108 protein-coding genes, 1 tRNA gene and 3 pseudogenes (1 of these 112 running past the window's edge) are annotated in these 115,343 nt (G+C 36.6%); 46 read left to right on the top strand and 66 right to left on the bottom strand.

Annotated elements, in window-relative coordinates; translation table 11 throughout:
• On the top strand, positions 1 to 837 hold the 3' portion of the coding sequence (locus ABN212_RS14900; protein ID WP_349443367.1) for a phage integrase Arm DNA-binding domain-containing protein. Its footprint begins 291 nt before the window's first position; only the last 837 of its 1,128 coding nucleotides appear in the window; its start codon lies beyond the left edge, outside the window; the stop codon is at positions 835 to 837.
• Positions 838 to 983: 146 nt separating this feature from the next.
• Here ABN212_RS14900 and icd read toward each other — a convergent pair whose 3' ends face one another.
• On the bottom strand, positions 984 to 2,237 hold the full coding sequence (gene icd, locus ABN212_RS14895; RefSeq protein WP_023582546.1) for an NADP-dependent isocitrate dehydrogenase: 1,254 nt from the start codon (positions 2,235 to 2,237) through the stop codon (positions 984 to 986).
• Positions 2,238 to 2,375: 138 nt separating this feature from the next.
• On the opposite strand from icd, the gene rluE reads away from it, so the two are divergent.
• From rluE to ABN212_RS14855, 8 genes are all read left to right on the top strand, one after another.
• The gene (gene rluE / locus ABN212_RS14890; RefSeq protein WP_196533145.1) at positions 2,376 to 3,005 is read left to right on the top strand and encodes a 23S rRNA pseudouridine(2457) synthase RluE; all 630 of its coding nucleotides are present in this window, start codon (positions 2,376 to 2,378) and stop codon (positions 3,003 to 3,005) included.
• Positions 2,998 to 3,447 (top strand): NUDIX hydrolase, encoded by a 450-nt coding sequence (locus ABN212_RS14885; protein ID WP_349443366.1) that lies wholly within the window; start codon positions 2,998 to 3,000, stop codon positions 3,445 to 3,447. The genes rluE and ABN212_RS14885 overlap by 8 nt, the downstream gene beginning before the upstream one ends.
• Before the next feature lie 108 nt (positions 3,448 to 3,555).
• Entirely contained in the window at positions 3,556 to 4,659 is a 1,104-nt protein-coding gene (mnmA, locus tag ABN212_RS14880) for a tRNA 2-thiouridine(34) synthase MnmA (RefSeq protein ID WP_349443365.1), read from the top strand.
• Positions 4,660 to 4,661: 2 nt separating this feature from the next.
• Complete coding sequence (gene hflD, locus ABN212_RS14875; protein WP_198620636.1) at positions 4,662 to 5,291, top strand: high frequency lysogenization protein HflD; 630 nt, start codon at positions 4,662 to 4,664, stop codon at positions 5,289 to 5,291.
• A gap of 31 nt (positions 5,292 to 5,322) precedes the next feature.
• Positions 5,323 to 6,693, top strand: coding sequence for an adenylosuccinate lyase (gene purB / locus ABN212_RS14870; RefSeq protein ID WP_109372904.1), 1,371 nt, complete (start codon positions 5,323 to 5,325; stop codon positions 6,691 to 6,693).
• A gap of 212 nt (positions 6,694 to 6,905) precedes the next feature.
• Positions 6,906 to 7,580: a two-component system response regulator PhoP gene (gene phoP, locus ABN212_RS14865; protein ID WP_198620637.1), complete on the top strand. Its 675-nt coding sequence runs from the start codon at positions 6,906 to 6,908 to the stop codon at positions 7,578 to 7,580.
• A 1-nt stretch (position 7,581) separates the two neighbouring features.
• Complete coding sequence (phoQ, locus tag ABN212_RS14860) at positions 7,582 to 9,045, top strand: two-component system sensor histidine kinase PhoQ (RefSeq protein ID WP_198620638.1); 1,464 nt, start codon at positions 7,582 to 7,584, stop codon at positions 9,043 to 9,045.
• Between the two features lie 183 nt (positions 9,046 to 9,228).
• The gene (locus tag ABN212_RS14855; RefSeq protein WP_349443364.1) at positions 9,229 to 10,350 is read left to right on the top strand and encodes a cupin domain-containing protein; all 1,122 of its coding nucleotides are present in this window, start codon (positions 9,229 to 9,231) and stop codon (positions 10,348 to 10,350) included.
• An 87-nt stretch (positions 10,351 to 10,437) separates the two neighbouring features.
• Here ABN212_RS14855 and ABN212_RS14850 read toward each other — a convergent pair whose 3' ends face one another.
• Positions 10,438 to 10,716, bottom strand: a complete 279-nt coding sequence (locus tag ABN212_RS14850; RefSeq protein WP_198620640.1) for a hypothetical protein — start codon at positions 10,714 to 10,716, stop codon at positions 10,438 to 10,440.
• A 261-nt stretch (positions 10,717 to 10,977) separates the two neighbouring features.
• On the opposite strand from ABN212_RS14850, the gene ABN212_RS14845 reads away from it, so the two are divergent.
• On the top strand, positions 10,978 to 11,700 hold the full coding sequence (locus tag ABN212_RS14845; protein WP_349443363.1) for a vWA domain-containing protein: 723 nt from the start codon (positions 10,978 to 10,980) through the stop codon (positions 11,698 to 11,700).
• A gap of 79 nt (positions 11,701 to 11,779) precedes the next feature.
• Here the strand turns inward: ABN212_RS14845 and pepT are convergent, their stop codons facing one another.
• From pepT to lolC, 5 genes are all read right to left on the bottom strand, one after another.
• Positions 11,780 to 13,024 carry a peptidase T gene (gene pepT, locus ABN212_RS14840; RefSeq protein ID WP_109372899.1) on the bottom strand — a complete coding sequence of 415 codons (1,245 nt, stop codon included), beginning with the start codon at positions 13,022 to 13,024 and terminating at the stop codon, positions 11,780 to 11,782.
• 52 nt (positions 13,025 to 13,076) lie between these two features.
• Positions 13,077 to 13,934 carry a Sir2 family NAD+-dependent deacetylase gene (cobB, locus tag ABN212_RS14835; RefSeq protein ID WP_196736451.1) on the bottom strand — a complete coding sequence of 286 codons (858 nt, stop codon included), beginning with the start codon at positions 13,932 to 13,934 and terminating at the stop codon, positions 13,077 to 13,079.
• 85 nt (positions 13,935 to 14,019) lie between these two features.
• Positions 14,020 to 15,267: a lipoprotein-releasing ABC transporter permease subunit LolE gene (gene lolE, locus ABN212_RS14830; protein WP_198626535.1), complete on the bottom strand. Its 1,248-nt coding sequence runs from the start codon at positions 15,265 to 15,267 to the stop codon at positions 14,020 to 14,022.
• The gene (lolD, locus tag ABN212_RS14825; RefSeq protein ID WP_232799426.1) at positions 15,267 to 15,977 is read right to left on the bottom strand and encodes a lipoprotein-releasing ABC transporter ATP-binding protein LolD; all 711 of its coding nucleotides are present in this window, start codon (positions 15,975 to 15,977) and stop codon (positions 15,267 to 15,269) included. Before lolD ends, lolE begins: the two co-directional genes overlap by 1 nt.
• Before the next feature lie 40 nt (positions 15,978 to 16,017).
• Complete coding sequence (gene lolC, locus ABN212_RS14820; protein ID WP_198626534.1) at positions 16,018 to 17,220, bottom strand: lipoprotein-releasing ABC transporter permease subunit LolC; 1,203 nt, start codon at positions 17,218 to 17,220, stop codon at positions 16,018 to 16,020.
• Positions 17,221 to 17,414: 194 nt separating this feature from the next.
• Between lolC and mfd the strand changes: the two genes are divergently transcribed.
• The gene (mfd, locus tag ABN212_RS14815; protein ID WP_198620643.1) at positions 17,415 to 20,858 is read left to right on the top strand and encodes a transcription-repair coupling factor; all 3,444 of its coding nucleotides are present in this window, start codon (positions 17,415 to 17,417) and stop codon (positions 20,856 to 20,858) included.
• Positions 20,859 to 20,944: 86 nt separating this feature from the next.
• Here mfd and umoD read toward each other — a convergent pair whose 3' ends face one another.
• From umoD to yceD, 21 genes are all read right to left on the bottom strand, one after another.
• A complete protein-coding gene (gene umoD / locus ABN212_RS14810; RefSeq protein WP_109372894.1) occupies positions 20,945 to 21,445 on the bottom strand; it encodes a flagellar biogenesis regulator UmoD in 501 nt (166 codons plus the stop codon).
• Between the two features lie 849 nt (positions 21,446 to 22,294).
• Positions 22,295 to 23,602 carry an NAD(P)/FAD-dependent oxidoreductase gene (locus ABN212_RS14805; protein WP_109372893.1) on the bottom strand — a complete coding sequence of 436 codons (1,308 nt, stop codon included), beginning with the start codon at positions 23,600 to 23,602 and terminating at the stop codon, positions 22,295 to 22,297.
• Between the two features lie 451 nt (positions 23,603 to 24,053).
• Positions 24,054 to 24,593 (bottom strand): alpha/beta hydrolase YcfP, encoded by a 540-nt coding sequence (ycfP, locus tag ABN212_RS14800; protein ID WP_109372892.1) that lies wholly within the window; start codon positions 24,591 to 24,593, stop codon positions 24,054 to 24,056.
• A complete protein-coding gene (gene nagZ / locus ABN212_RS14795; protein WP_349443362.1) occupies positions 24,590 to 25,609 on the bottom strand; it encodes a beta-N-acetylhexosaminidase in 1,020 nt (339 codons plus the stop codon). The genes ycfP and nagZ overlap by 4 nt, the downstream gene beginning before the upstream one ends.
• A 38-nt stretch (positions 25,610 to 25,647) precedes the next feature.
• The gene (locus ABN212_RS14790; RefSeq protein ID WP_349443361.1) at positions 25,648 to 26,532 is read right to left on the bottom strand and encodes a phosphotransferase; all 885 of its coding nucleotides are present in this window, start codon (positions 26,530 to 26,532) and stop codon (positions 25,648 to 25,650) included.
• Complete coding sequence (locus tag ABN212_RS14785; protein WP_109372889.1) at positions 26,525 to 27,106, bottom strand: penicillin-binding protein activator LpoB; 582 nt, start codon at positions 27,104 to 27,106, stop codon at positions 26,525 to 26,527. The genes ABN212_RS14790 and ABN212_RS14785 overlap by 8 nt, the downstream gene beginning before the upstream one ends.
• A 17-nt stretch (positions 27,107 to 27,123) precedes the next feature.
• A complete protein-coding gene (locus ABN212_RS14780) occupies positions 27,124 to 27,525 on the bottom strand; it encodes a YcfL family protein (protein WP_109372888.1) in 402 nt (133 codons plus the stop codon).
• Between the two features lie 39 nt (positions 27,526 to 27,564).
• Positions 27,565 to 27,915 carry a purine nucleoside phosphoramidase gene (gene hinT / locus ABN212_RS14775; protein WP_036913377.1) on the bottom strand — a complete coding sequence of 117 codons (351 nt, stop codon included), beginning with the start codon at positions 27,913 to 27,915 and terminating at the stop codon, positions 27,565 to 27,567.
• A gap of 42 nt (positions 27,916 to 27,957) precedes the next feature.
• Entirely contained in the window at positions 27,958 to 28,743 is a 786-nt protein-coding gene (locus ABN212_RS14770) for a metal-dependent hydrolase (RefSeq protein WP_196533132.1), read from the bottom strand.
• Positions 28,744 to 28,943: 200 nt separating this feature from the next.
• Positions 28,944 to 29,927: a DNA polymerase III subunit delta' gene (gene holB, locus ABN212_RS14765; RefSeq protein ID WP_198629773.1), complete on the bottom strand. Its 984-nt coding sequence runs from the start codon at positions 29,925 to 29,927 to the stop codon at positions 28,944 to 28,946.
• Positions 29,924 to 30,571, bottom strand: a complete 648-nt coding sequence (gene tmk, locus ABN212_RS14760) for a dTMP kinase (protein WP_349443360.1) — start codon at positions 30,569 to 30,571, stop codon at positions 29,924 to 29,926. Before tmk ends, holB begins: the two co-directional genes overlap by 4 nt.
• 2 nt (positions 30,572 to 30,573) lie before the next feature.
• Positions 30,574 to 31,596, bottom strand: coding sequence for an endolytic transglycosylase MltG (mltG, locus tag ABN212_RS14755; RefSeq protein ID WP_349443359.1), 1,023 nt, complete (start codon positions 31,594 to 31,596; stop codon positions 30,574 to 30,576).
• A gap of 17 nt (positions 31,597 to 31,613) precedes the next feature.
• Entirely contained in the window at positions 31,614 to 32,441 is an 828-nt protein-coding gene (gene pabC, locus ABN212_RS14750) for an aminodeoxychorismate lyase (RefSeq protein ID WP_349443358.1), read from the bottom strand.
• Positions 32,442 to 32,573: 132 nt separating this feature from the next.
• Complete coding sequence (fabF, locus tag ABN212_RS14745) at positions 32,574 to 33,815, bottom strand: beta-ketoacyl-ACP synthase II (protein ID WP_099076186.1); 1,242 nt, start codon at positions 33,813 to 33,815, stop codon at positions 32,574 to 32,576.
• A gap of 74 nt (positions 33,816 to 33,889) precedes the next feature.
• The gene (gene acpP, locus ABN212_RS14740; protein ID WP_004247087.1) at positions 33,890 to 34,126 is read right to left on the bottom strand and encodes an acyl carrier protein; all 237 of its coding nucleotides are present in this window, start codon (positions 34,124 to 34,126) and stop codon (positions 33,890 to 33,892) included.
• A gap of 157 nt (positions 34,127 to 34,283) precedes the next feature.
• The gene (gene fabG / locus ABN212_RS14735; RefSeq protein WP_196533127.1) at positions 34,284 to 35,018 is read right to left on the bottom strand and encodes a 3-oxoacyl-ACP reductase FabG; all 735 of its coding nucleotides are present in this window, start codon (positions 35,016 to 35,018) and stop codon (positions 34,284 to 34,286) included.
• 8 nt (positions 35,019 to 35,026) lie between these two features.
• Positions 35,027 to 35,959, bottom strand: a complete 933-nt coding sequence (fabD, locus tag ABN212_RS14730; RefSeq protein ID WP_349443357.1) for an ACP S-malonyltransferase — start codon at positions 35,957 to 35,959, stop codon at positions 35,027 to 35,029.
• Positions 35,960 to 35,978: 19 nt separating this feature from the next.
• On the bottom strand, positions 35,979 to 36,932 hold the full coding sequence (locus ABN212_RS14725; protein ID WP_198620648.1) for a beta-ketoacyl-ACP synthase III: 954 nt from the start codon (positions 36,930 to 36,932) through the stop codon (positions 35,979 to 35,981).
• A 4-nt stretch (positions 36,933 to 36,936) separates the two neighbouring features.
• Positions 36,937 to 37,974 carry a phosphate acyltransferase PlsX gene (plsX, locus tag ABN212_RS14720; RefSeq protein WP_349443356.1) on the bottom strand — a complete coding sequence of 346 codons (1,038 nt, stop codon included), beginning with the start codon at positions 37,972 to 37,974 and terminating at the stop codon, positions 36,937 to 36,939.
• Positions 37,975 to 37,998: 24 nt separating this feature from the next.
• The gene (rpmF, locus tag ABN212_RS14715; RefSeq protein ID WP_006537252.1) at positions 37,999 to 38,169 is read right to left on the bottom strand and encodes a 50S ribosomal protein L32; all 171 of its coding nucleotides are present in this window, start codon (positions 38,167 to 38,169) and stop codon (positions 37,999 to 38,001) included.
• A gap of 5 nt (positions 38,170 to 38,174) precedes the next feature.
• The gene (gene yceD / locus ABN212_RS14710) at positions 38,175 to 38,708 is read right to left on the bottom strand and encodes a 23S rRNA accumulation protein YceD (protein ID WP_023582576.1); all 534 of its coding nucleotides are present in this window, start codon (positions 38,706 to 38,708) and stop codon (positions 38,175 to 38,177) included.
• Between the two features lie 141 nt (positions 38,709 to 38,849).
• On the opposite strand from yceD, the gene ABN212_RS14705 reads away from it, so the two are divergent.
• Positions 38,850 to 39,449 (top strand): Maf family protein, encoded by a 600-nt coding sequence (locus ABN212_RS14705; RefSeq protein ID WP_196533125.1) that lies wholly within the window; start codon positions 38,850 to 38,852, stop codon positions 39,447 to 39,449.
• 46 nt (positions 39,450 to 39,495) lie between these two features.
• Positions 39,496 to 39,897 carry a hypothetical protein gene (locus ABN212_RS14700; protein WP_198620649.1) on the top strand — a complete coding sequence of 134 codons (402 nt, stop codon included), beginning with the start codon at positions 39,496 to 39,498 and terminating at the stop codon, positions 39,895 to 39,897.
• A 104-nt stretch (positions 39,898 to 40,001) separates the two neighbouring features.
• Here ABN212_RS14700 and rluC read toward each other — a convergent pair whose 3' ends face one another.
• Entirely contained in the window at positions 40,002 to 40,955 is a 954-nt protein-coding gene (rluC, locus tag ABN212_RS14695) for a 23S rRNA pseudouridine(955/2504/2580) synthase RluC (protein ID WP_099076193.1), read from the bottom strand.
• Between the two features lie 531 nt (positions 40,956 to 41,486).
• Here rluC and rne point away from each other — a divergent pair.
• On the top strand, positions 41,487 to 44,945 hold the full coding sequence (gene rne / locus ABN212_RS14690; RefSeq protein ID WP_349443355.1) for a ribonuclease E: 3,459 nt from the start codon (positions 41,487 to 41,489) through the stop codon (positions 44,943 to 44,945).
• Positions 44,946 to 45,123: 178 nt separating this feature from the next.
• On the opposite strand, the gene tmaR is transcribed toward rne, so the two are convergent.
• Both tmaR and ABN212_RS14680 read right to left on the bottom strand, forming a co-directional pair.
• On the bottom strand, positions 45,124 to 45,462 hold the full coding sequence (gene tmaR, locus ABN212_RS14685) for a PTS system regulator TmaR (RefSeq protein ID WP_036937771.1): 339 nt from the start codon (positions 45,460 to 45,462) through the stop codon (positions 45,124 to 45,126).
• Between the two features lie 256 nt (positions 45,463 to 45,718).
• Positions 45,719 to 46,981 carry an MFS transporter gene (locus ABN212_RS14680; protein WP_349443354.1) on the bottom strand — a complete coding sequence of 421 codons (1,263 nt, stop codon included), beginning with the start codon at positions 46,979 to 46,981 and terminating at the stop codon, positions 45,719 to 45,721.
• 269 nt (positions 46,982 to 47,250) lie between these two features.
• Here ABN212_RS14680 and ABN212_RS14675 point away from each other — a divergent pair, with 269 nt between their 5' ends.
• Positions 47,251 to 47,862, top strand: coding sequence for a LysE family translocator (locus ABN212_RS14675; protein WP_198620651.1), 612 nt, complete (start codon positions 47,251 to 47,253; stop codon positions 47,860 to 47,862).
• 113 nt (positions 47,863 to 47,975) lie between these two features.
• Positions 47,976 to 49,406, top strand: a complete 1,431-nt coding sequence (gene sbcB, locus ABN212_RS14670) for an exodeoxyribonuclease I (RefSeq protein ID WP_349443353.1) — start codon at positions 47,976 to 47,978, stop codon at positions 49,404 to 49,406.
• Positions 49,407 to 49,474: 68 nt separating this feature from the next.
• Here the strand turns inward: sbcB and dld are convergent, their stop codons facing one another.
• Both dld and ABN212_RS14660 read right to left on the bottom strand, forming a co-directional pair.
• Positions 49,475 to 51,235 carry a D-lactate dehydrogenase gene (dld, locus tag ABN212_RS14665; RefSeq protein WP_349443352.1) on the bottom strand — a complete coding sequence of 587 codons (1,761 nt, stop codon included), beginning with the start codon at positions 51,233 to 51,235 and terminating at the stop codon, positions 49,475 to 49,477.
• Positions 51,236 to 51,468: 233 nt separating this feature from the next.
• Positions 51,469 to 52,356, bottom strand: coding sequence for a LysR family transcriptional regulator (locus ABN212_RS14660; protein ID WP_349443351.1), 888 nt, complete (start codon positions 52,354 to 52,356; stop codon positions 51,469 to 51,471).
• A 148-nt stretch (positions 52,357 to 52,504) separates the two neighbouring features.
• On the opposite strand from ABN212_RS14660, the gene ABN212_RS14655 reads away from it, so the two are divergent.
• The gene (locus ABN212_RS14655; protein ID WP_349443350.1) at positions 52,505 to 54,154 is read left to right on the top strand and encodes an alpha-keto acid decarboxylase family protein; all 1,650 of its coding nucleotides are present in this window, start codon (positions 52,505 to 52,507) and stop codon (positions 54,152 to 54,154) included.
• Positions 54,155 to 54,544: 390 nt separating this feature from the next.
• On the opposite strand, the gene ABN212_RS14650 is transcribed toward ABN212_RS14655, so the two are convergent.
• The 7 genes from ABN212_RS14650 to yieE form a co-directional block, all read right to left on the bottom strand.
• Positions 54,545 to 55,924 carry an APC family permease gene (locus tag ABN212_RS14650; protein ID WP_198620656.1) on the bottom strand — a complete coding sequence of 460 codons (1,380 nt, stop codon included), beginning with the start codon at positions 55,922 to 55,924 and terminating at the stop codon, positions 54,545 to 54,547.
• Positions 55,914 to 56,123, bottom strand: a complete 210-nt coding sequence (locus ABN212_RS18905; RefSeq protein ID WP_100157911.1) for a hypothetical protein — start codon at positions 56,121 to 56,123, stop codon at positions 55,914 to 55,916. Before ABN212_RS18905 ends, ABN212_RS14650 begins: the two co-directional genes overlap by 11 nt.
• Before the next feature lie 758 nt (positions 56,124 to 56,881).
• The gene (locus ABN212_RS14645; protein ID WP_349443349.1) at positions 56,882 to 58,861 is read right to left on the bottom strand and encodes a ligand-gated channel protein; all 1,980 of its coding nucleotides are present in this window, start codon (positions 58,859 to 58,861) and stop codon (positions 56,882 to 56,884) included.
• 177 nt (positions 58,862 to 59,038) lie between these two features.
• Positions 59,039 to 59,821 carry an ABC transporter ATP-binding protein gene (locus ABN212_RS14640; protein ID WP_198620658.1) on the bottom strand — a complete coding sequence of 261 codons (783 nt, stop codon included), beginning with the start codon at positions 59,819 to 59,821 and terminating at the stop codon, positions 59,039 to 59,041.
• Positions 59,821 to 60,828 carry a FecCD family ABC transporter permease gene (locus ABN212_RS14635; protein WP_416303579.1) on the bottom strand — a complete coding sequence of 336 codons (1,008 nt, stop codon included), beginning with the start codon at positions 60,826 to 60,828 and terminating at the stop codon, positions 59,821 to 59,823. Before ABN212_RS14635 ends, ABN212_RS14640 begins: the two co-directional genes overlap by 1 nt.
• Positions 60,829 to 61,396: 568 nt before the next feature.
• Positions 61,397 to 62,884 carry an amino acid permease gene (locus ABN212_RS14630; RefSeq protein WP_160230198.1) on the bottom strand — a complete coding sequence of 496 codons (1,488 nt, stop codon included), beginning with the start codon at positions 62,882 to 62,884 and terminating at the stop codon, positions 61,397 to 61,399.
• A 118-nt stretch (positions 62,885 to 63,002) separates the two neighbouring features.
• Entirely contained in the window at positions 63,003 to 63,896 is an 894-nt protein-coding gene (gene yieE / locus ABN212_RS14625) for a DNA-binding transcriptional regulator YeiE (protein WP_349443347.1), read from the bottom strand.
• A 184-nt stretch (positions 63,897 to 64,080) separates the two neighbouring features.
• On the opposite strand from yieE, the gene ABN212_RS14620 reads away from it, so the two are divergent.
• Positions 64,081 to 65,175, top strand: coding sequence for a YeiH family protein (locus ABN212_RS14620; RefSeq protein ID WP_198620659.1), 1,095 nt, complete (start codon positions 64,081 to 64,083; stop codon positions 65,173 to 65,175).
• A 166-nt stretch (positions 65,176 to 65,341) separates the two neighbouring features.
• Entirely contained in the window at positions 65,342 to 66,184 is an 843-nt protein-coding gene (gene nfo, locus ABN212_RS14615) for a deoxyribonuclease IV (RefSeq protein ID WP_349443346.1), read from the top strand.
• Between the two features lie 72 nt (positions 66,185 to 66,256).
• On the opposite strand, the gene fruK is transcribed toward nfo, so the two are convergent.
• The gene (gene fruK, locus ABN212_RS14610; RefSeq protein ID WP_349443345.1) at positions 66,257 to 67,195 is read right to left on the bottom strand and encodes a 1-phosphofructokinase; all 939 of its coding nucleotides are present in this window, start codon (positions 67,193 to 67,195) and stop codon (positions 66,257 to 66,259) included.
• Positions 67,196 to 67,383: 188 nt separating this feature from the next.
• Here fruK and ABN212_RS14605 point away from each other — a divergent pair, with 188 nt between their 5' ends.
• The 3 genes from ABN212_RS14605 to yeiP all read left to right on the top strand — a co-directional run bounded on the left by ABN212_RS14605 (position 67,384) and on the right by yeiP (position 70,065).
• Positions 67,384 to 67,800, top strand: coding sequence for a nucleotide triphosphate diphosphatase NUDT15 (locus tag ABN212_RS14605; protein ID WP_198629765.1), 417 nt, complete (start codon positions 67,384 to 67,386; stop codon positions 67,798 to 67,800).
• A gap of 290 nt (positions 67,801 to 68,090) precedes the next feature.
• Complete coding sequence (gene mtr, locus ABN212_RS14600; protein WP_196533110.1) at positions 68,091 to 69,332, top strand: tryptophan permease; 1,242 nt, start codon at positions 68,091 to 68,093, stop codon at positions 69,330 to 69,332.
• Positions 69,333 to 69,492: 160 nt separating this feature from the next.
• Positions 69,493 to 70,065: an elongation factor P-like protein YeiP gene (gene yeiP, locus ABN212_RS14595; RefSeq protein ID WP_088493223.1), complete on the top strand. Its 573-nt coding sequence runs from the start codon at positions 69,493 to 69,495 to the stop codon at positions 70,063 to 70,065.
• A gap of 141 nt (positions 70,066 to 70,206) precedes the next feature.
• Here yeiP and ABN212_RS14590 read toward each other — a convergent pair whose 3' ends face one another.
• Together ABN212_RS14590 and ABN212_RS14585 are read right to left on the bottom strand one after the other, a co-directional pair.
• Positions 70,207 to 70,536, bottom strand: a complete 330-nt coding sequence (locus ABN212_RS14590) for a hypothetical protein (protein WP_198620664.1) — start codon at positions 70,534 to 70,536, stop codon at positions 70,207 to 70,209.
• A 266-nt stretch (positions 70,537 to 70,802) separates the two neighbouring features.
• On the bottom strand, positions 70,803 to 71,114 hold the full coding sequence (locus ABN212_RS14585) for a hypothetical protein (protein ID WP_109372856.1): 312 nt from the start codon (positions 71,112 to 71,114) through the stop codon (positions 70,803 to 70,805).
• Positions 71,115 to 71,461: 347 nt separating this feature from the next.
• On the opposite strand from ABN212_RS14585, the gene ABN212_RS14580 reads away from it, so the two are divergent.
• Entirely contained in the window at positions 71,462 to 72,169 is a 708-nt protein-coding gene (locus ABN212_RS14580; protein ID WP_196533108.1) for a phosphatase PAP2 family protein, read from the top strand.
• 362 nt (positions 72,170 to 72,531) lie between these two features.
• Entirely contained in the window at positions 72,532 to 73,146 is a 615-nt protein-coding gene (gene mepS / locus ABN212_RS14575; protein WP_100157924.1) for a bifunctional murein DD-endopeptidase/murein LD-carboxypeptidase, read from the top strand.
• 126 nt (positions 73,147 to 73,272) lie between these two features.
• On the opposite strand, the gene ABN212_RS14570 is transcribed toward mepS, so the two are convergent.
• The 3 genes from ABN212_RS14570 to rsuA form a co-directional block, all read right to left on the bottom strand.
• Positions 73,273 to 73,620 (bottom strand): YejG family protein, encoded by a 348-nt coding sequence (locus ABN212_RS14570; protein WP_072062745.1) that lies wholly within the window; start codon positions 73,618 to 73,620, stop codon positions 73,273 to 73,275.
• 520 nt (positions 73,621 to 74,140) lie between these two features.
• Positions 74,141 to 75,325: a Bcr/CflA family multidrug efflux MFS transporter gene (locus tag ABN212_RS14565; RefSeq protein WP_332872280.1), complete on the bottom strand. Its 1,185-nt coding sequence runs from the start codon at positions 75,323 to 75,325 to the stop codon at positions 74,141 to 74,143.
• A 37-nt stretch (positions 75,326 to 75,362) separates the two neighbouring features.
• Positions 75,363 to 76,067, bottom strand: a complete 705-nt coding sequence (rsuA, locus tag ABN212_RS14560) for a 16S rRNA pseudouridine(516) synthase RsuA (protein ID WP_100157926.1) — start codon at positions 76,065 to 76,067, stop codon at positions 75,363 to 75,365.
• Between the two features lie 182 nt (positions 76,068 to 76,249).
• On the opposite strand from rsuA, the gene ABN212_RS14555 reads away from it, so the two are divergent.
• Positions 76,250 to 78,013, top strand: coding sequence for a DEAD/DEAH box helicase (locus ABN212_RS14555; RefSeq protein WP_349443344.1), 1,764 nt, complete (start codon positions 76,250 to 76,252; stop codon positions 78,011 to 78,013).
• A gap of 144 nt (positions 78,014 to 78,157) precedes the next feature.
• Positions 78,158 to 78,442, top strand: a complete 285-nt coding sequence (gene rplY / locus ABN212_RS14550; protein WP_023581385.1) for a 50S ribosomal protein L25 — start codon at positions 78,158 to 78,160, stop codon at positions 78,440 to 78,442.
• A gap of 83 nt (positions 78,443 to 78,525) precedes the next feature.
• Here rplY and yejK read toward each other — a convergent pair whose 3' ends face one another.
• Positions 78,526 to 79,530, bottom strand: a complete 1,005-nt coding sequence (gene yejK / locus ABN212_RS14545) for a nucleoid-associated protein YejK (protein WP_099074944.1) — start codon at positions 79,528 to 79,530, stop codon at positions 78,526 to 78,528.
• 155 nt (positions 79,531 to 79,685) lie between these two features.
• Between yejK and ABN212_RS14540 the strand changes: the two genes are divergently transcribed.
• The 5 genes from ABN212_RS14540 (at position 79,686) to ABN212_RS14520 (ending at position 82,928) form a co-directional block, all read left to right on the top strand.
• Positions 79,686 to 79,913 (top strand): YejL family protein, encoded by a 228-nt coding sequence (locus ABN212_RS14540; protein ID WP_004247042.1) that lies wholly within the window; start codon positions 79,686 to 79,688, stop codon positions 79,911 to 79,913.
• Positions 79,914 to 79,939: 26 nt separating this feature from the next.
• On the top strand, positions 79,940 to 81,676 hold the full coding sequence (gene yejM / locus ABN212_RS14535; protein WP_349443343.1) for an LPS biosynthesis-modulating metalloenzyme YejM: 1,737 nt from the start codon (positions 79,940 to 79,942) through the stop codon (positions 81,674 to 81,676).
• Between the two features lie 86 nt (positions 81,677 to 81,762).
• A tRNA-Pro gene (locus ABN212_RS14530) sits at positions 81,763 to 81,839 on the top strand.
• Between the two features lie 203 nt (positions 81,840 to 82,042).
• The gene (locus tag ABN212_RS14525; protein ID WP_198629762.1) at positions 82,043 to 82,297 is read left to right on the top strand and encodes a hypothetical protein; all 255 of its coding nucleotides are present in this window, start codon (positions 82,043 to 82,045) and stop codon (positions 82,295 to 82,297) included.
• Between the two features lie 61 nt (positions 82,298 to 82,358).
• Positions 82,359 to 82,928, top strand: coding sequence for a serine acetyltransferase (locus tag ABN212_RS14520; RefSeq protein ID WP_198629761.1), 570 nt, complete (start codon positions 82,359 to 82,361; stop codon positions 82,926 to 82,928).
• Between the two features lie 324 nt (positions 82,929 to 83,252).
• Here the strand turns inward: ABN212_RS14520 and ABN212_RS14515 are convergent.
• Both ABN212_RS14515 and ABN212_RS14510 read right to left on the bottom strand, forming a co-directional pair.
• A pseudogene (locus tag ABN212_RS14515) lies at positions 83,253 to 83,726 on the bottom strand (hypothetical protein); the annotation flags it as partial.
• Between the two features lie 2 nt (positions 83,727 to 83,728).
• Positions 83,729 to 84,195 (bottom strand): annotated as a pseudogene (locus tag ABN212_RS14510) (phage terminase large subunit); the annotation flags it as partial.
• 259 nt (positions 84,196 to 84,454) lie between these two features.
• Here ABN212_RS14510 and ABN212_RS14505 point away from each other — a divergent pair.
• Together ABN212_RS14505 and ABN212_RS14500 are read left to right on the top strand one after the other, a co-directional pair.
• A complete protein-coding gene (locus ABN212_RS14505; protein WP_198620672.1) occupies positions 84,455 to 84,973 on the top strand; it encodes a ClbS/DfsB family four-helix bundle protein in 519 nt (172 codons plus the stop codon).
• A gap of 201 nt (positions 84,974 to 85,174) precedes the next feature.
• Complete coding sequence (locus ABN212_RS14500; protein WP_198620673.1) at positions 85,175 to 85,690, top strand: DUF1543 domain-containing protein; 516 nt, start codon at positions 85,175 to 85,177, stop codon at positions 85,688 to 85,690.
• Between the two features lie 143 nt (positions 85,691 to 85,833).
• Here ABN212_RS14500 and ABN212_RS14495 read toward each other — a convergent pair whose 3' ends face one another.
• Both ABN212_RS14495 and ABN212_RS14490 read right to left on the bottom strand, forming a co-directional pair.
• Positions 85,834 to 86,013, bottom strand: a complete 180-nt coding sequence (locus ABN212_RS14495; RefSeq protein ID WP_088493237.1) for a hypothetical protein — start codon at positions 86,011 to 86,013, stop codon at positions 85,834 to 85,836.
• A gap of 222 nt (positions 86,014 to 86,235) precedes the next feature.
• Positions 86,236 to 87,171 carry a 5'-nucleotidase gene (locus ABN212_RS14490; RefSeq protein ID WP_198626523.1) on the bottom strand — a complete coding sequence of 312 codons (936 nt, stop codon included), beginning with the start codon at positions 87,169 to 87,171 and terminating at the stop codon, positions 86,236 to 86,238.
• Positions 87,172 to 87,392: 221 nt separating this feature from the next.
• Between ABN212_RS14490 and ABN212_RS14485 the strand changes: the two genes are divergently transcribed.
• The 3 genes from ABN212_RS14485 to ABN212_RS14475 all read left to right on the top strand — a co-directional run bounded on the left by ABN212_RS14485 (position 87,393) and on the right by ABN212_RS14475 (position 90,726).
• Complete coding sequence (locus tag ABN212_RS14485; protein ID WP_349443342.1) at positions 87,393 to 87,554, top strand: hypothetical protein; 162 nt, start codon at positions 87,393 to 87,395, stop codon at positions 87,552 to 87,554.
• Positions 87,555 to 87,942: 388 nt separating this feature from the next.
• Positions 87,943 to 89,364 (top strand): SMI1/KNR4 family protein, encoded by a 1,422-nt coding sequence (locus tag ABN212_RS14480; protein WP_198620677.1) that lies wholly within the window; start codon positions 87,943 to 87,945, stop codon positions 89,362 to 89,364.
• Positions 89,365 to 90,414: 1,050 nt separating this feature from the next.
• A complete protein-coding gene (locus ABN212_RS14475; protein WP_196533092.1) occupies positions 90,415 to 90,726 on the top strand; it encodes a hypothetical protein in 312 nt (103 codons plus the stop codon).
• Positions 90,727 to 91,152: 426 nt separating this feature from the next.
• On the opposite strand, the gene lpxL is transcribed toward ABN212_RS14475, so the two are convergent.
• The 4 genes from lpxL to ABN212_RS14455 all read right to left on the bottom strand — a co-directional run bounded on the left by lpxL (position 91,153) and on the right by ABN212_RS14455 (position 94,808).
• Positions 91,153 to 92,082: an LpxL/LpxP family Kdo(2)-lipid IV(A) lauroyl/palmitoleoyl acyltransferase gene (lpxL, locus tag ABN212_RS14470; RefSeq protein ID WP_196533091.1), complete on the bottom strand. Its 930-nt coding sequence runs from the start codon at positions 92,080 to 92,082 to the stop codon at positions 91,153 to 91,155.
• A 449-nt stretch (positions 92,083 to 92,531) separates the two neighbouring features.
• A complete protein-coding gene (gene cspE / locus ABN212_RS14465) occupies positions 92,532 to 92,744 on the bottom strand; it encodes a transcription antiterminator/RNA stability regulator CspE (protein WP_006537332.1) in 213 nt (70 codons plus the stop codon).
• A gap of 396 nt (positions 92,745 to 93,140) precedes the next feature.
• The gene (locus tag ABN212_RS14460; RefSeq protein ID WP_198620693.1) at positions 93,141 to 93,998 is read right to left on the bottom strand and encodes an alpha/beta fold hydrolase; all 858 of its coding nucleotides are present in this window, start codon (positions 93,996 to 93,998) and stop codon (positions 93,141 to 93,143) included.
• Positions 93,999 to 94,475: 477 nt separating this feature from the next.
• Positions 94,476 to 94,808, bottom strand: a complete 333-nt coding sequence (locus ABN212_RS14455; protein ID WP_349443341.1) for an MliC family protein — start codon at positions 94,806 to 94,808, stop codon at positions 94,476 to 94,478.
• Between the two features lie 380 nt (positions 94,809 to 95,188).
• Between ABN212_RS14455 and ABN212_RS14450 the strand changes: the two genes are divergently transcribed.
• Positions 95,189 to 96,085: an AraC family transcriptional regulator gene (locus ABN212_RS14450; RefSeq protein ID WP_349443340.1), complete on the top strand. Its 897-nt coding sequence runs from the start codon at positions 95,189 to 95,191 to the stop codon at positions 96,083 to 96,085.
• Between the two features lie 79 nt (positions 96,086 to 96,164).
• On the opposite strand, the gene ABN212_RS14445 is transcribed toward ABN212_RS14450, so the two are convergent.
• The gene (locus tag ABN212_RS14445) at positions 96,165 to 97,661 is read right to left on the bottom strand and encodes a C69 family dipeptidase (protein WP_198620679.1); all 1,497 of its coding nucleotides are present in this window, start codon (positions 97,659 to 97,661) and stop codon (positions 96,165 to 96,167) included.
• 527 nt (positions 97,662 to 98,188) lie between these two features.
• Here ABN212_RS14445 and ABN212_RS14440 point away from each other — a divergent pair.
• A complete protein-coding gene (locus ABN212_RS14440; protein WP_198620680.1) occupies positions 98,189 to 99,121 on the top strand; it encodes a LysR family transcriptional regulator in 933 nt (310 codons plus the stop codon).
• A gap of 57 nt (positions 99,122 to 99,178) precedes the next feature.
• Here ABN212_RS14440 and ABN212_RS14435 read toward each other — a convergent pair whose 3' ends face one another.
• From ABN212_RS14435 to cbpA, 3 genes are all read right to left on the bottom strand, one after another.
• A complete protein-coding gene (locus ABN212_RS14435) occupies positions 99,179 to 100,447 on the bottom strand; it encodes an amidohydrolase (RefSeq protein WP_349443339.1) in 1,269 nt (422 codons plus the stop codon).
• Between the two features lie 287 nt (positions 100,448 to 100,734).
• Complete coding sequence (gene cbpM / locus ABN212_RS14430) at positions 100,735 to 101,040, bottom strand: chaperone modulator CbpM (protein ID WP_023581369.1); 306 nt, start codon at positions 101,038 to 101,040, stop codon at positions 100,735 to 100,737.
• The gene (gene cbpA, locus ABN212_RS14425; RefSeq protein ID WP_109372797.1) at positions 101,040 to 101,981 is read right to left on the bottom strand and encodes a curved DNA-binding protein; all 942 of its coding nucleotides are present in this window, start codon (positions 101,979 to 101,981) and stop codon (positions 101,040 to 101,042) included. Before cbpA ends, cbpM begins: the two co-directional genes overlap by 1 nt.
• Positions 101,982 to 102,351: 370 nt before the next feature.
• On the opposite strand from cbpA, the gene ABN212_RS14420 reads away from it, so the two are divergent.
• Both ABN212_RS14420 and ABN212_RS14415 read left to right on the top strand, forming a co-directional pair.
• Entirely contained in the window at positions 102,352 to 102,684 is a 333-nt protein-coding gene (locus ABN212_RS14420; RefSeq protein WP_196533083.1) for a DUF1971 domain-containing protein, read from the top strand.
• A 10-nt stretch (positions 102,685 to 102,694) separates the two neighbouring features.
• Positions 102,695 to 103,033 carry a DUF1869 domain-containing protein gene (locus tag ABN212_RS14415; protein ID WP_198626516.1) on the top strand — a complete coding sequence of 113 codons (339 nt, stop codon included), beginning with the start codon at positions 102,695 to 102,697 and terminating at the stop codon, positions 103,031 to 103,033.
• A gap of 75 nt (positions 103,034 to 103,108) precedes the next feature.
• Here ABN212_RS14415 and ABN212_RS14410 read toward each other — a convergent pair whose 3' ends face one another.
• A complete protein-coding gene (locus ABN212_RS14410; protein WP_198626515.1) occupies positions 103,109 to 103,981 on the bottom strand; it encodes a LysR family transcriptional regulator in 873 nt (290 codons plus the stop codon).
• A gap of 101 nt (positions 103,982 to 104,082) precedes the next feature.
• Here ABN212_RS14410 and ABN212_RS14405 point away from each other — a divergent pair, with 101 nt between their 5' ends.
• Complete coding sequence (locus ABN212_RS14405) at positions 104,083 to 104,535, top strand: multidrug/biocide efflux PACE transporter (RefSeq protein WP_198620684.1); 453 nt, start codon at positions 104,083 to 104,085, stop codon at positions 104,533 to 104,535.
• Positions 104,536 to 104,662: 127 nt separating this feature from the next.
• Here ABN212_RS14405 and ABN212_RS14400 read toward each other — a convergent pair whose 3' ends face one another.
• Complete coding sequence (locus tag ABN212_RS14400; protein ID WP_198620685.1) at positions 104,663 to 105,790, bottom strand: ABC transporter substrate-binding protein; 1,128 nt, start codon at positions 105,788 to 105,790, stop codon at positions 104,663 to 104,665.
• A 767-nt stretch (positions 105,791 to 106,557) separates the two neighbouring features.
• Between ABN212_RS14400 and ABN212_RS14395 the strand changes: the two genes are divergently transcribed.
• The 4 genes from ABN212_RS14395 to ABN212_RS14385 all read left to right on the top strand — a co-directional run bounded on the left by ABN212_RS14395 (position 106,558) and on the right by ABN212_RS14385 (position 107,819).
• On the top strand, positions 106,558 to 106,749 hold the full coding sequence (locus ABN212_RS14395; protein WP_004247006.1) for a hypothetical protein: 192 nt from the start codon (positions 106,558 to 106,560) through the stop codon (positions 106,747 to 106,749).
• A 162-nt stretch (positions 106,750 to 106,911) separates the two neighbouring features.
• The gene (locus tag ABN212_RS18900; protein ID WP_215534280.1) at positions 106,912 to 107,073 is read left to right on the top strand and encodes a YnfU family zinc-binding protein; all 162 of its coding nucleotides are present in this window, start codon (positions 106,912 to 106,914) and stop codon (positions 107,071 to 107,073) included.
• Between the two features lie 12 nt (positions 107,074 to 107,085).
• Positions 107,086 to 107,184, top strand: a complete 99-nt coding sequence (locus tag ABN212_RS14390) for a DNA polymerase III subunit theta (protein ID WP_226892316.1) — start codon at positions 107,086 to 107,088, stop codon at positions 107,182 to 107,184.
• A gap of 293 nt (positions 107,185 to 107,477) precedes the next feature.
• Entirely contained in the window at positions 107,478 to 107,819 is a 342-nt protein-coding gene (locus ABN212_RS14385) for a colicin E1 family microcin immunity protein (protein ID WP_311747414.1), read from the top strand.
• A gap of 18 nt (positions 107,820 to 107,837) precedes the next feature.
• Here ABN212_RS14385 and ABN212_RS14380 read toward each other — a convergent pair whose 3' ends face one another.
• A complete protein-coding gene (locus tag ABN212_RS14380; RefSeq protein WP_231039519.1) occupies positions 107,838 to 109,229 on the bottom strand; it encodes a colicin-like pore-forming protein in 1,392 nt (463 codons plus the stop codon).
• Positions 109,230 to 109,596: 367 nt separating this feature from the next.
• On the opposite strand from ABN212_RS14380, the gene ABN212_RS14375 reads away from it, so the two are divergent.
• Positions 109,597 to 109,932 (top strand): colicin E1 family microcin immunity protein, encoded by a 336-nt coding sequence (locus tag ABN212_RS14375; RefSeq protein ID WP_196556770.1) that lies wholly within the window; start codon positions 109,597 to 109,599, stop codon positions 109,930 to 109,932.
• A 41-nt stretch (positions 109,933 to 109,973) separates the two neighbouring features.
• On the opposite strand, the gene ABN212_RS14370 is transcribed toward ABN212_RS14375, so the two are convergent.
• The 4 genes and pseudogenes from ABN212_RS14370 to ABN212_RS14355 form a co-directional block, all read right to left on the bottom strand.
• Positions 109,974 to 110,615, bottom strand: a complete 642-nt coding sequence (locus tag ABN212_RS14370) for a hypothetical protein (protein WP_349430390.1) — start codon at positions 110,613 to 110,615, stop codon at positions 109,974 to 109,976.
• On the bottom strand, positions 110,616 to 110,870 hold the full coding sequence (locus tag ABN212_RS14365) for a hypothetical protein (RefSeq protein WP_349430392.1): 255 nt from the start codon (positions 110,868 to 110,870) through the stop codon (positions 110,616 to 110,618).
• 31 nt (positions 110,871 to 110,901) lie between these two features.
• Entirely contained in the window at positions 110,902 to 115,080 is a 4,179-nt protein-coding gene (locus tag ABN212_RS14360) for a phage tail protein (RefSeq protein ID WP_349443338.1), read from the bottom strand.
• Positions 115,080 to 115,343, bottom strand: a pseudogene (locus ABN212_RS14355) (tail assembly protein); the annotation flags it as partial. The gene ABN212_RS14360 and the pseudogene ABN212_RS14355, both read right to left, overlap by 1 nt.

The following is a 115,343-nucleotide window of genomic DNA, read 5'->3' as shown; positions in this document are numbered from 1 at the left end:
CGTTTAAAGGAAGGTGATATAAAGCCGAATACTTATAAACAAAAAAGGAAGCCGGTAGATTTAATGAGGCAAGCCTTATCCATGAAACCATTACCCGCTGTTGATGCCAGAGATATTGCTGAAATTCTTGATGAGTATAAATCTAATGGCCAACACAGAATGGCTCAAGTTATTCGCTCTGTTTTAATTGATGTGTTTAAAGAAGCACAACATGCCGGTGAAGTTCCTCCTGGTTACAACCCTGCCCTTGCCACTAAACAGCCAAAACGAAAAGTAACTCGCCAACGCCTTAATTTTGATGAATGGAAAAAGATATTTGAGATTGCTGATAAACAACATCGTTATGTCGGAAATGCCATGTTGCTTGCACTTATTACAGGCCAACGATTAGGTGATATTTCGGCAATGAAGTTTAGTGATATTTGGGATGACCATTTGCATATTACTCAAGAAAAAACGGGTGCTAAATTAGCTATTCCATTATCACTACGTTCTGAACAATTAAATATGTCATTACGTGATGTCGTTGCTCGTTGTCGTGATCGCGTTATTAGCCCTTATCTTATTCATTATTTTCATACCACTTCACAATCTAAACGTGGCGAACAAGTTACTGCAAATACGCTAACGACTAACTTTAAAAAAGCGAGAAATAAAACGGATATTGATTGGGGAGAAGGAACACCTGCAACATTTCATGAACAGCGTTCTTTATCTGAAAGGTTATATAGAGCACAAGGTATAAACACTAAAGATTTACTCGGTCATAAGAACCAAATTCAAACAGATAAATACCATGATGATCGAGGGAAAGATTGGATAAAAATCGTGATTTAATTGCTCAAATTTCAGGTAGTTTTGATAATTCGTTTTGATAATTCGTTTTGATAATTCGTTTTGATAACTTTTTGATAACCGTTTCAAGATTGACAATAAAAAACGGGAACTAATAAGCTCCCGTTAACTATTTATCAAATCAACAATTACATGTGTTTGATAATCGCGTCACCAAACTCGCTACATTTCAGCAGTTTAGCGCCTTCTAACTGACGTTCAAAATCATAAGTTACGGTCTTAGCGGCAATCGCGCCTTCCATACCTTTAATGATTAAGTCAGCGGCTTCTGTCCAACCCATGTGGCGTAGCATCATTTCTGCGGAAAGAATGATCGAACCTGGGTTAACTTTGTCTTGGCCTGCATATTTTGGTGCTGTGCCGTGTGTTGCTTCAAACAATGCACACTCATCACCAATATTTGCACCTGGTGCGATACCAATACCACCTACTTGAGCTGCTAATGCATCAGAAATATAGTCGCCATTTAGGTTCATACATGCGATAACATCATACTCTGCTGGGCGTAACAGAATTTGTTGTAAAAATGCGTCAGCGATAACGTCTTTAACGATAATCTCTTTACCTGATTTTGGATTCTTGATTTTGACCCAAGGACCGCCATCTAATAATTCACCACCGAACTCCTCGCGAGCTAACTCATAACCCCAGTCTTTAAAGGCACCTTCGGTAAATTTCATAATATTACCTTTGTGTACCAATGTGACTGAATCGCGATCATTATCAATAGCATATTCAATTGCGGCACGAACTAAACGCTTAGTACCTTCTTCTGAACAAGGCTTAATACCAATACCGCAATCTTGTGGGAAGCGGATTTTAGTAACACCCATTTCAGTTTGCAGGAATTTAATCACTTTATCTGCTTCTGCTGAGCCCGCTTTCCACTCAATACCAGCATAAATATCTTCTGAGTTTTCACGGAAGATAACCATATCGGTTAGTTCTGGCTGTTTAACAGGGCTTGGAGTGCCTTTGTAATAACGTACTGGGCGTAGGCAAATATAGAGGTCAAGTTGTTGGCGTAATGCAACATTTAATGAACGGATACCACCGCCAACTGGCGTAGTAAGAGGACCTTTAATAGAAACTCGATATTCACGGATAAGATCTAAGGTTTCTTCTGGTAACCAAACATCTTTACCATATACCTGCGTTGATTTTTCACCGGTGTAAACTTCCATCCACTCAATCTTACGTTCTTTGCCGTAAGCTTTCTCAACTGCTGCATCAACAACTTTTAACATTGCTGGCGTAACATCGATACCGATACCATCCCCTTCGATATAAGGGATAACCGGATTATTTGGAACAACAAGCTTACCTTTAGCATCTAGTGTAATTTTAGCGCCATTAGCCGGAACAACTACTTTGCTTTCCATTTACCTCTCCTTTCATGTAAGCGCACGCTTTGTTAATTTTTTGTAAGAGACCTGTCAATACTACTTGATTATTCAGCTAACGCCAATCGCTTCTCTTTTAAGGTATAATCAATCTCCCATTTTTTACAAAAATTAACTATGGCAAATCAACTTAAAAATAGCGCTAAATCGAGAAAACATCACACGCCACTCGCACAAAGAAAGCCAGTGCGCCCAAGAGGTGAGCGTAAAGTCGTTATCTTCAACAAGCCCTTCGATGTTCTTGTGCAATTTACAGACGAAAATGGCAGAAAAACACTAAAAGATTTTATTCCTATTCGTGATATTTATGCGGCAGGACGTTTAGATAGAGATAGTGAAGGACTTTTAGTCTTAACAAATGATGGGAAGCTACAAGCACAATTAACACAACCGGGTAAAAAAACAGGAAAAATCTACTATGCTCAGGTTGAAGGCATTCCAAGTGCTGCCTCATTACAACAATTTAGAAATGGATTAGAGCTTAAAGATGGCAAAACATTACCTGCACAAGTCGAAATAGTTGAACAACCCGAATGGCTATGGGAGAGAAATCCGCCTATTAGAGAACGTCAAACTATCCCGACAACTTGGTTAAAAATAACGTTATTTGAAGGTAAAAACCGTCAAGTGAGACGAATGACGGCGCATATCGGTTATCCAACATTGCGTTTGATCCGCTTTAGTATGGGAAATATTACATTGGATAATTTATTACCCGGTGAATGGAAGGAGATTGATTTTGTTTAAACCTAATGTGACTGTCGCATGTATCGTTCATGCAAAAAATAAGTTTCTCGTTGTTGAAGAAATGGTCAATGGAAAAGCGACGTGGAATCAACCCGCTGGACACCTTGAAGCCAATGAAACACTTATTCAGGCGGTTCAACGTGAATTATGGGAAGAAACAGGGTTAACACTTCCTGTTCAACATTTTCTAAAATTACACCAATGGATTGCGCCTGATAAAACACCTTTTCTACGTTTTCTTTTTCTTATTGAAGCGCAAGAGCAATATGAAACTCATCCTCATGATAGTGATATTGATTGTTGTCACTGGGTCAGTGCCGATGAAATTATTCATAGCCAACAATTACGTTCACCTTTAGTCAGAGAAAGCCTGCTATGTTATCAACAAGGTGAACGTTATCCCCTATCTCTATTAAGCAGTTTTGGTGTTCCTTTTAATTAAATAATATTAAAGAAAAAACAAAGCATCAAAAACAGAGTAAGACATGATGCACCTGTGTCAGTGATATGGTAAAGTATGGCGCTTATTTTTCCGCAGTGAGATCCAGTCATGTCAGATAACAGCCAAAAAAAAGTCATCGTAGGAATGTCCGGTGGCGTAGATTCATCCGTCTCAGCCTATCTTCTTAAGGAACAGGGATATCAGGTCGTTGGTCTGTTTATGAAGAACTGGGAAGAAGACGACGATACAGAATATTGCTCAGCATCTACCGATCTTGCCGATGCGCAAGCTGTGTGCGATAAACTTGGCATTGAGCTTTATACCATCAATTTTGCTGCTGAATATTGGGATAATGTTTTCGAACATTTTTTATCTGAATATAAAGCAGGTCGTACCCCTAACCCCGATATTCTTTGCAATAAAGAAATAAAATTTAAAGCATTTTTAGAATATGCAGCGGAAGATTTGGGTGCTGACTATATCGCAACAGGTCACTATGTTCGTCGTCGTGATGTTGATGGCAAAAGCCAATTGCTTCGCGGTGTTGATAACAACAAAGACCAAAGCTACTTTTTATATACGTTAAGTCACGAGCAAATTGCACAAAGCCTTTTCCCTGTGGGTGAAATGGAAAAACCTGAAGTGAGAAAAATTGCTGAAAAACTTGATTTAGCGACAGCAAAGAAAAAAGACTCAACTGGTATTTGTTTTATTGGTGAACGTAAATTTACCGATTTCTTATCGCGTTATTTACCTGCTAAACCTGGTCCTATCATCACGGTTGATGGAGAAACCATTGGTGAACACCAAGGGTTGATGTATCACACATTAGGTCAACGTAAAGGGTTAGGTATTGGTGGAACGAAAGACGGTGGCGATGCCCCTTGGTATGTTGTTGATAAAGATGTTGAAAACAATATTCTTATCGTTGCTCAAGGTCATGAACACCCAAGATTGATGTCTGTAGGTTTGATTGCTCAACAATTACATTGGGTATCAAGGGAACCTATTACTGAGGCTTTCCGCTGTACTGTTAAAACACGATATCGCCAACCTGATATTGCGTGTACAGTAACACCATTAGGTGAAGACAAAATTGAAGTCCGCTTTGATTATCCTGTTGCAGCAGTTACCCCGGGACAATCAGCCGTCTTTTATCAAGACGAAGTCTGTTTAGGTGGCGGTATTATTGAAACCCGTATTCAGGAGTAGACGTGGCTAAAGATTTTCGTGATATAACACTTGCATTGGCAGGCATCTGCCAAGCAAGTCGTCTTGTTCAACAAGTTGCTTACCAAGGCAATGCGAACGAGAATGATGTTGAAGTGATGGTTAACAGTGTTTTTAACCTCAATCCGACTTCAACACTTGATGTTTATGGTAATCAAATCAGTCACCTAAAATTAGGCTTTCAAACATTGAAAGCCATTCATCAAGCGGTAAGAAGAGAAAAGTTAACGCTTGAGTTAATGACTTACCAACAAGGTTTAATCAACCTAGAGCGTATTATCAGCAGAAATGATAATTACAGCTCACATTTATCGCAAAAAATTTCTCAATTAGAGCGTCAAAAAAGTTATTTTGAACCCATGTCCGAAGGTGTATTTAATGCCCTTGCTGGCGTTTATGTTGATGCAGTTAGCCCTGTTGGCCCTCGCATTCAGGTTCATGGCTCGATTGATCTATTAAATACCCCTATTATTCAAGCTAAAGTTAGAGCGTTATTACTGACTGGCATTCGAAGTGCTGTGCTCTGGCGTCAAGTCGGTGGTCGTCGTTTTGATTTTTTACTGCATCAAAAGGCTATCCTACGACAAGCTGATGATTTTCTCGCTCAATGTTAATACTTTAAATTCAACCTGGGAGTTGCCAACAATGGAATTATCTTCGCTGACAGCGATTTCACCGATTGACGGTCGTTACGGAAGTAAAACCTCGTCGTTACGTTCTATTTTTAGTGAATTCGGTCTTCTGAAATTCCGTGTACAGGTAGAAGTTCGCTGGCTACAAAAGCTGGCATCTTGCGCCGACATTAAAGAAGTTCCAGCCTTTGAAAAAAACGCAAACGATTACCTTGATGCGATTGTTGCTAACTTCAATGAAGAAGATGCAGCACGTATTAAAACTATCGAACGTACCACTAACCATGATGTAAAAGCCGTAGAATATTTCTTAAAAGAAAAAGTGGCGACTATCCCTGCTTTACATCAGGTTTCTGAATTTATTCACTTCGCTTGTACTTCTGAAGACATTAATAACCTGTCTCATGCCATTATGCTGGAAACAGCACGCCAAGAGATCTTACTGCCTGCATGGCGTGAAATTATTGATACCATTAGCAAAATGGCTCAAGAATACCGTGATTTGCCATTACTTTCTCGCACACATGGTCAACCAGCAACACCATCTACAATTGGCAAAGAGTTTGCTAACGTTGCCTACCGTATGGAGCGCCAATATCGTCAACTAACACAAGTTGAGATCTTAGGTAAAATCAATGGTGCAGTAGGTAACTACAATGCACACTTAGCTGCATATCCTGAAGTAAACTGGCATCAATTTAGTGAAGAATTTGTAACTTCATTGGGTATTACATGGAACCCATACACAACTCAAATTGAACCACACGATTATATTGCGGAGCTTTTTGATTGCATTAGTCGCTTCAACACTATCTTGATCGATTTCGACCGCGATATTTGGGGTTACGTAGCACTGAACCACTTCAAGCAAAAAACAATTGCAGGTGAAATTGGTTCATCAACCATGCCTCATAAAGTGAATCCAATTGACTTTGAAAACTCTGAAGGCAACTTAGGGTTAGCAAATGCAGTAATGGGACACCTTTCTAGCAAGCTACCCGTTTCACGTTGGCAACGTGACTTAACAGACTCAACGGTACTGCGTAATTTAGGTGTTGGGATGGGTTATGCGCTGATTGCTTATCAATCAACCATGAAAGGTCTTAATAAACTTGAAGTGAATGAAAACCATCTTCGTGAAGAATTAGACTGTAACTGGGAAGTATTAGCCGAGCCAATTCAGACTGTAATGCGTCGTTATGGCATTGAAAAACCTTACGAAAAGCTAAAAGAGCTTACTCGCGGCAAACGAATCACTGAACAAGATATGGCAGTTTTCATTGATGGTTTAGAACTACCAGAAGATGAAAAAACGCGCTTAAAAGCAATGAAACCTGAAAGCTATATTGGTTTTGCCACTCAACTTGTTGATAAATTAAACTAATTTATCTTTCTAAAAAGGCAGATAATCTCTGCCTTTTTTTATATCAAAAAATTAGAAAACTCTCTGTAACTTAAACACTTTACCCGCTACGGTATTTTTTAAGTGATAGATTGACTATGATAACAATATATTTTTTATCTTATAGGATGACATTCATTTCCTATATTTATTTTACAACAGTGAATTTTTGCTGATTGTACTCAAGGTGGAATATGCGGATCTTAATTATTGAAGATAATATTTTACTTCGCCATCACTTATCTGTGCAATTTCGTGACGCAGGACATCAGGTTGATGCCGCAGAAGATGCCAAAGAAGCAGATAATTTTATTGCAGAAGGTACACCTGATGTTGCCATTGTGGACTTAGGATTGCCAGATGAAGATGGCATTAGCCTTATTCGCAGATGGCGGGAGAATAATATTACCCTGCCAATAATGGTATTAACTGCGCGCGAAAGTTGGCAAGAAAAAGTTTCAGCGTTAAATGCGGGCGCTGATGATTATGTGACAAAACCCTTTCATTTTGAGGAAATTGTCGCACGTATTCAGGCATTAATGCGAAGAAACATGGGAATTGCGTCACAAACACTCGTCATTGAACCTTTTGAGTTGGATTTGTCACGTAAAGAGTTCATGATTTCAGGAGAACAAATTAAGTTAACTGCATTTGAATATACGATTTTAGAAACATTAATGCGCAATCAAAACAAAGTCGTTAGCAAAGATGCATTAATGCGCCAGCTATATCCTGATGCTGAACTCAAAGAAAGCCATACTATTGATGTACTTATGGGACGACTACGTAAAAAAATCTTAGAAAAATATCCTGATGATGTGGTGGTTACCGTACGTGGACAAGGCTATCGTTTCGATATGAAACCTTAATATGCAAAAAAAACAGCGCTCCCCATTCTCATTACGAACACGCTTTTTACTTGCTACCAGTGCCATTATTTTGGCACTCACACTCTCATATGGGTTAGTGGCAATTGTTGGTTCGATTGTGAGTATAGATAAAACCACATTTATGCTAATGCGTAGCCAAAGCAATCTTTATTACAGCTTAGCGCAGTGGAATAAGGGAAAGCTGAACATTGAATTTCCAACTAATCTCAATAACAACAATACCTCGCTGGTGATCATTTTTGATGATAAAGGCGGTGTATTGTGGATGCCTCCCGATCTCCCCAAAGCCATTCCCGATAGCATTAAACATAAATGGCGTCATGAAGAAGGCTTATTTGAGATCTCAGTTGATATCAAAACAACACGGTTAATGTTAAAGCAGTTACCGCAATATCGTGTTTATCTCAAACGTCTTGAGGAATACTCTAGTAATGAGTTTTTGACTCACTCAGTTGTGATTAATCATTATCCTGCGGCTGACAATATGCCTTATATGGCGATCGCGGTTATCGATCCTATTCCTCAGCGTATGCAAAAAGTCAGTCAAGTTTGGGATTGGTTCTTATATATCATTCTTGCAAATCTATTTTTGGTTATACCCTTAATTTGGTTAGCTGCACATTGGAGTTTAAGACCGATAAAACAAGTTATTGAACAAATTAGTGCATTAGAAAAAGGGACTCGCAATGATTTGGATGAAAACCCGCCAACCGAGCTAAAAGGCTTAGTCCGAAATTTAAATGTGTTATTGCGTAATGAACGCAGTCGTTATAGTAAATATCGCACAAGTTTATCTGATCTTACCCACAGCCTAAAAACACCACTTGCCGTGTTGCAATCAACATTACGCTCTTTACGTTCGGGCAAACAGATGACGATAGAGCAAGCTGAACCTATCATGCTCGATCAAATAGAACGAATTTCGCAACAAGTCGGTTATTATCTGCATCGAGCATCCATCCACGGTGATCACGATATTACCACGCGAAAACTTCATTCACTGTCAGGATTGCTAGATAATCTTTGCAGTGCATTGAGTAAAGTTTATCAGTCAAAAGGGGTTGATTTAACACTCAATGTTTCACCTGAAATCATGTGGTTAGGTGAGAAAAATGATTTTATGGAAGTGATGGGTAATATTCTTGATAACGCCTGTAAATACTGCTTAGAATTTGTTGAAATCAATGTTAGCAATAATGAAAGTAGTGTAATGATTATTGTTGATGATGACGGCCCAGGCGTCAGCCCTGAAAAAAGAGAGGCCATTTTCCAACGAGGAACAAGAGCAGATACTCTGCGTCCTGGGCAAGGCTTAGGATTATCTATCGCGGTAGATATTATTGAACAATACAGTGGTGAAATTACTATTACTGATAGCCCGTTAGGAGGCGCTCGTATCACTGTGACATTTGCTGAGCAACAACTCACTACAGAACGCGAATAACCCTTATTTATAAAAAAACCTCTCTTTTTAAAGTTATCGCCAAATATACGGCGTTATGTATGATATCCGTTCAGTTGTTATCGAGTTACTCGCTATTACTCACATTGCTCAAAGGAATGTTTAGCAGGAAATTAGAATTCATTATACTATGGCTTCAGGCTTCCCGAATTCAGGATATACACAATGGACTATAAACTTAATTTAGATTGGCAATCATTCCTCGAAAGCCATTGGCAAAAACGCCCTTTATTAATTAAAAACGGCTTCTCTCGTTTTGTTGATCCTTTATCTCCTGACGAACTTGCTGGTCTTGCAATGGAAGATGAAGTAGATAGCCGTCTTGTTAGCTGTCAAGACGGACAATGGGGAGTCAAACACGGGCCTTTCGAGCACTTTGAAGGACTTGGTGATAAAGATTGGTCTTTACTTGTACAAGCCGTCGATCACTGGCATTTTCCTAGTGCGGCATTAATGAAGCCATTTCGTGTGTTACCCGATTGGCGCATTGATGATTTAATGATCTCTTATTCTGTTCCCGGTGGTGGTGTAGGCCCACATCTTGATCAATATGATGTCTTTATTATTCAGGGACAAGGTCGTCGTCGTTGGCGTGTGGGTGAAAAAATCCCAATGAAACAACACTGCCCTCACCCTGATCTGCTTCAAATTGATCCTTTTGAAGCAATTATTGATGAAGAATTAGAACCGGGTGATATTCTTTATATCCCACCTGGATTCCCACATGAAGGATATGCGATTGAAGAATCGCTAAACTACTCTGTTGGTTTCAGATCACCTAATGCTCGTGAACTTTTCAGTGGTTTCGCTGACTATGTGTTAGCAAATGATTTAGGCAGCTATCGTTATAGCGATCCTGATCTAACTCCGCGTGAAAACCCAGCATTAGTGCAACATCAAGAGTTAAATAAACTTCATGACATGATGGAAGATCTACTTGCTCAACCAGAAGTATTCCGTCATTGGTTTGGTGAGTTTATTTCTCAATCTCGTCATGAGCTTGATCTTGCAGTGCCAGAACCTTTATACGAAAACGCAGAAATTCATGATTTGCTGCAACAAGGTGAACAACTTCACCGCTTAAATGGTCTTCGTGCGCTACGTGTTGGTGATAGCTGTTTTGTTAATGGCGAGTTGATAGATACTGATTATATCGAAGCTGCTGATGCGCTTTGTCAATATGATTATATTGATAAACAACACTTAGGTGATGCATTAACCGATCCCAAATTTGTACGTTTATTAACACACTTGGTAAACCAAGGTTATTGGTATTTTGAAGATTAATTATCAATGATAATTTATAAAGCCCTGACATATTATTGCAGGGCTTTTTTATTACTAGAAATATTAAAATAAGTCTTATTTTAAAATCTAACGAATTAAATAAATTATCGACTCTTTTAAAAGTACTCTTGTATTACGAAAGAAAAAAGGAATCACAACAAAAAATGTACTTTGTAAGAAAAAAAGTAATAATGTATGTTTGCTATTTGTCACATAAAGAGAAAATGAGATTAAATAAGTGATTAGAAAATAACTAAAAATAATAATAAATGATTGTTGCTCAGATTTTTTAATCACTTTCTTTTTATGAGAGCTTAGTTGCTCTTCTATTACAGGTTTTAATAATTTTCCTGTTATGGTTTCCATTCAATATCCTTATATTATATTTATTTCTCTTTAATTATAAGGGAAATTCAGGAAACTCAATTTATCAAAGAGTTATTAATATTAAGCCTATATTAAAAGCTTAATAATAAACAATATGTTAGCCCATTATTATAAAATCACTCTATTTTTAATTAAGTAAATTTTTTCATTAATATCTCGTTTATTTTTCAGCCGTTTCTCCTATTTTATTTGATCAATTGCCCCTAAGATAAAATTAGATTTTTACTTCTTTTTTCGACAATGGAGTCGTCTATGAAAAAATTTATTGTTTTAATCGCTGCTTTTATTTTACCGACCGTGGTATTTGCAAAAACAGTAGAAACAGCAAATATGAAGGCACCACCAGCACAAACGGATATCATTTTTGTGTTAGATAAAAGTGGCTCAATGCAAGGGTATGAAAAAGATACTATTGGTGGATTTAATACTATTTTAGCAGAAAATAAAAATCGCCCTGAAAAAGTCTATATCACCACTATTTTATTTGATAGTCAGGCTAAAAAGTTACATAACCGTATTGATATTAATAAGATAGAGAATTTAACGACTAACGATTATTTTGCATCGGGTAATACCGCACTGTTAGATGCTGTGGGAAATGCGATCACTGAAGGAAATAAACCAAATTCACCCTATAAGAATGTCATGATGGTGATCATCACCGATGGCGAAGAAAATAATAGCCGTGAATATTCGCTAGAAAAAGTAAAATCATTAATTAATTCAGCAGAAAAAGAGAAAGGTTGGGAATTTATCTTTTTAGGTGCCAACATTGATGCAATAAGTGCGGCTGAAAGTATTGGCATTAAATCATCCAACTCAACTCAATATATCCAAGATGCTAAAGGCTATGAAAATGCCTATGAGTCTGTTAATAAAGCCGTTCAATCTAAAATTGAAGGAAAAGAGTTAAATCAAGATTGGAAATCTTCTGTTGAACAAGATTACGAAAAACGTAAATAAACTTAATATATTCTTTTTACTAAAAAAATAATAGCCGAGATTTCGGCTATTATTTTTCATTTCGAAGCTCAATAAGCGATTAGCTAACTACTTTAGCCTTTTCTCTTTCAGCCGTTATTTCAGCAATGCGCATAATGACACTCACCGCCGCTTCCATGCCTTCTAAAGAGATAAATTCATGCTTACCATGGAAATTATAACCGCCTGTGAAAATATTAGGGCAAGGTAATCCACGGTAAGAAAGTTGAGCACCGTCTGTACCACCACGAATAGGCTTGATATTTGGCTCAATATCACAATCAATCATGGCTTGTTTGGCTATTTCAATGATGTGAGGGAATTGAACAACTTTATCATGCATATTGTAATAGCTATCATCAATCGTTAGCTCAATATAACAATCAGGATGCAGGCCTTTACCCACTCTCTCTGCAATCGCAATCATATTCTGTTTGCGTTTTTCAAATAAGTTACGATTAAAATCACGGATAATATAATGCATTTCCGCTCTTTCTACCGAGCCTTTGATACTTTGCAGATGGTAAAAACCTTCATAACCATCGGTATTTTCTGGTGTTTCGTCAACAGGTAATTCTTGATGAATACGTGTTGCTAATCCTAATGCATTAACCATCACCCCTTTTGCACTGCCTGGGTGAACATTGTTACCTACAATTTTGATATTCACGGATGCGGCATTGAAGTTTTCATATTCCAGTTCGCCAACACCACCACCATCAACGGTATAAGCCCAGCTTGCACCGAATGCTTTTAAGTCTACATAATGCGCGCCACGCCCGATTTCTTCATCAGGAGTGAAAGCAATGCGAATATCCCCATGAGGTCGATTCGTTTCTTTTAAGCGCACCATCGCAGTAATAATTTCAGCAATACCTGCTTTGTCGTCCGCACCCAGTAATGTTTTGCCATCAGTAGTAATTAATGTCTTACCAATCATTGAATGTAAGATTGGGAACATAACTGGCGATAACACTTCATCACCAATACCTAAAGCAATATCACCACCACGATAATCTTCAAGCACTTGTGGTTTTACATGTTTTCCTGAAAAGTCAGGAGATGTATCAAGATGCGAAATAAAGCCAATAACTGGCACTGGCCAAGATACATTGGATGGTAAACTTGCCATTACACATCCCTTGTCACTGAGCATTACATCGGAAAAGCCCAGCTTTTTTAATTCTTGAGCCAATGCCTTGGCAAGTTTTAATTGTCCATCACTGCTTGGTGACATTTTTGAAGATGGTTTTGATTGTGTATCAAAATTAATATATTCAAAAAAACGTTCTAATAATTTATCCATTTTGCCCCCTAAGATCTCTCTAAGAACAATAATAGGGAACTCTATAAAATAATTATTGCGTCAAATCAGCTTTAGGATCATTAATTAATTCAAACAATTTATGAACATATTCATCAACTACCTGACTTGCAGGGCCATAATGTTTCTCTTCAAACTGGCTTTCAACCAAACTGGGTTCAAGATTTAACTCAACAGTATGAGCGCCTGTTAATCGAGCTTCATGGACAAAACCAGCTGCTGGGTAAACATTTCCAGATGTACCGATAGAGATAAAAATATCAGCCTCAGCCAAAGCGTGATAAATCTCTTCCATACCAATTGGCATTTCACCAAACCAGACAATATGTGGGCGTAGTGGCGATGGGAATTGGCAGCAATGACAACGATCGGTTGTTTCTAAGTCCCCTTTCCACTCAAATACTTGACGAGATTGAGGGCAACGCACTTTTAGCAATTCACCATGCATATGCAAAATATGTTTACTACCTGCTTTTTCATGCAGATTATCAATATTTTGCGTAACGAGTAAAAAATTGTCTTTACCTAAACGTTGCTCTAGTTTAGCTAATGCATAATGCGCTTCATTAGGTTGAATAGAAGGTTGTTGCAATTGGCGGCGACGTTCATTGTAAAACTGCTGAACCAATTGGGGATTGCGTTGATAACCTTCAGGTGTTGCAACATCTTCAACGCGATGTTCTTCCCACAATCCATCTTCTGATCGGAATGTTTTAATTCCTGATTCAGCAGAAATGCCAGCCCCTGTTAATACGACAACTTTGGGTAAATTCATTTCATGTTCCGTTTTATGGGTGAGATGAAAATAACGACAACGTGAATGCTGCCTACGTAAATTTTTGATCTTACGAAACTTCCTAAGCCGACGATGACGAAGTTTAAGTTTCATCATTACAATCCTTGGTTTTCAAATTTAAATATCGCGTTTCTTATCTTCACTAGTTTAAGCGTTTTTTCTTCTTTGTATGTCAATAAACTTATTGTCCACTTAAAATTCTTGCAGGATCTAGTTTAGTGGCTCGACGTGCAGGATACCAACTTGCAATCAGGCTTAAGATCACAGTGGTAATAAATACAGAGAAAACGTCAATTAAATGAACTTCTGAAGGTAGAAAGTCGACGAAATAAACATCGCCTGACAACACACTGTGTCCCGTTAATGATTCAATAACAGACACTAATGGCGTTAAATTATAAGCAACCAATACACCAAATATCACACCAGCGACACAACCAATCATGCCTGATAATAAACCGTACCATAAAAAGATATTACGAATATGGCTATCTCGTGCACCTAACGTTCGTAAAATAGCAATATCACTACTTTTATCTCTTACCGCCATAATCAGCGTTGAGACAATATTAAAACAAGCAACACCAATCACTAAGATCATCGATAAATACATAATGCTACGGATCATCTGAATATCGCTATACATATAGCCATAGTCACTTATCCAGCTTTTCGCATAAACATATTCTTTACTGTTTAAACCCGCATTATGAATAATTTCATTCGCGAAAAAAGGATCTACTGTTTTCACTTCAATCCCTGTAATGCCTTGCCCATAATCCATATATTGTTGAGCATCTGATAAAGGAATTAACGCTAATTGGTGATCAAGCATTCCACTGAGTTTAAAGATACCACTCACTTGTAAGCGAATACGTTTAGGCTGTAAAAGCTTAGTAGGATCATCATTATTAGGAATTAATACCGTCAGCCAATCACCTTGTTTTATTTTCAACGCATTGGCAACACCTTGTCCTATAATAATTTGTTGTTTACCTGCCTTAAAATTTTGCCATGCATTGTTTTGTACATATCGAGGCAACAGGCTGATATCACCTTGTTTTTCAGGTGAGACCCCCATCACTTGCACTGCCTTTAACTCTGTTCCTTTTTCTAACAATCCAGTGAGTAAAATATAAGGAGCAGCAGCGACAACACCTTGGGTATTTTCAATACGAGGTAATGCTGATTGCCATTGTACAAATGGCTGTTCTACTGAATAAATTTGTCCGTGAGGCACAACTGATAAAATACGGTTTTTTAATTCACGCTCAAAGCCATTCATGGCACTTAAGCCAATAATTAAGACAGCAACACCCAGCATAATGCCCAGTGTTGAAATAACTGAAATTAAAGAAACCATTCCCGCACGTTTTCGCCCTCTTGAAAAACGTAATGCGGTCACTAATGCAAGTGGCAATTGCGCCATTATTTCACTCCTGAAATTGCGTTTTGTGACTGTAGTTGACCATCTTTCATTTCAAGTTGGCGCTGAAAACGAGCCGCCAGTGACAAATCATGCGTTACGACCAGAAAAGCGGTTTGTTTTTCTTTGTTTAACTTAATCAACAATTCAAAAATCCCTTCTGCATTTTTCTGGTCAAGATTACCCGTTGGTTCATCAGCAAGGACTAATGCAGGATCGTTCACTAATGCTCTCGCAATCGCAACGCGTTGTCTCTCACCACCAGAAAGCTCTGAAGGACGGTGATGAGCGCGATCTTTTAACCCAACAGCTTCAAGTAAAGACATCGCTTTTTCTTTTGCAACTGAAGCGCTCGTGCCGCCAATCATCAGTGGCATAGCAACATTTTCAAGTGCGGTGAAATCAGGTAATAGATGATGAAATTGATAAATAAAACCCAATTGGCTATTACGTAGATCAGCCTTTTCAGAAGAGGATAATTTATTAAGTGATTGCCCTTTAAAAAAGACTTCACCTGATGTTGGAGAATCTAATCCACCCAGTAAATGTAATAAGGTACTTTTTCCTGAGCCAGAACTCCCCACGATGGCAAGAAAATCGCCCTTATCCATTTTAAAAGAGACTGATTTCAGCACTTGTGTGGAAATAGAACCATCTTGGTATTGTTTACATAGGGCGTGGCAATCCAATAAACCATCTTTATTAATGTGCATTTGTTTTTCTGATGCCATTGGTTGTTTATTCAAAGAAGAATTACTCATAACGTAGCGCCTCTGCTGGCTGAATAGCCGCGGCCCGCCAAGACGGGTATAAAGTGGATAAAAGGGAAATGATAATAGCGGAGAAACCAATCATAAAGACGCGTCCCCAATCAAGTGTTGCGGGCAATTCCACACCTTGAGGGATAAGTCCTACCGCTGGCATAATAACGTTTAATTGGCTTGAGAGTAATGCGCCTAACAGACCACCAGCTACCGCCCCTAAAATACCTGCACCTGCACCTTGTAGCATAAAAATGGACATAATCTGAGAGCGTTTTAAACCCATAGTTTGCAAAATAGCAACTTCACCTTGTTTTTCCATGACCAACAAAGAAAGTGAGGTAATAATATTAAAAGCTGCCACTGCTATAATTAAGCTTAATAATAATCCCATCATATTTTTTTCCATTTTTACAGCTTGGAAAAATTCACCTTTACGTTCGCGCCAATCTCTCCAACTTAGATTTTTATCTAAAGATTGTGCACTGTATTTTTCAATATTGAGAGGATCAGTAAAGAAAAGACGCCATCCTGTAATATTACCCGGCTGATAACGCATTAAACGTGCCGCATCTTGCTGATTAACTAAGATTTGTGAGGCATCTGCATCGCCACCACTTTGGAAAATACCTTTAACGGTAAATAACCGTTGGCTAGGTAATCTTCCCATTGGCGTTAATTGGCTTACGCTTGGCACAATAAGGCGGATGTTATCGCCTTCTTTTGCTTTTAACTGTTTAGCAAGGCCACTTCCTAAAATCACACCATAATCACCCGCTTTCAGCATAGAAAAATCGCCATAACGAATATGTTTCGTTAAAGGTTCATCTTGCTCTTTTTCTATACCCAACATAACACCAACGCTGATATTGTCTTTACTTTGCAAAACAACATCGCCTTCTACTAAAGGGGTAACGTTTATGATACCTTCACGCGTCAGTAATCTTTCAGCTATATTTGAATCTCGGGGTAATTGCCCGTTAGGTGATGTCACGATGGCTTGTGGAATATAAGCAAGAATGCTTTCTTGCAATGAACGTTCAAAGCCATTCATGACAGAAGTCACTGTAATCAGTGCCGCGACACCTAACATAATCCCTAAAGCGGATAGCCATGAGACGAAGCGACCGAATTTATCGACCGCACGACCCCGCATATAACGGAGCCCTATATAAAATGAGACAGAATTGTACATGAAATCTGTGCTGTTCCTGTTGCTAATGCGAAGTGTTCAGGGATAATAAAGGGTAGTCTTACTGAATGGAACCACTCTATTCCCAAACTGTGGTTTTTTCTTTTATCTTAACCTGCCCGCCAGTTTAAGCTTTAGCCATTAAGCTAAAGATGTGTTGGGAGTTAACTACAACAAAGAGTTCACATTACACGCTTATGTCCTCAGAATATCGTTATCAACTTCCTATAAAACAAGGGGATACTCGTCAGCTAGGTCAACTGACTGGTGCCGCTTGTGCTCTAGAATGTGCCGAGATCATCAAACGTCACTCTGGATTAGTCGTTCTTGTTACTCGTGATATGCAAAATGCATTGCGTTTACAAGATGAAATCCGTCAGTTTTGTGATTATCCAGTAGAGACATTATCGGATTGGGAAACGCTGCCATACGACAGTTTTTCACCTCACCAAGAAATCATCTCAAACCGCCTTTCTACGCTATACCGTATTCCATCACTTCTCAAGGGAATTTTAATCTTACCTGTCAATACGTTAATGCAGAAAGTCTGCCCAACGGATTATCTCGCAAGTCATGCGTTGGTAATGCAAAAAGGAGAGATACTTTCTCGTGATAATTTACGTAAAACATTAGATGAAGCGGGATATCGCCATGTCGAACAAGTATTAGAACATGGGGAATACGCAACGCGTGGTGCATTATTAGATTTATTTCCTATGGGAAGTGAATTTCCTTATCGTATTGATTTTTTCGATGACGAAATAGATAGCCTGCGTACTTTTGATGTCGATACACAACGGACATTAGCTGAAGTTGATCAAATTAATTTACTGCCTGCACATGAATTCCCAACAGATGCAAATGCGATAGAAACTTTCCGTAGCCAATGGCGTGAACGGTTTGATGTAAGACGTGATCCTGAACATATTTATCAGCAAGTAAGTAAACACATATTGCCAACGGGAATTGAATATTGGCAATCCCTGTTTTTTGAACAGCCTTTATCTAACTTATTTGCTTATTTCCCTAAAAACACATTGATAGTGACGCAAGATCTACAAGATTTTGCAGAAAAATTTTGGCAAGACATTAATCAACGTTTTGAAAGCCGTCGCGTTGATCCTATGCGACCACTGTTACCACCAGATGATATTTGGCTGAATGTTGATAAATTTAATAAAGAGTTAAAACAGTGGCCTCGTATTCAACTTAAAACAGAAACGTTGCCAGAAAAAGCGGGACAGACCAATTTAGGCTATCAGCCTCTTCCTGATTTATCGATTAACGCTCAAAGCAAATCACCTTTAGATAACTTACGCCGATTCCAAGAACAATTTTCAGGTAGTGTTATTTTCTCTGTTGAAAGTGAAGGACGACGCGAAACCGTACAAGAGCTTTTATCGCGGATAAAAATAGCACCTAAGCAAATCATTGAATTATCTGATGCTCAAGAGAAAGGTTTTTACTTTATCATTGGTGCTGCTGAACATGGATTTATTGATAACCATCGTCAATTAGCCATGATCTGTGAAAGTGATATGTTAGGTGAACGCGTTAATCGTCGTCGCCAAGACAATCGTCGTGCTATTAATACAGATACCTTAATTCGCAACCTTGCTGAATTAAGCATAGGACAGCCCGTTGTTCATCTTCAACATGGTGTTGGTCGCTATCAAGGAATGACAACACTAGAAGCTGGTGGCGTTAAAGCTGAATATTTGATGTTAAGCTACGCGGGTAATGACAAGCTTTATGTTCCTGTTTCATCACTGCATTTAATCAGTCGTTATTCTGGTGGCGCAGATGAAAATGCCCCACTACATAAATTGGGTGGCGATGCATGGGTAAGAGCTCGCCAAAAAGCTGCTGAAAAAGTGCGAGATGTCGCAGCAGAGTTATTAGATGTTTATGCTCAACGCGAAGTAAAAACAGGCTTCGCCTTTAAAATGGATAAAGAGCAATACCAATCATTCCGCCAAAGCTTTCCTTTTGAAACAACACCTGATCAAGAAATGGCTATCAATGCTGTGCTTAGCGATATGTGCCAAGCCATTTCAATGGATAGACTCGTCTGTGGCGATGTCGGATTTGGTAAAACAGAAGTGGCGATGCGCGCTGCATTTCTTGCCGTTAACAACAATAAACAAGTCGCTATTTTAGTACCAACCACCCTATTGGCTCAGCAACATTTTGATAATTTCCGTGATCGTTTTGCTAATTGGCCCGTTAACATTGAGATGATCTCACGTTTTCGTAGCGCAAAAGAGCAACAGCAAATCACAGAAAAACTGGCCGAAGGTACAGTTGATATTGTCATTGGCACACATAAATTGCTTCAACCAAATATTCAGTGGAAAGATTTGGGACTATTAATTGTCGATGAAGAGCACCGCTTTGGTGTTCGCCATAAAGAGCGAATAAAAGCCATGCGTGCTAATGTCGATATATTAACGCTAACAGCAACGCCTATTCCTCGTACGTTGAATATGGCAATGAGCGGTATGCGTGATCTTTCTATTATTGCAACACCACCAGCACGTCGCTTATCGGTGAAAACCTTTGTGCGAGAATATGATGACTTAGTGGTGCGCGAAGCTATCTTGCGTGAAACATTGCGTGGCGGACAAGTTTATTACTTGTATAACGATGTTGAGAATATCGAAAAAGCCCGTGAGAGACTGGCTGCACTCGTTCCTGAAGCACGTATTGGTATTGGTCACGGACAAATGCGTGAGCGTGAACTTGAACGTGTGATGAATGATTTCCATCACCAACGTTTTAATGTGTTACTTTGCACCACAATTATTGAAACAGGTATCGATATACCAACCGCGAACACCATTATTATTGAACGTGCAGATCACTTTGGTTTAGCGCAATTGCATCAGTTACGTGGTCGCGTAGGTCGTTCTCATCATCAAGCTTATGCTTATTTGTTGACACCTCATCCTAAAGCAATGACAAAGGATGCTCATAAACGTTTAGAAGCGATTGCTTCACTGGAAGATCTGGGTGCTGGTTTTGCATTAGCCACTCATGATTTAGAAATTCGGGGCGCGGGAGAGCTATTAGGTGAAGAACAGAGCGGTCAAATGAATACCGTTGGCTTCTCTCTTTATATGGAATTGCTAGAAAGTGCAGTAGAAGCGCTTAAAGAGGGTAGAGAGCCATCACTTGAAGATCTCACCAATCAACAAACTGAAATTGAATTAAGAATGCCTGTCTTGTTGCCTGATGATTACATTCCTGATGTAAATGTCAGACTTTCATTCTATAAACGAATTGCCAGTGCGATCGACTTAACAGAGCTTAATGATCTAAGAGCAGAGTTAATTGATAGATTTGGTAAGCTGCCTGATGCAGGGCGTTATCTACTGCGTAATGCTGCTATTCGCTTAAGTGCAATGAGCTTGGGTATCACTCGAATTGAAGCTCATGATAAAGGCGGATTTATTGAGTTTGGTGAAAAGAATAAGGTTGAACCAGGATATTTAATCAGCCTACTTCAAGAACAACCTGCTATTTTCCGTTTAGATGGTCCATCAAAACTGAAATTTATTACAGATCTCACTGAGCGTGAGAAACGACTCACCTTTATTGATGATATGTTAAGTGCGTTCGATGATCATAAGATCAAATAACCACATATTTATGATTTTTTGAATCAGTAAAAGGGCGTAATTGAAGTGGTTTCACTCCTTCATTACGCCTTTTTTATTCTTTAGATTTAATCTTTACGGCAAGGTACTTTTTCATTCATAGAACAATAAGGTTCTTGTTCTAAAATCAGCCTACCATCAGAATCTAATGCGATAATTTCACCAGGTTTAAACGTGGTACGTACTTTGCCCGGTGTTCCATCGATAGTATAAAGCACATCATAACCAACAATTCTACGCTCTTGACGATAAATCGGGATGCACTCTTTAAATTGAGGATAAGGGAAATTAGCAATATTGCTGTTATTGAGTGCTTCAATCATATAAAACACTCGACATTCTTGCTCTGCGGGATGAAATCGTGACAATTTTTCTGGTGTAAAAGGTGTAGGTAAGCCAATTCGATGACAATACTCTTCTGTTACAAAAACAGTCGATTTAATAGGTGTAGCCGAAACGACATGAGCGTATTGAGGCTGGGGAAATACCCACCTCCATGCAATAAATGAAAGAATAGCTAATACAATGATTAGTCCTATTAGTGTGTACTTTCTGACATTAACACCCACTTTTACCCCTTTTTATTTGTTTTATCCTTAATTGCCACAGATACGTAATAAAAGCCACGGTTTCACTCTAACTGGCTAATATATTTACTATTCAATAAATGAATTCTCTAATCTGATAGCTTAATTCAACATCCATGCTGATTAACATAATAAGTAAACCACGTATTTATGACATGTTAAATACACCACTTATTTCTGTTTTAATTACTTAATTAAATACTAACTACATTCTTAGGACTTACACATTATATTAAGATAGATCTTAATTTATTAAGCTGAAAAAATAAAAATCGTCATGCTACTTATGATACATCATTATGATAACACTAAGTTAACAAATGTCGCCTAAAAATAGGCGATATTCCATATTTAACGCATATTATAAAATTTACTTTTAAGATTTGTAAAATTATTTTACCCATTTAAATACGAGTAAAAATAACAAGTTAAGCTTATTTCTAATAATTTTCACTTATTATCTTTCTAATACAAATCTACGAAACACCATAACATTTTATTTGATGAATTAATGAATTAAACATCATTTTTTATTTAAGAAAAGTCTTAAATAATTTAGCGTAATAAATAAAATAAATGTTATCTTTAATATTACAAGTTTAACCTTAATAATAAAATTATATTTATCATTACTCTATTGAGCTTTAGCGTTACCGGTTATTTCTGATATAGGCAGACAAATCATCTAGTGCTTTATGCTATGTTTATTTATTTTATTTGGATATTCTCATTTAATTATTTAATTTAAAATAAAAAATAGATAAAAAACCCTCATAAAATATGAGGGTTTAAAAAAGTAACTTTTGTCTTATCTGTAAAGCAAAAGATAAATTAATGAAGTTTTAGTTTAGGTCTAATTACTCGGTTGATTGATCCGACTAACATCATAAGTCCAGTTTTGATATAACCATGCAACGCTATTTGATGCATTCGATATAAAGAGATATAAACAATCCGCGCTATGCGCCCTTCGATCATCATGTCCCCCTTCATCAAATTCCCCATCAAACTCCCCACGGTACTAAATTTAGAGAGTGAAACTAATGAGCCGTGATCGGTAAACACATAATCTTTTAGCGGTTTATCTTTTAACATTGCTAAAATATTGCTGTAACAACGACTTGCCATTTGATGTGCGGATTGTGCTCTTGGTGGAACAAAACCGCCTTCTTTTCTTGGACAAGAAGAACAGTCACCAATTGCAAAGATAGACTCATCTAAGGTTGTTTGTAAGGTAGGTTTAACGACCAACTGATTAATACGGTTAGTTTCTAGGCCAGCAATCTCTTTCATAAAATCAGGCGCTTTAATACCTGCTGCCCACACCATTAAGTCAGCATCAATATGCTCACCATCTTTGGTGTTTAATCCACCTTCATCTGCGCTTGTGACCATGGTTTTGGTCATCACTCGCACACCTAATTTGGTTAATTCCTGATGTGCAGCACTAGAAATACGCACTGGTAATGCAGGTAAGATACGCTCTCCAGCTTCAACCAAAGTAATATTTAATGCTGAAGGTGCTAATTTTTTTAATCCATAACTATTAAGCTGACGTACTGCATTATGCAATTCAGCTGAAAGTTCAACACCCGTTGCACCACCACCTACAATCGCAATATTTACCTTACGATTTTCTTCTTGTGCATTGGTATCTGCTGAGTATTTTAAAAATAAATTTAACATTTCGTTATGGAAACGATGTGCTTGTTGAGGACTGTCCAAGAAAATACAGTTCTCTTTAATACCTGGTGTGCCAAAATCGTTTGATTTACTGCCTAACGCCATCACTAAAATATCGTAGTCTAATGTACGTTCAGGTACGAGCAATTCTTGCTCTTCATTATAAATAGCAGCCAATGTGATATTTTTTTGCTCACGATCAAGCCCTGTTAATGAGCCTAATTGGAAATTAAAATGATGGTTATAGCCGTGTGCTAGATAACTTAAAGCATCAACACCATCATCTAAAGAGCCCGTTGCTACTTCATGTAAAAGGGGTTTCCATAGATGACTGTTATTGCGATCCACTAAGGTGATCTCTGCTTTTTTGCTGCGTCCTAATTTATTGCCTAATTTGGTCGCCAGTTCTAAACCACCAGCGCCGCCACCGACAATAACAATTTTTTTTAATGACATTTAACGTCACTCCATAAAGATATTTACTGTTGTTATTTAAATAGCCTTAGTGAAATCTACTTAAATAATGACAGTTAAATCGTTTCTGCTGTTATTTTTGTTCTTAAGCAAGTTAATTGGAAAGATGGTCATACCAAAGTTGATTTATATCAAAAATATTTGAATATTCATATCTATTTTTTGAAGAAAATAGTTGTTTTTGCCTTTTAGTGACAAATAAATCACCATTTAAAACATAGGGATATTGGTTTTATCAATTAATACAATGAACTAGAAAAATAAGCATAAAAGGATTGTTAAAATCAGTCGTGATCATTGAGGTGATAAAAATAAGGGGTCGGAAAAATGTTGAAAAGAGATAGATAGAGAGGACGGTATGAACGTTTTAACTACGTTAGATAAAAAAATGGATGGAACAAACACCATCCATTTTAAACATATGACTTTAGTCTTACTCTTTACGATTAAACGCTTTAATTTTAAATAGATGCTCAGAGAGGCTCTTAAATTTATGCGTTTGCACTTCATCCCAAATTACGGAGTAATAAGGTGATAATTCATCAGCAGAACGCTGATTATCTAAAACCTCATCATTACGAGATAAAATCACTAAAGCGTTATCTTTGTTTTTAGAACGAAAATCTTTAATGCATTTCGTTGAGATATCTAAATATTCTTCAGGTCTGTCGATTTTGTCTGTCATGTTTTCGTAAGGAAAAAGATTAGGATTAATCATTACCTGACGAATATTACATAAGAAACCAATACGCTCTGCCCAATATCCACCTAATCCTACGCCGCAAATTAATACTGGCTCTTTCGTGGATTTAATCACTTTATCCGTTTCTTTCAGTAAGTGTTGCATGTCATGACGAGGATGCAACGTACTGTAGCTTAAAAAGCGGACATCAGGATCAATAAACTGTAGCTGTAAAACTTTCTCATGATTTCCAGGACTTGTGGAATCAAAACCATGTAAATATATAATCATGCTCGCTCCTGCCATTGCTCCTGTAATTGGGTCAGCAACTGATTCGCTTTTTTCCAACGATCAGAGGTTTGTAGCTCACTCAATGTGTAACGACCTCGGTGATGGTACAATGTGGAAATGCGTTCTGCTTTGACAGAGGACAGGTTATCTAACACACTCACCGCCCCTTTTCGGTTATTACACACTAAAAGCATATCACAACCAGCATCTAGCGAACGTTGTGCTCTTTCTGCGTAACTTCCCATAATAGCAGCACCTTCCATCGATAAATCATCAGAGAAAATAACGCCTTGGAAGCCTAATTGTTCACGTAAAATGGATTTCAGCCAGTACGATGAGCCACTTGCAGGACGCTCATCAACCTGAGAATAAATGACATGAGCTGGCATAATGGCATCTAATAACTGGCGTTGAATAAAATCTTTAAAAATGGACATATCATGTTGGCGAATATCATCTAAAGAGCGATCATCACGAGGCGTTTCTTTATGAGAATCAGCCCTTACAGCACCATGACCAGGGAAGTGTTTGCCTGTTGATTTCATGCCCGCAGAGCGCATACCTTTGATAAAGCTCTCAGCCATTGTCATGGCAATTTCAGGGGAATCATGGAAAGAACGCTCGCCAATGGCAATACAGTTATGACCTAGGTCGAGCACAGGTGCAAAACTGATATCAATATCCAAAGCAATCATTTCTGATGCCATTAACCATCCCGCTTCTTGTGCTAAATGACTCGCTTGATAACCTTCATTTAGTGCCGCATAAGATTGAGCCGCAGGCAATCGTGTAAAACCATCACGGAAGCGCTGTACACGTCCCCCTTCTTGGTCTACTGCAATCACAAGGCGCTCATGAGATGCATCACGAATTTGGCGAACTAATTCATTTAATTGTTCAGCATCGTGGAAGTTGCGGGTAAAAAGGATTAATCCACCGACAAGAGGATGCTTTAAAATTTCACGCTCTTCACTATCGAGTTCATATCCTTCAACATCAAGCATTACCGGACCCATAACATTCCTCTCTTTGTAATTGTGACAAGATAATGTCTTTAATTCGTCAGACTGAAATAGCGACGTAAAGGTTCAGACATTATTAAAAATGATCCATCTTTTGTTTGTTGCCAACGGACTTCATACCACATTAGCATCATATAAAAAATGAATGGCTCTCTTGAAAAAATACGCTTTCTCAATTCCTTCACAGAATAAACATCCGTCTCTTTGGATTGAGCATAATGACCATGATACGAATAATAATAATCCAAAAACGTATTTTGTTGCGCTTCATTGAGTTGGTTTGTTGCAAAGAACGTCATCAATGAATCCGCTGTATCAATATCGGCTGCATATTCCCAATCAATAAATTTTATACTGGAATCACTAAGAAGAATATTCTCAACATGCAAATCCATGTGAGCAGGCGCGTATTTTATGAGATTGCATCGCGGTTGGCGTAAAAAATGTTGTTGTAAGCGTAACCATTTAGCAGATAAACGTTTTCTATCAATACTCTGCCAATAAATTAATAATTCATGATTTAGGTTAAGAGGAAAACCTAACGGTGTGTGTTGATGAAGTATGGCTATTTTTTCAGCCAACGGCTTTAAATAAGTACTAAAAAGTGATTGGTGAGTAAGATGTTCGCCCTGTAACCAATAAAGAAAAAACCACTCTTTATAACGTGTGGCAACTTTAGGTGATAAATTAGATCCTGATAGCTGTTTTAAAATGGCGTATTCTTTTCTTCCATGTACATAAAGTGCTTTTTTTTCATCGCCATAATAGCGAGCAACCCAGTCAATATCTGCACATTGCACGCGAAAAGCACCACCGCCAGCGCCTTCTAATGCTGTGATTTTCCATTTGCTTAATGCCGTTGCAGGGAAAAGCGCTTGCAAGGCATTAAGCAAACTTGAGTAATGCAGATCACTCAACCTTATGGCGCCCGTTCCAAAGAATTTCACCAGAAGAAACCGACATTAACTGCATACTGATCACACGGTTATCTTTTTTACCATCAACGGTTGAGAATAAAATATAATCAGCTTTCAAATAGCGGGCCAAGCCAATCGCTGCACTACGAAGACCTAGGCTATCTTCACCAGATAAACCAAGGGCTTTTCGTGCTGACATCATTTGCGTGTAAGGCACGGTTTGTAACGCACTAATACTATTAACTGATTCGATAATCGTATTGGTTGCATTTACCGCTTGGATGTTTCCACCCGAATTATTTTTAACATTATCAACAACGATAAGCTTACCTGCCTCTAAATCACCAGTAACCGCCATTTCTCTAATTAAAGGAGTGACAGCAGCATTCCAATTAATACTCGTGATTTTAGGTGGCGTTGGCACAACTTCAATTGGTGGCTCTATCGGTTTAGGTGGCTCTACTGGCTCTGTAGGTGTCACAGGCTCCACAGGTACAGGCGGTTGTTGTGGCAACATAGATGGACAACCCGCTAATAAAAATACAGACATCGCCACAAATAGAACTCTTTTCATGCTCGTGTTACCTTATCCTAAGTAAAGAGATAAACTCTGACATAACTAATGGTTTTATCTGGTATATCACCACTAATTTCGGCATCACCATCACCAAGAATAGTCACATCATTTACATTCCCAGCAGGAGAAACTTCAAGTCCTTGTTCGTTATACCAATAAAAACGATAGCGAATAGAAACAGGGTAAGATTGTGTATTTGATAACATGACTGTCGCTTTTGTGCCATTAGCATGGTGTTCAATGGTTGGCTGACCAGCAACAACGCCTACAACTAATACCGAAGGCTCCATAATAATAGCCTGCTGACGATTGAAATAGAGTTTATTATCTGAATGAGATGATAAACATCCTGAAAGCAATGTCGTCATAAATACAGCGATAAGTAATGAACAAATGGCCTTACCTTGTCTTATCATGTATTACTTCCTGTTATCCTGCTGTTAGCATCACATCCATTACTGGCTTAATAATGGCCCTAATGGTTTTCCGCCAAGCAAATGCATATGAATATGGAAAACTTCTTGTCCACCATGTTTATTACAGTTCATCACTAAGCGGTAACCGTCTTCAGCAATGCCTTCTTGTTGTGCAATTTTTGCCGCAACTACAAAAAGGTGTCCTAATACTTGCTCATCTTCCGCAGTAACATCATTTACAGTAGGAATAAGTTTATTAGGAATAATTAAAATATGAGTGGGTGCTTGAGGTGAAATATCACGAAATGCAGTCACAGTATCATCTTGAAAAACGATATTGGCTGGGATTTCACCACGAATAATTTTACTGAAAATTGTTTCTTCTGCCATTTCCATCACCTTATTATTTATTTTAATTCCTGATTAATTCTATTAAGCAGGTAAGTTTTGAATATGAAAGAGCTTAGCAAAATTGCGTGTTGTTTGTTGCGCTAACTCTTCAACACTGACGCCTTTTAAGACAGCCATATATTCTGCAACATCACGGACATAAGCTGGTTGGTTTTCTTTTCCGCGATGAGGAACTGGCGCTAAATAAGGGGAGTCTGTTTCAACTAAAATTCTATCAAGAGGAACAATGCGAGCAGCTTCTCTAATTTGTTCAGCATTTCTAAATGTTACGATGCCAGAAAAAGAAATATACATTCCAAGATCAAGTAATGCTGTTGCAGTTTCTTTATCTTCAGTAAAGCAATGCAGAACACCGCCACAATCTTGAACTTTCTCTTCTTTTAAAATGGATAAAGTATCTTCTCGAGCACTGCGTGTATGCACAATAACGGGTTTATTAACTTGGCGTCCAATACGAATATGCTCACGGAAAATTTCACGCTGTAAAGCCGCATTTTCTTGTTGGTAATAGTAATCTAGCCCTGTTTCACCTAAAGCCACAACATCAGGGGCAGCGGCTAAACGTGCTAATTCTTCAATATCATGACCTTCATCTAAATTTAAAGGATGGATCCCACAAGAAAAGGCGATATTGTCACGTTTACCGATTAGCTCACGCATACTCTTAAAGCCCGGTAATGTGGTTGCCACTGCTAACATATATTGAACATCACGCTGCTGTGCTTTTTCGACAACATCATCAATATTTTCATGTAATTTTTCATAATCTAAGCAGTCGAGATGGCAGTGTGAATCAACTAAAAACATAACTTACTCTCATTTATCTGGTACGACTTATATACTCGTCATCCTTCAAGTTGCAGGGGTGTTGGCTACGCTCAGCTACCCGAATCACACACATGAGTATGCTCATCGGGATATCTTTGCTTGCCCCCTACCTACAACTCGAATGATTTAGAATATAGGTGTTTTTTATTACAGCTAAATCATAATTAATATATAGCTAATTAATTTTTTGTGGCTAGCTGATTTTCCCAATCTAGCAGTTGCTCTGCCAGTAATAATTCTTTATTTAAGGCTGGAATAGTCATTAACTGATAGCGACACTGTTTCCATCCATCAATAGTGGATAATAAAATATCCGAAGGCCATTGTGATAACGCCATAATCAATGCTTGCTGGTCTTGATTCACACAATACACTTGTGCATTGGTTTGGTATTTTAATGCATCAAGCAGTAGTGATAATAACCAATACAAACGGCGTTCTGCATTATCTTGATTTAATTGTGGTAAAAATGCATATAAATCACGTTGTTGGATGCTTGCATATAAAGCTTGGCAAAAAACCTCTCTTTCTTTCCACTCATCTTTCAATAATGAAAGCGCTAAAACGGGGGCATTCTGAGATAAATTTAATGCTGTCACACTATTTGCATAAGGTATGTTTGGTAATTGTTGCTGTAACCAGTGCGTTGCGTGTTGGAGATCTGGCGTTGCCAAATGGTAATAAAAACAACGGCTACGCAATGTCGCTAATAAAACCTCTGGTTGCTGACAATTCAGTAAAAAATAGGTGTTTTTAGGCGGCTCTTCTAACGTTTTAAGCAATGCATTGGCTGCCGCTTCAGTTAATGCTTCAACGTCTTTTATCCAAACAACCCTAAAACCACTTTGCTGAGCATGATGCTCCAGCTTTTCAGTCACTTTTCTTACTGCTTCAATACCAATCGAGGACTTACCCTTTTCACTCTGCAAAACATGCCAATCAGGATGTGTTTCAGCAAGCATCAATCGACAGCTATGGCATTCATTACAACTTTTTAATCCCTGTTTATTCTGGCACATTAACCAACGACTTAACCCATAAGAGAGTGCTTCTCCTCCCATGCCTTCTATCGCATGTAAAAGCAAAGCATGATGACCTCGCCCTTCTTGATACATGCTAATAAGTTGTCGATATGCCTGATTTAGCCAAGGATACCAATTCATAGTGATTTATTTTCCTGCTGAACTAGCCACGTTGTTAATGTTTGACGGATATCTGCTTGTACTTTTTCAATAGCTTGAGATGCATCTATTGTGATAATAGAGTCATCACCTTTGGCTAAGGCCTGATAACGTTCACGAGTACGATAAAAGAAATCCATTGATTCTTTTTCAATTCTGTCTAATTCGCCTCTAGCTCGCGCTCTGGCAAGACCAATAGCCGGATCTAAATCAAGATATAAGGTTAAATCAGGGCGAAAATCACCAAGAACCGTATTACGAAGTGACAACATAAGATCTTTATCTAAGCCGCGTCCACCACCTTGATAAGCTTGTGAAGAGAGATCGTGTCTATCCCCAATCACCCATTTACCTTCTGCAAGCGCAGGCTTTATCACGTTCTCAACAAGCTGAACACGCGCTGCATATAGCATTAAAAGCTCTGCTTTATCTGTCACTTTTTCGCCATCAATACCTTGCTTGATGAGTTCACGTAGTTTTTCAGCAAGCGGTGTGCCACCCGGTTCACGGGTAAAAGCCAGATTGGTGATACTTTGTTCTTTTAATGTATCAATAACCGTTTGAATTGCGCTGGTTTTTCCAGCGCCTTCTAATCCTTCAATTACAATAAATTTGCTGTTGTTCATAATTATCTTTGTTGTAAGCGTCGGTATTGCGCGACGGCCTTATTGTGTTCATTGAGTGTGGTTGAAAATTTATGACCACCCGTTCCATCCGCAACAAAATAGAGATAACGTGTATCCGCTGGATGTGCAGCAGCTCTAATTGAAGCAACACCAGGCATTGCTATTGGTGTTGGTGGTAAGCCATCAATTTGATACGTGTTATAAGGTGTATAGCCATTTAAATCACTACGGTAAATCGTGCCTCTATATTTATCACCTAAACCATAGATGACTGTTGGATCAGTCTGTAATCGCATATTAGTTTTTAATCGATTGACAAAAACAGACGCAACCTTTGTTCTTTCAGCATCAATACCCGTCTCTTTTTCAATAATTGATGCCATGATAAGCATTTCATAAGCCGATTTATACGGTAAGTCACTATCGCGTTTAATCCACTCTTCTTCTAATGTTTTTTCCATTTGTTGGTAGGCACGCTTTAAAATTGCGACATCGGTCGTACCCGCAGTGTAATGGTATGTATCTGGCGCGAACCAACCTTCTAGATTAGTAATTTCAGGTTTTATTCCTATTTCTTGGCGTAATTTATCAGCGTCCAGAGTATGTGCAACAGTTGTTAGTTGAGGCGCTTGCTCAAAAATAGATTGCCAATCTTTTAAACGGCTTCCTTCAATAAAACGGATTGTAAACTGTGCCTCTTTACCACTTTTGATAAGCAGTAAAACATCACGTAACGTCATACCCTTTGTTAAGCGATAAGTCCCCGCTTTAAATTGGCTTAGCTCTGGCTTTGCTTTTAGCAAAATTTGGAAATAATCTCCTTCATTAAGCAGATTATTTTTTATTAGCAGTTGCTCCATGGCAACACGCCCCGTTCCTGCTGGAACAGTAAGTAACATTTCATCTTGTTTTACAATAATATTTTCTTCTAAGCCTCGAATATGCTGCATCACATACAACGCCATTGCACCAAGGCTAATTAATAAGGCAAAAAAAACTATCCATACTATTTTTTTTATCTTCATTTATAACTCATTAAATTCTATTTAAGTGACAAACTGTGTTGTAAAACAACATGATAATAATCCCTACTAGGATATTGATAGCACTTATCATCTGAAAAAGTGATTTGTGAAACGGGGATCACTGGCATCAACGCATTTGTTAACCATATTTCATCAGCTTGATAAAGTGTTTCAGGTTTTTCTCTCACAATATCAATTTCCCAATGATTTTTTTGAGCTAATTGAAAAATGGATTGACGCATAATGCCATTTACCCCTGAATTAGTCAGATTTGGTGTAAAAAGCCTATTTCCTTTGCGCCAAAAAAGATTTGCTGCATTAGCTTCAACTAAATATCCTTCATGATCACACACTAAAACATCATCAAATTCTGTTTTTTCTAAATGATATTTGATAAGGACTTGTTCTAAGCGATTGAGATGTTTTATCCCTGCCAACAAAGGATTTTGCCCTAAGGTAACAGGACTTATACCAAGCGATACACCTTCACTTTGCTGGTGGAGATAATGGGTAGGATAAGATGATAGTGATATTATTACTGTCGGCGTTATAAATCCATTGGAGGAATATCCTCGTCCACCATAGCCACGACTAATGATAACCTTAATAACACCTTTCGTTTGAGTGTCTGAGGCAATATCTATAATGTGCCTTTCTAAGTCAGACCAATTTGGATGTGGTAGAAAAAGCGCATCACAACCTTGTTTTAAGCGATTGATGTGGGCAGGTAACAAAATAGGATTGCCATACTCAACGGCAAGCGTAGTAAAACAACCATCACCAAACTGTATTGCGCGGTCGCTTGCATCGACATTTTGTTGCTGTTGTCCATTTACCCAATACATCTAACACACCCTACATCTATGTTATTGATATCAATCTGTACATGATAAAACAACTGGCAGTAAAAGGACAAAATAAAAGACCCAGAATAATCCTGGGCCTTTAGGTATTTTTCAGTTTTCTACAAAAACGGGTTATACGCGCTTAAAGAGAATTGAACCGTTGGTACCACCAAAGCCGAATGAGTTACACAGAGCATATTCCATGTTCTCAACTTTACGTGCTTTATGTGGAACGAAATCAAGATGGCAGTTTTCGTCTTGATTATCTAGGTTTATTGTTGGAGGTACAATTTGGTCACGTAACGAAAGGATTGTAAAGATAGACTCAATTGCACCCGCGGCACCTAATAAGTGACCTGTCATAGATTTTGTTGAGCTAACTAATACATCAGTGCCTTTGCCAAATACGTTTTCCACTGCTTGTGCTTCAGCAACATCGCCTGCATTTGTTGATGTACCGTGTGCGTTGATATAACCCACTTCTGATGAGGCAATACCCGCATCTTTCAGTGCATTTGTCATAGCCAGCGCACCGCCTTCGCCATTTTCTGCCGGTGAAGTCATGTGATAAGCATCACTGCTCATACCAAAACCAACCACTTCAGCATAAATTTTAGCGCCACGGTTTTTAGCGTGTTCGTACTCTTCAAGAACAAGAACACCCGCACCATCACCTAATACAAAACCATCACGATCTTTATCCCATGGGCGACTAGCCGCTTGAGGATTATCGTTACGTGTTGATAATGCACGAACAGCACCAAAGCCACCCAAACCTAATGGTGTGGTTGCTTTTTCGGCACCACCTGCCAGCATTGCATCTGCATCACCATAAGCGATAATACGAGCAGCATGTCCAATATTATGAACACCTGAAGTACACGCTGTTGCAATAGAGATTGTAGGGCCACGAAGACCATACATAATGCTTAAATGCCCTGCAACCATGTTAATGATGGTTGAAGGTACAAAGAATGGGCTAATTTTACGAGGACCACCATTCATCATAGATGTATGGTTTTCTTCGATAAGGCCTAAGCCACCAATACCAGAACCAATAGCAGCTCCGATACGACTTGCATTGGCTTCTGTTACTTCAAGACCTGAATCCGCAATGGCCTGCACACCTGCTGCAATACCATATTGAATGAAAAGATCCATCTTACGCGCGTCTTTACGCGAAAGATTATAATCTTCGTGATTGAAATCTTTTACCAATCCAGCGAATTTAGTCGCATGATGACTGGTGTCAAAATCTTCGATAAGGCCGATACCACTCTGTCCGGCACACACTGCTTCCCAAGAAGCTTCTGCGTTATTACCGACAGGAGATAACATGCCTAGTCCGGTCACAACTACACGACGCTTAGACACGCTTATCCTCCAAGGAGGGAAAAAGTTTAGGATTAAAAATATAGGCGGTCGAATGACCGCCTAGATTAGCAAGCTTATTTACCTGCGTTTTCAACGTAATCAATAGCAGCTTGAACTGTAGTAATTTTTTCTGCTTCTTCGTCTGGGATTTCGATATCGAATTCTTCTTCCAGAGCCATTACCAGCTCAACTGTGTCAAGAGAATCAGCGCCTAAGTCATCAACAAATGAAGCTGAATTTACAACTTCTTCCTCTTTAACACCCAGTTGTTCAACAATGATTTTCTTAACGCGTTCGTCGATAGTGCTCATACTATTAAATTTCCTATCAAAACTCGCTTGCGCGATGATTTTCTTAGTTTATAAATACAGGAAAAGATCTAACCAATCCCGACTGTGTGGACTACTTTATTTGCTATATTTTGCATTATATTGTACGCAAAAAGCAAATATAAAGACGTCCCCATAATTAGATCATGTACATGCCACCATTGACATGCAATGTTTCACCCGTGATATAGCTTGCTTCATCAGAAGCTAAGAAAGCTACAGCACTGGCAATCTCTTTGGCATCACCTAAACGGTTAGCAGGGACTTGAGATAAAATACCTGCTCTTTGGTCGTCTGTTAATGCTCTAGTCATATCAGTTTCGATAAAACCTGGAGCAACAACATTCACCGTAATGCCACGGGAAGCAACTTCGCGTGCTAATGATTTACTAAAACCAATCACACCCGCTTTCGCCGCCGCGTAGTTTGCCTGTCCTGCGTTACCCATGGTTCCAACAACAGAACCAATCGTAATTATACGACCATAACGTTTTTTCATCATAGCACGCATAACTGCTTTAGACAGACGGAAGACTGATGAAAGATTAGTGTCAATGATATCTTGCCACTCATCATCTTTCATGCGCATCAACAGGTTATCACGAGTAATACCTGCATTATTGACCAAAATATCAATTTCGCCAAATTCAGCGCGCACATCGGCTAAAAATTTTTCGATAGAGTCGTTTTCTGTGACATTTAACACAAAACCCTTACCCTTACCGTTTAAATATTCGCTGATAGCTTTCGCACCGTTTTCACTCGTTGCTGTACCAATTACTGTCGCACCGCGTGCAACTAAATCTTCTGCAATCGCACGGCCAATACCACGGCTTGCACCAGTAACTAGCGCTATTTTTCCGTCAAATCCCATGAGATCCCTCAGTCATTTCCTAATGCAACATCTAATGATGCAATATCATTAACTGCTGCAGCGTTCATTTCTTTAGAAATACGTTTTGTTAAGCCAGTTAATACTTTTCCTGGCCCGATTTCTAATAATTGTGTGATACCTTTTTCAGCAATAAGTTCAACCGTTTCAGTCCAGCGAACTGGATTATAAAGCTGGCGAACTAATGCATCACGGATTGCATTTGCATCAGTTTGTGCTATCACATCAACGTTATTAACGACCTGAATTTCAGGTTGTTTAAATTCGATTTCTTGTAATGCAACCGCTAGCTTATCAGCAGCCGGTTTCATTAAAGCACAGTGAGAAGGCACGCTTACTGCTAGTGGTAAAGCACGTTTAGCACCCGCTTCTTTACATAACACACCAGCACGTTCTACGGCTTCTTTGTTACCCGCAATAACAACTTGACCCGGTGAGTTAAAGTTTACAGGTGAGACAACTTGTCCTTGCGCTGCTTCTTCACAGGCTTTTGCAATAGCGTCATTATCTAAGCCGATAATCGCATACATTGCCCCCGTACCCGCAGGTACGGCTTCTTGCATCAGTTGACCACGTAATTCTACTAATTTAATTGCCGCAGCGAAATCAATAACTCCCGCACACACTAAAGCAGAATACTCGCCAAGACTGTGACCTGCCATCATTTGTGGCATTTTGCCTTGTTTTTCTTGCCATACACGCCAGATAGCAACAGAAGCTGCTAATAATGCTGGCTGTGTTTTCCATGTTTTGTTTAGCTCTTCTTCTGGGCCATTCTGAACTAAGTCCCAAAGAGAGTAACCCAATACATCAGATGCTTGAGCAAATGTATCAGTCACGATTGGATATTGCTCTGCAAGTTCTGCAAGCATTCCAACAGATTGTGATCCCTGTCCGGGAAAAACCATTGCAAAATCAGTCATGTTTATTTTCCTGATAATATTAAAAACGGATAAGTGCAGAACCCCAAGTAAAACCGCCACCAAACGCTTCCAGTAAGATTAACTGACCACGTTGAATGCGATTATCTCTTACAGCTTCATCTAATGCTGTAGGGACTGATGCTGCTGACGTATTGCCGTGGCGATCTAATGTCACCACTACTTTATCCATTGTCATATCCAGCTTTTTCGCTGTCGCTGAAATAATTCTTAAATTTGCCTGATGAGGCACAAGCCAGTCCAGTTCAGATTTATCAATTTTGTTAGCTTCAAGTGTCTCATCCACAATGTGGGCAAGCTCACGAACTGCGACTTTAAAAACTTCATTTCCTGCCATAGTCACGTAAGCAGGTAAATCGTCATTTTCTCTACTCTGATAAGGTAGTGCTAATAGATCACCAAAACGGCCATCAGAATGTAAATGGGTAGAGATAATGCCTTCTTCTTCTGATGCGCCAACAACCACAGCACCTGCCGCATCACCAAATAGGATAATCGTGCCACGATCTTCTGGATCTAAAGCGTGAGATAATCTGTCAGCACCAATAACCAGTGCTTTTTTAACAGTGCCCGCTTTAATAAATTGATCCGCAATACTTAATGCATAAACAAAACCTGAACATGCAGCCGCAACATCAAAAGCAATACAATCACTAATACCTAATGCATTTTGAATTTGGCAAGCCGCACTTGGAAATGCATGAGAGCCAGATGTAGTTGCAACAATAATCAATCCAATGTCTTGCTTATCAATACCTGACATTTCTAATGCTTTTTCGCCAGCACCCGCACCCATCACGGCAACAGTTTCTTCTTCTGCTGCAATTCGACGTTCATGGATACCCGTTCTGGTAACAATCCACTCGTCAGATGTTTCAACCATTTTTTCTAAATCGGCATTAGTTCGCACTTGTACAGGCAAGTAACTACCAGTACCTAAGATTTTTGTATACATTCTATCAATCGCTCTTGGGTAATACTGTTGTCAGTCGTGAAGCAATTCGCTCTGGAATTTTTCGCTCAACGGCATGAACAGCCTGTTCTATTGCTGCTGTAAACGCGCTTTCATTTGCGCCACCATGGCTTTTAATGACGATACCGCGTAATCCTAACAGAGAAGCACCGTTATACTGGTCGGGGTTCATATGTCCAAAACGCTTAATTAGCCGCTTTTGTAACCACTTCTTCAATATTTTCATCCACCACGACGTTTTTTTATTTTCGGTAGTAGAAGATTTAATCAATGAAAGGAAAACTCTAATAACCCCTTCCATCGTTTTAAGGGAGACATTACCTGCGAAGCCGTCACACACCAATACATCAGTTTTGCCTGTCAGTAATTCATTACCTTCAACATAACCAATATAATTAATATTCGGTGTCGATTTTAATACCGTAGCAGCTTCGCGGATATTATCTAATCCTTTGCTCTCTTCTTCACCAATATTTAAAAGCGCCACTTTCGGTGAATCAATCTCTGCTATCTCTTCGGCCATAACTGCGCCCATTACCGCAAACTGCACCAGCATTTTGCTATCACAGTTAACGTTAGCGCCTAAATCAAGAACAACCGTCTTGCCTTTTTTCTGATTAGGTAATACCGAAACCAGTGCAGGACGTTCAATTCCATCAATCGCATTAAGTCGAAGTTTTGCTAATCCCATTAATACGCCAGTATTCCCTGCACTTACACAAGCCTGTGCTTCCCCTGTTTTCACGAGATCAAGTGCCACTCGCATTGATGTACCTTTACTTGCTCTAATAGCTTGTGAAGGTTTGGCATCATTGGCGACAATATGTTCTGCGGGTATAACTTGTAAACGGGAGGTTAGCTCAGCATTTTGATTTGCAAGCAGAGGAGATATAGAGTCTGGTTGACCTACCAGCAATATTTTTAAATGAGGATTAGATGCCAGCGCCCGCAAACAAGCAGGCACTGTGATGCGAGGACCGAAGTCCCCGCCCATCGCATCTAACGCTATGGTTAGATTTGTCAAGGTATCAACGAGCTATAAAGCTAATTACTTGTTGATAACCTTGCGGCCACGGTAGTAACCGTCAGCAGTTACATGGTGACGCAGGTGAGTTTCACCAGAAGTTTTGTCAACAGAAACTTGAGTTACTGTCAGCGCGTCATGAGAGCGACGCATACCGCGTTTAGAACGAGTTGGTTTGTTTTGTTGTACGGCCATTGACCTTACTCCTTAGTACTTTTCTTTAAACTGGCTAATACGGCAAATGGATTTGGCTTCTCTGATAATTCTTCAGGGAGTTCACCAAACACCATATCCGCGTCGGACACTTCACAGTGTTCAAAATCATGTACCGGAACCACCGGCAAGTTGAGGATTATTTCATCTTCAATCATTGCCAGCAAATCTATTTCACCAAATTCGTTTACATAAACTGGTTCATATTCTTCCGGTAATGTCTCGGCCCGTTCATCACTGACAACAGGGCTAAAACAATATGTTGCGTGAACATGATACGGAAAATGGCCACCACAACGTTGACATTCTAAAGTCACATCCACATCGGAATGTCCTTTAATCACGGCAAGACGTTGATGGTCAATATCAAATGATAAAGCCACGTCAATATTACTGTCCACACTGACCACCGATTCAGCTAAGCGGCTTACTTGCTCTGGAGAATAATGACCGTCATAGTCTAAATTCTTTTGAGCTGCTCGCAGCGCATCAATGGTCAGGGGTAATTTTACCTTTTGCATAAGGCGCGCATATTATCTTTGTAATGGAATATAGTCAAAGAAAAAGGCGGGTTATCTACACCTTTCCACCAAAATTCGCTTTATCAGCGGCGCATAGTTTAGAATGTCAGGCATCATTTTGCTACGGATTTTAAAAAAAATATGTTGCCACTCGTCCTTGCGTCTACTTCACCCTTTCGAGCTCAGTTGCTGAAAAAGCTTGGAATGCCCTTTATACAGGCATCTCCAGAGATTGACGAAACCCCGATGCCCACAGAGTACGCTCAAGATCTTGTCAGTCGCTTATCCTATGAAAAAGCCAGCGCTTTACAAGCAAAATTTCCACATCACCTTATAATTGGCTCTGATCAAGTTTGTGTACTGAATAAAAAGATCACGGGAAAACCCCATAATTTTGATAATGCCTTTGCACAATTAAAACAAGCTTCAGGACAATGTGTCTCGTTTTACACCGGATTAACTGTATATAATAGTCTAACGTTAGAACATCAAACTCATTGTGAATTATTTCAAGTTTACTTTCGTCATTTAACTGATGAAGAAATTATCAGTTATTTAAATAAAGAAATGCCTTTCAATTGTGCTGGAAGTTTTAAATCTGAGGGACTAGGCATCACTCTATTTGATAAACTTGTCGGCGATGATCCAAATTCTTTAATTGGTTTACCACTTATCCGATTGAATAAAATGTTACTCTCGCAAAGAATAAACCCATTATTTTTCTCTGATGATCACAAATGAATCTGGTCATCTTATTTTTTAATCTTATGTAGCGATAAAGCGTATTATGAATAAATTAGCATCAGTCTTAACAGCTTTAGTGATGGCAACAGCATTAGTGGGTTGTTCTGATGAAAAAGACACTGAAATTTCAACAACAAAAGCAACTAACACGACAAATACTATCCAAGACGGTGTGATTTCAGACAAAAAAGATGACAGCAAATCCTTATTTAAAAAGAATTTCGTCAGTAGCTGCATATTAGGTTCGGGCATTACTGATGATGCGCTAATTCCTCAAATTGCCGAAGTGTGTGAATGTACTTACGACGGCATTATTAAAAATTACGGAATTAACGAATTTATCCGTGTAGATATGGAAATGCGCAAAAACGGTTCAATATCACTGCCTAAAGAGTGGGATATTGATAAAATTGTTGAGCAATGCATGACAAAAGTGGAAGGTTAATTCTATTTTCCACTCACTTTCTTAGTGGTTTAAGAAAAGCAATACGCCCAACAAACTGGGCGTATTGAGTATTCGGATTTTCTGTTGAAATAAAAATTTTCGACTTAAGATTTTTGACTACGTAATACTTGCAAACAATGGCGTAACTGATTATCCATTGGCGCTTCAATTCGCATTTGTTCACCCGTTGAAGGATGAGTAAATGTCAAAGAACTAGCATGTAAAAATAGGCGATTAAGTTTAGTTCCTACCAATTGTGAATCAAAATCACGATCACCATAACGATCATCAAATGCAATAGGATGACCTGCATGTAATGTATGCACACGAATTTGGTGTGTTCTTCCTGTCACAGGGCTTGCTTTCACTAATGTGGCAAATTCAAAGCGCTCTTCCACTTTAAAACGCGTTTCAGAAGGTTTTCCTTCATTGCTTACTTTAACCACTCGCTCACCACTTTGAAGAATATTTTTCAACAACGGTGCCTGAACAACTTTAGTGTGAGATTGCCATTGACCACGCACTAAGGCTAAATAATCTTTTTGCATCTGTTTTAAGCGTAATTGCTCATGCAAAGCACGTAATGCTGAACGTTTTTTTGCAATTAGTAAAACACCCGATGTATCTCTATCAAGACGATGTACAAGCTCTAAAAAACGCGCTTCTGGGCGCAATGCACGTAAACCTTCAATCACACCAAAACTTAACCCACTTCCCCCATGTACAGCCGTACCAGAAGGTTTATTGATGAGCATTAAATGGTCGTCTTCATATAAAATACAATTTGACAATGCAGCGACTTTATCAAGCTTTGGTGATACCGCGACTTCTTCTTTTTCCGATACTCGCACAGGAGGTATACGGATGCTGTCACCCGCATTGAGTTTGTATTCAGGTTTAATTCGCCCTTTGTTAACTCGAACTTCCCCTTTACGGATAATTCGGTAAATCATACTTTTTGGTACACCTTTTAAACGTGCCAGTAAAAAATTATCGATACGCTGGCCTGCTTCATCGCCATCAATGGTGACGAACTGAACTTGATTAAATGATTTCATAGTGGCGATTCTTTGGCTCTCTTAAAATAAAAATAACAAACAACTTTGTGGTGTACAAAATAACATCAAATCTGTCGTCTATTTTAACCTGAATAATGGGAAAAAGACGAAACATTAGCTAATCTCTCATATTTATACAGAAAAAGTCACCAAAGCAGAAAAGTCATCTTGCTATAACCCTAACACCAATGGAATAATGCAGACTCTCCTGATTATGTTTATCAGGTATATTTATGAAAATTTTGTTTGTTTGATTTTCAAAATGCAGCAATGGCGTAAGACATAGTCGAAAATCAAACAATTTAGTATGCCATAAATACATCGCTTATTGAGTTGAAACATCGTGTTCAATTAAAGAGTGCTGAATTTTTGAACTAAAAATCAGACTCACCGACATATTGCACCTCTATACAATCGACAACCGTGAGGTTGACGCATTTGTAAAAGACACGAGGTCATCGGTTATCAATAGTGTAATTACGTATGTTAGTGGCACATTATAAAACGTGAAAATAACGAGTAAGTCACAATATGAAAAGAATGTTAATTAACGCAACTCAGCAGGAAGAGTTGCGTGTTGCCCTTGTCGATGGGCAACGCTTGTACGATCTGGATATCGAAAGCCCCGGTCATGAACAGAAAAAAGCGAATATCTATAAAGGTAAAATCACTAGAATTGAACCCAGCTTAGAAGCCGCTTTTGTTGATTATGGTGCGGAACGCCACGGTTTCCTTCCTATCAAAGAAATAGCCCGCGAATACTTTCCTAGTAATTATCACTCCCATGGTCGTCCTAACATCAAAGATGTCTTAAAAGAAGGCCAGGAAGTTATTGTTCAAGTTGATAAAGAAGAGCGTGGTAATAAAGGTGCAGCATTAACCACTTTTATCAGCCTTGCAGGAAGTTATTTGGTATTAATGCCAAATAATCCTCGTGCGGGTGGTATTTCTCGCCGTATTGAAGGTGAAGACCGTACTGAACTCAAAGAAGCTTTATCAAGCCTTGAAATCCCAGATGGTATGGGTCTGATTGTACGTACAGCAGGTGTTGGTAAATCTGCCGAAGCACTACAACAAGACTTAAGCTATCGTCTAAGACACTGGGATGCTATTAAGAAAGCGGCTGAGAATCGCCCTGCGCCATTCTTAATTCATCAGGAAAGTAACGTAATTGTTCGCGCATTCCGCGACTACTTACGTCCTGATATTGGCGAAATTTTAATTGATAACGCAAAAGTCGTTGAAATGGCGCGTAGCCATATTGAAGCGATTGGTCGTGGTGATTTTGCTAGCAAAATTCGCCATTATACAGGTGCAGTACCTCTATTTAGCCATTACCAGATTGAATCACAGATTGAATCTGCTTTTCAGCGTGAAGTTCGCCTTCCTTCTGGTGGCGCTTTAGTTATTGATACAACTGAAGCATTAACAGCGATTGATATCAACTCTTCACGCTCAACCCGTGGCGGTGATATCGAAGAAACTGCGTTCAATACTAACTTAGAAGCGGCTGACGAAATCGCACGCCAATTACGTTTACGCGACTTAGGTGGTTTAATTGTTATCGACTTTATCGATATGACGCCTGTGCGCCATCAACGTGAAGTTGAAAACAGAATGCGCGAAGCTGTTCGCCAAGATCGTGCTCGCATTCAAATTGGACGCATCTCTCGCTTTGGTTTATTAGAGATGTCTCGTCAACGTTTAAGCCCTTCATTAGGTGAATCTAGCCATCACGTTTGTCCGCGTTGCTTAGGTACAGGTACTATTCGTGATAACGAATCACTGTCACTTTCTGTGTTACGTCTTATCGAAGAAGAAGCACTTAAAGAAAACACACATGAAGTACATGCGATTGTACCTGTTCAAATCGCCTCTTATTTGCTTAATGAAAAACGTAAAGCAGTGACTGACATTGAATTACGTCAATCTAATGTCAAAGTGGTTATTGTTCCTAATGACCAAATGCAAACGCCTCATTTCTCTGTTATTCGTGTGCGTAAAGGCGAAGAAATTACCTCTCTGAGCTACAACTTAGCGCAATTCCATGAGAGCCAGCTAAATGAAGCTGAGGACGATGTTGTTACAGAGCGTAAAGCGCCTGAACAACCCGCTATTTCAGCCTTTGGATTGCAAGAAGAAGAGCCGATTGAAGCGACGAAAAGCAAAAAAGCACCTCAGCCTCAAGCTAAACCTGTTAAATCAGAACAAGCTCAAGGTACAGGTTTCTTTGCCTCTATCGCAAAATTCTTCTCTAACTTATTTAGTAGTGAACCAGAGCCTGTGGTAACACCAGAAAAACCACAGGAAAATAAGAAAGAGAATAACGACAATCGTCGTGATCGTCGTAATAACAATAATCGACGTAACAACAATAATCGCCGTGACCGTGATAACGATCGTAATCGTGATAACGCAAATAGCGAAGACAATCGCAAAAATCGCAATCAAAAACCACAAACAACGCCAACAACTGAAGTTAGTAGTGAGCAAGAGATTGCAGAACGCGAAGCTCGTCGCCAACAGCGTCGTGAACAACGTGCGGAACAGCGTCGTCGTCAAGAAGAAAAACGTCAACAGCAACAAGAAGCGGCTAAAGCACAAGCGGCTCTTGCTGAAAATGATACCGTTGCAAAAGATAGTGCTGATGAGAAGAAAGAAGAACCTCGTCGCCCTGCTATGCAACGCCGCAATCGTCGTCAATTAGCACAATCTGTACGCGTAACTGACAATGATAATGCATTGGCTGTTGTACCCGTTGTGACTGAAAAAGCCGTTTCTGAGCCTCCTGTTGCAACAACACAAACTAAAGTTGCGCCAACAGAAAAATCAGCACCTAAAGCAGTCGCTGTTGCGAAAGTTGAAGCGAATGAAGCACAAGCTGTAAAAGCATTACCTGATGCAACTAAATCACAAGATGACAATAAAAACGAAGATAATAACGGGCAAGATAATGTTATGCCACGTCGTTCTCGCCGTTCACCTCGTCATTTACGTGTAAGTGGTCAACGTCGTCGTCGCTATCGTGATGAGCGTACCTTAACAGTATCACCAATGCCTCTGGCAATGGCGGTGGCTTCTCCTGAACTTGCTTCAGGTAAAGTTTTCATTCGCTATCCAATCACACCAATAAGTGATGCACCATTTATTGAGAATAATGCTGAAAACAACAATGACGTTTCTGTTGAAAACCACATTATTACTCATCAAGATCCACAAATGGTCGCTATCGCACCAGAGGTTTCAGAAGCCATAGTTGCTGATATTGCACAGGTAGGATCGACTGAATCAACTTATTCTGTCACGGTTAGTACTGAATCAACCACAGAGGCTGTTGCTGAAATTATTGCAGTAGAGCCACAGGCTGTGCCTGTTGAAACTAACGACATTATTGAAAACAACGTTATCAGTGATGTCATTAATGAAGTGAATACAGAAGAGCATGTTACTCGTAAAGAGAACATTTCAGCGGTATTAAATACCACTGAAGCTTATATGCATGAAACTTCACAACAGGCTGAAACAAACATCGCGCCAGAAGAAGTTGCACAAGATACAGTTGCACCAGTAGAGAGTGAAATATCAACGCCTGAGCCTCAGCCTGTTGAAGCAGTAATAGTAGCTACAGAAGAAACTGTTGAACAACACAAAGAAATTACGGCTGAAACCGTTGTTGAAGCTGTTATTGAAACGGTTATTGAAGACCAGCCAAAAGAAAGCGAAATCTCTGCGGTGGAAATTGAAACGGTAACAGAAAGCAAACCAACTGAAGTCGTTATTCGTCAAGAGCCTGTTGCAGTTGCACGCCAACTACATGCAAGCTCACCAATGACAAAAGCGCCAGCCGCTGATGAAACACCTGTGGCAATTGAAATCAAAGCATGGGAAACACGTCCAGCTTTTGATAAGAAAGGCCGCACAGGTGCGGGTGGACATTGTTCTACTAATCACGCTTCTTCAGAAATGACTAAAGCTGAAAGTCAAAACTGATAATAAGGTGTTATTAAGAATATCTTGATAATACTTCTAAATTAAGAGCCCACTTTTTAGTGGGTTCTTTTTTTTGGGTAACTATTAGCAAATTAACTGAGTATTTATTAAGCCAACATAAAAAAGCCCCTGAATATTCAATTCAGAGGCCTTCGATTTCTTATTCTTAGTAAAACAATCAGTCTTTTAGATCAGGAAGATTTTTAATTTCACCCATCGCTTTTAACTGCTTAGATAATTCACGGCGCTCTTTAGACAGATCGGCATTTTTAATAATGTAATCGTCAACACGATCGTCATAGTCACTACGCATATTAGCAATAATACCCAATACATCTTCAATCGACATACCCGGTTTAATGTATTCACTTAAGTTGTCTAACAAAAGAACACGTTTTTGGTTATCACGGATCTTTTTCTCATTGTCAGTGATCTCACGACGGATTTTGTTTTTACGACGATACATACGCACAAACTCCAGTACGTTTTGGAAAGACGGCTTGTTTGCGTTATCCATTTCCTACACCTTTACAATTGATATTTAAGATAAATAGTTCTGTTTAAGATTATCGCTTAATCGTGTCAATAAACAAGCAAAGTTTACAAATTTAATTGATTTTGCTTAATTAACAATTAATTAGGATGATATACATTAATAAATATAGTCAACATTCTTTAACCCGTAAATGTTCACTTAATTAATGATAAAAAAATGGCTACACATTTTTATTGGTAGCCCAAATCGATACTACAAAGGATAAATTAATCAGCGATTAAATAGGCTGTGCTTTATTTTGATCTTCATGTTGTAAGCCATCAAGTGGCAGTAATACTTTCGCGTCTGAACGTAAAAACACTGCTGAGAAAAGTGTTGTCCCTATCACAATACATCCCATCACCATATAGGTTGGTGCAAAACCATAATGATCATAACCATAACCCGCTAATGGAGATAATAATGTAGCAACAATAGAGCTAACACATTGAAAACCGACTAAATAGAGTGTTGAAGATAAACGTTTGTCAAAGTGTTGACTGTTATATTTAAAAATTGAAATTAATAAAATAGGTAACTCAACAGCATGTAATAATTTCATACAAGAGATCAAGACTGGACCTTCGACTAGTCCTGAGCCAATAATACGTGCCGCCATAACACTGCTTGCCAGTAATAAGCCGTTTTTAGCACCTATTCTATTGACCAGAAAAGGCGCGACAAACATACCACCAGCTTCTAAGAATACCTGCAATGAATTCAGATATCCGTACATCTCATTACCCTGCTGTAAGGTTGCAAATTGCGATGAGAAAAAGACGGGAAACTGTTGGTCATAAACTCCATAAACACAGGTACCAATAACAAATAAAATAAGCGCCCAAAAACGAGGCAATGAAAGTAAATTCAGTGCGTCTTTTATGGTAATAGCCGATGTTTTCCCATGCTCTAATTGATTAAATGCGTCTGATTTATCTGTTTTTAAAAGTGTTAAAAGAATTAAGAACACAACACCAGAAATAGAAGCCATCACAAAATTATAATTAGGATCGATGTTTATATTGTGTCCTGCAATAAATGTTGCAGATGCCCAACCTAGCGATCCCCACATTCTCGCCCTACCGTATTCAAAACCACGAATACGACTAACACGCTCTGTATATGACTCTAATACACCAATCCCCGCATTAAATGTCATACCTACATATAAACCTCCCAAAATGGAGCCAACAAAAATATTCCAGCGAAGTATTGATGCGAAACCTAGAAAAAATGGTCCAGAAAGAATAAGTAATACTGCAATCACTAATAATAAATTCTTTCTTAGTCCTAATTTATCTTGAATAAAGCCATATAGAGGTTGAGCACATAACGCAATCAGAGAAATTGCAGAGAATATCAATCCAGTATCTGTCGCTTTTAATCCTACATACTGATTTAACCAAATAGAAACTAATGAAAAGGATGAAGACCAGGTAAAAAAGAAGAAAAACAACAGCGCACTTAAGATCGCATAGTATTTTTTTGAGTCTTTGTTCATTGGTTGAGCGCCTTATAAAGTCATTTCACCCTTAAATGTTAACGTTAACTTTTAAGTTCACAAACAATTATATCGCTTTAATGTGACATAAGGCACATAAGTTAACGTTAACAACTTGAGTTATGTGCTCTAGATCTACCTTTATCTTTTATTGCCATTACTGACAGTAAAACGCACGAAAAGGCATCATATAATCCCTTTTCTTTAATCTCCTTTGTTAAAATAACAGTGTCCTCCATAATTCGCTTAAAACTATCTAAGACAATACTATGGATATACTTGGTTTTATTATTACGTTACTGCCGATAATTATCTCACCGGGTGCAAGTTTTACAATTGCTTTAGATAACACCTTAACCTATGGCATAAAAGGGTTATTGATCACGATTATAGGCACCGCATTAGGCATTATTACTCACGGGCTTTTGGTCGGATTAGGAATAACAAAATTATTAGTTTCGTCCCCTTCTGCTTTTATGGTATTAACTATTCTTGGTAACTTGTATTTAATTTATCTTGGAATTTCTTTGATACGTTCTGGATTAAAAGCCTCCAAAAACACCACAATTATTCATCAAAAAGTCTCTATCAAAACAGCTTATATTGCTAATGTGCTTAATCCTAAAGCAATTATGTTATATCTTGTGGTTGTTTCTAGTTATGCTGGTGCGACGCCAACACTAGGTAATTATCTTGCTTTATCTTCTATTCATATTTTCATGATGAGTATCTGGCTAATTGCTTGCTGTAGTTTTATTTTATTGTCATCACAAAAAATCAATATTGTTACTATGAAAAAAGTAATCAATATTAGCGGGGGTACGCTCCTACTTATTCTCACAGCAACACCTTATATTAAACACTACATAAGCACGCTTTGATCTGACATTTCACGTTTACCGCATTATGGTTTACCATGGTCTTAATTAAACCCAATACAACTCATTGAGTAATGATTTAAAAAAAATCATCAATAACTTTACGGTAGGAAACCTTGTCTAATTCAGCGAAAACGCCCACATTTTACGTTCATGACTACGAAACCTTTGGCACGCACCCAGCACTTGATCGCCCTGCGCAATTTGCGGGTGTAAGAACCGATATGGATTTCAATATTATTGAAGATCCTCTCGTTATTTATTGCAAGCCTAATGATGATTATCTGCCTCACCCAGAAGCAGTGATGATCACAGGAATAACGCCACAAGTTGCGGCAAAAAATGGGGTGATTGAAGCCGAATTTACTCGTCAAATTCATCAAGCTTTTAGCCAACCTAATAGTTGTATTATGGGCTATAACAACCTTCGATTTGATGATGAAGTCACACGAAATATCCTTTATCGTAATTTTTATGATCCTTATGCTTATAGTTGGCAAAAAGGAAATTCACGTTGGGATTTACTTGATGTTTTACGTGCCTGTTATGCACTGCGCCCTGAAGGTATTGTTTGGCCTGAAAATGAAGACGGTTTTCCAAGCTTCCGTTTGGAGTTATTAACCAAAGCAAATGGTATTTCTCATGAGAATGCGCATGATGCGATGTCTGATGTTTATGCCACCATTGCGATGGCAAAAAAATTAAAACAAGCTCAACCGCGCATGTTTGATTATTTCTTTAATTTACGCGATAAACGCAAAGTACAGGCGCTAATTGATATTCCAGCAATGACACCGATTGTGCATGTTTCAGGTATGTTTGGTGCCGCACGTTCTAATTTAAGCCTTGTTGCACCATTAGCGTGGCATCCTGATAATCGCAATGCAGTTATTGTTTGCGACTTAGCCGCAGATATATCGCCTTTATTAACACTCGATTCAGACCAATTGCGTGAACGTTTATATACACCACGTAGTGAATTATCAGTCGATGAGCCACCAGTTCCAATTAAATTACTGCATATTAATAAATGCCCCATTGTGGCACCGCAAAATACATTAAGACAGCAAGATGCAGATAGAATTGGTTTAGATGTTGATACTTGTTTAAAAAACCAAGCACTATTGTTTTCTCATCCTGAAATACGCAATAAAGTCGTGGAAATATTTGCACAACAAACACCTTTTGTTGTCTCTGATAATGTTGATTCACAAATTTATAATGGTTTTTTCAGTGAAAATGATCGTAGTGCGATGGAGATTATTCGCTCAACGCAACCACAGAATTTACCCGCTTTAGACTTAACATTTGAAGATGCGAGAATGGAACCTCTGTTTTTCCGTTATCGTGCAAGAAATTATCCTTCAACGCTTAATTATGACGAACAACAACGTTGGTTGGCATATAGAAAAGAGATGTTAACGCCAGAAAAACTAACCGAATATATTAATACTATTCAGTTATTAGCTGAAGAACATGCCGATAACGAGGAAAAATTAAAACAGCTACAAGAGCTTTATTTATATGCTCAAGAGATTGCGAGCTAATTGATAAAATAAAAGGCAGGTTTTATCCTGCCTTTATTCTTTAATTTAATAAACACAATCTACAACAATTATTTTTTATTCTCTGTATTAGCATCATTATGAGCATGTCCACAGCCACACTCTTCTCCCCAATATTTTAGTTTTGAGGTTTTACCAATACCCGGGTTCATGCTATTGGTTGGATCGTTATGCTTATAGAATGCTTTTAATTGAGGTTTAGCATAATACATATGACCCACGTTATGCTCTGCGGGATATTCAGCTCCACGCTGATCTAATAGCGCCAGCATTTCTGCTTTTAATGCTTTAGCATCAACACCTTTTTTAATAATATAATCTTGATGCATAACGTGACACATAAAATGCCCACAATAGAGTTTATAAAGTAATTTACTCTCTATTTCAGGTGGTAGCTTTTCAAACCAATCTTTGTCATTACGGCGCAATGCAATATCTAATGGCAACACATCTTCTACATCATTAACATGAACGGCATGATAACGCACAGCAGCACCTGCAGCAGCAAAACGATGCAAAAAGGCTTTATTTCCCTCTTCTTCAGTACATTCAAAATAATCGCCTGATGCTAGCTTAAAGTATTCTTTTAAATAAGTTGCGGCTTCTTCAATTCCATCATCTGCCATTCTTAACATAAGATGATGTTCATATTTGTCACGAAAATCAGTCATACGATCTGGTAAATGAGCTGGCCATAGTTTGCTCATAAACTGCATGGTTCTGTCCACCATGTTTTTAGGTAAGAAAGGCACTTTATTTAATACCGCATCTACTCGCCCTTTTACGGCAAATAATATTGGCATTTTATCTGTACCTAATTTATCAATCACCAAAAATGTGTCTTTTCCATACACTTCAGCCATTTTGTAATAGCTTCTATGCATATATTCCCCAGCAACAGGCAACTTTTTAAAATGGCTTAAAATATGACGACGAATATCTTCAAGTTCGTCCGGATTATTAGTACCAATATAAAAAACCTGAGTGCGATGATCTGCTGGGAAAGTATCTAATCTCACAGCAAATACCGATAATTTTCCTGCACTCCCTGCTGCTTCATATAAACGCCGTTCATCATTGTTAAAACGAGAAGGTGTATTAGCATCGACATCACGTATACGCTCATGATATTCATGATCAGAGGCTAGTTTTTCTGTCGTTTGTATCTGTTTCTCATGATAATGACGATTATCTAAATTAGTTAATATTTCTTCTGGTGTTTCACCTAAATCAATACCTAAATGGTTAACTAATTCAGCTTCACCTTTTTCATTAACGCGAGCATAAAGCGATAATTCGGTATAAGCAGGCCCACGGCGAACTAAAGCACCGCCCGAGTTATTACAAATTCCCCCTATCACCGACGCACCAATACAAGAAGATCCAATAACAGAATGAGGTTCTCGCCCTAATGGCTTTAATACTTTTTCTAAATGCCATAACGTACTACCAGGAAAAGCAATAACTTGATTATGCTCTGAAAGAACCTGTATTTTATCTTGGCGTAATGTACTAATAATCACGATATCTCTATCATAATCATCACCATTAGGCGTTGAGCCCTCTGTTAATCCAGTATTCGCCGCTTGCATAATAATAATTTTATCGGCTTCGACACAGGTTTTAAAAACTCGCCACTGTTCTAATAGATTAGCGGGAAAGACAACAGCCAACGCCTTACCTTGCCCTGAACGAAAACCTTTGCGATAACGTTCTGTTTTATGTGCTTGTGTTAATACTTGTTTTTTACCAACGATACCTTCAAGTTTGCGAATAAAATGTTGATTTACAGAACTATTACTCTCATTCATTTTCCCTATCCTATTCCTGTCTTGTCTGATTAATCTTTTATTTGCCCATTTTTATTATTACTCATAAGACTATGTGCAAAATATAAACTTATCATTTATATAACTGCTTTTATACTGCTATCCGCATTTCTTAAAAAATAACATTTATTGATTTATAATCACTTTTATTATTTATAAGATAATTGCGATATTTATTTCTTAAACAGAATATAAATAAGTATTATTTTAATATTTTATTCTATTGTTAGCTTTTCTCTTGCTAACTGATCCCATGCTTGGCAACTTCGGCTTTTATAGCCATTTTTATTATTTGCTAGTGCTATTTGATATGACAATGTAGGTTCCACTACAGGAAGAACAACCAAATCATCAATAGGATTTTTATTACACATACTGTTGGGTAAAAGTGTTACTCCTACACCAGCTTTCACCATGGCAATAATTAAATCTAAATGGTTACTACGTCCCGCAATAATAGGCACTGTATTGTAAATACCACAAGCACTATAAATTAAATCATTAATACGAAAATCTTCAGAAAAGAAGATAAAAGGTTCATTAATCAACTCTTTGAAATGAATTTTCTTTTTTATAGCTAAAGAATGAGATGGTGACATTAATAGCATTAAGTGATCTTCTGAAAAAGGTGTTAATTCAAAAATATCTTCATCAAAAGGCAATACGACGGCGGCAGTTTCAACTCTGCCTTCTCTCATGGCATCAGCCATTTGCTTAGTACCCAATTCAAATATTTTTAGTTCAACCAGAGGATGGCGAGAGCTAAATTCCATAATAATATCAGCAAAATACGTCGAAGCTATTACAGGAGGTAATCCAACATTTAATGTCCCTGTTAATGGCCCAGACTTGTCCTGTAATGCTTTATTTATATTATTAAATTGTGCAAGTATTTGTTTTACATGTTCAAACAATATTGCACCATCATCTGTTAATCTAACGCCATCAATTTCTCTCACTAATAAAGTAACACCCAATTCATCTTCTAATTTTTTAATACTACGACTAATTGCAGGTTGAGTGATAAATAGCGCATCAGCGGCTCGGCTAAAACCATTTAATTGAACAACCTCAACAAAATAGCGCAATGTGCGAATATCCATTAGCAATGCTTACCTTATTACATTTAGTTATACCCTCAATGATAATAAACCATTTCATATCAGATAATATCCACGATAAAACATTAAGCATAATGTAAAAGCATTCCTCTACTTTCACAGACTATTATTCGGTTTTTTTGGAGATGATATGAGTAAGACTGTCGTTGAGTATATGTTAACCCGCTTATATGACTTAGGAATAAGTGATGTTTTTGGTGTTGCGGGTGATTATGCGTTTCCCATAGAAGATACTATTTGTAATAGCAATCATATGCGCTGGATTGGTAACTGCAATGAATTAAATGCAGCTTACGCTGCTGATGGTTATGCCCGAATTAAAGGTATGGCAGCATTATCGACAACATTTGGTGTTGGTGAGTTAAGTGCAATTAATGCTATTGCTGGGTCTTATGCAGAAAACCTACCTATTTTCCATTTAGTTGGTATGCCAGCAAGTGGTGTACAAAAAAGTAAGCGCCTTGTTCATCACACATTAGGTAATGGTGATTTTGATATTTTTTATCAATTAGGCCAACGCCTTGCTTGTGCTCACGCAATATTAACACCTGAAAATTGCATTACAGAAATGGAACGTTTAATTGCTACTGCATTAAAAGAACGTCGCCCAGTTTATATTGGCCTACCTTCTGATAATGCCACTATGCAAGTGATAGAACATTCACCTGTTACCTCCCCGAAAAAACCAGTGAGTGATAAAGAAATACTAGAAAAAGTGGTATCACTCATTATTGAAAAGCTTATACACAGCAATAATATCTGCGTATTACCAGGTATTTTATCCGCACGTTTAGGGTTATCAGATAATGTCCAAGCTTTTATCGATAAAACGGGCTTACCTTATGCCACTATGTTTATGGATAAAAGTATTTTGAGTGAATCTCATCCCCAATATGTTGGTATGTATGATGGCAAATTAATGACACCCGAAGTCAGAGAATTTGTAGAAAATAGTGAGTACGTATTAGGAATTGGTGCAATGATGACCGACTTCAATACAGGAAGTTTCACTGCCAATATTAAACCAAAACAATTTATCAACATCATGCCCGAATATGTTGAGATTGATTCCATTATCTACACATCGATTTATATGGAGGACGTACTCTCTGCACTGACTCAACGATTACCGAAAAGAAGTTATCATCAGATAAAAGCCAAAGGATTAGGCGAAGCTGTGTTATCTGATAATGGTAAAATTACTGCTCAATATCTATATCCTCATTTAGAAAAATTCTTTAAACCTAATGATATTATTATTGCAGAGACAGGGACATCATCAATGGGATTAGGTTTTGCCCTATTACCAGAAGGTGCACAATTCCATAACCAAACATTATGGGGTTCTATTGGTTGGGCTACACCAGCATCATTTGGTGCTGCACTTGCAGCGCCTAACAAACGAGTTATTTTAATTACAGGTGAAGGCTCACATCAATTAACCGTACAAGAGATTAGTCAATTTGTTCGCTTCGGATTAAAACCGATCATCCTTGTTTTAAATAATGATGGTTATTTAATTGAACGATTATTATGTGATTACCCTGAAGCTTATTATAACGATCTCGCTCAATGGAATTATCATCAATTACCTAGAGCTTTTGGCGCAAGAGATTGGCATTGTGAGAAAGTCACAACGATAGATGAATTAAATAAAGCGCTTAAAGTGGCAGAATCAACAGAAAATGCCTCTTATATAGAAATAGTAACCGAACGATATGAAGCTTCTGAATTAGCACAAAAATTAAAAGAGTCTAAAGATTCGCTTTATTCATTTTAAGTTATAAGTACGATTTAAATAACAAAACCTAGCTTATGCTGACTTAGCTTAGGCTAGGTTTTTATCAATATAACCATTTGATATAAAATGTATTAATTTAATAAATTTCTCAAGAGAAAGAGTGCGATTTTCATAATCACCAAGAAAAAAACAGCTTCATTAAATTCTGTTAGATCAATCATATCTTAATATTTTATTTATAACGATACGATTATTTATTTTTTAATGTAATTCTTATTATCAGAAAATGTGTCCCCCCTATTTATCATTTATTGTTCAATTTCCTATTTGATACAGCTAATTTAATACTGATAATTTATTGTAGGCAAAAAAAATGGCTTCATTACTGAAGCCATTTCTACACTGATTTTTATGACAATTTTTATAGTATTACTTTTCTGGCATTTGTGGCATTGGTCGACGGAATCGACGAGTGATCCACACCATATAAAGAATACCAATTGCGCCCCAAACAAGTCCTAACTCCATAGAACCTGGTTCAAGGTTTATCCACAAGACTCCCATTGTCGCAGCACCAATGATAGGCAATATCAGGTAATTAATGTGATCCATTAATCCTTTATTACGACGCTCACGAATATAGAACTGTGAAATAACAGACAGATTCACGAAAGTAAACGCAACTAACGCACCAAAGTTAATTAATGCAGTTGCAGTCACTAAATCAAAGAACACGGCACCTAATGCTAAGAAACCAACTAATAGCACGTTAAATGCAGGTGTACGCCATTTTGGATGTACATAACCAAATGTCTTCTCAGGGAATACGCCATCACGTCCCATTACATAAAGTAAACGTGCAACACCTGCGTGAGCCGCCATACCTGATGCTAATACCGTCACACAAGAGAACACTAAAATAATAGACTGGAATAAAGCACCCGCAACATACAGCATTATTTCAGGTTGTGACTCTTCTGGATTTTTGAATCGTGAAATATCTGGGAAATACAATTGTAAAAAATAAGAAACCGCAATAAAGATGAGTCCACCAATCAGCGCCGTTAAGAAAATCGCTTTAGGGATAACTTTACCTGCATTTGGTGTCTCTTCTGATAATGTACTGATACCGTCGAAACCTAAGAATGAGAAGCAGAGTATTGTCGCTCCGGTTATCATTGGTATGACTTCAGCATCAACAGACGCAAACGGTCTAAAGGTCCATAACTCCCCTGCACCTTCTCCGTTATAAACACCGTGGATAAGCAGCCCAACAAAGACAACCATGACTGCAACCTGAACAATAACGATCGCTGTATTTAAGTTAGCAACAACGTTAATACCACGTAGGTTAAAGAACGTCATTAAAGCCACTAAAGCAAATACAAAGATCCACGGTTCAACGCCTGGGAATATTGCTTGTAAATAGATTTTCGCCAATAGAATATTGATCATTGGCATAAATAAATAGTCAAGTAAAGATGACCAACCCACCATAAAGCCAACATAAGGGCTCATGGATTTTTGAGCATAAGTATACGCAGAGCCTGCTGAAGGAAAACGCTTAACTAATTTTCCATAACTGACCGCTGTAAATAAAATTGCAATCAACGCAATCGCATACGAGGTTGCTACGTGACCATTCGTAATGCCAGAAACGATACCAAATGTATCGAAAATAGTCATAGGCTGTAAAAAAGCAAGCCCCATCATGACTACCTGCATTAGAGTCAAGGTTTTACGTAATTGTACTCGATTGTTAGCACCAGTTTGGTTAGTGCCGATAGAGGAGATGACGTTATCTGACATTAGCGAACCCTCCCATAACTTCGGTTTGAGTATTAGATAAACTCAACCGACAGTTACTGGGAAGACTTCGCATCTGCCTATAAACAGAATAGAATGAAGTTTTTAAGGATGTGTATGTGTTTAGGAGACGCCGTGCTCCGTAGTCATCATTGCCCGCAGTGCCGTTAGGCCCGACTGCGAAAGAGAATAATTGTACCATATTAGCATTCCTCTATCATGACAACCCTTTCTCTAAGGGGCTGGCTGCTAATCAAATTATGTTATCTATTCAGACTCAAATGAATCTGACCTCTTGGTGTAGTAATAAGTAAAAATGCAAAAAAAAACCGATGCACTTTAAACGCATCAGTCATATTTTTAGTGGGCGCATTTTGCACGTCTCAGACTTAAATAGCAATACATTTTCATCAAAAAGCCCCCTTTTTTTACGATCTTTTCAATTCGCAAACTAAGTCAACATATAACGCCACATTTTATTAACAATAATTGTGTTTTTATCACAACTCTTAAGTTTTAAATATTTCAAATAGTCATTACTGCAACGAAAGGAAATAAAACACAATACATTGATAAATAAGAATTAAACTTTAGATTAAAATTAATATCATTACCAAACCATCAAAATAAAGCATTTAAAATACATTAATAAGATTAATGCTAAGATTTTGTTAACTCATGCTTCTTTTATCCCCAAAAATAGACTTTTAATAAAAAGTGCCTATTTTTTAATAACCTGTTTTATATAAATAAAAAGTAAGAGAATAATTTGAGAAAAAAATGACTGGTAATAAGTAGAAATAACACTCTGATAGTCAGAATAAAACGATAGATAAGATGATTTATTGAGCTAAATATAGACCTCAATATTTAAATTTTCCAGTATTTATTTTAACCAAAAGAATGATAAAAAAAGACTCCACAAGTGGAGTCTTAATGACACAAACTGAGGGTGAAAAATTAGAAGTTATAGTTCAAACCAATGTTGTAACGACGACCTTCTAATGTGGTATTAAAGTTTTCATAATTAATGCGACGATCAAACACGTTATAAACACCACCAATCACATTAAGTTGTTTGGTTAAGCTGTAACTTGTACCAATATCAACAAACGCATAAGAAGGCGTACCCGTTGCCATACTCGTGCGTGATAAATAATCTGATGTTTTACCTCGGAAATTAATACGTGCCCATGTTTCCATTTCTGGCGTGGTTTCCCAGTTTAAGGTCGCATTTGCCATATGACGAGGCTGTTTATTAAGTGGTTTACCACTAAATGCACCACTCTTCTGCTCTGAATCAGTGAAGGTGTAGTTAGCTGCTAAGTTCCACGCAGGTGAAATCGTCCAGTTACCTGTAACTTCAATACCACGCATATTCGCTTTATCTACGTTTTCACGCGTACTGATAAAGTCATATTGGTGACCGTATCCTTGCTCTTTAGTACATGTAGGTAACACGCCTTTATCATCACAAATACGACGTTCAGTAATTTTATCTTTGAAATCAGTATTATAAATAGTAACACTTGCGGTTAAGTTATCACGATTATCCCAAATAATACCAATCTCTTCGGTTACTGACTTTTCAGGTTTCAGATCTGGATTACCATAAATGACGGCATTACCACCTGAACCCCCTGTTGCCTGTCCCCATGTTTTAGTGGCTTGACGTAGATCTGGTGAACGATAGCCAGTAGAAACGCCCCCTTTTAAGGTCCACTCATCAGCCATATGCCAAACACCATAAACACGAGGTGTCCAATGTGTACCGTAGTTTTCGTCTTTATCCATACGTAAACCACCGGTTAAAGCGAAATCATTTGTTAGTGCCCATTCGTCTTCAGCAAATAGCGCCCAACTATAACGATCTAATTTATTACCGTTGTCTAAACGGTTGTTGTTATCTTTTAATTCTTCAAAACGGTACTGAGCACCAACACTTAACGTATGCGCATCTAACATAAATACTGTTTGATTACGAACTGTTGTATCGTTGTATTCCATTTTACGACTTGGGTTATTATTTTCATCACGCTGAACATAAGTATTCATCGTACCAAAGTCATAAACACCATCATGAGTCAGGGCATATTGCGTTAGCTCATATTTACTGAAATCACTGCTCTTAGATTTACGAGAACGTTCAGAGGCTGAATATTCCCAACGTGCATCTCGGTGCTGGCTGTCTTTTTTAAATTCAAAATCAATCGTATTTTTATCATCTGGTGTCCAGCTTAATGTCCCACCACCGCTTGCGGTAATCTGACGATTATAACCATTCGCAAATTTATCTTCGCTACGATGCGAATATTGTCCTTGAACTTTTAAACTTAGCAAATTATCAACTAATGGACCCGCTGCGTAGAAACTACCTTGTTCTGTATTACCTGAATTTTGGCGTTCCGTTAATGTACTGTCTGCTCGTAAGCTAACATTCCACTCTTTTTGCGCTTTACGGGTAATAATATTGATAACCCCACCCATTGCATCTGAACCATATAAAGAAGACATTGGACCACGTACAACTTCGATACGTTCAATAGCAGGTAAAGGCGGTAACCAACCTTGTTCAATACCAGAGTTATCACTATTAGGACGCGTTTCACGCGACGCAACACGCTTACCATCAACTAAGATCATGGTATATTTTGCATCCATACCACGAATACTGATATCAGAACTACTTCCACCGCCTGTTACTAATACGCCGGGAACATCTTTTAATGCGTCAGTCACATCACGGTAAGATTTGGTTTCTAATTGTTCACGAGTGACAACAGAAACCGATGCAGGTGCATCTTCAACGGTTTGCTTAAACCCAGAAGCGGTTGTTACAAGCAATTTTTCTACATTTTCTGCTGAAGCAGTCATTACAAAACTTGATGCAATAGCAGCAACAACGCCAAGCGCGATTTTATTTTTATTTAACACTACCATTCCCGATTCTCCAAGAATATATATTCTTTAAGTTTTATATAGATGGATATGTCGACAGTTGCTCAGAAATTAGGGTAATAAATAAACTTAATTACCCTTAGTTATTTTAATATTATTTTTATATCCCTATTTACTGCGTTCCTATATTTACTTCTTTTCTCTTTCTTTTTTACTTCTCTATATTTTATCCACTAAACCATCAATAATGATTTGAGGTATTCCTTGTGAACAATATTCCAATCGACCTTGAACACCATAAACATCGGCAAGGCTTTGTGCCGTGATAACCTTATCTGGCGTGCCTTGTGCAATTAACTGTCCTTGTTTCAACATTAATACATGTTCGCCATGTCGTAAGGCGATATTAATATCGTGGACAACGACGACAGTAATAATATTTCTACGGTGTGTTTCTTTAGCAACTAAATCCATTACATGATATTGGTAATTAAGATCTAGTGCGCTTAATGGCTCGTCCAATAATAATAAAGAGGGTTGTCTAATTAATGATTGAGCAAGCCCCACTAATTGTTTTTGACCACCCGATAATTCATCTAAATAACGTAATGCTAAATGCTCAATACCTAATTGGCGTAATAAGTGCATTACCTGAGCTTCACTATGTTCATTATGTAACCCACCTGAAGCACGCTGCGCCACAATAATGGACTCTAAAACATGTAAATGAACACCAGCAGGTAATGTTTGTGGCAAATAGACTACATTTTGAGCACGTTGTGCAAAATTCATCGATGCTAGATCGTTGCCATCTAAACTGACAACACCTGATGATTTATTTAATCCAGCTAACGCTCTTAATAATGTTGATTTTCCGCTACCGTTCGGCCCCAATAATACGGTGACCTTTCCTTTTGGCAAAGGCTCAACATCCAGTGCCTTAATGATAAGATGTTTAGCATATCCAGCACTAAAATCTCGGATCTTTAATCCTTCCATCATTAGATATTCCCCCTATGACGTAAAATCATACTGAGGAAAAATGGCACGCCCACCAGCGATGTCACAATACCGACTGGAATAATGACACCTGGTATTAAATTTTTAGAAGCAATAGATGCCAATGATAAAACTAAAGCACCAATTAATGCGCTTGCTGGCAGATAGAATCGATGGTCTTCGCCAAACATCATGCGAGCAATATGAGGGGCAACTAAACCAATAAAAGCAATTGGTCCAACAAAAGCGACTGCGAGCGCGGTTAAAATACTGATGCGCAGTAATGAGCCTAATCTTAAACGCTTTACATCAATACCAAAGCTAATCGCTCTATCTTCACCTAATCGCAATGCAGTTAACTTCCATGAACTCATCCATGAAATCGCCATAATGACAGCAAAAGCACCCGCCATAACACCGAGTTTTACCCATGTTGCACGCGTTAAACTTCCCATAGTCCAGAAAACCAAACCTTGGAGAGTGTCTTCTGTTGCAATAAATTGCATCATTGAGACTAGTGCATTAAAGGTAAACACCATGGCAATACCAAAAAGCACTACTCCAGATGTAGGAACTCGAGTCCAACGAGTTATTCCGTCTAATAATAAAGCTGATAATAATGCAAAGAGAAACGCATTCGCCGAAATAAACCATTGGTCAGGAATACCCGGAATACCAATACCTAAAACAATCGCTAATGCAGCACCAAATGAAGCCGCATTTGATAAACCTAATGTGAATGGACTTGCTAACGGGTTATTTAGAATAGTTTGCATTTCTGCACCCGCTAATCCTAGTGACATCCCTACCACAACCGCCATTAGGGCATAAGGTAAGCGGATATCCCATACAATCACTCGAGAACCTGCATCAACAAGCTCAGGTTGAAAAAGGGTTGTTAATAATTTATCAAGCGATAAACCAGAAGGTCCCATGGTGAAATCTAACACCACTGAACCACAAATAATCAAAACGATAACTCCCAACCATAACATGCGTTTATTCATCATTTTTCGATAATGGACTTTCACATTATCTGATGGATCTCTTTCATGCTCTTGTGTGGCGAGCCTCTCTGATATAATGCTCATATCAATTGTTGTACCTAGTTTTTTTTCTACGTTTTTCTGCTTCTGCCAACACATTCAATAGGCAAAAACATACCGTACAACTCATCAACTGTTTCTTATGTACCAAAAGCCAGTTATTAATTTGAGACAATTCATTCAACAAAGAAGTGAGTCGCAAAATTATTATACGGTGAAACACATTCGCTGTGTAACTTATTATATGACGATAAATTGTTGGTTGGCTGTATTGAACACTAGAATGGCTAATTATTATCAGACTCATTACATTAAGCATATTATTTACAACCAATAGCGCCATCATTTTATTTTTCAGTAAATAAATTATGCGCTAACAATAAAGCAAATAATAATTATTATCAATGCGATTACTAATATAATTAGAATTTTTGTATATTTTTTATAATTGACTGGTTAAAAAAATAAAAAAACGCCCGTTTTATAGTGATTTTGATCACAAAACGGGCGTTTTAATAACTTAATTTAGAGGTTATTTTTTATTCGCAATATGTGTTGGAAATTCCATTTCGTTATAACGAATAAAGCGGGTTTTCTTCACAATCTTATAAGTAAACCAAATTAATAAAAATAATGGGATACCAATATAGGTTGCAATGGCACCATACCAATCAATCGTATCTTCTAAGAAAGCTTGGTAATTTTGGCCTAATGTAATAATTAAACACAATATAAAGGCAAAAATAGGACCAATTGGGAAGAAGCCAGAGCGATAAGGTAAGTCATTTAAATCACGACCTTGTGCAACATACCCTTTACGGAAACGGTAGTGGCTAATCGCAATACCTAACCATGCAATAAAACCCGTCATTCCCGAGGTATTTAATAACCACAAGTAGACAGTTTGGTTTCCGTACATTGAGCTTAAGAAGCATAGACCAGCAACAACCGTTGTCGCATAAAGCGCATTGCGTGGTACACCATTTTTAGACAATTTACCAAAGCATTTTGGTGCTTTGCCTTCTCTTGCTAATGTAAACAGCATACGCGTTGATGCATACATGCCTGAGTTACCAGCAGAAAGTACCGCTGTTAAGATAACCGCATTCATGATGGCAGCCGCAGATAATAATCCCGCATTTTTAAAGACTAATGTGAATGGACTAACGCTAATATCACCTACATCATTACGCAGTAAATTAGGATCAGTGTAAGGGATAATTAAGCTAATAATTAAAATCGCGAAGATATAAAATAATAAGATACGCCAGAAGACTTTACGCACAGCTTTTGGAATATTTTTAGCTGGATCTTTAGATTCACCCGCCGCAATACCAATTAATTCTGTGCCTTGGAATGAGAAACCAACAATCATGGCAACACCAATCATGGCGGCAAATCCACCCGCAAAAGGTGCATCACCAATTTCCCAATTATGCCAACCTGCGTTTTCGGCACCTCTCATAATGCCAGTGATCATCGCAATACCCACAATAATAAAGATAATTACTGTGGAAACTTTGATTAAGGAGAACCAATATTCTGCCTCACCAAATCCTTTTACAGAAATATAGTTGAGTAAGAAAATAACGCCAAGGAATAGAGCGCTCCAGATCCAACCATCAACATCAGGGAACCAATAGAGCATCACCAATTGTGCAGCAACAAGGTCAACAGCAATTGTAACTGCCCAGTTATACCAATAGTTCCAGCCTAATGCGAAACCAAAACCTTCTTCTACATACTTAGAACCGTATGTTGAGAATGAGCCGGAAACAGGCATAAATGCGGCTAATTCCCCAAGGCTGGTCATTAGAAAATAGACCATTAATCCAATTAAAGCATAAGAGAGTAATGCCCCACCTGGCCCTGCTTGAGCAACAGTTGCACCAGATGCGACAAAAAGCCCTGTACCAATTGAACCACCAATAGCGATCATCGCTAAATGTCGCGCTTTTAACTCTCGGCGCAAAGTGCGTACTGCGCCCGAATCAGCAGTACTATTTTGTTGTTCTGACATAACATTCCACTTTTATATTCACTTTTCTAACGAGGATTGTAGCAAATCTGTCGTTCGTGAATAGCAAGGATCTGGGATTATAAGATACCTTCATGATCGGGCGTCAATTATTAGCAATTTATGAAAAATTGCCGATTAAGTGTTCAGCATTACAATACGTCAGAAGTTTTTTCAATGCATCAGAGACATGTTTTTGACGATGATATACAAGATATAGAGTACGTTGTAAGGTCAACCCTTCTACTTTTATCTCTTTTAATGAGCCATTATTGATCTGCTCTTCAATGACTCGGCGAGATAAACAGCTGATCCCCATTTCATACATCACGGCGTGTTTTATTGCTTCTGAGTTACCTAATTCCATTTCAATGCGGTAGCCCGGTAAAGAAGCAAATAGAAGATGGTTAAGTACATCTCGAGTTCCCGAACCATTTTCTCGTAAAATCCAAGGAGCCGACTGTAAATCAGTTAAAGTCACTTTTGGTGCTTTAGCTAACGGATGATCGGGTGAGCAAAAAATAACCATTTCATCTAAAAGCCATTTCTGGCTAATGAGTTCAGAGCTTTGACAAGCACCTTCAATTAACCCTAAATCAACACGGAATTCGCTCACTAATTTAACGACTTCTTCGGTATTTCCAATACTCATTTCTAGCGGAATATCAGGATAGTTACGATGAAAATTCCCCAACATTTGAGGTAAAATATAATTACCTATTGTTGTACTTGCAGCGATGCGCAAAGCACCATTTCCAGCTTGGAATAACTGCTCCACTTCCGTTGCTCGTTCAAGTAAAGATAATGCTCTGGGATAAAGTAATCGCCCATGTTCATTTGTGACAAGCCGTTTTCCCACTCTGTCAAAAAGCTGTACGCCTAGTTGGCTTTCGAGATCAGTTAAAGATGCACTGACAGCAGATTGAGATAAAGCAAGCTGTTGTGATGCTTGCGTTGTAGAACCACTCTTGAGAACTTCAGTAAAGACTTCCAGTTGCCGCAACGTAATTCGCATATCCATTCCACCTTTGAGCTGTCATTGTAATAACATACTATCCACAAACCAGTAACATACCAAGTACATTTAAGAAAATACACCTATATTAGTTTTACTGGTTATTATTATAAAAATAATGAGTTTAATAAATAAGATTGCTTGTTATATGCTTATGCAAAATTCATATAAGCAAGGTTTTTCTATGTCAGAGCAAAGTCAACCTATTACATTGGCGAAAAAATGTTTTACTCCAGTCTATCGCTGGCTTCCTGGTTTATTACTAACAGGTGTATTAACTGCGCTTGCTATTTATATTGGTGATATTCCTTGGTTTTCTAGCATGGGTTTAGGTGCATTAACACTGGCTATCCTATTCGGTATTATTGTGGGTAATACCTTTTATCCTGTTGCCAAACCTTATAGTGACGAAGGTGTCAAATTCGCCAAACACTATTTATTACGTACAGGTATTATTTTGTACGGTTTTAGACTGACTTTTCAGCAAATTGCAGATGTAGGTGCAACAGGTTTAATTATAGATGCCATTATGCTGATATCGACTTTTCTTATTGCTATGTGGATTGGTCGCAAATATTTCGGTTTAGATGAACAAACTGTCATCTTGATTGGTGCAGGTAGTAGTATTTGTGGTGCTGCGGCTGTTATGGCGACAGAGCCTGTTGTTAAAGCACAAGCAAGCCAAGTCGCTGTTGCGGTTTCTACTGTTGTGATTTTCGGGACTATTGGTATTTTTCTTTACCCTTGGTTCTATCACTTAAATGCATTTGCAGGCTGGCTACCATTTACAGAAGAAACCTTTGGTATTTTCTCAGGTTCAACAATTCACGAAGTGGCTCAAGTTGTCGCCGTCGGGCACTCAATTAGTCTTGATGCTGAAAATGCAGCGGTTATTAGTAAAATGATCCGTGTAATGATGCTAGCACCATTCTTAATTATTCTTTCAGCTTATTTAAGTAAAAAGAAAAGCAAGGCAAACAATGGCGCGCAATCTACTGAGAAAAGCCCAATTACTATTCCTTGGTTTGCCGTATTCTTTATTTTAATGGCGGGTTTTAACTCTTTGAATTTAATTCCAGCGTCTATTGTTAGTTATATTGTAACTATCGATACCATTTTATTAGCAATGGCTATGGTGGCATTAGGTTTAACAACACATATCAGTGCTATCCGACAAGCGGGCGTCAAACCGTTATTGTTAGCATTATTCTTATTTTTCTGGTTAACCCTTGGTGGGGCAATGATTAATATCTTTATTCAAACTGTGTTGATGTCTTAATAGGAATATCGATAAAAATTAATTCCCTTTAAAATTTCGCCTTGAGAAGTACTTTTCAATTGCGCAACTATTTTTAGTTGCGCTTTTTTGCTTTTATCATCTCAATATGATGTTATACGCTGTATGTTTGTTATCATGGTGTGAAATAAATCTAAGGAGAGAAAGAATGAAATTTGTTGGCGCACATGTCAGTGCTGCTGGTGGCGTCGATCAGGCGGTATTACGCGCACATGAAATAAAAGCGACTGCGTTTGCCCTTTTTACTAAGAATCAGCGCCAGTGGAAAGCTGCACCATTATCCACAGAAGTTATTGATAAATTTAAAAAGAACTGCGAACTTTATAGTTATAGCCCCTCTCAAATTTTACCCCATGACAGCTATCTCATTAATTTAGGTCACCCTGAAGAAGATGCTCTCGAAAAATCGAGAGATGCATTTTTAGATGAAATGCAGCGTTGTGAACAACTGGGTATTGAGTTACTGAATTTCCATCCAGGAAGTCATTTAAATAAGATTGATGTTGATAAGTGTCTACAAAAAATTGCCCAATCAATTAACATCACTTTAGAAAAAACTAAAAATGTCACTGCCGTAATTGAAAATACAGCAGGGCAAGGAACAAATCTAGGTTATCGTTTTGAACATCTAGCCGCCATTATTGATGGCGTAGAAGATAAATCTCGTGTAGGCGTTTGTATTGATACTTGCCACACTTTCGCCGCAGGTTATGATCTAAGAACAATTGAAGATTGCGAAAAAACATTCGCTGAATTTGAAAGGATTGTCGGCTTTCAATACCTAAAAGCGATGCACCTTAATGATGCAAAAAGTGAATTAGCCAGTCGTGTAGATCGCCACCATAGTTTAGGTGAAGGTAATATTGGTAAAGTGCCTTTTAGTTATATTATGCAAGATAAACGTTTTGATAGTATTCCGCTGATTTTAGAAACCATTAATCCTGATATTTGGCCTGACGAAATTGCTTGGTTGAAATCACAACAATACTAATAACAGCACTAACAGTAATGAGTTTTGCGGTTTATCCAATTTTCGCTTTATAACAATAAACCGCAAATTACTTTATTTAATAGGTGTTAACTCAATCTTAGTCATCATTTCAGCAAGCTGGCTTCTGTCTTTTATTCCTACATCAGGCTGACTGACTGATAACGCAGAAATAGCGGTTGCAAGGCGCAATGTATGCTCACTCGTTTGGCTCATTAATAAGCCATAGACTAATCCAGCAACCATTGAATCCCCAGCACCAACGGTACTTATCACATCACAATGTGGTGGCTTTGCAAGCCATGCTCCAGATGCATTTACCCATAAAGCTCCTCTTTCACCCAGTGAAATAACAACATGCGCAATGCCTTTATCTCGCAATTGATGAGCAGCTTTAATAATATCTGCCATTTCAGTTAATGAATGTCCAACCCACGCTTCTAATTCACGATGATTAGGTTTTATCAACCAAGGTGCCGCTTTTAACCCTGCGACTAAAGCATCACGACTGCTGTCAAAAATAATGCATGGGCATAATATTCTTAACTTAATCATCCATTGGGTAAAAGCTTCAGGATCAACACCATTAGGTAAACTTCCACTGACAACCACCATATCGAAATGACCAATCCAATTAAGCGAATCTGTTGCAAAACGCTGCCAATCTTGTGGTGATACTGTAAATCCTGAAAAATTAAAGTCGGTGACTTGCCCTTTTCCTTCAGTTAGCTTTACATTTATGCGTGTTCGTCCCGACACTAGATAAAAACGGTTCGCCATACCATTTTCACTAAAGAAATGCTGAAACTCTTCTTGATTTTCGCGTCCCATAAACCCGCTAACAGTAATATCGATACCTAAATCACGTAAGACTTTCGCGACATTATTGCCTTTACCCGCAGGATTAAGTCCAGCAGTTCGGACTAAATTAACACCACCTACATCAATAGCTGGACAAGCACCAACAAGATCATAAGCAGGGTTTAAGGTGATCGTAGCGACACGGCGACTCATGCCTTCACTCCCCAATCATTTTTTATTATGAATATTTAGGGTGTTATTTATAGCATCAATTAACCTTTTATTCAGTGAAATCGAGCTGGTTCTCCTTGCACTCTATTCATCCTCAATGGAGAATATCACCCGTAAAAAGCGACTTATTTTATACATTAACTATATAAAAAAGAAAAAAGGAGTCTCAAATGTCAGTCGTAGTCGGCGTTGGTGTAATTATCACTAATGAAAATGGTGAAGTATTATTAGGAAAACGTTGTGGAAAACATGCCCCTTATTGGTCAATTTTTGGTGGGCATGTTGATGAAGGTGAAACTTTTGAGCAATGTGCTATTCGAGAAATAGAAGAAGAAATTGGTATTGCGATCACTGAGCCACAAGTGATTGGTATTAGCAATAATCTAGAAACTTATCAATTAGAAGGTAAACACACAGTTTCTATTTGTATGATCGCACAACATCAAGGTGACGAACCTAAATTGATGGAACCAGATAAATGTTCTGAACTTCGCTGGTGTTCACCTGATGATTTACCTGAGCCACACTTTGAAGCCAGTCGCAATTCTATTGCATTATGGAAAAGTAAGCAGTTTTATCAAGGCTAATTAAAAACGCCCTATCACTTTCATTATTCTGGATCTTTTTTGTTCAGAATAATGTTTGAATTATCTATTTCTGCGCAAATTTTCACTTTTTTATAGCGATATTTCTTTATCATTTCTAATAATTCTCACTCTAATCTATTGATTTATATAATCACCTTCTCCTATTGTATTATTTTTACTCACTTTTTTCTTTTATAAAGCACAATAACCTCTATTTACACCTTTATAGCAAAAGTGTATTCTTTACACCATCAAGCTAGTACATTGAGTCAATTTTATAAGGACATCCTATGTCAGAAGTCACATCAATAACAAAGCGCCCATCCATACTTGGTGGTGCAATGATCATTGCTGGCACCGCTGTGGGTGCAGGCATGTTTTCCATTCCTATTGTGACTTCCGGTGTCTGGTTTACCGGTTCTATTTTCCTTTTGATCTACACTTGGTTTTGTTTATTTATGTCGGGGTTAATGATTTTAGAAGTAAACCTTCATTATCCTTTAGGCTCAAGCTTTCATACCATTACCAAAGACTTATTAGGAAAAGGTTGGAGCACCATTAATGGACTATCTATTGCGTTTGTTCTTTATATTTTAACTTACGCTTATATTTCTGCGGGTAGCTCCATTATTGTGCAAAACTTTGCAAATGTGATAAGCGTCCCTCAAGCTATTGCTGGTTTAGTCTTTGCATTAATTGTTGCTTTCTTTGTTTGGTTATCAACACGCGCAGTGGATAGATTAAGCACCATTTTAATTGGTGGTATGGTAATTGCCTTTGTGTTAGCTATTGGCGGTCTATTTACGGAAGTAAAAATGCCAGTGTTATTTAACACTAACGAAAACAATGCAAGCTACTTGCCTTATGCTTTAGCCGCATTACCTTATTTACTGACCTCATTTGGTTATCACGGCAATATTCCAGGCTTAGTGACGTATTACCGTAAAGATGGTAAAGCTGTTATGAAAAGCTTGCTTATTGGTACATTGATTTCACTGGCAATTTATATTTTATGGCAGTTTGTTGTACAAGGTAATATTCCTCGCGAAGATTTCAAACAAGTAATTGCTGATGGTGGGAATATTGGTAACTTATTAGCACAAATGCGTTCAACAACCGCCAATGCCTCTGTATCAATGTTATTAGACTTTTTCTCTTATATGGCACTAGCAAGTTCATTCTTAGGAGTGTCATTAGGATTATTCGATTACTTAGCAGACTTTTTTAAGTTTTCAAATACAAGAAGTGGTCGATTTAAATCTGCATTAGTAACGTTTATACCACCGACTATTTTGGCAATTATTTTTCCTGATGGTTTCTTATATGCCATTGGTTTTGCAGGACTGGCAGCAACCATTTGGGCTGCGATTATTCCAGCATTAATGGCAAAAGCGAGTCGTGAACGTAATCAAAGTCAAAGCTTTAAAGCGCCCGGTGGTATGTTTATGATTGGATTCGTCATTTTGTTTGGTGTTATCAATGCCAGCGCACATATTTTAGCGAACTTTAATCTTCTGCCTATCTACCGTTAATTTCTTTTCTAAAAGCCTGTATCTAAAGCCAGCTCCACTTCAGCTGGCTTTGTTTTTTCATCAAATCTTATAAAAAAATGTGCGAATAACTTGCCAAGTTTCTGCACTGCGAGTAATTTTGTCGCCATTATCGTCAATGTTATTTAATGGAAGGTTTTATATGGCAAAAGCCAATGAAATTAAACGTGGTATGGCTGTTAGTTATAACAACAAGTTATTACTGGTAAAAGATATCGACATCCAAGCACCAAGTGCTCGTGGTGCAAGTACACTGTACAAAATGCGTTTTACTGATATCCGTACAGGCCAAAAAGTAGAAGAGCGTTTTAAAGGCGATGATATGATTGATACCATCAGCTTAACACGTCGTGCTGTGAGCTTTTCTTACATTGATGGTGATGAATATATCTTTATGGATAATGAAGATTACACACCGTATACCTTCAAAAAAGATCAAATTGAAGATGAATTACTGTTTATTCCTGAGGAAGGCTTAGCAGGAATGCAAGTATTAACAATGGATGGTCAAGTTTTAGCATTAGAACTGCCACAAACTGTTGATATGGAAATTGTTGAAACTGTTCCAGGTATTAAAGGCGCTTCTGCAAGTGCTCGTACTAAACCTGCAACATTGCCAACAGGGTTAGTTATTCAGGTTCCTGAATACCTTTCTACTGGCGATAAAGTTCGTATTCATATTGCTGAACGTCGCTATATGGGCCGAGCTGACTAATCAACAGTCAGAAACCCTACTCATTAGCGTATAGCTAATGTTGCTTTAAATAGGTCAGATAATCGTAAGAAACCCAATGTGACAAACGATTATTTGACTTGTTTATCTTTTGCAACCTACCTCTGTCTACCCACAGACACCTTAAAAATAGTGAACGTCAATAACACCATTCTTTTGGATATCATCCATCCAACGGATCTCAGCCTTGCCCATATCTTGAGGCAAAATAATAGTTTGTTGGGATTTATCAAAAGACGCAGGAACAATAGATTGAGTAGATGTAAACACTTTGTTGTGTTTGTAACATTGGTATTCAGCTTTATCAAATGTGAAATTCATCTCACATGCAGGATCCACAATCGCACCCCGCAGATAAATCTGCCCTGTTGTTTGCATGGGATCAGATGCCCAAGCTAATGATATCGAACTGGAAACGAGAAGACTGCATACTACGGTCAGATATTTTCTCATAACGACCTCACTTCTTGTTTGCGCTAGCAGGTATGAGGATCACACCTACCCGACATATTTTCATCATAGCAATAAAATATGACATTCATATAGACATAAGAGGAATATTTGATGTCTATCAAATATAAGTGTTCGATGTTTATAAATAAGAAATCAACGTTGATTAAACTTAAGTCAAATATTTTTAACTTTAATAACAATTCTATAAAAGCATTAAAATTTTATTTAATTAATACAATTATTTTTATTATTAGGTCTATGGGAAACTAATTATAAACAATGTTCATTACAGCTAAATTATCATTAATCCATTTAATATCCATAGAGCCTTTGTTGTTAATCAATTTAGAATTAAAGTGCTTATTCCTTTCTAACTGATATTGAGATTCTTGCATTTCAGTTCCATTCCAACAGCTTGTTTTAAAAGTGTTTTTCTCTGTATCCATTAGGCAATTGCCCTCAACAATTGCACCAACAAAAGTTATAGTTCCGGAACCAATGACTTTATTTTCCTTAGCAAAAGTAGGTGTACTTAATAATAAAGTTAAGCACGTAGCAGCAATACATAACTTATTCAAAACTAGCCTCCTATGATTATTGGGGTGTGTAAATTCCACAAGCCAATATGTTATTAAAGTCCTAACTAATATCGGCTTGTTACTTTATTTATTTAACTTTTATCTTTAATTAAAGAATAGAAAAAAATTATATAATACTCAAATTACGAGTATCAAGAAAAAATATTCTAAATTTGAGTTAAGTGAGTATGAAAAAATCCAACAGAAATGAAACTAAAGTATAACATTTACACAAACAGCAAATTGCAAAGATCTATTTTTTTATTTTGGTTATAGTTCTATAATTAAACTCAAACTTTTTGTGATCAAGATCACCAAACACACGCAAAATTTGTCATTTTATTATTATGAAACTTTCTTATTTTCACCAAAAAGCACTCGCTATTTTTCTACTTAATCTTGCAGGTCTAATTATTTTTTTCTCTTGGTATCTTCCAGCACAACATGGATTTTGGCTATCAATTGACACTCATATTTTTTATTTTTTTAATCAGCACATTTTACCTGATACTTTTTTTGCCTCTTTTGTGGCTTATACCAATAATAGGAAGTTTGATTTAGTTATTTTGCTGGCGATGGGTGCACTTTATTACAATACATTCCGTAAAAAAGATTATATGGGTAAACGCCATCTTGTCATTGTGGGATTAGTGATGGTAATAAGTGCAGTGCTGATTAATCAATTGGGACAAAATATTCCCATTGAAAGACCAAGCCCAACACTTCATTTTCAAGATGTGCATAGAGTGGGCGTTGTGACTGGTATTCCTACAAAAGATGCCTCAGGTGATAGCTTCCCTGGCGATCATGGTTTGATGCTACTTATCTTCTGTAGCTTTATATTACGTTATCTCTCGTTTCGTTCTTTCTTATGTGCTCTTCTTATTACTGTCGTATTTTCATTACCAAGAGTTATGGCCGGTGCACACTGGGCATCAGATATATTAGTTGGTTCTATTTCTTTAACTTTAATCACAACAAGTTGGTTATTAATTACACCATTATCAGATATTATTGTCAGACAATTAGAAAAATATCTTCCTTTTAAAAAATAAAAGGGAAAACACATTTAATTTATTAAAAGAGAATAAGTGTAATATTGCACTTATTCTTTTGGTCATTTTTTTGACAATTAAATGATATTATTATGACAAAATGAGATCTATTTTAAGTATTAGCACTTTATTATCTAATGTTTTGTAAATTAAGCTCCTTTTCTCTCGCCATTTAGCCCCTCTTTCTGTACACTTTTCTGGTTTCTTCATTATTTATTGTTTAATGTGGATATTTACGTGCTTTAGAGCACGTTTTTCGCGAAATAGGGTTGCCAGAGTTAAATTACACTATATTCTCTGGTTATTTGGTGAATAATTCATGTGCGCTTCTGCACGTAAGGATGTAAGGGAAATCTGTCACAATGAGAACAAAACCGTATATGAGAATGCTTAAGCTCATACCGGCGTTCATTGTTGTAGCTACGCTATCAGCATGTAGCTCACAGAACGCAAATTCACGCTTAGCGAATTCAAGCACTACCCCACTTAATACATCATCAAGCACATCTATTTCCCAAGCATCACAAGATGAATTTGAATCATTGGTGAAGAATCTCGATATAAAATCTAAGATACTTGACCAATATGCAGACTGGAAAGGCGTCGCTTATCGTTTAGGTGGAGATACTAAAAAAGGCATCGACTGTTCTGCCTTTGTACAAAGAACCTTTCTTGACCAATTCGGTGTAGAACTTCCTCGCTCGACCTCAGACCAGCAGTTCTCTGGTACCCAGGTTAATAAATCAAAATTACAAGCAGGCGATCTCGTTCTATTCAAAACAGGCCGTACTATGCGCCATGTTGGAATTTACATCGGTAATGATAAATTTGTACATGCATCCACCAGCAATGGTGTAACAGTGTCAGAAATGTCTAATGTCTACTGGAACAAACGTTTTTATGCAGCAAGACGTGTTATTGACAAAAATGACGCAGCGCTTGTTGAAAACAACCTTTCGCAAAATGTATTAAGATAATTAATTCCCTTATATCTTATTGCAATAAAAAAGCCTCATTAAAATAAATAATGAGGCTTTTTTTATATTCTTGGCCATGCTTAAACCGCACAGTAACTACATTGGTTTTATAACATTAACTAGGTGTTATAAATAAGAATATGCCGTTGGGAATGGCTCTGCAATAGCGACACCCGCGTTTTTTAAGCAACATAATGCAGCACATTCATCGTCGCTATGAAGGAAAAGGCAAGGAGCTCCATCCCACTCAATCACAACGCTATCAATATGGAGATTACTCAGATACTGACGCAAATTCTGTATTGCTTCATCCAGTGTCATACCATCATGACTTAATAATTTTAAGCCAATTAACGTATTTTGCTTTCCAGCATCATTTTCAGGCAGTATTTCTACTCTTGTGCCTGCAAAGCCTGCTAGCCACCGATAACTCAGCGGCAGCTTATGAACTACCGAAAGTTGTACATTATCCACAAATCAATCCTGTTTCATCAACACGTTAATTTAATACATCATCAATACGAGTTTGAACTGACTTGCTCACACGCATATTAGAACTTTGTTAATCATAGAACACAAATATTACAATTGCTTTACAAAAAAAGCGAAGAGACGTATCAAACCATTCTTTTAGCTTAGCGTTTGCAGATATTCATACCTACAATGCTTAATCTCTTCAATTATTCTTCCATTTATTTAACATTTTATCAACCATATAAAATAATTGCATAAAATATTACGCATTCATGTAAAACAATCCATCAATTTTTATCACGATACTTCATATCAACAAAACAATAATAGATGATTATTAAAATAAATTTTACTTAATTTAACAAAAAAACAACATCAGGTATTGATTCAAATCAAAAAATCACACTAATTTGAAACGATTCATGAAATACAGCAGAGGAAAATGTGGTGTTTTTAGAGGAAATAGAGACAGGAAAAGAGGAGCACGCTATAAATTTCTGTTATTTATAGCGTGATGTTCTTATTTATAACGACGAGCAAGCAAAATAAACCCCATAGCAAACAGTACACAGAATGCCATAGAGCTTACCATTGGCCATTCTGATTTTGCTGGTAGCATAGCAATAGCCGTTCCAACTAACGCACCAACACCAAAACGCACTGTTCCTGCGAGAGAAGAAACCGTTCCTGCCATATGGGGATAGTCATCAAGAATAACGGCCATAGCATTCGATGTGATCATTGCGATCCCGCCCACATACATTGCTACACCCACAACAAGGAAATAGAAATGTAAATTAAGAGCGACCACCAGCAATAAAAAGATCCCCATAATACATTGAATAGTTAATCCTAGGCGTAACATATTCAACGCACCAAATCGACGAACATATCGCCCATTAATGCTTGTCATCACAATTAAGAAGATGATATTAAAGCCAAAATATAATCCAAATTGATCAAAGGGAATACCATGCAATTCGATATAGACAAAAGGGCCAGCACTAAGAAATGAAAACATGCCAGCAAAAGAAAAACCTGAAGCCAAAATATAGCAAAGGACACGACGTGTTCTAAACAGACTAATAAATTGGCTAAATGTCACTCTTAAGCTAAAGCGTTGGCGACGCTCTTTTGGTAATGTTTCTGGAATATAAAAAGCAATTAATGCAGATGCAATCACGGCGGCTATCGCGATACTCCAGAAAATAGCATGCCATGAAAACCAATTCATCACCCAAGCACCTAATAGTGGCGCTAATAAAGGTGCGATAGTCATAACAAGTGCAACAAAAGACATACTTCTAGAGAAGTCATCTCTAGAGAACATATCTCTCATCAATGCATTAATAACAACACTTGCCGCAGCTGCTGCAAAACCATGTAAAAAGCGCATACCAATTAGCACATCTATTGATTCAGATAATGCACATGCACTAGAGGCAAAAGCAAAAACAATTACGCCGCCCAAAATGACAGGCTTACGTCCCAAGCTATCAGCCATAGGACCATAGACTAATTGCCCAATAGCAAAACCAAAAATATAGATACTTAATGTCATTTGTACTTTGCCACTTGGCACACCAAAATCTTGCGCAATAGTAGGTAAACTTGGCAAATACATATCTATAGCCAATGGCATAAGCATGGAAATAAGTCCCAGTATTAAAATGAGACTAAGGTACGACGAACGTTGCTGTTGCACGCAGATAAACTCCCAAAAACGACAGGATAAATAATAATTATTGAGGTAAGTGAATGCTGTTGATCTCTTCTTCTGTTAATGGACGATATTCGCCCTCAGCTAAAGTCTCATCTAATGTAATATCACCAATACGCTCACGATGTAATGCACTTACATGATTACCCACTGCTGCAAACATACGTTTTACTTGGTGGTATTTGCCTTCACTAATAGTAAGTTTGACTTCTGTTGGCGTAATAATTTCTAACGTGGCGGGTTTTGTTAGGTCTTTTTCACCGTTGAGTTGAACACCCTTTTGGAATTGTTCAGCAACACCCTCTCCAATCGGCTCTTCTAACGTAACCAGATAGGTTTTCTCACAATGATGTTTTGGTGCCGTAATACGATGTGACCATTGACCATTATCCGTTAATAAAACAAGTCCTGTTGTATCAATATCTAAACGCCCAGCAGCATGTAATTTATGAGCCAAAGGTTCATCAATAAAATAGAGGATAGTTGGATTAACTGGATCGTCTGTTGAACATACATAGCCAATTGGCTTATTCAACATAAAGTAGCGAGGCCCTAAAATTTGAGTTAAGACATTACCGTCGTAAGCTACTTCTTGCTCTGGTGCAATTTTGGTTGAACCGCTTTTCACCATTTCGCCATCAATTGTTACAAGCCCTGCTCTTAATTCACGAAGGATCAAGCTACGGCTAATACCCAATTGCTGGGATAAAAATTTATCTAATCGCATGAATTTCTCTGAAAAATGGAAGAATACCATCTGATATGAGGTATCTATTAAAAATGAATATTAACAATAAAACAACTAATTAATTTATAAATAAACTATCACGCTCTTTACTCCCCCCCTTATTCGCGCTACCTATAAAAAAATGTTACGCTGACGCCCCGTTTGATTTCTTATGCAGAGTTATGGCTTTTACACTCAGACCTTATCAACTTGACGCTGTTAACGCGACAATCTCTTATTTTCGCCAACACAATACACCTGCGGTAATTGTATTACCTACTGGCGCAGGGAAAAGTTTAGTGATTGCAGAACTCGCTAAAAGAGCACGCGGACGTGTATTGGTGTTAGCACACGTAAAAGAGTTAGTAGAACAGAACCATAGCAAATATGAGGCTTATGGTCTATCTGCAGATATTTTTGCTGCTGGCTTACAACAAAAAGAGAGTAGCAGGAAAGTTGTTTTTGGTAGTGTGCAATCTGTTGCCCGTAATTTATCGCGGTTTAGTGATACTTTTTCTCTTCTTATTATTGATGAATGCCATCGCATTAGTTTGTCTGAAGATAGCCAATATCAGCAAGTCATTAAACAATTGCAATCCATTAATCCACAATTACGTATCTTAGGATTAACTGCAACACCTTATCGTTTACCTACGGGTTGGATTTATCAATATCATTATCACGGTATGATCAGAGGCGATGAAAACTGCTTTTTCCGCGATTGTATCTATGAATTGCCTTTACGCTATATGATAAGCAATCATTTTTTAGTTCCACCAACTCGCCTAGATATGCCTATATTGCAATACGACTTTAGCCAAGTAAGAACAAGTCAAAATGGGATATTTAATGAAGAAGATCTAAACCGTGAAATAAAGAGACAAAAACGTATTACGCCTCATATTGTCGCTCAAATTATTGAATATGCGCAAAATTGCCGAGGAGTAATGATATTTGCGGCGACAGTTGAACATGCAAAAGAGATCCTTTCTCTTTTACCACAAGATGAAGCAGCATTAGTCAGTGCGGATACCCCCTCTTATGAACGTGATGATCTTATTTCCCGTTTTAAACAGCAACAATTACGTTATATGGTCAATGTTGCCGTACTAACAACAGGTTTTGATGCACCTCATGTTGATTTAATTGCTATCTTACGCCCCACTGAGTCTGTGAGTTTATACCAGCAAATTGTAGGACGGGGATTAAGATTATTTGCAGGAAAAACAGAATGCCTGATTTTAGATTATGCAGGTAATCCTCATGATCTCTATCTACCCGAAGTTGGTACTAAAAAACCCAATCCAAATAGTCAGCCGGTACAAGTTTTTTGTCCTATTTGCCAATTTGCCAATACCTTTTGGGGAATTGTAGATGCTGATGGGGATATCATTGAACACTATGGTCGCCGTTGCCAAGGTTGGGAACTCAATGAACAAGGGCAAAAACAGCAATGTGAATTTCGTTTCCGCTTTAAATTGTGTCCTCATTGTAATGAAGAAAATGATATTGCAGCACGTCGCTGTGTTCATTGCGATGAGATCTTGGTTGATCCTGATGATATGCTCAAAGCGGCATTAAAACTCAAAGGGGCATTAGTTCTACGCTGTGGTGGAATGCAATTTAAGTCAGGAAATGATGTTAAAGGTGAATGGTTAGAAATTAATTATTACGATGAAGAAGGCACGTCTGTCTCTGAACGTTTTCGATTAACCACCCCAGCTCAACGAAAAGTATTTGAATTAAAATTTTTACGTGAACATCAACGCGCACCAGGTGTTCCTTTTGTTTGGCATGATGCCAACGACATTATTAAACAGTTTGATTTGTTACGTCACCCCGACTTTATTGTCGCCCATAAAGGTAAAAAAGAGCGCTTCTGGAAGATAAGAAATAAGATTTTTGACTATGCAGGCCGCTACCGAAAAGCAGATACCTTATATTAATCTGGATTTATATTTGCTGTTAGAGGACTTTTTCGTTAAAATGCGCCCCGCTTTATCTATTTTTAGATAAACCAAATCTCGAGCTTGTTGCTGGGTCGCCTGTAACAAGTATGTATTTTCTTTCTTTTTTATAAGAGAAAAAAGATGTTAACTATCAAAGCAACTGTACGTAAAGAGCAGGGTAAGGGTGCGAGCCGCCGCCTGCGTGTGGCTAACCGTTTTCCTGCTATCGTTTATGGCGGAAATGAAGAGCCAATCGCTATCGATTTAGATCACAACGAAGTTATCAACCAAGAGCACAAATCAGAATTCTATTCAGATTTCGTAAACCTGGTTATCGATGGCAAAGAAACTAAAGTTAAAGTTAAAGCAGTGCAACGTCACGAGTATAAACCAAAAATTACTCATATCGACTTCCTGCGCGCTTAATAAGCCACCCTTCGAGCTTTATTTTTCGGGACGCCGAGCATATAACGCCACTTAATGTGGCGTTATTTGTTTCTACTATTTAATTATTTTTCTGATGCTCTACGTTGTAGCTGATCACGTAAATTAGGCGGTGTACCTTTAATGGTGAGCGTATCTGTTGCTGGATCCCAGAATATTCTCTCCCCTAATAATTTCGCATCAAAATTCACTGTTAATCCACCACCACTTCCTGAGTACTTCATCAGTTGACGTAACGTACTGCGATCTGCGGGGAATGTTTCAGCTAACTCATAGCCTTTTTCTTCAGTAAATTGAGCAAAGTTTTGATCACCCAAAGACGGTAATTCTTCGGCAAGCTCTGTTAAGGCAATTTCTTCGCCCGATTGTAATTGCTCGTTACAATAGCTATATACTTGCTCACGACAAGTTTGACGCTCTTGCTTGCCCATTTCTGAGGCTTCACAAAAATCGTCAACCGCTTGTAATAAGCCTTTATTTTGAACTTTAGCGTTTAAACCTTCTTGAGCACCTAAAAAGTCCATAAAGAAGTCAGAGACTTTACGTCCAACACGACCTTTTAAAAACGTTAAATAACGTAAAGAGTCGGGCGCCGTTTCCCATTCAGTTAAATCGATACGAGCAATAATGTCTGCATGAGGAATATCTAAATAGCGCGTTGATGACACATCAAGGCTGTCATTTACCCACATACTGTTACAACTACTAAGTACAGCAATTAAAAGGTAATCCACCGCTAAATAGCGATAGTGGCAAAATAGAACGGTGCCACCTTCTGCAAAAGGATATTTTGCTAATTCATCTTTTAGTCTCACGGTTGCTGCTCGTGAAAAACCTAAAAAGTTTTCTTCGCCTTTACGCTGTAAGCGCAGCGCTTCTGCTAATTCACTTTCTTCATTAAACAGACCATAAGCTTTACTTTTTGCACTGTATACACGATGCAACTCTTCAATCATCTCCTGAACAACGGGTTCAATTTCTAAGAGTGAATCACGTAGCACAACTTCTAATGTCTGCTCATCTCGCTTAATAAGTTGATGCAAAACTAATTGGTTAATATCTAGACTCATGGTCGTCCTCTTCTATTGCGTCTCTTTCTCGTGCGCGTATTCAAACACTCCCTACTTTCAGTATCAAGGGAAAATTAATTAATTTAATAGCGGAAAAAGACCTAGTAATACGGTAATATATAGCGTTTTATTCATTTAGTAGGAATTCAGATTTTATGCCACAAAAATCCCGTTATAGTGATGAACAAGTTGAGCAATTACTTGCAGAACTTGTCAGCGTTCTTGAAAAACATCATACTCCTACAGATCTTTCTTTGATGGTGTTGGGGAACATGGTGACAAACTTAATCAATACAAGTATTGCCCCTGCTCAACGAATGCTGATTGCTGATTCTTTTGTTCACGCATTGCGTGCTTCAATTGATGAAGGCAATATTCACTAATAAACATAGAAAAATTATTTATAGACATGGTAACGAGACCTCAGTCCTATCGTGAAAAAGTATCCCAAATGATCAGTTGGGGTCACTGGTTTGCGCTATTTAATATTATTCTAAGCTTACTGCTTGGGAGCCGTTACCTGTTTATTTCTGATTGGCCTGCAACTTTTGCTGGTCGTTTTTACGCTATTGTGAGTTGGATGGGACATTTTAGTTTTATTGTCTTTGCTATCTATATACTCATCCTTTTCCCTCTCACCTTCGTAGCGGTTTCTCAACGGCTACTTAGAGTCATTTCCTGTGCCCTTGCCAGTGCTGGATTGACTATCCTTATTTTTGATATCGCTGTTTACCAGCAATTTCAACTCCATTTGACTCAACTTGTTTGGGATCTCGTGATTAATCCAGATGAAGGTGAAATGGCGCGTGAATGGCAACTTATCTTTATTGGCATTCCCATCATCTTTCTTATTGAAATGCTTTTTGCAACGTGGAGTTGGCAAAAATTACGCAGCTTAAATCGCCAACGTTGGGGTAAACCATTAGCGGGTGTCTTTATTACTTGCTTTATATTATCTCACTCTATGTCAATTTGGGCTGATGCTAACTTCTATCGCCCAATCACCATGCAACGAGCTAATTTACCGCTATCGTATCCAATGACGGCGCGTAAATTCCTTGAACGTCATGGTTTTATTAATCAATCAGAATATGAGCAACGTGTTATCAGTGAGGGTAACCCAGCAGCACAAGGGATCACCTATCCTCTTGCTCCATTAATCTATGCCAAGAATACCTATTCTTATAACTTGCTGGTGGTTGTCATCGATGGTTTAGGTAACGAAGAAGTGCCTGAATTACCAAGCCTGCAACAGTTCGCAAAAAATAATCTTTATTTTTCAAGGCATTACTCATCAGGCATTAATAATGACACTGCATTATTTGGCCTATTTTATGGTATTTCACCTTCTTATTTAGACAGTGTATTAAGTAGCAGAAAAAACTCTGCACTTTTCGATGCGCTAAGTTATCGGAACTACCAATTAGCAATGTTTTCAACTAATGGTTTCCAAACGCCACTGTTTAAACAAGCTGTGCTATCAGATTTCTCCCTCCCAACATCACGCAGTGGTGATAACAATGCCACAATTGATAGTTGGAGCAATTGGCTGGTCAAAAACAGCCAAACAACCCCTTGGTTCTCTTTCTTACAAATTAATGGTCACACCAATAATGCGTCTCAACGCACCACATTAAATGATCAACTTGAGACAATATTTAAGACATTACAAGAAACCAAAGTGCTAGATAATACTGTTGTAGTTGTCACTTCTAGCTATCATCAAGACAACAATAAGAAGCAGATTAATCAATGGCTTTCAAATAAGACCACCTTTAATTTAAGCCAGTCACAAGTGCCATTGATGATACATTGGCCAAATATGACGCCACAGGTTATTGATCGAATGACAAGCCATCAAGATATTATGACAACCTTAATGCAGCATGTTTTACATGTCATAAGCCCAGCTGATAACTATTCACAAGGTGAAGATTTATTCGCAAGCACCCGTAATCATCCATGGATTTTTACAGGTGATGAAGAGGCATTTGTCGTCTTTTTACAAGATAATACTTTGTTGATAGATAAGAATGGCCGGTATGCTTTATTTGATAAATCAGGACAAGAGATCAGCTCTGCAAAACCTGATTTAAAATTATTACTGCAAGTTCTGGCTGAGCAGAAGCGTTTTATTGAACGCTAGCACTATTAAGTGACGTATAAAATTACGTCACTTAATTAGCAAAGGGTTGCTTTAGCAGTCAAAAACAGTAATATACAGAGCACAAACGGCATGTAGCGCAGCCTGGTAGCGCACTGTCATGGGGTGTCAGGGGTCGTAGGTTCAAATCCTATCATGCCGACCAAAATTCCTTAGAAAAACCAACCGCTTATGGTTGGTTTTTTTATGCCTGAAATTTGCCACTGGTAAAACTCTGGTAAAACGACGACAAATCATCTCTCAAAATCACCCTTTCTTTAGCTCATAAAATTGCCCTTTTCTCCTTGCTATTCTATTCGTTACCTTATATAAATTACTGTATAAAAATACAGTAAAATAGGTGATACCATGATTAAACTCGAAATCAATAATGCGGAATATATTGCTCAGTTAGAAGAGGCTCGTTTATCTGCAGATAACCCGTATGGCTATCTGTTTATGGATATTATCTTTTCTGATCCAAAGTTTGATGAGAATACATTTGAAATGAAGAATGTTAAGCGAGAACCGATGAGAACCTATATGACGGAGGATGTGGCTAGGGATTTGCTTGAGCAATTGGAGCGATTTTTATATAGTAAAAATACTGTGTATAATTTTTAAAAAGATAAATATTCAGTTAAACACAATTAATTTATATAAAGATTTATTTTGGAATACAGCAATGGATAGTTATGACTACACTAGTTACAGATTTTTAAAGCAATGTTTATCTGTCGAAGTGATTAAATCCAATGATAAAAAGTTTTCATGGCGTAGAGCCATGTTAAGAAGTTATAAGTGCCATGATAGGCGTTTTATTTTTTGGTGGAGGATTGCCAGTTTCTTACATCATAAAACTCATTCAAAACTCGCAAATTATATAAATCGAAAGATATCTTTAAAATATGGAGCTGAAATTAATTTAAATGCAAAAATAAAACCAGGGATATCATTTGCCCATTTATCTGGCGTCATTATCACAGGTCTAGCTACAATTGGTGAAAACTGTCACATTAGACAAAACACTACAATAGGTGTTGGTGGTTCTCGATATTCTGAAATCAAAAATAAGAGATTCATTATTATTGGTGATAACGTTGAAATCGGTGCCCATTCATGCATTATTGGTAATACACTTACCATTGGTAATAATGTTATCATTGGTGCTATGTCTTTTATAAACAAAAATATTCCAGATAATTGCACTTGTTATACAAAAAAAGAAAACATACTAATTACCAATAACGCATAACTTATTATAAGAAAGATGATACTCCATAGAAAAGCATCATCTTTCTAAATTGAATAAATTTAGTTTTAATCAAATATAGTTTCTTAATCGTCAGTGTGGTTGCAACAATATGTATTCTTGTTCCATTCTCTGTTGTTTTCATTCTAGTCCATTTATCACCATTATTTATAGTGACAAGAAGATTATCCGCAGGTATACGGATCTCTGTTAATCCAATGTCATTCCTATCCGATAACATATATAAAGAACGGCCTCGAACACCATAATGACCTTAACTGAATTTCCTTCATTTAAGGCACCGTTATAAATCTCACCAACCCAATTTTTAGGTATGTATCGACTATCGCTCTCAGCTTTTGTGTAACTACTCCCCGCAGTTGCATAACTCCCTTTAGGCTGATACTTATTATCTGACTCTGATTTTGAATAACTGTAACCGGATGGTGTGTAGTTACCTAACGGTTGAAAACGTTGATCTGATTCTGTTTTAGAATAAGCGCCTACATCACCTGCTGTGGCATCGGCTTTTAACTCTGCCCATGCATTGCCGGCAACCGGCTCAATATTGTTATTCTCAACTTTAGACTGCCAGACTTTATTTTTATGGTACACAATGGCGCATATCGCATACGGCTTACCAACTTCATCCCATTTTGGAAAACCAAAGGATTGAATTTCACCAATCGCTTCTGTGATATCGTGAAATATCCCGTTCATTTTTTCTAGTTCAATATTTTTTGTAGCAAGACCTATGACTTGGTCACGTTCATAGTCGTAACCATATCCTTGTGTATAGGATTACCAGCACGAAAATCACTGCCTTTGTGGTTAGCAATATCAAACTCGTCAGAATTACATTTAACTGCAATGCCGTTCTCAAACTTGTTATCTAACTCGCTTTTAGAAAATAACACACGATATTTATCGGACATCATATTCGCTGAACATCGGTGTTCATATCACTAACGAGATCTGATAAATACGATAATGCACCAACACACATATTTAGGTATTTACCAAAGAAATAGGCTAGCAAATAGCGAGAAACAATATCAGACTTACCATGCTAAGGTGGCGCACTTAAGATTAACTTAGGGCGCTTACCATCCATCATGTCTAACAAAAATTGCTCTAACGCATTACACACCGTTTCTGAAAAGTGGCTTGTAATATATTCCGGGTTTATATACTGAATAAATTCATGCAAACTACGCCTAGCTATCTCTCTCCTGACCTCTTCAGCAAACAAGTCGAAATTGACATTCATAGAGATACCTAAAGTAATAAAACAGCCCTTTCACTACCACATAATAATGAAATGAAAAATGAGTTTTCAATAATAAATTAGCTACAAATAAAAAAGCCTAAATTCAATATTTAAAGATATAGACCCAATTATATTCAGAAATCGAGATTTACACTGTTATAAAAGGATCTTCCCCTATTATGGTGGATAGTACATAATATATTTTTAAACACTACACAGCCCTTTATGCTCTTTCTCTTCTAATTAGATGGAAGTTCTTATGAGTGTACCGCAAACAAAAGTTGAACTACTTTTAGCTATTGATAAAAATTTCAATAAATTAATTAGTTATCTTGATGCAATCCCGATAGAAACTACTTCGGAGCGCTCAATGGATGGGCACGCCAAAGGAACCAAGATGAGTGTTCGTGATCTTGTTTCGTATTTGCTCGGATGGAATTCTCTTGTTGTAAAATGGATCACATCTGATGCCAAAGGTTTACCTATCGATTTTCCAGACACTGGTTATAAATGGAACCAACTTGGTCTTCTTGCTCAAAAATTTTACTCAGATTACAGTGAGTTAAATTATGACTCGTTAATAGCTGAACTTCGGGCTGTAAAAAATGAAATTGTGGCACTTATTGATGAGCGAACTGATGATATTTTGTATGGTAAACCATGGTACACAAAATGGACGATGGGTCGAATGATCTCATTTAACACATCTTCACCTTATGCCAACGCTAATGGGAGATTAAAAAAGTGGGCAAGAAATAATAATATCAATTTAAAGTAAGTATTAGCGTCAAAATTACACGCAGTATTTAAGAACAGATTGCCCTTATAACTATAAGGAAGGTTTTCTCTAATTATGATTAAGCACTAATACTCAACATTCACGCCCATGATCTTATCTATCGTCTCATTTTACACTTTCTCCTCAAATCGATATATAATAAATTATATATCGATAACAAAATAAAAAGTTGGAAAAGCAATGAAGTTATTTATGTTCTACATTGGTGGTAATGCCGGTAAGTCAAATATTGAAGTTCACGATATCCAATTTGTTGTGGCAGAAAAACCTACAGATGCTTGGCCTGCGTTAAGAGAAGCATGGTTTGGAGATAAAGACAAAGTACATATTGATGGTTATGCAGAAATCACTTGGGTTGATGGGTTTAATATCACTCTTAGTGATAAACCTAGCGATAGTAACGATAATTTATATTTTGTTAATGTGGGAGGCTATCATCCATCAAATCTAGCTGAATTGCATGAATTTGATTTATTTGTTGCTAAATCAGCGAATGAAGCTAAAGAGAAGGCTATTGCGACCCTTTTAGTAAATAGTCTGCAACAACATAAAGACAATTTAAAAGATGTTGATGATTGCACTTTATTAAGCAAAATCGGTAATTTTTACATTCATCTAATACCAAATAATTCGGGTGAACATTTCAAACCTTTATGGCAAGGTTATCAACCTATTGGTATTGAAAAGACTCAATAATAATTTTTACTGCGCTGTTATTTTTCAGCGTAGTAAATTTCATAAGTTACGCAATCATCAACTTGTTTTTAAAAATATATCAATTTAAAAAATATTGATATCTACATTTAAAATGATCCCATATTACTTGCTTATTATTGCTATTATTTAAAATTCATTAATTTCTTAAAATAAAAACCTTTTTTAGTTTTTGGGAATTTATTTCCATAATATATTTTTCGCTCATAATCTCGGCCAGCATAGTGATTATCACCATAAAATTGACCATATAATGCAGTTTTAGGGCACACTTCGTCAGAAAAAAATCTATGATTATTATCCACTTCAATTTTCCTTCTTTAAATTAAACTTAAGACCTCTTGAAATTAATTATAAATATTTATCATTTATAATTTTTAGTAGTTATTTAATACCTACCATACTACTTTTATAAAATAGATCCAGTTTATAATAAAGTTATTATTTAAATTAAAGGAAAAACATAATTAGACAAAATAAAAATTGAGTGTATGCTATATATCAGACACTCAATAATTAAATACTTATTATTTATTATCTATTTTTCTATTTGCTATTCCAAAAGGAATATGGACAGAAGGTAATTCAGATGATGATTTTAAATGCAGTTTTTGATCATCAAAGAATATATGAGGTTTTAGAATTCTCAAAACATTGGCTTTCTCTACTCCCCCCATAAAAAAGGCTTCATTAACAGAAATTCCCCACGTTCTCATCGTATTAATAACACGTTTATGAGATGGTGCATTACGCGCAGTAACAATAGAGATCTTAAGCAATGGAATATATGTAGGATCTTGTTTTACTTTTTCTAATTCTAATTTTTGAATATCAGAAATACGCAATAAAAATTTCTTTAATGGTCCAGGGTTATGAGGAACATCAACCATTTTAGCTTCATGCTTGTGAAATTGAGACAACTCCCCTGAAGTTTTATAAATAACTTCTGCTTCATCATCAGCGATCACACCATCAAAGTCGAACGCAATTCTTAATTCATCGGCATCATCATCATTAACATGGCCTTCTAATATCTGTCCTGCTGGATAATTTGCATTAATTGCTTGTAAAACATCATCATGATCAGCAGATAAAAATAACTCAATATCAAATGCTGGAATATAAATATGAGGTGATTTTCCTTGAAGAAATACGGCTCGGGTGATCCCTAGATTATAATGTTCAATAGAATTCATCACTCTTAATCCAGTATCGGGATCATTTCTAGATAACAAAATAACTTCAACGAGTGGATCGTCAGGTCTAATATTATTTAGCTTCAAAAGCCGGCTAATAAAAGGAAATGCAACACCTTTATTTAGAGGTACATCCTGCATTTTATGTTGATATTTTCGATAAGCTTCCTCTCCTTGTGTGCGAAAAATATTATCTGATTCTTCTAAATCAAATAATGCACTAGAGGAAAGCCCTATGACTAATCGCTTCGTTAAATCATATGCCATCGCCAAAATCCTCTGTTAGTTCCTTTTATTATTCATAATATCACTCTTTTAAGAGAGCAAAGATAAGAAAGCTTATACAAAGAAGTAGATAAAATCGTAGTATTTACCTGAACATAAGCACTTTGCCATCAAATCACACGCTATAAATAATATTGATTATCATTTGCATTTAAATAATATCCTTATTATTGTTATGACTACAATTCATAAGGAGAAAATTCATGGTTAAGAAAACGATACATTTACGCTCTCAACATTTTAAAGATTTAGTCAATAAAATGAAAAAAATGAATGCTGTTAAGAATACGATAAACACTAAATCAGAAAGTAGTGATCTTGTTGTTATTAATAATAAAATTCTAACTTTAGTTTCTATAAAGTAAGATAATTTATTGACTTTTAGTGTGAATAAATAATAACCGCAACTTTCTTAGGGTTGACACATTAAATGATAATGATTATCTTTTACCTCGTGAATAGTTGAGTATTTTGCTCAGTTTCTCACAACGACATTGCTCACATTGCTTCTAGTATTTATTGACCAACTCTCCTAGCGTTGGTCTTTTTTTTATCTGTATTATTCCATAACCCATTTAACCCTAAATGGAGAACATACTTTCCTTCAAAATACTATTATCTTGTTAAAACTAAAATAGCTTATAGTGAATCTAACGCAAGATAGTAATATTGTATTTGGTTATCACTATCTAAAAAGGATCATGAAATCACCACGTTATAATTAAACCATATCATCAATAGGGATTTTAAATTATGGGTTTTATTTCCACCATCATTGGAAAAAATGAAGAGCTAACAGCAGAGCAGCAATGGGAACAACTTAATAAAAAATATGCAGATAATCCTATCGAGCGTATCCGTAAGAAATTAGTACTAGCAACTAGTATTGATCATGAATATAAGGAGTTTGGTGCTGACAATCATAAATATCAACTAAGCTCTCCACTCTCAATAGAGAAAGTTAACCAGCTACAAGCAAAGGCTGGATGTGAATTTCCCGAAGATTATATCGCCTTTGTAACTCAAATTGGCAATGGTGGTACGGGCTCTTATGGTGGTGCAGGCCCTTACTATGGCCTATATGCTTTTGATGACGCAATAGATAGAAATGGTGTACAAAATTGTGCATTACCCTGCTTACTTAAACCTAAAATGAATATTGATGAGTGGAAAGCACTTTGTCATGTCCCCGAAGACTGTAGTGATGAAGACTTTGATATTATTTGCGATAGAGTTCATCAAGGTACACTTTATTTAGGTACTTGTGGATGTGAATACGATCTTTTATTAGTGGTCAATGGTAAATATAAAGGTCATATTTTATATACATCTGATTGGGTTAATTCAGATACTCCTTACATATTTTCCTATGAAACTTCATTTACACAGTGGTACGAACGTTGGTTAGATGAAGTGATTTTAGGCTATGATACAAGCTGGTTTGGTCATCGAATGGGAGGTAATGAAGAAACGTTACTTCATTTTGCCAAAAATAATAAAGATATTACGAAAAAAATTAGTGCTATCAACTCATTAACTAAGTTACCTGAATTATCCAACAGCAGTTTATATTTTCTAGAACAACAACTGCAAACTGAAGATATTGAGTTATATAAAGTTTCGTTAAATGTTTTAGCCTCTTATTTTAAAGAACAAGCATTGCCCTATATTCAGCAAGCTTTAGTTGCTCCATTTGATGAAAAAACAGACATTGTTATTCCTATTATTTACTTTAAATATAGAGATCAATGTTCTCTTTTCAAAGATAACCTTTTCCCAATTCTTAAAGTAACGAATAGCGAAGATACATTGCGTTTTATCGGTTACTCTTTGGCCGAATTAAAAGCTGTTTTAGTTGAAGATTTCCAACCCTTCTTTACTCACTCAAGCGTAGAAATAATAAGAAGTGCAATTTATGCAGCTTCTCATGATATTAATTTAAAAGATAAAACATCAGCATTTTATGAACTCGCAATCTCTGAAAATGAAGAGATCTGCTTAGGTGCAATTCAGGCATTATCGAGCTCAAATTACATCGATAGTGAGTTGTTACCTTATTTACAACAAGCTTGGAAAATGTATCCCAAAGAAAAAAATCCTTATATACGCAACAATATCTCTTCTTATATTGCGAAGGCATATCAGAACAATGAAATTGATGTAACAAAATGGTAACTAACAGATAAATATACATTTTTCTTTAATTTTTTTAAATAGACAATAATAAAATCTTATTATTGTCTATTTTTAATTCCAATCTCATTATAAATAAGCATATTGTTATTCTAACCAACGAAGTAAATTATCAAAATTTTCAACTAAATGTATGTAAACTTTATAGTTAAACCAAGATGGTTTTAGTTTATATCATTTAGCCTCACTGTTAAGTGAAAATTAAAATTAAATAAAATCAAATAATTAAATAGAAAAAATCAAAAAAAATTTATTTTTTCAGAAAATTATTTCAATTCTGCACTTTATTCTTATTATTTCTTTTTAAAGTTTGTTACAGATTGATATCTTTTTTTCCCTTACTATTGGTTTCAGTATTTCATCACTGATAGATATTTAATTTTTCCCCCGCCTCGTGCGGGGATTTTTTTATCTCAATTATCCTCTTAAGATGCTCAATCGCTAAACTCTCACTATTTTCAAACTAAACGTGCTTTCCTGTTTTTTCCCCATAGCGCAAACATATTATGCCTGTTATATTTTTTGCAATGGACAATTACCTATAATTTGCTTCCCTTCAATATCAAGTTCTATCTTATCTATTTAAAAGCCATCGAATAAAGATAGTTTTTTATTCTTAATAACCATTTCTTTGTAATGCTTTGACAAATATTTTTGAACTCTGAAATTACTCATTTTATAAGTTTTCTATTTTAACGACAAAATGTATCACTAAAAAATTAAGTAACTTAACTAATATCAAAAAAAGTTAACTTATTAACAAAAATAATCAAAAATAAATTTTACCCTTAAATTTCAAGCAATTACATAAATAACAATCAATTTATATTAATGATTATGTGCTGAGAAAATCATAAATTCATTCATAAATCTTTATTTACCTGTCATTAACTATCAAGATTTTTTACAGATTGATATATTTTTTTCCTCTAATATTTCTTCCATCAACTCGATACGAAAAGATATTTATTCATCGTACACAGAAAAACAAATCAAGAATTAACCAAAGAAAGAATATTTGAGGAATATAAAATGAAAAAGAATTTTATTATCGGAACTTGTTTAGCACTTTTATTATCAGCTCCAACTATGGCAAATAATAATAAAGTAATCGGTTCAGGAACAATTACATTTACAGGTTCAATTGTAGAGGGGAATTGTATGACCGACTCAGTAGGAAATACTTTTAAAGCAAATTGTTGGAATGGAACTGAAATGGAAGAAACTTTACATAAAATCGAACCCAATAAAATGTTTAATGCTCAATTAGGTGAAAATAAAGGTTCAATGAGCATAAATTGGATCAAAGAAAATGTAGGAATAATGGATATCGTATACAATTAATATAGTAAGTTTAAAATCCTATATTTTTAATAAACATTAGATTCTATCAAATAGAAATAATATTTATTATTAAATAACGAGTATATATTTTCCAAGAGTTAGAATTCATTATTATATAAATGGTATTCTCTATTATGGTTATAATATATTAGGCAGATATAGTTTATTTCTATATCTGCTAACTCTGTTTTAACTTATTTATAAAAATTTTTATCTTCTTATCTTTGCTTTGTATCCCCTATCTTTATCTTCCAAATCCATACAAATATTGGGGTTGACAACTCAAATGATAATGATTATCTTTTACCTTGTGAATAGTTGAGTATTTTACTTGGTTTTTCACAACGACATTGCTCACATTGCTTCCAGTATTTACTGTGACCAACACATCATGTGTTGGTCTTTTTTTATATAATATATTCATAATTAATTATAAAAACTGGCTTCACCTGCTGGTCGAGTTTTAAAACGGCGGTGAGCCCATAAATATTGATCTGGTGCTCGCATAATTTCAGTTTCAATCAACTTATTCATTCTATCTGTGTCATTTTGAATATCTTCAGAAGGATAATTAATCAATTCTTTACCAATGATTAAACTGTATTTTTTACCTTTCTGATTTTCATTTCTGACCAAAGTAACAGTTAAAGAAGGTGCCCCTGATAGTTTTGCTAATATAGCAACTCCTTTTGAAGTTGATGTTTTTTCAACAGAAAAGAATGGAGAAAATGTTGTACCTTTTAAACCAAAATCTTGGTCAGGAGCAAACCAAATTGCCTTCCCTTTTTTTAACTCCATAACCATAAACTTTAAGTTGCGTCTATCTATCATGCCCTTATCTGAACGACATCTTGCTTTAGTTTGAATAAACTCCATCGCTTTATTATTATGTGGTCTATACATCGCATTCACAGGAAAACAAAGCCCCATAATGCGCCCACCCAGCTCTAGAGACATAGAGTGTATACCAATTAATAAAATTCCAGCTTTTTTATCATTTGCATCAGTAAAATTGGAGATCCCTTGTACTTCAAAGAGATTTTTTAATCGGCGGTCACTCCAAAACCACGCCATGCCCGTTTCAAATAATGCGACACCTAGTGACGATAAATTATCCATAACAAGCTTGTTAATTTCATTTTCATCTTTATTAGGAAAACATAATTCTAAATTTTTCTTTATGATCGAGACTCTTCTTTTGACAAAGAAACGAGATAACAACCCAAGATGTTTACCTAAAAAAAGTAACCAAGCATAAGGAAGTTGTACTAATAAAAAAAGAATAAAGACACCAAACCAAGTTAAGATATATTTTGGATGTAATAGATGCAATGAGAAAACATTTTTAGCGTACACAAGTTTGTCCTTTAGGAACTAAAAAGCATTTAAGCCATATTAAATTAGACAGCAATTGTTTAAGATAAGTCACTAAATATTAATTTAATTTTATCTTAAATTATTTTTATGATTTATCTGATATTTTTTATTCTAATAAAGTTTTTTTCTTTCTTTTGATTGAGAAGACAATGTCTTAATGCCTTTATTTTGCCATTATAAGAATTAATTTCTCCATTAATTTATTTATCTGTAAAAATTATTAGGCATTAAAGTAAATAACTTTATAGAATTTTAAATAATTTACATTAAATACTTACATAACTTTAATAAAACTATTTTTTATACGCTTTAATAAATATACTTCAAATTTAAATAATACTATAAATTGATATAAAAAAACCCCACCGAAGTGAGGTTTTTTAGATCTTACTTGTATCCATATTGCATTAAGCAATATATACAGTAAATTACAGAGCGATTACGTTCGCTGCTGCTGGGCCTTTAGCGCCATTTTCGATAGAAAATGAAACTTCTTGACCTTCTTTCAGAGATTTGAAGCTATCGCTTTGGATCGCTGAAAAGTGTACGAATACGTCTTTGCTACCGTCTTTAGGAGTGATAAAGCCAAAACCTTTATCATCGTTAAACCATTTTACTGTACCAGTCATTGTATTAGACATAAGATTTCCTTTAATTAATTATTTTGCCATAAGGCATTGTTTGCGGTTTGATTTCGGATTTTTACTTATGGTCACTATTTGAAGGAATTCGCAACGAAGAGGTATCAGGGATAACGCTAAACGGTGAACTACTTAAAACTGCACTAACATAAATAGGTCTGTACTTCCAAACCAGTGACGCTATTAAGTCATATAATTCGTTTTATAGCAAATTATTTTCATCTTTATTTTAAAAAAACTTTTCACCCGTCAAATTAGAAAATAATTATAAGATAAAAATAATTATCTATTTTACCTATCTCATTATTTTAATTTAAGAACATAAATAAAAAAGTAGATACTGTTATTTTTTTAAGATAACCAGTATCTACTCTATCATTAATGTACTACATCACCTTAATCAGCTAGTTCTAATAAAATTTCTTCTGTTTTCGTCCATAGAAGTGAACCGCCTTCTTCTGGCCATAAATGCCGCTCAGCATTAGGAAAACGTTGAAATAATAAATCCCCAAAGTCTGGAGAATGAACTGTACTGGTATCTTTCATACCATACCATAAGGTTGTTGGTGTCTTTATTTCTTCAGGTGAAAATCCCCAAGGTTGCATAGTAATCAGCAAATCTTGAGTATATCCATCATTGCCTTGTTTAAAGGCTTTTACCATACATTCTTGATAAACTGGGAGAAAATCAATTGATTTATAAATAGCCAAATCAACATCGGCACTGTAATTTAGAATAAAATCCATTAACCACTTGGCTGTTATATTTTGCTTAATCCAACTAGTTAACGAATCTGGTGATCCAACAGCTTGACGTTGCATATTAACAACATCATCTGTTAGCTTATTTTGTGTATCTAGATAGTCAAATTGATCTTGTCCTGCGACAATAAGTAATTTATCAACATGACAATAAACACAAAGAGCCATAGCAAAAACAGCACCTTGTGAAAACCCCATTACATTAATATTTTTAATACGAAGATGATCTAATAAAAATAAAATATCTTTAGAAAAAGATTTTAACGACTTTTGAGGATCAAAGGTGGAATCGCCTAATCCAGGGCGAGTGGGTGTAATCAACCGAATATTAAGCTTATTTAAAAGGTCAACTTCGACTCCTAATAAACCACTCATACCTGCACCGGTACAAAATAATACTGGCTTACCTTGCTCTGGACCTGATTCATACCACGTTAAAATTCTATTATCTGGCAATGATACATTATATTTTCTTGAGTTTTTAATTTTCATTAAATTTTGTCTTTTATTAATTTTTGATAACACATTACCTGCCAATTTGCACAGCAATGTCTATTTTTAAGTTTTGCTTTTAAAAATTAATGTTGAGACTAGCTAAGGGTAAGATTTCATATAAACTCGCAATAAATTTTGTTTCGTTGCAGATAAGTGGATAAACCTAAATTTATTTTTCGTTTTAAAAAAAATAAAAATGAGTAGATTTCATACTACTCTCTATTAGTATAATCAAATTAGCCGTAATAGGTAAGAGTCCTACCATTGATCACCACAGCGAAAATCACAATAAGACTATCTTTATAACTGATTTATTTCCTATGACCAATTTATTTGTGTGATAAAAAGTGCGTTATTATTTTATCGATACTAATCGTTTTTATTTTCAATTTTTACTATATTTATTTAATCTTTTTCTTATAAAAAAAGAGAACAATAAAATTGTTCTCTTTTTATTTATGACTCATTTCTACGTTAATTTACTAATTTACAAGTACGTCCTTTATCTTCAGCAACACGTCCATTAACTGCATCATCTTCTGAAATCGTTGCTAAATTAAACTCACCTTTGCCTTTACCCCAAATTTGGAAATTTTCACCAACATAACGAGCACCACTAGCCGCAATAGCTTCTTTTAAAACAATAATTTCATCGCTGTAATACATAACAGCTAGCTGTTCAGTAGGGAAAGAAACCCTGATTTTTTGGCCTTCACAGTTATAAGTATCCGTTTTAGCTGCCAAAGCAGGAGCTGTTATTAATGAAGAAACTAATGCAATAGCAGAAATAGAAAACAACTTATTCATTTACATCTCCTAAAATAACCAAGTAAGACTTTGCTAATGAATTTAGGCTAGGCTTTATCTTTTAAATATAAAATAGGATACCTCCGCATTTTTTTAAGACTAAAAATATATATGAATATTTTAATTTAAGATTAACTTTAATAAAAAGTCATCAATCATTGATGAGTGAGTTAAAATGCAACCTTTTAATTAAAATTAATTTTAATTAAAACAAATTACAATACATAACTTTACATTAATATCTGTCTATTTTACTTTATTCAGTGTAATTATCACTATACGATATGCTACTATCCTAGAACATATAAATTTATTGTAGTTCAATAAATTAAGTCGATCTTATTGAAAAATATCGATAGAGAAAAAGAATAGGAATATTCATGCTTCAAGAGAATGTTGTTAAAGATATTATTGTTTGGATTGAGCAAAATCTTGATTCAAGCTTGTCACTGGATATTGTTGCTGAAAAATCAGGTTATACAAAATGGCATTTTCAGCGTTTATTTAAAGCATATACAGGAATATCTTTAGGAAAATACATACTCGCCCGCCGTTTATCTTGCGGTGCTTATGCTTTACGCATAACGCGTTGTAGCCTGCTTGATATTTCATTGAAATATCGGTTTGACTCTCAACAAACATTTTGTCGTGCATTTAAAAAACAGTTTAATATTACGCCTTCCGAATACAGAAAAAAGCCGGGTTGGGATATTAGTGAGCTGATTTTCCCTGCACTAGAAACAGTTGAACTTAGCGCTAAATATGAAGTCGTTACCTTTCCTTCATTAAAATTAGTAGGTATGTCTCACCAATACAACAAACCTGTTTCAACGTGGAATTCAGACAAGAAAAAATTTAGAAAAGAATTTTGGCGTAAATTTTTAAAGGACGTACATACAATACCCACAGAGCTATATGCAATGCATCGAGCATCTGCGAGTACATTAGAAGATACGATGTACATTTATAGTACCGCCGTTGATAAAGAAAAATTATCAACAACATCTAATCTATCGTCAATGTCACAATTAGAATTACCTAGTGGTAATTACTTGGCAATTACTTTTGATATGGGTGAAATTTTAGACTCATTAACAGGTTACGATGATATTATTTACACGGTATATACTAAAGTATTACCAAAAATGAATTTATTACGTAGGCCTGGCCCTGATATTGAACAATATACGCTGAAAAAATCTATGAGTTGCGATAAATTACTTGAACAAAGTGAACAATACTTACAAAAAATTAGCTACTACATTCCTGTTCTTTAATAAGTTTTATCTACAAAAAAGATCCCAATAAAATTGGGATCTTTCTATTAAAATAGATATCTAAAATACTTCTCTTCTATCAATCTTTCTTAGACTTATTAGCAAAGAAAATATCGTCTTGAATATCTTTTGTTCTTACTGTAAACAATTCATTCATTAAGTTTTCAGTTAATTTTTCAGCATCTGCCATGACTCGTAGATTAAATTCATTAAGCATTTTATCTGCACCAGCTTTATCTGTTTTCACCATAGTGAGATATTTAGCTTCCATTTCTTTTTGCTCTAATGCGGTTTTTGCTTCCCACTCTTGATAAGCTTTTTTCACTATTGGTGCGAGTTTTGGATAATCTGTCATTACTAATGTTTGTAACTTACGATATTTCCAGTAAATAGAATCATTGTCTGCTTGATTGCTTCCTATTCCATAATGTTGCGGATAAGCTTTTAATCCACTGTAATACGGAACAAATGCAGTTAAATCCGCCATACCTAATCCTACATAAGTGACTTCTCCTATTTCTTGAGGAAGTTCTGGACGGACTTGCATGACATGCGCTTCATAAGTTCTAAATACACTAATTGGGCGCCATGGCTCTTTACCATTTAATCCATTGGTATATGGGTCGTGCTCTGTTCCTTCAAAGTGATTACGTAACATCGCTTTAGCTTCTTCAACAGATACTTTTTTCTCTGGTGTTAATAAAGGTGCGAAATTACGACCATCATCCACAGCTTGTTTTAATGATGGATTAAATTGTTGCTGGATAATCCATACTCGCGGATCATTATAAGTACGATCTCGTTCGTCATCTCGTGTATAAGCTTTTGAAAAATTAAATGCCCCTTCTTTTTCAGGATTATAAAGCCCTTTTTCAACGGCAAATTCCACGAGATTTTTAGAGCCTAAAACATCATTACTATTAATATCATAGTGTTGTAATCGACCTTGGTTTCCTGTTGCAAAGTATTTATCTTTAGGTAATTTTTGTGCGATCCAATGATGTCCAGTTCCAGTTTCTAAATACCAAAGCTCATTTTTATCAACAACAGCAACACCAAATCCTTCACCAGCACCTTGCTTTTCAATAATACTACCTAATAATTCCACGGCTTCACGAGCTGTTTTTGCTCTTGAAAGCAGGACATCTGGAATATCATCTTCAGTTATCCCAGTTTCTTCAACATAGGGATCAAAAGAGAGTGCTTTAGGTGAAGCAAAAATAGATTCAGTACCACTGACACCTACCCCCAGTTCATTAAATCCTGTTGCACCGTGAAGTTGTGTTTTCCAATTCGGTACAGTGGTATAGCGTAATGAATTCTTAGGTAATGGATATGTAAAATTATTAGCACCGTTATGTTCTTTGGTACTGTAAATACCCGTTTGATTCGTTTTAGCAGGATGAATAACAAAATGTTGTGCTTTTAATGCATCACTATCTGCGCTACGAGCAATAATCAACGAACCATCATTTGTTGCTTCACTTCCTGCTAACAACGTTGTACAGGCTAAAGCTGAAGAAACTAATGCAATATTAACGGATAAGGCAATAATACCCTTTTTGAATAAAGACATAAAACTCCCCATTTGCTTGTTATTTATAATTTGTAGATCAATTAAGTATCTTTTTAGAGTCAAAATAAAAAACCAGATAGATAATTTGATGCAAAATATTAACAATGAAAAAGCGTGGGTTTCCGTGATTTATATCTCAATGACCATTATATTTTAAAATAAAAACATTAATTATATGCATCATATTAATATTAATAAGATTTATTAAAAGATTCATTTAAAATACAAATAAAAAGAAAAATAATTTGTTATTAACAACCTTTTATTATGTAATTAAAAATTACGTTATTTATAAAAACAGTTTTTGATATTAAAGATAATAACGATATATTGCATACCATAACAACCTTTGTTAATTGTTTTATATTGCGATAAATAAAAGCATCTGTAATACCCTAACAAGAGGTTTTATATGAGTTATCCTTATCTTTTTGCTCTATAAATTTTCTATCATCGCTATTATTTAATAATCAACTTATTAACTGTATAATCTAACACAAGATAAACTGACTAAAACAAAAAACACAATGGCAATTAATATAAAAAGAACTTCTTGGTCAGGAGGATGGGCAACTTTACGTGACCTTGAAATTATACAAACCGTGATTGATCAGGGAAGTGTCACTAATGCAGCTGAGCAGCTAGGTATTTCTCAACCAGCGGTAAGCCAGACATTAAATCAGATCGAGAAACGTTGTGGTAAAAAGTTATTCACTCGTGAAAATAATAAATTAATACCAAACTCTGATGCCTTATTGCTTTATGAAGAAATCGCCAATATCGCTGAATCTTTCAGCCGATTAAGCCATTTTCATCATCAAGAAAAAAAACGGAGTCTAAGAATTCTAGTTCCACCAACATTAGCCTATGGTTTTATCAATCAGGTCACTGCTCTGTTTATCAAAACATATCAAATTAATGTCCACTTAGAAATATCTAGAAGTGAGCAACTACTTTCTTTAATTGCAAAAGAACAAGCTGATATTGTTATTACTGATAATATGACCATTAATAGCAATTATAATTTGATTCAAATTCCGATGAGAGAAACTCAAATTATTTGTGCAATCCCTAAAGCACATGAGCTATGCACAAAAAATATCATTACACCTGATGATTTACATGAACAATCTTTTATTGCTTTAGTTAAAAATAATATTGGCCGTACAGTTATTGATCGTGCACTCAATAAATCAAAATCTACCCCCAATATTATTGCTGAAGTTTCTGATCAAAACACAGCAATGACATTTGTAAAAAATGGGTTAGGAGTGAGTTTAATTAATTCATTTCCTATTATTGAAACAGAAGATATTGTTTATCGAGAATTCACACCCACTATTACGAGTAATATCTTTTTTTTCACCTCGAAAAAAACCGAGCATGAGACACAGCTCTATATTGAGTTTATTAAAGAGCATCAACCAGAAGCCTCTTTATTTTCAACTCCAATTAAATAAACATTAAGGTCTTATTCTATGTAATATAGGTAAATAGAATAGACCTTCTTATTATTTTTACATATTAAGGATAGAGAGGATACCTTCAGTAAAAAGTGTTAAGCCGATGGAAAGTGCTTCTTCATCGATATCAAATTTTTCTTTATGATGCCCATCACTTTGGTCGGCACCCACCAAAAAGAATATCGCTTTTCCCCCTTTCTCTTGTACTCTTCTTACCATTAATGAAACATCCTCACTTCCCCCTAAAGGTAATGTGATATTGACTAATTCTGGGTGTGAATTAATAGCACCTTGCATGATGTTTATCATTTCCGGATCATTTCTGAAGTTTGTTGCTTCACCAGTAATTTCTATTTTTGTGTCTAATTGATAAGCAACTGCGGCAGCATCGACATATCTTTTTATATTATCAAACAAATATTGCGTTATTTCGGCATCTTGTCCTCGAACTTCTAATTGCATTTTCGCGGAACTAGGAATAAGGCTACGATTTTCACCCGCAATTAAAGTGCCAACATTCACTCTTGTCATACCTTTACCATGTCTTGGTATGGCTAATATTTCATTAACTAAAAAACATGCCCCAGCTAAAGCATTATTTCCTTTTTCAGGCTCATCCGTGGCATCAGAGGCTTTACCTTTTAAAGAAATATCTAATTTAGTAGTACAAAGGAAATCAAAAGGATCGAGTGCTATTTCACCTTTTTTCAAATTACATCCAATATGCATCCCCATAAAATAATCGGTATCATCTAATATTCCACTATCACTGATTGCTCTTGCACCTCTCACTCCTTCTTCTGCGGGTTGGAATATTAATTTATATTTCCCACGTAAAGCGTGAATATTCTGTTTTAACCAATGTGCTAAGCCAAGTCCTACCGCAGTGTGCCCATCATGACCACATGCATGCATTAATCCAGAGCGACATGAAGCAAATCCCTGCTTATTAGGTAGATGAGAATCATCATTTGACTCTTGGACATAAACACAATCAATATCGAAACGAAAAGTAAATGTAGGCCCCGGAATTTCTGTATCAATAATTGCCATACACCCTGTTAAACCATCCATTTCAACTAATAACTCGGTGCTGATCCCTTTTTCTTCAGCTATTTTAATAGCTTCATTAACTAATTTTTCATCTCTACCTAAAATGCTTTCTCGACAAATAATATGAGGCCCCGTTTTTACCTCAATATTCATCTCTCTCAATATGCTGATGATCGTGCCTGTCGTTACAAATTCAGTCCAGCCAATTTCTGGAAACTGGTGAAACGTTCTACGCCATTCTATTAATTTATTGGTTTGGATCGACTTCATTATTTTTCCCTTACGAAAGATAAATATCTTATGAAAAAGGTAGCATTCAATAATTTTTTTATTATGATAATAATAACCTAATGATTATGGGTATATGTGTGATCACATCGCTATTTTGTTCATTTATATAGCATGGTAGTTTTAGAAATTAGAGAAGGTCACGGAGGGAAAATAATTATTAAAATCAATAAATAAAGTGTTTTAAAGTAGTGAGTTAACAATAAAACTGTGGCATAAAAATAGCCACTAAAAATCTTTAACTCATTTAGTGGCTATTTTATTGATCTTTATTCATTTATAAAACGCATTAACTGCTGACGTAATTGCTTATTTTCTTGTTTTAACTGTTCATTTTCATCTAATAAAGTCAGTGCTATGGCGATACCATGCCAATCTAATGCGAGTTCTTTATGAAGTTTTAATGCACGATGTGTCACCACAATAGCATTATCATCGAAAAACCACTCCTGAGTTTCAATTTCTAGCGGTTCGATCACACCAAGTGCTACAAACTCTTTGAGCTCATCATTTGATATTCCCGTATGATGACAAAACTCAGTGACAGTAAATACTGTTGTTGTTAATTGACCCATTATTTATTCTCCCAGTCTTTACGTGGATTATAATCGGTCTGGCTATCTGCAATTTGTTGCCATAATTCGCGTATCTTTTCATCGGGTTTAGGTGGCATCACAATTTTTAAAATTGCATATAAATCACCGCTGACCTTTTTGCTAACTAACCCTTTTCCCTTAATACGTAGCTTTTGTCCGGCCTGACTTCCCGCCGGAATAGTTAACAAGATTTTTTCTTTTATTGTAGGTATAGGAATTTTTGCACCTAATGCAGCTTCCCAAGGAGCTACAGGAACAACTATTTCTAAATCATGGCCTTTAATATCAAATAGAGGATGAGGTGCAATACGAATAGTTAACCATAAATCACCATTTTCGCCTCCATTTTCACCCGAAGTACCTTGCCCTTTTAAGCGAATACGTTGCCCATCAATAACACCTGCGGGAATTTTAACATTCAGTGTTTTAGGAATTTCTTTTTCCAAAATACCGAAGACATTATAAACAGGTAAGTGGTAACTTATTGTGCGCTTATGCTCTTCCTGTGATTCTTCCAGAAAAACAGCTAATTCTATTTCTAAATCATGCCCACGCTGTTTAGGCGCCTGTTGAGCTCGACGGCCTTCAAAGGGAGAATGTTGACCAAAAAATGAAGCATAAAAATCGTCAAAATCTTCTTGGTTAAAACGTTCTTGATTTGTATTTGATTGCTGTTGCGTAAATTGTCTAAATTTAGGATCGTTGCGATGTGCCCAAAGTTCATCGTATTCTGCTCTACGTTGCTCATCACCTAATATTTCCCATGCTTGAGCAATTTCTTTAAAACGCTCTTCTGCATCAGGCTCTTTACTCACGTCAGGATGATATTTTTTTGCTAAACGACGATAAGCTGTCTTAATCGTTTTAATATCATCCGTAGATTTAACACCCATAATGGCGTAATAATCCTTTAATTCCATAGTGATATCTCAATTATGTTAAATAATGAATTAAATATTAATATCCTAGACTTGATCAATTATAGAACAAAGAAACTATGTTGATGAGTAAATTCCTATGAAAAACCGTGTTTGCAGCCTAAAAAATAGGCTTGAAATAAAAAATAGTTTAAATATTAAAAATTAATTTAACAAAATAAAACAATATCTTAGATAAAAAATGAATAATATCGTTGTATATTCTTATTAAATTGCATTTGAAATACCTCATTATAAGAGGTAGATTTTATTTAACGCATAATAATTTACTACGTTATCAACTGCGATTTTTCTTTTTAATCAAGATAAAAAGTATAAAAATCAATCTATTCACGTTTTCTAGGGCGGTAAAATGGAAAGAATTATTATCCCTACTCACTATATTCATGTACGTGCTACGCCACTTTGGACGAAAGACACTGCCCCTAAATCAATTTGGGAAAGACATTTAGATAAAGGAACTCGCCAAGGGGTTTATCCTAAATTATCGGTCATGCAAGGTACGATTATTTATTACGCCTATGCAGATGAATTCAGCCCTGAGCCAACAGAAACTCTAGTGATTAATGCCGGTGAATTTGGTGTATTTCCACCAGAGACGTGGCACAAAATAGAAGCTAAAACTCAAGATACTGTTTTTAACGTCGATTTTTATGTCGATCCTAAAATACTTGCTGAAGGTTAAAAGGTTGATTATGGAAAATGAAAACAAAGGCTATTTATTAGAATTGATTAGTGCTGATGGCCGAAATAAATCCCAAAAAATCTTTCTTAATCCTAAAATTCTGTATATTCCAGATGTTGCAACTCAAGAAGTTTTACTCTTAGTTGATGAGTTAAAAAGTAAAGTAAATATTGATTCACAAGAACTTACCTTAGCATTAACAAATAAAAATAATGGTGTTTCTGTCAATAAAGAAAGCTTTTGGGCTGATTTATTAGATGCCGAGATGTCGAGCCTAATGGTAAAAGATCTTATCAATATTGTACGTGGTTATGATATGGATGAAGAAACAAATGTCTGTGGTTGGTAAGTCAATATTATTAAGATAATAATGAACTAATATCACCTTCATTATTGCTAATGAAGGTGATTGATTCCCTAATTTTTATCGAGAAGACTGAATATTATTTTTCAACAATTTATCAATCATCCAATATCCTGCTTTTCCTGGTGGATTATTTCTCGACCAAACTAAATCGATATCTATTTTTTTCGGAAACTGGTCATAATTCAGACTGACTAGTAAGTCATGCCCAAATTGCTCAACTAACCAAGTGGGTAATATTGCCCATCCCATTTCTTGCTCTGCCATTTCAAGTATCAATAAATAGTTAGGTGCCAGCCAATTTTTTTCACTATTGATGACAAATTGAGCACGACTACTTAGCCGTAATTGACGATGCATGGTTAAATGTTGATAGCTAATTTGCTTTTCTTTCGCAAGTGGGTGAGTTTTATGTGCATATAATCCTAACTCACCACTTACGGGTAAACGGGCAAAAGCAATATCGGCTGGATATTCTATTCGTGATTCCATCATACCGATATGTGCCTGGTTATTTTGTAGCATATTAATGACATCATCATTTTCAGCGACAAGAAACTCAAACTCAATATGAGGAAATTCTTTATCTAGAATTTTTAAGAGTTGCTCAGAATAAGGGGGTTGATACATATCAGAAAAAACGCAACTTAAACGAGGCTCCATTTCTGGTGATAGCTCTATTCTTAATGCCTGTAATCGTTCATCTGCCGCTAATATATCTTCAACTAAGCTTAGTACTTTTTTCCCTGCAAAGGTTAGCGTTGATTCTCTCCCCTTTCGTTCAAATAATTCAAAGCCCATATCATCTTCAAATCCTGTAATTGTGCTACTCACTGTAGACTGACTTTTATTTAATTTTCGAGCAGCAGCAGAAAATGATTTCAGTGATGCGGCTTCAACAAATGTACGCAAAGTTTCTATGGAATAGTTCATTATGGTATCGGTTTTTTCGATGGCTCCTATTTTGTATATATACAAAAAATCACTAATAATTGCATCTGTTTTTTTGCTAAACAATTAATTTGAGGTGGGATATGAGCCAATATCAAAAAACATTTACTGAGCGCGTTTTTCACGCTGTTTCATTTGAAGTGATAGCCATCACAATAACAGCGCCACTTAGTGCATGGATTTTGGGTCGCTCAATTTTTCAAATGGGAACCGTTGCTATTGTTTTATCAACATTAGCTATGTTATTGAATTTATTTTATAACATGATTTTTGACCGCTATTGGCCTTTAATCAAAGGCTCAAGACCAACAAAAATACGAGTCATGCATGCCATTGGATTTGAATTAAGTTTTGTGATCATTGGTTTACCAATATTGGCATTTTTATTAAATATGTCACTGTGGAACGCATTCTTATTGGAAGTCGGCTTCTTTGCCTTTTTCCTTTTTTATACATATGCATTTAATCTTAGTTACGATAAATTGCGTGAAAATTGGTTTAATCGTAAAGAGAAACGCATTACTGCACGTCAATAATTACTCGAAAACACCTTTTGAGCTATCATTAGGTGTTTTTTATCACGAATCAAAAGTAGATACTCTGATTGTTCGAAATGTAAATGAAGATAGAAAGCCCTTAAAAAAAGGGCTATAACTTGAATTTTTATTTATCTGCTTTTGCTGCCCAAAGAAATTCAGCGTTGGGTAATGTGGTATATTTTTCTATTATCTCTTTATAAGTATTTTCTGGCTTTAATTCAGCAAATTGTTCAGGATAAATAAAGGTTGCTAAATACTCTAAGCCAACGATGTTATATGGATGATTATAGAAATTATGATATATACCATATAATCGTTCATTTTTAACCGCAGTGATTTGATTAAATCCAATTCGACTCTTCAATCGTTTGAAACCTTCTTGAGCCTCTTTGTTAGATACCCCATAACCAAATGGTGCAGAAATATTATTTTTATTAATCCAGCGAGATCCCGTTACAATATATACATCAGGTTTAGTGCTAATAACTTGTTCTAAAGAAATAACACCCGAGGCTCCTGGTAAGAAATGACTACCAATATTGTCACCACCAACAGCTTGAATCAAACCACCCCAACCTGCATTATTATGTGTAAAGCAGCACCCATCACCATTAGCTCCAGCCTTTGCTTCTACAAATACACTTGGTTTATTTTTAATTTCTTGAGTTTTATTTTTAATATTATCTAGGTGTTGTTGATAAAAATCTGTATATTCTTTAGCTTCATTCTCTTTATTTAAAATGATACCAAGAAGTTCAACACTTTCTTTCGTATTTTTGACTGGCTCTAAGAAAGTATCAACATAAATAATAGGAATATTGGCCTCTTTTAAAATACTGACAACACCTGATCCTTCTAATGCGGGTTTTGCTCTTAGTTGAGCAATCAGAACATCAGGCTGTTGCGCAATAACTTGCTCTGCATTAACCTCACCTTTGTCATTAAACCCCATATCAGGGATTGCATTTATATTAGATTTCCATTTCTGTTCTAATAAAGAAACTGTCTGTGGGTCCGATTTTTTTAGATTATTATTCCATGCTACAACCCTTTCAAACGGATTATTTCTATCAAGCAAAGCTAGCGTTAAAATATCTCTACCATCTTGTAATATAATGCGTTTTGGTTCATGTTTTAACGTTATTTTTTGCCCATCTGTATCAGTAATAGTAACTGGATATGTTGTAGCTGATGCGGTAAAAGGAAGTAATGCTGAAAGAGATATTGCTAGCAGGTGATATTTATTTTTCATAGTATACTCTCCATAATAGAGAGTTAATGCTAACAATTATCATTAACATCATCAATAAGAAATCATCTTTATCTGACTATTAAATAAATTAGCCTTAATAGAGCGGCATCTAAGTTTGTTATAAAACAAAGGTCACGGAACATTATAATAAGGGTAGCAAGTGATGAATGATATATCATACACGCAGAAATTTAGCTGACTATTTCAGTTAGATCTTCTAAAGCTTTTAGCATCTTATTACCCATTTTGGTTTTACCAACAATGGTGGTTCTTTCAAGAGACTTCAGGAGACAATGATTTAGTACGAAGGTTTGATTTTACTGGAATTGGGAGACTTCAGGAGACGCTAGGAGATATTGAAATGGCGGAGGAGGAGAGAACAAAATAAATAGGTTAACACACTGATTTATATAAAAATAAACATACAAATAAATTTTCATACCCCCATAAATACCCCTTTTGGATTTTTAGAGGTTATTTTTAGATAAGACATGAATGCAAAAAAAAGAAAGGTGATACTTTTATACCACCTCCTCATTTTTAATTCCACCTATCCAAAAACTAACTGGAGCTGTTATGAACCTCATGAAGCTAATCCAGAAAGAAAAAAAGATAATGGAATTATTTAAGCCTGATAATTTTGCATGAGTAGCTGGCGAAATAGGCGCCCCTCCTTTTGAGGTTTCTGGTGTAGCTTAATGCTTAAAGGATAGGATTCTTTTAACAAGAAAAGTATTCTCGAATCTACTCGCAGAACATTAGATAGCATGGTTAAAGATGGCTTGTTAGAAAAAATATCCAGCTATGAGAGACGACAAAACAAACACCAAGGCTCAAGTAGCTCTCCTGGTGTTCGTTGTGTCGTTAGTCGATATGGCTTATGTGGAAAGTGTCGTCTTGTGAAATGCGAAGATGACGGAGAGGATTTTATTGAAGGTGAGTGTGTGGTAGTTGGCTAACCAACAGGCAGTTTCTGGCACCTTAAATACTCAAACGTACTTGCTGTGCTTTATCATGTGGTGTAATAAAAATTGTCACCACAAATAAAAGAACAAAAATTGAGCAATTAAATACAAAGTAGCGTACACTGAATCACGATATCCCTATAATGGGTGAAAGATATGAAAGCTTTTAATGTGATAAGAATGTTTCAAGACGCACTAGTAGAAGTTACCTGCCCAAGCTGTTCTTACGTAGCTAAACAAAACAAACACAAACTTAAGAAAAACCTAATCTTATTATGCCCTAATTGTGGCTACATGTTTTATTTCAATAAAATATAAACACCACGCAATATGCCCGTTGTTGCCGTGGAAGTTGAACGACAACAACCAGCACATCTGCGCGAGTATTTTAACGAACGATTGGCATTTTATCGTGAGAGAGGCAAGTAGTTGCCTGATGGGAGTTCGGTGCAGTATTTGAAAACAGAGTAGAGCCGATGCTCTATGGAACCGACTGATTTATATAATCAATCAGTTATAAATTTTTGGAGTCTTATTTGTGTCCTGATTTTCTTCTTCCTCTTTCTGCACTTCTACCATCTCACTTACAATAAGTAGCACTAAAATTAAAATCGCTCAGTATAACAAGCGAAATTGACTAAAATAAAAACAACCCAATTATTGAAAATAAGAAGCATTACCATTAAAATAACATAGAGCTAATTATTCATTAGGAGCTAGATATGACTAAAAAATATTATATTAATAATATGTTCTGGGGATGGATTTATGGAGCTTTGTGTATTTACTTCATTTTTGATTACGATATAAAAGAATATAAATGGTTATTATTATTTATTATCAGTGTTATAGGAATTATACTTTACCCAGTAGCTAAATTTGCTGTTGAAACGTTCTTTTTAAAATTCACCACAAAAGAATTTTGGAATAAAGGGTTATTTATGAATACAGCGGGTAAATCAGGTTTATTAGCAATATATGGTGGCGCTGTTTTTTTAATGGCTATACCTATTACACTTGTTTTTATATTAGGAGTTTTAATAAGAAGGCTGTTAATTAAATAGCAACCTTCTTATTATATATTAAATCCCAATTAATTTATTTGCGTCTTCAACTAAATTATCATCAATTAAAGCACCTACGCCTGCAATAATAAGACCATAACCCAATATGCCAATAGGCCCGCCAAATAGTACACTAAATGTAAATCCAACAATTGCTGTAGCTCCTGCTCCAGCAACTAGCGTTTCAACTTTAACAAAAAATGGACGCCAATTATCAGTTTTTACAGCTTTTAATAACTCGTTAAATAAATCTGCCGCATCAATAAATCTACTTACATACAACATACTATTACTGAATTTTTTTAAGTTGCTAGCAATCTCACTCACTTTAATTGATTCTAAAGCTTTAACGATTGCCTCTCTATCTTTCGCATTAATTCTTTTATTAATATTCGCTTTATACTTATTATAGGCTTTTAGCGCATCATCAACATTACGAATAGTTTTTCCTTTTACTTGTGAAGCTAAATCCTTCGCTAATTTTTCTGCTTTATCCCCGTAAGCATTAAAAACTTCCTTGTAGAAATCGGCTGTAAATTTAACTGCATCTTTTTCTACTTCATTATTTAACTTATTTATACTAGTTTTCAAATTATTTAAACGTTTTTCAGCAATTTGTTTTTCATTTTCTTTATTCGCAATTTCTTTGTTTGCATCATTTATTTCCTGTGTTTTCTCTGCTACTTGTTTTTGTTTATTAATGAGACTATTTCTAGCTTTTTCAGTAGCTTTATAGAGTGAATTCATGCTTTCACGAACTTTATTTGCCAAAGCTACATCAGCTAACCCAGAAAACCAATCTTCTTTAGACATAATTAAAACCGCAAGTGTTTTATCTCCATCTTTTTCTAATAAAATATTCAAATCATCCTGATTTTCTATATCAACAGTTTTAGACCCAAATACACCTAAATATGGTTGACTATAATGATCTTTTTTAGGATTGATCAATGTTTTATATTCTCTAGAATCTTTTAGAATCTTGAGTTCATTCTCCATGTGAGTGAGCTTAGATTTAGTTTGAGAAACTGAATCCACTAATTGTTTATACACTAATTCTGCATGCTCAACCGGATGTGACTCTATCCACTCTAATTCTGCTTTTTCTGCATCAGCTATGGTTTGCTTTACCAGCTCGGCTATCTGATTTTTTAGTTGTACAATCGCCTTTTGCATTGCTTGTTGTAATTTTTCGTTAAGATCCTCAGGGTCAAAAACTAAATCAGGTATATTAGAGATACTTACAGGTCTAGCTGTAGCTACTAAATAACCATTTTGATCATAACTATTTACCCAACCATTTTCATATTTTTGATTTACAACTGTGGAATTGCCAACAGTCTCACCAAGAGATACACCATAATTGGGTGGAATTTGATTACTGTTGGATGTGGCAATGTTAATACTCATAACTAACTCCTTGTTAAAATTTCCAAACGAATAAAGCTGTACATAAACACAGTGTATTCAATAATAATCGTAAAACAATCGTCTTATTTCGGCTATATTCGGAATACTTATCATTAGCATTTGACTCCTACTTGAACTAAATAAATTTAATCAGTTATAATTTTTGGGAGTCTTATTGGTGTCCTGATTTTCTTCCTTTTTTTTTCTTTCCGCACTTCTACCATCTCACTTACAATAAGTAGCACTAAAATTAAAATCGCTCAGCATAAAAAGGTAAATTGACTAAAATAAAAACAGCCAAATTATTGAAAATAAGAAGTATTACCATTAAAATGGTGTAGAGATAATTTTTCATTAGGAATCAGATATGACTAAGAAATATTATATTAATAATATGTTCTGGGGATTTTTCATTCTTACAATTCATGTCATTCTTTCGTGGGAGGAACTCCATTTAGGAGATGGGCTTCTCTGGTTACTTATAAGTATTATCAACGCTATTTTATATCCATTTGCTAAATGGGCTGTTGAATCCGTCTTCTTAAAGTTCACCACAAGAGAATTTTGGAATAAAGGTTGGTTTATAGATACTCCTGGAAAAAAAGGTTTATTAGCACTATATTCCATAATAGTTTTTATCTTTGCTATCCCTATTTCAATGCTTTATATAATAGCTACTCTAGTAAAAAGCCCACTTATATAGTATATAAATATTTCATCCTAATTTATTATCCACCTCATGCTTTATTGATAATCCTTAATATCAATATACTGTACTATATCATCCGTACTTGAATCTGCACTAGGTCCCGGCAATACCGTTAATTGCCATCGCATTGGTGCAATTTTAGTGCCTGAACCACAGCTTCCCACTTCAATAACGGCATGTTGATAAGGAGATGTTGGTGTGGAGTAATATCCGACAACTCGACACAGTGAAGCGCATTGGATACCCACTGATAATTCATTACCAATAGGTCTACCATTAGAAAACCCAGTGATGGACTGAATTCTTAATGGTCTTGCTCCTGAAACTTGAAGCAACTGGTTATTATTAAATATCTGAATACCCCATTTTTGAGGTTTGGCTTTATTATAATATGAGGCTCTGACGAATAAATAACACTCAAAAAGAACATCACCGTTTTGTTGACAAGTAATGTTCCAATATCCATCCTTTTTTATAACCGAAATTGAGGCAGGAATAACAGATTGTATTGATGTACATCTTGAAAAGACCATTGGCGGATCATCTGTTTTTTTTATTCCTGTATTATAATTTCCTTTTTTAATATTATTAATGCGTTTAAAAAAAACAAATGATTCTAATGTACTTAAATACTCTGCATTTTTTCCATTAAATACTTTCAAACCATATTTACTCATTTATTTTAACCCCACAATAATAATACCATCCATCGATGGCGAGGTTATATTGGATTTCCAATAAACCGTATTACCAGAAACAAAGGTGCGAATACTATGCCGACCAATAGCTGTCGCATATAATGTTAATCCACTAGGAACAGTATATTGCTTACTTCCATCTCCCGTTATTTTAATAAAATCGAGCACAAATGATGAACTGGTGATGTTTTCCACCGCCCCTTTATCATTATAAATTGTTAATCCCCATGGCATTTTATTGACCTTTTTATGAAAAAGAATTCGACTAACCCAAGTAGCCCAATTTAACAACCAATTTATTATTTTCATCATAAACATAAATAGTATTATTTGTGATCACTAACCGCCCTTTTGTTCCTCCTGAGTTAATATCTAACCGTCCACGAAATACCGCATCATTTAATTCCACATTCCCTGTTGTGGCATCAATATTAAATCCTTTCTTGCCCGCTAAATAATTAGTGGAGGTTATCTTTTTACCTACCGATAATTTATCAATGGTTGCCTTACTAAATAACGCATCATTGAAAAAAGCTTGTCCATTTTGGATCACAAACGGTGTCACCACTTTACCGTTTAATGACGATATCACTGCAAAGTTTTGGGCATTAACCAGAAATTGGCTATTTCCTTGTGCATTAAACCCTAAGCCAATGCCGGTAATGACTTTATTCCCTTTGCTATCCTGCTGGACTTTCATTGTCCATGATGCAGAGATTTTGCCATTTAAATCAGTGACCACTTTCGATGTCTGTTCGATTTTGGCTGAACTTGTACCCACTTGGCTTTCTAAACGAGTGACTTGCTGAGCGGTAGAGGTCACTTTACCTGAAACCTCAGTCACTTTGGTTTCAAGTTGGCTTACCGCATTCGCCGTTGCATTGACTTTCTGTTCGCTGGACTTAGGTACTTCATTCGCCACAAACCCTTTCGGTGCCACCGATTGCTTGTTGTTGGTATAAGTGCTGGTGATAATTTGATGGTTAACACTTTTATGCTTAGTGAGTTGGTATTTAGCGCCTCCTCGCAAATAAATATATTCCACAGAACCATTTATTAATTGAGCGGGTCCCATCACAGGAGATTGATTTGTCCATCGCCAATCAAAATTATCAATGATGCGGTTTTCAGACTGTGTTCCCCATCCAGAACCACTGACTTGCCATTCCACAATCATGGCAAAGCCTTTGGTGCTGTGCGTCGCATAGCTAGGTTTATTGTCTGAATATTGTCCTAAGGTTCTAAAGACCTTAAAGGCATAACGACGAGAGGTCACTAAAGGCAAAATAACCGGATAATAGATGTTTTCATTGAGTTTTGATAAATCCAAATCCACCACCACAGATCCCGTTAAATCAGCTTTCACTTTATCTAATTTGCTGGATAACGTTTGCACCTGAGAGGTTGCGGACGTCACTTTGCCATCAATATTAGATACTCGCGTATTTAACGCATTAACCGCACTGCTATCGGCTTTCCCTTTCAAATTTGAATTGAGCGTTGAAATCTCTTGCGTTTGTGCTTGCTGTTTCGAGGTGAGGGTTTCTAATGATTGATTAATCGCGGAAACATTCCCATTCATCCGTGTTTCCAATGACTGTCTGGCTTTCGCTTCCGCTTGGTCACCTGTAACTCGCGCTTGCTTCTCCGCGGAGATAAGTCCTGCGGTGACTTTCGATAAATCATTGCCAGTATAATCACCACGAAGTTGTGTCGCTAAAGATTGCCGTTGTTGCGCTTCAGTTTTATCCGCATCAATACGCGCTTGTTGCTCTTGTTTGATTGCTGCGGCCTGTGCTTCTGTTGCCGTTGAAACTTGGTTCATCCGCTCAGCCAGTAATTTTTCTGATTCCTCCCGTTTTTTTTCACTTTCTTCAATCGTCGCGCCTTGCCTCATTGACTCTTCTAAAAGCTTGTCGTGATTTATCCTCATTAACTCATGTAATTCAGTAATATCGATTTGGTTAGCTTTACTGTTAATTTCACCCAATAGGTCTTGCGCGAGTTGATCTCGACTAATTTGACCCGCTAATTCATCGAGGATAGCTTCGGTATTATCATCAGCCTGACCTTTCATCTCCACAAAATGAGATTTACCGTACTCATTGACACTTCTCACATAAAACCAGTAATCATGACCTGCCTTTAGCTGTCCTTTAGTCCAGAATTTAGCTCTACCTAAAAAATCAGCCTTTGACTCTATCTCATTGATATTATCTATCTTGTTTTCATCAGAAAACCAGAACTCAAACTCAGTATTTAGAGTGTGTGGTGCAGAGATGTGAGGGATCAGTTTTATTTCAAAAAAACCAGACTCAACGGTTATTGAACTCGGTGCGCTTGGTGCGCCAATGACCATCTGCACTTTTGTTTCGTTACCAAGCATTCCATTAGCATCTTTACCTCGCACACCAACAAGATATTCGCCAGATTCAAGGCCATTGAAGTAGTATTCAAGATCTGTGGTACTTCCGGAGGAAACAACTTTCTTGCCTTTATAAAGAGTAACATTAAATGAGATATTCCTATTGATAGTTGTTGTTGCCCACATAGCTCTAGCCTGAACTCGAGGGCTATCATTAACATAAGCGATAGAAAGGCGTTCTATGTTAGGAATACGAACAACATTCTGTGTTGGAGGATTTCCAGTAAAATCAACACCGCTATCAACAATGCTTTCCTTTTGAGGCTCATGCTGAATACAGTTGTATAGATAGTTCCCCTCATTATCTTCCGAAATGGAAATTACCCTAAATAATCTGGTCGTTAACGTGCTCTTTGAAATGGAAAATACACCATACTGCTTCAATCTATGTGGATTTTCACGCAAAGTAACAATATCACCATCGATAGATTGAATTTCTATTTTTACGAACTTACCTGTTGCCCCTAAAAATGAGAAAGTGCCTTTATCATCATATTTCCACTCAATAGGCGCATCGATAATAATAGTACGAGCATTAACTGATAAAACTCGTCCTCCTACCTTCACCCCTGCAAAACTGTCATCTGCAACTTCAATAATATCGCCAGAGATACAGTTGATCCCCTCGCGTCCAGTTGTGAAGGTAACGCTATCTTTCTCCAACTTTTCTGTTTGTAATATCCATTTACCCACTCTGTGAGCCTGCCCACGACTAGTACAGCCAAAAGCGGTGACTTTTTTGACATTTACACCGCCGAATCGCTGAATAAGGTCATCATCTTGGATAAATTCTCTTTCTTCACTCCATCCATTACTCGGATTTACCCATGACACTTCAATAGCATTGTGTCGTGCTGATTTCGCTGTTGATGTATATTTAAATTTGCCATCAATAACGTTTGAATTTGTATACGTCCATACTGGATCGGATGGTCTGTCTTGAAAACACGTTAATTGTTGTCCATCCCATAAAGGCATACCGCGAAATACAGACGCCAAGTCATCAAGCACTTCTTTGGCTTTTCGTTGAGAGGTTATATAGGCATTGAAAGTAAAACGCGGCTCTTTGTTGCCAAATCCATCATCAACCAATTCATCACAGTAACGAGCAATGGCATATAGCGCGAATTTATCAACGTCAAACGAACCGATCATCTCTCCTATACCGTATCGTTCATTGGTGACTAAATCGTAAAAAATCCATGCGGGATTATTAGTCCATGCAGGCTTGAAGCGACCCGTCCAAATCCCTGTGTAAGTGCGCGTTTCTGGATCATAGTTATCAGGAACTTGGATAATCATTCCTTTTATATGATAGGTGCGATTGGGCGTATCACCGTATTGGGATTTATCAATTTTCATCCCGACAACAGCAGAATTAGGATAAGAAAATTTAGCGTCAGTTATTTCTGTGTAACTCGCCCATACTGTGCCATTCTTCAGCAAATCACTCTTACTGTCTTCAGTTGTACGAGAAACCCTGATTTGAAATGGTTTTTTCTTAGGCGCATCGATGATATATGATTCTAAATATTGACCGCTAATTTTACCGGTTATTCTTGCTGTTTCTGCATGTACCCAACCAGATCCCTCATTAACTTCAATAAGCATTTCCACCGTAGCATCGTACTGATTTCCCTTATCATCTTGACCAACAAGGGCAGAGACACCCAAAGTAAATCTAACGCGGTCAGTTTCCTGATCGGAAATAGTGCGCAAGATTGGCGTATTTTTTTTCACCTCAACATTAACGGGTATTTCTTTCTCTACAAAAGGAAAACCATCTAAAGGCGCTTGTGTCGGTGTTCCCGCACACCATTGAACCTCAACCCCATGAACATTCGGATTGCCATCTTCATCTACAACAGGCGTACCATTCAATAAAAAGCCTGACATACCACCAACAGGGCCTTCTATTGGCCCTTCGGAAACCAAATCAATGACATTAAGAAATTGTTTATTTTTTAAGTTGTCATCAAGCAATCTCGGAGTGCTTCCTCCGCCACCACCTTTCCCCATTAAACAGTCTCCAACCCTTGTGATATTACATTGGAACCTACGACCATCTCGCCATAACAGATAGGAACGGGATAGCCTTGTCCGACTCTATTTGAGAGTGAACTAAAATACTGGTTACTTTCAGAGTTTCGCCCCTCTATGCTCGGTGCCGGAGGTGTTTTGGTTAACATCGTTGCCAATCCCGCCGCGGCCACTCCAACACCAGCAGCAAATAATGCCGTCGATGTCATTGTTGCTAAAAATCCACCCGGTATTAAAAAAGA

Source organism: Proteus genomosp. 6 (genome assembly GCF_040139785.1).
GTDB lineage: Bacteria > Pseudomonadota > Gammaproteobacteria > Enterobacterales > Enterobacteriaceae > Proteus.
This window is presented reverse-complemented; position numbering and strand designations above follow the sequence as displayed.

Coding starts and splice junctions, on each gene's coding strand:
- yieE (WP_349443347.1), bottom strand. CDS start 63,896: ATGCGAATTACGTTGCGGCAACTGGAAGTCTTTACTGAAGTTCTCAAG.
- ABN212_RS14855 (WP_349443364.1), top strand. CDS start 9,229: ATGGACTATAAACTTAATTTAGATTGGCAATCATTCCTCGAAAGCCAT.
- ABN212_RS14390 (WP_226892316.1), top strand. CDS start 107,086: ATGCCCGTTGTTGCCGTGGAAGTTGAACGACAACAACCAGCACATCTG.
- cbpA (WP_109372797.1), bottom strand. CDS start 101,981: ATGGAATTAAAGGATTATTACGCCATTATGGGTGTTAAATCTACGGAT.
- rne (WP_349443355.1), top strand. CDS start 41,487: ATGAAAAGAATGTTAATTAACGCAACTCAGCAGGAAGAGTTGCGTGTT.
- rluE (WP_196533145.1), top strand. CDS start 2,376: ATGGCAAATCAACTTAAAAATAGCGCTAAATCGAGAAAACATCACACG.
- phoQ (WP_198620638.1), top strand. CDS start 7,582: ATGCAAAAAAAACAGCGCTCCCCATTCTCATTACGAACACGCTTTTTA.
- ABN212_RS14445 (WP_198620679.1), bottom strand. CDS start 97,661: ATGTCTTTATTCAAAAAGGGTATTATTGCCTTATCCGTTAATATTGCA.
- ABN212_RS14455 (WP_349443341.1), bottom strand. CDS start 94,808: ATGAATAAGTTGTTTTCTATTTCTGCTATTGCATTAGTTTCTTCATTA.
- mepS (WP_100157924.1), top strand. CDS start 72,532: ATGAGAACAAAACCGTATATGAGAATGCTTAAGCTCATACCGGCGTTC.
- ABN212_RS14360 (WP_349443338.1), bottom strand. CDS start 115,080: ATGGGGAAAGGTGGTGGCGGAGGAAGCACTCCGAGATTGCTTGATGAC.
- yeiP (WP_088493223.1), top strand. CDS start 69,493: ATGGCAAAAGCCAATGAAATTAAACGTGGTATGGCTGTTAGTTATAAC.
- hinT (WP_036913377.1), bottom strand. CDS start 27,915: ATGGCAGAAGAAACAATTTTCAGTAAAATTATTCGTGGTGAAATCCCA.
- ABN212_RS14405 (WP_198620684.1), top strand. CDS start 104,083: ATGAGCCAATATCAAAAAACATTTACTGAGCGCGTTTTTCACGCTGTT.
- ABN212_RS14780 (WP_109372888.1), bottom strand. CDS start 27,525: ATGATAAGACAAGGTAAGGCCATTTGTTCATTACTTATCGCTGTATTT.
- nagZ (WP_349443362.1), bottom strand. CDS start 25,609: ATGGGTCCGGTAATGCTTGATGTTGAAGGATATGAACTCGATAGTGAA.
- ABN212_RS14770 (WP_196533132.1), bottom strand. CDS start 28,743: ATGTTTTTAGTTGATTCACACTGCCATCTCGACTGCTTAGATTATGAA.
- tmaR (WP_036937771.1), bottom strand. CDS start 45,462: ATGGATAACGCAAACAAGCCGTCTTTCCAAAACGTACTGGAGTTTGTG.
- ABN212_RS14785 (WP_109372889.1), bottom strand. CDS start 27,106: ATGAAAAGAGTTCTATTTGTGGCGATGTCTGTATTTTTATTAGCGGGT.
- rplY (WP_023581385.1), top strand. CDS start 78,158: ATGTTAACTATCAAAGCAACTGTACGTAAAGAGCAGGGTAAGGGTGCG.
- ABN212_RS14675 (WP_198620651.1), top strand. CDS start 47,251: ATGGATATACTTGGTTTTATTATTACGTTACTGCCGATAATTATCTCA.
- fabD (WP_349443357.1), bottom strand. CDS start 35,959: ATGACTGATTTTGCAATGGTTTTTCCCGGACAGGGATCACAATCTGTT.
- cbpM (WP_023581369.1), bottom strand. CDS start 101,040: ATGGGTCAATTAACAACAACAGTATTTACTGTCACTGAGTTTTGTCAT.
- ABN212_RS14365 (WP_349430392.1), bottom strand. CDS start 110,870: ATGCCATGGGGATTAACAATTTATAATGATAAAGGGGCGGTGGAAAAC.
- rsuA (WP_100157926.1), bottom strand. CDS start 76,067: ATGCGATTAGATAAATTTTTATCCCAGCAATTGGGTATTAGCCGTAGC.
- ABN212_RS14395 (WP_004247006.1), top strand. CDS start 106,558: ATGGTTAAAGATGGCTTGTTAGAAAAAATATCCAGCTATGAGAGACGA.
- ABN212_RS14580 (WP_196533108.1), top strand. CDS start 71,462: ATGAAACTTTCTTATTTTCACCAAAAAGCACTCGCTATTTTTCTACTT.
- yejM (WP_349443343.1), top strand. CDS start 79,940: ATGGTAACGAGACCTCAGTCCTATCGTGAAAAAGTATCCCAAATGATC.
- ABN212_RS14555 (WP_349443344.1), top strand. CDS start 76,250: ATGGCTTTTACACTCAGACCTTATCAACTTGACGCTGTTAACGCGACA.
- ABN212_RS14435 (WP_349443339.1), bottom strand. CDS start 100,447: ATGAAGTCGATCCAAACCAATAAATTAATAGAATGGCGTAGAACGTTT.
- ABN212_RS18905 (WP_100157911.1), bottom strand. CDS start 56,123: ATGGTACAATTATTCTCTTTCGCAGTCGGGCCTAACGGCACTGCGGGC.
- ABN212_RS14385 (WP_311747414.1), top strand. CDS start 107,478: ATGACTAAAAAATATTATATTAATAATATGTTCTGGGGATGGATTTAT.
- pepT (WP_109372899.1), bottom strand. CDS start 13,024: ATGGATAAATTATTAGAACGTTTTTTTGAATATATTAATTTTGATACA.
- ABN212_RS14650 (WP_198620656.1), bottom strand. CDS start 55,924: ATGTCAGATAACGTCATCTCCTCTATCGGCACTAACCAAACTGGTGCT.
- ABN212_RS14460 (WP_198620693.1), bottom strand. CDS start 93,998: ATGAAAATTAAAAACTCAAGAAAATATAATGTATCATTGCCAGATAAT.
- ABN212_RS14700 (WP_198620649.1), top strand. CDS start 39,496: ATGAATAAATTAGCATCAGTCTTAACAGCTTTAGTGATGGCAACAGCA.
- ABN212_RS14705 (WP_196533125.1), top strand. CDS start 38,850: ATGTTGCCACTCGTCCTTGCGTCTACTTCACCCTTTCGAGCTCAGTTG.
- ABN212_RS14420 (WP_196533083.1), top strand. CDS start 102,352: ATGGAAAGAATTATTATCCCTACTCACTATATTCATGTACGTGCTACG.
- ABN212_RS14525 (WP_198629762.1), top strand. CDS start 82,043: ATGATTAAACTCGAAATCAATAATGCGGAATATATTGCTCAGTTAGAA.
- ABN212_RS14660 (WP_349443351.1), bottom strand. CDS start 52,356: ATGGATATTCGCACATTGCGCTATTTTGTTGAGGTTGTTCAATTAAAT.
- ABN212_RS14635 (WP_416303579.1), bottom strand. CDS start 60,828: ATGATGAATAAACGCATGTTATGGTTGGGAGTTATCGTTTTGATTATT.
- holB (WP_198629773.1), bottom strand. CDS start 29,927: ATGAATTGGTATCCTTGGCTAAATCAGGCATATCGACAACTTATTAGC.
- ABN212_RS14645 (WP_349443349.1), bottom strand. CDS start 58,861: ATGGTAGTGTTAAATAAAAATAAAATCGCGCTTGGCGTTGTTGCTGCT.
- ABN212_RS14845 (WP_349443363.1), top strand. CDS start 10,978: ATGGAGTCGTCTATGAAAAAATTTATTGTTTTAATCGCTGCTTTTATT.
- phoP (WP_198620637.1), top strand. CDS start 6,906: ATGCGGATCTTAATTATTGAAGATAATATTTTACTTCGCCATCACTTA.
- fabG (WP_196533127.1), bottom strand. CDS start 35,018: ATGGGATTTGACGGAAAAATAGCGCTAGTTACTGGTGCAAGCCGTGGT.
- pabC (WP_349443358.1), bottom strand. CDS start 32,441: ATGTATTGGGTAAATGGACAACAGCAACAAAATGTCGATGCAAGCGAC.
- ABN212_RS14805 (WP_109372893.1), bottom strand. CDS start 23,602: ATGTCATTAAAAAAAATTGTTATTGTCGGTGGCGGCGCTGGTGGTTTA.
- ABN212_RS14540 (WP_004247042.1), top strand. CDS start 79,686: ATGCCACAAAAATCCCGTTATAGTGATGAACAAGTTGAGCAATTACTT.
- purB (WP_109372904.1), top strand. CDS start 5,323: ATGGAATTATCTTCGCTGACAGCGATTTCACCGATTGACGGTCGTTAC.
- ABN212_RS14655 (WP_349443350.1), top strand. CDS start 52,505: ATGAGTAAGACTGTCGTTGAGTATATGTTAACCCGCTTATATGACTTA.
- fruK (WP_349443345.1), bottom strand. CDS start 67,195: ATGAGTCGCCGTGTCGCTACGATCACCTTAAACCCTGCTTATGATCTT.
- icd (WP_023582546.1), bottom strand. CDS start 2,237: ATGGAAAGCAAAGTAGTTGTTCCGGCTAATGGCGCTAAAATTACACTA.
- ABN212_RS14680 (WP_349443354.1), bottom strand. CDS start 46,981: ATGAACAAAGACTCAAAAAAATACTATGCGATCTTAAGTGCGCTGTTG.
- ABN212_RS14725 (WP_198620648.1), bottom strand. CDS start 36,932: ATGTATACAAAAATCTTAGGTACTGGTAGTTACTTGCCTGTACAAGTG.
- yejK (WP_099074944.1), bottom strand. CDS start 79,530: ATGAGTCTAGATATTAACCAATTAGTTTTGCATCAACTTATTAAGCGA.
- ABN212_RS14380 (WP_231039519.1), bottom strand. CDS start 109,229: ATGAGTATTAACATTGCCACATCCAACAGTAATCAAATTCCACCCAAT.
- nfo (WP_349443346.1), top strand. CDS start 65,342: ATGAAATTTGTTGGCGCACATGTCAGTGCTGCTGGTGGCGTCGATCAG.
- ABN212_RS14485 (WP_349443342.1), top strand. CDS start 87,393: ATGGTTAAGAAAACGATACATTTACGCTCTCAACATTTTAAAGATTTA.
- rpmF (WP_006537252.1), bottom strand. CDS start 38,169: ATGGCCGTACAACAAAACAAACCAACTCGTTCTAAACGCGGTATGCGT.
- ABN212_RS14850 (WP_198620640.1), bottom strand. CDS start 10,716: ATGGAAACCATAACAGGAAAATTATTAAAACCTGTAATAGAAGAGCAA.
- ABN212_RS14410 (WP_198626515.1), bottom strand. CDS start 103,981: ATGAACTATTCCATAGAAACTTTGCGTACATTTGTTGAAGCCGCATCA.
- ABN212_RS14370 (WP_349430390.1), bottom strand. CDS start 110,615: ATGAGTAAATATGGTTTGAAAGTATTTAATGGAAAAAATGCAGAGTAT.
- ABN212_RS18900 (WP_215534280.1), top strand. CDS start 106,912: ATGAAAGCTTTTAATGTGATAAGAATGTTTCAAGACGCACTAGTAGAA.
- ABN212_RS14480 (WP_198620677.1), top strand. CDS start 87,943: ATGGGTTTTATTTCCACCATCATTGGAAAAAATGAAGAGCTAACAGCA.
- ABN212_RS14450 (WP_349443340.1), top strand. CDS start 95,189: ATGCTTCAAGAGAATGTTGTTAAAGATATTATTGTTTGGATTGAGCAA.
- ABN212_RS14500 (WP_198620673.1), top strand. CDS start 85,175: ATGAAGTTATTTATGTTCTACATTGGTGGTAATGCCGGTAAGTCAAAT.
- dld (WP_349443352.1), bottom strand. CDS start 51,235: ATGAATGAGAGTAATAGTTCTGTAAATCAACATTTTATTCGCAAACTT.
- mfd (WP_198620643.1), top strand. CDS start 17,415: ATGTCCTCAGAATATCGTTATCAACTTCCTATAAAACAAGGGGATACT.
- tmk (WP_349443360.1), bottom strand. CDS start 30,571: ATGAACAACAGCAAATTTATTGTAATTGAAGGATTAGAAGGCGCTGGA.
- yceD (WP_023582576.1), bottom strand. CDS start 38,708: ATGCAAAAGGTAAAATTACCCCTGACCATTGATGCGCTGCGAGCAGCT.
- ycfP (WP_109372892.1), bottom strand. CDS start 24,593: ATGATTATATATTTACATGGTTTTGATTCCACAAGTCCTGGAAATCAT.
- ABN212_RS14490 (WP_198626523.1), bottom strand. CDS start 87,171: ATGGCATATGATTTAACGAAGCGATTAGTCATAGGGCTTTCCTCTAGT.
- ABN212_RS14415 (WP_198626516.1), top strand. CDS start 102,695: ATGGAAAATGAAAACAAAGGCTATTTATTAGAATTGATTAGTGCTGAT.
- ABN212_RS14375 (WP_196556770.1), top strand. CDS start 109,597: ATGACTAAGAAATATTATATTAATAATATGTTCTGGGGATTTTTCATT.
- ABN212_RS14630 (WP_160230198.1), bottom strand. CDS start 62,884: ATGTCAGAACAACAAAATAGTACTGCTGATTCGGGCGCAGTACGCACT.
- mnmA (WP_349443365.1), top strand. CDS start 3,556: ATGTCAGATAACAGCCAAAAAAAAGTCATCGTAGGAATGTCCGGTGGC.
- ABN212_RS14605 (WP_198629765.1), top strand. CDS start 67,384: ATGTCAGTCGTAGTCGGCGTTGGTGTAATTATCACTAATGAAAATGGT.
- ABN212_RS14640 (WP_198620658.1), bottom strand. CDS start 59,821: ATGATGGAAGGATTAAAGATCCGAGATTTTAGTGCTGGATATGCTAAA.
- mtr (WP_196533110.1), top strand. CDS start 68,091: ATGTCAGAAGTCACATCAATAACAAAGCGCCCATCCATACTTGGTGGT.
- lolD (WP_232799426.1), bottom strand. CDS start 15,977: ATGCACATTAATAAAGATGGTTTATTGGATTGCCACGCCCTATGTAAA.
- ABN212_RS14400 (WP_198620685.1), bottom strand. CDS start 105,790: ATGAAAAATAAATATCACCTGCTAGCAATATCTCTTTCAGCATTACTT.
- cspE (WP_006537332.1), bottom strand. CDS start 92,744: ATGTCTAATACAATGACTGGTACAGTAAAATGGTTTAACGATGATAAA.
- lolE (WP_198626535.1), bottom strand. CDS start 15,267: ATGGCGCAATTGCCACTTGCATTAGTGACCGCATTACGTTTTTCAAGA.
- cobB (WP_196736451.1), bottom strand. CDS start 13,934: ATGATGAAACTTAAACTTCGTCATCGTCGGCTTAGGAAGTTTCGTAAG.
- ABN212_RS14475 (WP_196533092.1), top strand. CDS start 90,415: ATGAAAAAGAATTTTATTATCGGAACTTGTTTAGCACTTTTATTATCA.
- ABN212_RS14620 (WP_198620659.1), top strand. CDS start 64,081: ATGTCAGAGCAAAGTCAACCTATTACATTGGCGAAAAAATGTTTTACT.
- mltG (WP_349443359.1), bottom strand. CDS start 31,596: ATGAAGATAAAAAAAATAGTATGGATAGTTTTTTTTGCCTTATTAATT.
- ABN212_RS14505 (WP_198620672.1), top strand. CDS start 84,455: ATGAGTGTACCGCAAACAAAAGTTGAACTACTTTTAGCTATTGATAAA.
- acpP (WP_004247087.1), bottom strand. CDS start 34,126: ATGAGCACTATCGACGAACGCGTTAAGAAAATCATTGTTGAACAACTG.
- rluC (WP_099076193.1), bottom strand. CDS start 40,955: ATGAAATCATTTAATCAAGTTCAGTTCGTCACCATTGATGGCGATGAA.
- lolC (WP_198626534.1), bottom strand. CDS start 17,220: ATGTACAATTCTGTCTCATTTTATATAGGGCTCCGTTATATGCGGGGT.
- ABN212_RS14590 (WP_198620664.1), bottom strand. CDS start 70,536: ATGAGAAAATATCTGACCGTAGTATGCAGTCTTCTCGTTTCCAGTTCG.
- ABN212_RS14440 (WP_198620680.1), top strand. CDS start 98,189: ATGGCAATTAATATAAAAAGAACTTCTTGGTCAGGAGGATGGGCAACT.
- ABN212_RS14520 (WP_198629761.1), top strand. CDS start 82,359: ATGGATAGTTATGACTACACTAGTTACAGATTTTTAAAGCAATGTTTA.